The sequence below is a fragment of the Mycobacterium sp. 852002-51057_SCH5723018 genome, assembly GCF_001667035.1.
Lineage (GTDB): Bacteria > Actinomycetota > Actinomycetes > Mycobacteriales > Mycobacteriaceae > Mycobacterium.
This window is the reverse complement of sequence record NZ_LZIR01000035.1, coordinates 1-85,515: the sequence shown is the minus strand read 5'-3', so window position 1 is coordinate 85,515 and position 85,515 is coordinate 1. Positions and strand designations below refer to the sequence as shown.

The window sequence follows — 85,515 nt, the reverse complement described above, 5'->3', positions numbered from 1 at the left end:
GTTGCCCGGTGCGCAGCCGGGCCCGCGACGGGCGCGGGCCCCGCCGCGTGCGCCGGATCGATGCCCTGAGGCAGGTGTGACTGCAGGCCGGGCTCGATGCCCGCCGCCGGCACGTGCTGCACCGGCGCGTTGTCGGGCGGGGTGACGCCGCCGGGCGCGCCGGGTTCCTGCACGAACTGATTCACCGACGCCGCAACGTTTTTGGACTCGGTGGGCGCCGTCGAGTTGTGGCTGAACGCCTGCGCGGCGGCCATGAGCAGCTGTGTCGCCTGCGTGGGGTCGCTGGCCGCCTGCTGGATTATCGGGCTCAGCTGCGACAGCGCCGGCAAACCCGGGAGTTGCTGGGGGGAATTCGCCTGCGGTGCAGGCTGCGGTGCGGCCGGATCGGCTGCCGCGTTCGGGCACATCCCGAACGCGGCAGCCGACGCCATGACGAAAGCGGCCAAGCCTTTGCACAAGTTCCAACTGTTCGCCACGGTGTCCTCCGGTCTAGGTTGTCGGTTTGCTGTCTAACGGTGTGCTCAGGGAATGGCCGAAAGCAGCGGCGACATCGGGTTGGTGAGCGCCGGTGCGGCCGGCGCCGGCGCGGTCGGTGCCGCGGGAGCCTGCCCCCCGGTCAGTGCCTGCAGATCCTGCGGAAGCGTCAGCTGCGCGGGCACACTGACCGGCAGGTTGGACGGCAGCGCAGGCATGTCCACCTTGGCCTGCGGGATCTGCGGGGCGGCCGGCGCGGCGGGGGCCGCCGGTGCCGAAAGCCCCGGGATGGCGGGCAGCCCCGGAATCGTCGGAGCGGCCGGGGCGGCCGGGGCGGCGGCCGCCGCCGCCGGCGCCTGCTGTGTCAAGCCCGGGATGGAGCCGAGCCCCGGGATGCCCGGCGTTGTTGCCGCCGGGGCCGCGGGCGCGGCGGGCGGGGTAAGCCCCGGAATCGAGCCGAGCCCCGGGATGCCCGGCGTTGTTGCCGCCGGGGCCGCCGGCGCGGCGGGCGGGGTGAGCCCCGGAATCGACGGAACCGATGCCTGAGGCGACACCGGCGAAGCCGCCGAGGGCATCCCCGGGAAGCTGATGCCGGGAGCCGCCGGCGCCGCCGGCGGGCTGGCGCCAAGGGCCGTGGCGAGGTTCTGCAGGATTTGCGGTGCGTTGGCCGCCGAACTGATCAGCTGTTGCGGAATGTTCGGCACCGGCGGAGCCGGCACGGGGTCGGCGTGGGCGATTCCGCCCGTCAGTAGCGCTGCGGACGAACCGACCACGACGGCGGTTGCACGCAGATAGGTCCAAATGGTTGGCATGACTCTCCCTGGTTGTCGATGACAGGTCCCAGCCCGAAGCTACTTTGATACTGAAGTGACTCAAGTGACACGTGTGGCATTTATTTGATCGTTACCGATACGAGTGACTGCGGTGACCGGGCCGACGCCCCGCTCGCTAAAGTCGGGCAGATAGACCCCACCCTTGAAGGCACAGCCGCGCCGACGGCATCCCCAACAGGGCGGCTCGCGAGTCGGCTCCACGCGGCCGCGCCGCTGCTGCTGATCGCCAGCGTGGCCGCGCGACTGGCCTGGACGTACCTGGCGCCCAACGGGGCCAACTTCGTCGACCTGCACGTCTACCTCGGCGGCGCCGCCGCCCTCGACCATCCCGGCACCCTGTACAGCTACGTCTACGCCGACCAGACGCCGGACTTCCCGCTGCCGTTCACCTACCCGCCGTTTGCGGCCGTCGTCTTCTACCCGCTGCACCTGCTGCCGTTCGGGGTGGTCGCGTTCGTGTGGCAGGTTGCGACGATGGCCGCGCTGTACGGCGCGGTCCGGCTCAGCCAGCGCTTGACGGGCGTGCCCGCCGGCGCCGGTCACCGCGTCGCGATGCTGTGGACCGCGATCACCATCTGGATCGAGCCGTTGCGCAGCACCTTCGACTACGGGCAGATCAACGTGTTGCTCATGCTCGCGGTGCTGTGGGCGGTCTACTCCACACGCTGGTGGCTATCGGGCCTGCTGGTCGGCGTGGCGGCCGGAATCAAGCTGACGCCGGCGATCTCCGGGGTCTATTTCCTCGGCGTCCGGCGGTGGGGCGCCGCGGCGTGGTCCGTCGTCGTGTTCCTCGGCACCGTCGCGGTGTCGGCCTTCATCGTCGGCGACCAGACGCGCTACTACTTCACCGACCTGTTGGGCGACGCGCACCGGGTCGGTCCGGTCGCCACGTCGTTCAATCAGTCTTGGCGCGGCGGCATTTCGCGGATCCTGGGCCACGACGCCGGCTTCGGCCCCCTCGTGGTGGGCGCCATCGCCGTCACCGCCGTGCTGGCCGTCCTGGCGTGGCGGGCGCTGGACGAGCCGGACCGCCTCGGCAAGTTGCTGGTGGTCGAGATATTCGGGTTGCTGTTCTCGCCGATTTCGTGGACCCACCACTGGGTGTGGCTGGTGCCGTTGATGATCTGGGCGATTCACGGGCCGCCACGCGAGCGCCCCGGAGCGCGGGTCGTGGGTTGGGGCTGGCTGGCGCTCACCATCATCGGCGTGCCGTGGTTGCTCAGCTTTGCCCAACCGACCATCTGGCAGCTGGGCCGACCGTGGTACCTGGCGTGGGCCGGGCTGGTCTACATCGTGGCCGCGGTGGCCACGCTGATCTGGATCGCCGCCACCGGCAACCGCGCCGATGCCGAATCGGTGGCTTAACCGCCGACGATGCCGTCGATGTCGCGCGCCATCGCGATGTCGTTCTTGGTAATCCCGCCCTCGGAATGCGTGACCAGCGCGAAAGTCACTGTCCGCCAACGGATATCGATGTCAGGATGGTGATCCTTGCTCTCGGCATGCTCGGCCACCCGGCGCACGGCGTCGATGCCGTCGAGAAACGTCGGGAACTTGATCGACCGGCGCAGGGCACCGCCGGACCGCTCCCATCCGTTGAGGTCGGGCAGTGCGGCGTCCACTTCCTCATCCGATAACACAGCCATACCCCGACGGTACGCCAGGGGTAACCAGCGTGCGTGTGCTAGGTGTGACCAAGTCAAGCGCGCCCTGCCGGTTACCGCGACCTACCGACAAGCCCTGCCGGGCTTGCGGATTCGCGGTCAGGCTCCAGGAGGACTGGTGGGAGTTCAACCGGCCCAAGGGCGCCGTGTGGAACGCTCCATCACTGCCGAGCGGCTCGTCTACCTGGCTCAGCTCGGCACTACCACCGGCCGCTTCCGCCGCCAAAAGCCCCAGCGCTTTGTCAGTGATGACGTATCAGGTCGTCGCCGCGACGGGCTGTGCCAACGCGGGCCGGGCATCGACGAGCCGGAGAAGCCCATAGAGTCGATAAACGACGCCGGTTCGTGGCCACACGGCGCCGATCCAGATCGCTACCGCGGCCAGGGGTATGCCAATGAACCATCCCATGAGGTGGACAAGCGCACTGGCCAGGATCGCTGAGAGAACGCACACCCCGAAGACCGTGGTGAGCATCGCAGCCAACAGGACCAGCGTGCGTGGCTCGTCCACGCCGGCGGAGCGATATCCCTCCCGCATGGAGTCGAGCATGATCCACAACAAGACGATGACGATGACGGTCATGGCGGCCAAGGTCAACGCGACCGGGGAGGTGAGCCAACGACCGATTCTGCCTAGTGCCTCGACTAAGGACGGATCGGCCGGCCAGGACTGGAACGTTTCCTTATCGGCGGAGAAGAAGCGCTGATAGCCCCGGCCGTCCCAGCCGTGAACGAGAATGAAGAACATGGCGAAGTAACCAAGGCAGACTTGCAGGAACGCCGCATAGTGATGTCCGGCGAGGATGAGCCGCTCGGCCACCCAGTAGCCGAGCAGTCCTTGAGTAACGTTGGTGATGGCGAAGATCGTCACCAGCCAGGCCGGTATCGATGCGTGGTCGGTGGCGACTTGCATGGTTTCCCAGTCGGGGAACGCCCACAACAGGTAGATCCCGCTCGCGGCGAACAGCACCGCGCAATACAGCAGAGTGACGGATCGATGCGGTGAGCTGAATCGGCGCCAGCGGTTGGGCACCGGGCCGGACGCGGGTTCGGTGCGGCCGGCGCGAGCGATTTGACGGGTCGCCGCCATCGCGAAGCCGGCGCCGATCGCGTAGGACCAGAAGACGTCTACTTGGACCATTGGTTTTACCTCCAGATCGTGGTGCTCGGTGTGGTCAGCCTGAGCGAGGTCGGGATCAGCGTGGTGTCGTTGTCGGGCGGGAGTTCGGCAAGTGGGGCGATGGGGTGCGGTCGTAGAGCAGCCCCTCTGATGGCTGTGCGGGCGGTGGCCGTCTTGCGTCATCCCAGATGCCGCGATCGATGGCATTTCGGCCGGATGGTGGTGGCATTTGGGCGCTACAGTTCGGCGGTGGATCGTGTTCGGCTGCCTAACCGGGCTGGCAGACATGAGTAACCGTGCAGGTTGACCAGTCCGCGACGGCTGGGTGATTCGGTGAGGTGCAGGCCGGGATAGGCCGCGAAGAGGCTTTGCAATGCGGTGGCGCCTTCGATGCGGGCGAGGGCGGCGCCCAGGCAAGCGTGCACTCCAGAGGCGAATGCGAGATGCTCGCGGGCGTTGGGGCGGGTGATGTCGAAGCGGTTGGGGTCGCTGAATACGTTGGGGTCCCGGTTGGCGCCGCCTAGCAGCAGAGCGACTGTCTCGCCGGCCCGCAGCCGCTGCCCGGCGATCTCCACGGCGCAGAGCGCCGTGCGGGCGGTTAGCTGGACGGGGCTGTCGAACCGCAGGATTTCCTCGATCGCCCCTGACCACAAGTCCGGGTCCGCGCGCAGGCGGGCAAGCTGTTCTGGATGGTCGAGTAACTGCACGATGCCATTGCCGATGAGGTTCACCGTGGTCTCAAAGCCGGCCCCAATAAGTAGAGCGGCGTTGGAGTACAGCTCACGGTCAATCATGGAATTATCCGCGGCCATCCGACGGAACGGGGTGTCACCGAAGCTTTCTGCGCGAATCTGGCTAAAGCGGTCGCTGAGGTAACCGTCGACACCGCGCAATTCATCGATGGCGCGTCGGTAGGTTCGCCAGCCGATCCCGATATCCAGGAGCGGTGCCCCGCAGCGACCCCATTCCAGGAGCTGCGGATGAGTATCAGCGGGTAGGCCGAGGATCTCGGCGATTATCGCGACGGGCAGCTGAGCGGCGAAATCGGCGATAAGGTCCGGCCGTGGTTTGGTGGCGAGTTGATCGATAAGTTCATGGGTCACTTCACTGACCCGGGCATCGAGGGTGTCGATTGCGCGCGGGGTGAAGCTTTGAGCCACCAGCTGCCGGTACCGAGTGTGATCGGGATGATTCACCATGACCATAGCGGGCGGTTCCACTGGATTGGCCACTCCAGGGTTGGTGTGCGTGAGTACCTTGCGCAGTGGGCCTGGAGCCCACCTGTCCGCCGGTGTCGAGACGCCGAAGCGTTTGTCGCGCAGCACCTCCCGACACACACCATGGTCGGCGCTGGCCCACGCAAACGGGGTGCGCACCAACGGCCCACGGGTACGGAGCTGCTCGGTCAAGGGGTAGGGATCGATACCGTGCCCGTGACTGGCGATGAGGCTAGCCAGAGGGTCGCCGCGGCGTGCCCGGATCGTCATGAATGTCCGCGGCACACCGTGCATCACCAACCATCGCGTCCACAATCCGATATCCATGAATCCCCCTTCTAGTCATCCCGTGAGGGCTATCGTGATGCTCAGCGAGACGAACGATACGATAAGACGCACAATGTCTCACATGTGCCGATGTTACGCTACTGCGGGTCCCATGTTGAGGGCAGGAGGTTCGGTGGCATCGACGCGAACAGCGGACTTCGTGCGGCGACTAGCCCAACCCGATCCAGCTGTTTTGGCGCGTGTCCGCGAACCCGACGCGATTACCACCCGGATCCTCGACGCCACTCTTGAGCAGGCCGAACTCATCGGCATCCGGCGCACCACCATGGAAGACGTGGCCCGCCGAAGCGGTGTGGGCCGGGCCACTCTCTATCGCCGGTTCCCCACCAAAGACGTGCTCATCGACGCGATGGTCCTGGCCGAAGCCTTCCGATACCTCGACGGCATCGCCCAAGCCCGCGCGCACGCTAAGACTGTCGAAGACCGCCTGGTTTACGGCACGCTATTTACCGTGACGTTCCTGCGCGAGCACACTCTGCTGAAGAAGTTGCTACGCACCGAACCAGAAGCGATCCTGCCCAGCCTGACCATCGATGCCGGAGCCATCCTCGATTTCGCCATCGATTACACAGCCGCGCAGCTACGAACCGACCTTTACGGGGATCAAGAAACGACCGCCCGCCAAGAGCGTCACCTCCGCACCGCCGCCGAACTGCATACCCGACTCACACTGTCGTTCGTCGTCACTCCCCACACCGGGATCAAGCTCGCCACGCTCGACGAAACCCGGGACTACGTGCAGACCTACCTCGCGCCCATGATTGTCACGCCCCTATAAATCCTTGACCAGCACCCATGGCGAGTTCATTTCTCAAGCGCTGCAACGGTTCCGCAACGTCAAGCTCGGAATGCTCTACATTCCGGCCGCCATCGGGGAACAACGGTTACATCGAATCGTTCAACAACCGGCTTCGGGACGAGTGCCTTCACCGCAACCACTGGAACACCCTGTTCGAGGCATGCGTCGCCATAGGCGACTTCAAGGATGATCCCAACCATCGACACCACCACTCGGCGCTGGGCTACCGCACGCCGGCCGAGTACGCGGCGGCATGCCAGTGCGTCCATACCCCGGCGGTATACCGTCACAGGCCATGCCGACCCAGATCGTCGTCGCCGGTGCCGTCATCAGTGGCGACGCGCTCTTGGTGGCCCAACGGATCCGGCCCCCGGAGTTGGCCGGGCGCTGGGAACTTCCCGGCGGCAAGGTCGGGCCCGGCGAGACTGAGCGCGGCGCGCTGGCCCGCGAGCTGGCCGAGGAGCTGGGGTTGCAGGTCGGCGACGTAGCGGTGGGCGACCGCCTGGGCGGTGACATTGCGCTGAACGGATCGATGACGCTGCGCGCGTACCGGGTACGGCTGCTGCGCGGCAAACCGCACCCGCATGACCACCGGGCGCTGCGCTGGGTGACGGCGGCAGAACTGCACGACGTCGACTGGGTGCCCGCCGATCGCGGGTGGCTGGCGGATCTTGCTCGGGCGCTCTGAGCGGGCCCATAAGCGGCACCTACAGCGCTGTCGGTCTGGTTCCGTCGATCTGGATCCTCGACCCGCGCGGCGACCTGATGGCCCTCGCCGCGTTCTACTACCACATACACGTGGCGATCGCGCTGGCACTATTCGCGCTGTGGCCGTTCACCCGGCTAGTGCACGCGTTCAGCGCCCCGGTGGCCTACCTGTTCCGGCCCTACATCGTGTACCGCACCCGCGACGTGGCGGACAAGCACGAATTGATCGGCTCGGCACCGCGCCGCCGCGGCTGGTGAGGCGGCCCGTCGAGCGTTGGGTGTGCCCATAGGGTCACGACACGCCGAGCGGGGCCGCCATGCGTTCACGGTGACCGCGGGGGAGCCGGCTCAACAGCCCAGTTCGCTATCCGTGGTCCCCGCTGCCAGAATCACCGACGTGCCATTTCGCAACGTCGCCATCGTCGCCCACGTCGACCACGGTAAAACCACCCTGGTCGACGCGATGCTGCGGCAGTCCGGCGCGTTGCACCACCGCGGTGACGACACCCTGGAACGCATCATGGACAGCGGTGACCTCGAGAAGGAAAAGGGCATCACCATCCTGGCCAAGAACACCGCGGTGCATCGCCACAACCCGGATGGGAGCGTCACGGTCATCAATGTCATCGACACTCCCGGGCACGCCGACTTCGGCGGTGAGGTGGAGCGTGGGCTGTCCATGGTGGACGGGGTGCTGCTGCTGGTCGACGCGTCCGAGGGGCCGTTGCCGCAGACGCGGTTCGTGCTCCGCAAGGCGCTGGGCGCCCACCTTCCGGTGATCCTGGTCGTCAACAAGACCGACCGGCCCGACGCGCGCATCGCCGAGGTGGTCGAGGCCAGCCACGACCTGCTGCTGGACGTCGCATCGGATCTCGACGACGAGGCCGCAGCCGCGGCCGAGCACGCGCTGGGCCTGCCGACGCTGTACGCCTCCGGTCGGGCCGGCGTGGCCTGCACCACCCAGCCGGCCGACGGCGAGGTGCCCGCCGGCGACAACCTGGACCCGTTGTTCGACGTGCTGATGGAGCACATCCCGGCGCCGACGGGGGACCCCGAGGCGCCGCTGCAGGCGCTGGTGACCAACCTCGACGCGTCGGCCTTCCTCGGACGGCTCGCCCTGATCCGCATCTACAACGGCAAACTGCGAAAAGGCCAGCAGGTTGCCTGGATGCGCGAGGTCGACGGGCTGCCCGTCATCACCAGCGCCAAGATCACCGAGCTACTCGCGACCGAAGGGGTCGAGCGCAGCGCCACCGACGAGGCGGTCGCCGGCGACATCGTGGCGGTGGCCGGGCTGCCCGAGATCATGATCGGCGACACGCTGGCCGATCCCGACCACGCTCACGCGCTGCCCCGGATCACCGTCGACGAGCCGGCGATCTCGGTGACGATCGGCACCAACACCTCGCCGCTGGCCGGCAAGGTGTCGGGCCACAAGCTGACCGCGCGGATGGTGCGCAGCCGGCTGGATCAGGAGCTGGTCGGCAACGTCTCGATCCGCGTGGTCGACATCGGCCGTCCGGACGCCTGGGAGGTCCAGGGCCGCGGCGAACTCGCGCTCGCCGTCCTCGTCGAACAGATGCGCCGCGAGGGGTTCGAGCTCACGGTCGGCAAGCCGCAGGTGGTGACCCGCACCATCGACGGAAAGCTGCACGAGCCGTTCGAGGCAATGACGATCGACTGCCCCGAAGAGTTCGTCGGCGCGATCACCCAGCTGATGGCCGCCCGCAAGGGCCGCATGGAGGAAATGACCAACCACGCGGCCGGCTGGGTCCGGATGGACTTTATCGTGCCCAGCCGCGGCCTGATCGGCTTCCGCACCGATTTCCTCACCATCACGCGCGGCACCGGGATCGCCAACGCCGTGTTCGACGGCTACCGGCCGTGGGCGGGGGAGATCCGCTCCCGCCACACCGGGTCGCTGGTCTCGGACCGGTCCGGCACCATCACGCCGTTCGCGCTGATTCAGCTCGCCGACCGGGGCCAGTTCTTCGTCGAGCCCGGCCAGGACACCTACGAGGGCATGGTGGTCGGGATCAACCCGCGCCCAGAGGATCTCGATATCAATGTCACCCGCGAAAAGAAGCTGACCAACATGCGGTCGTCGACCGCGGACGTGATGGAGACGTTGGCCAAGCCGCTCGAGCTCGACCTGGAGCGCGCCATGGAGTTCTGCGCGCAAGACGAATGCGTCGAGGTGACCCCGGAGATCGTGCGCGTCCGCAAGGTCGAGCTGGACGCCACCGGCCGGGCCCGCAGCCGGTCGCGGGCCAAGGCCCGGGGTTAACGACTTGGCGGCCGGCGCGGGCGTGGTCGGACGGGCTGCTGAGCGGCTGCTCGATACCCTGATGGGCGTGCCGAGACGCGCCAGCCGCCTGTTCATGACGGTCGGCGCGGTGGTCTCGCTGGCCGGGCTGGTGCTGGCGGCGTGTACGGTCAGCCCCCCGCCGGCGCCGCAAAGCACCGATACACCGCACAACTCGGCCCCACCGCCGCAGCGTCCCACCCAGATCATCATGGGCATCGACTCCATCGGCGCGGGATTCAACCCGCATCTGCTGTCCGACCTGTCGCCGGTGAACGCGGCGATCAGCGCGCTGGTGTTGCCCAGCGCGTTTCGGCCGGTCCCCGATCCCAATAGCCCGACGGGCTCGCGCTGGGAGATGGATCCGACGCTGCTGGTGTCCGCGGAGGTGACCAACCAGAACCCGTTCACCGTGACCTACAAGATCCGGCCCGAGGCGCAGTGGACCGACAACGCCCCGATCGCCGCCGACGACTTCTGGTACCTGTGGCGGCAGATGGTCAGCCAACCGGGTGTGGTCGACCCGGCCGGGTACGACTTCATCACCGGCGTGCAGTCACTCGAGGGCGGCAAGCAGGCGGTGGTCACCTTCGCGCAGCCGTATCCGGCGTGGAAGGAGCTGTTCAGCAACATCCTGCCGGCCCACATCGTCAAGGACGTTCCGGGCGGATTCGCCGCCGGGCTGGCCCGGGCGCTGCCGGTCACCGGCGGCCAGTTCCGGGTGGAGAGCATCGACCCGCAGCGCGACGAAATCCTGATCGCCCGCAACGACCGCTACTGGGGGCCGCCCGCCAAGCCGGCACTCATCCTGTTCCGGCGCGCGGGCGCGCCGGCCGCGCTGGCCGATTCCGTGCGCAACGGTGACACCCAGGTGGCCCAGGTGCACGGCGGCTCGACGGCCTTCGCGCAGCTGTCGGCCATCCCCGACGTGCGGACCGCCCGCATCGTGACGCCACGGGTGATGCAGCTGACGCTGCGCGCCAACGAATCCAAGCTGTCGGACACCCAGGTCCGCAAGGCGATCCTGGGGTTGCTGGACGTCGACCTGCTGGCGGCCGTGGGCGCGGGCAGCGACAACACCGTCACGCTGGCCCAGGCCCAGATCCGTTCCCCGAGCGACCCCGGCTACGAGCCGACCGCGCCTCCCGCGATGACCACGCCGGCGGCGCTGGCGTTGCTGTCCGCGTCCGGTTACCAGGTCGAGACCACCGCGTCGGCGTCGCCGGCGCCCACACCGGCCAGCACCGGGCCGCCCGAGGTCACCCGCGGCCGCATCAGCAAGGACGGACAGCAGCTTTCGCTGGTCATCGGGGTGGCGGCCAATGACCCGACCTCGGTCGCGGTGGCCAACACGGCCGCCGACCAGCTGCGCAACGTCGGCATCGCGGCCAACGTGCTGGCGCTCGATCCGGTGTTGCTGTACCACGATGCGCTGAACAACAACCAGGTCGACGCGATCGTCGGCTGGCATCAGGCCGGCGGGAACCTGGCGACGCTGCTGGCCTCGCGCTACGGCTGCCCCGCGCTGCAGACCACGACGGTGCCCACCCCCAACGTGGCGACGACCGGCAATTCCGGACCGGCCGCCTCTACGCCGCCGGCCGGGCCCGGCACCACCGGCACGACGCCGACACCCGTGCCGCCGAGCCGCCCGCCCGATCCCGGCGCGCTGGTACAAGCGCCGTCGAACCTCACCGGAATCTGCGACCGCAGCATCCAGTCCAACATCGATGCCGCCCTCAACGGGACCAAGAACATCAGCGACGTGATCACCGCGGTCGAACCGCGGCTGTGGAACATGTCGACCGTGTTGCCGATCCTGCAGGACACCACCATCGTCGCGGCCGGGCCCAGCGTGCAGAACGTCAGCCTGTCGGGTGCGGTACCGGTCGGCATCGTCGGGGACGCCGGTCAATGGATCAAAACCGGGCCCTGACCAGCGTCCGTAACCTCAGTCATGAAATAGACCACAAAACATACCTATAACCTTGTATTCTGGTCACAAGTTACGGTAAGTATGTTTTACAGGGTGGTTTCAGGCAACTATTTCGAAACTCTGCAGGCGTTACGACACTTGGTTCGTCACATCGGTACTTCGCCGCGTCAGGGTTTGAGCCGGGGAGGTAATCGTGTCGTTTCTGACCGCAGCGCCGCAGCTAATAGCTGACGCGGCAACGGATTTGGCGAATATTGGTTCGACGATCGGGTCGGCCAACTTTGTGGCGGCGACAGCGACCACGGAGATACTGCCCGCCGCTGCCGACGAAGTGTCAACAGAGATCGCCTCGCTGTTTTCCGCCCATGCGGCGGGATACCAACAGCTCAGCGCCCAGGCGGCGGTGTTTCACGAGCAGTTCGTTCATGCTCTGAGTGCCGGCGCCTCCACCTATGCCTCCGCCGAGGCCAGCGCCTTGCAAACCCTGGCCGGTACGGTCCCCGGGCTGGGTGTGGACCTGAGCGGTGGGCTGTCGGGGCTGGAGGCGAGCCTCAGCGCGGACATCTCCGGGTTAGCCGGTTCGCTCAACGCCGCATCGTCGGGTGGTTTCGGCGGCGGCCTTTCGGGGCTGGCGCAGGCCGGCGGGTCGCTGGCGTCCAACCTCAGCGCCGGACTGCCCTCCCTTGGCACCGCCCTGCCGGCCGGCTTGACCGGCGCAGCGGGCGCCCTGCAAGGCGTCGTCGGTATCAGCCCCAGCCTCGGTGCCAACGTGAGCGTCGGCCTTTCCGGGCTGAGCGCCCAGCTCAACACCGCGCTGTCGGGCGGCATCGCCGCGGGAGTGTCGGGTCTTCCCGGCGGGCTGGCCAACGCTGTCGCGCCGTTCCAAACGCTGCTGACCGCTGGCTCGCCGGCCGCATTCATGACTCAGCTGCAGGCGATGGAGACCGGCTTCAACAGCGCGTTGATCCATGGGCAACTAGAGTTCAACACGTCCCTGGTCGCCCAGGAGACGGCGCTGGAGACAGCCGCTTTCGGCGGTCCCGGCGCGCTGAACGGCGCGCTCGACGACACCTTCAACTTCTGGAACTCGGTTCTGGGTACAGGTGAGATCGGCTTCGACACACTCTTGGGCGCGCAGTTCCCCGTCGTGGGGTTCGTCCCCGGCAGCGCTGTCTGGTATTCGTTCGTCAGCGGGCTTTATGTGCCCGGCAGTTTCGCCATCGGCAACAACGGCTGGATCAACGGGCTGGTGGGCGCCCTCGATCAGAAATTGTTGTTCGATCTGCACGCCGTCGGCCTGGTAGGCGGCGGGTTGACGGGCGGTGGGTCATTGCAGGCGGCACTGAATGCGCCGATTGGCGTGGTCGACGGTTGGGCGGCGCCCCAGGTCTACTTCATCGATGACCTGGTTGCCAAAGAGATCGCCTTCAACGCCAACCTGCTGAGCGGCGAGCTTGGCCTGGAGCAAACACTCTTCGGCAGCACCAACGCCTTAAACGGGGCGGTCAACAGCGCCTTCAATATCCCCAACGTGATGCTGGCAACGGGCGAGGAAGGCGTCAACACCCTTCTGGGAGCGTTCCCGGCTCCGCTCGTCGGTACCGCCCTCATCGGCGGGGCAACGGGCAGTTTCGGAACCGTCGGCGGTCTCGAGGGCGTGTTCGACCAGACCCTGTCCGTTGGCTTCGACCTCGCCGGCCTGATGTAAGCGGGAGGAGGCTCCTCGAGTTCGGGCGCGCCGAAGACGCCGGCAGGATCATGGCGTCGAACCGGGCCGTCCGCTGCACGTAACGTTCGCGTGTTCGTCGGGCGTTTCGCTTTGGTTCACCGATGGCGTCTTCGGGCCATTCAGGCCGAAGACCTGCGGATTGCGTTTTTAGCGCAAACGAGCGCTTTCACGCTGCCATTTGGATACGCTGCGGCCATCGCAATACGCGCCTGATCGGGGGACCGGGGATGGCGTTGGACGTGTGTGTTGAGCAGGGGAGGTAGCAGTGTCTTTTCTCATCGCAGCGCCAGAGTTCATCGCTGATGCCGCAACAGACTTGGTGAATATTGGTTCGACGATCGGTTCGGCCAACGTCGCGGCGGCCGCCGCGACCACGACGTTGCTGCCCGCAGCCGCCGACGAGGTTTCGGCGGAAATAGCCGCGCTATTTTCCTCGCACGCGGCGGGGTACCAGCAGCTCAGCGCGCAGGCGGCGGCCTTTCACCAGCAATTTGTCCAGACTTTGACCGCCGGTGCGGCCAGCTATGCATCCGCTGAGGCGAACGTCGTGCAGGGGCTGGCGGCCGCGGCGCCTGGGGTGACCGTGGACCTCAGCGCGGGGCTGGCGGGGCTGGGCGCCACCATTAGCGCCGACCTGGCCGGGCTGGGCGCGTCGCTCAACGCTGGGGTGTCGGCCTCCCTGGGTGCCAACGTGTTGGGCCTGGCCCCGCTCGGTGCGGCGATCGCAACGGATTTCAACAGCGGGGCGTCGGCGCTGGCGCAGACCGGCGGGGCCCTGGCGACGAACGTCGGCACCGGGCTCTCCGGGCTGGCGGGCGGGTTCAATGCCGCACTGCCGGGGCTGTCGGCCAGCCTGAACGGCGGGCTGGCCGGCCTGAACGCCTCGCTCAACGCCGCGTTGTCGGGCGGCCTGGGCGCGAGCCTTTCGGGGTTGGGGCCGCTCGGTGCCTCGTTGGCGGCCAACCTGAATGGCGGCCTGTCGGGTCTGGCGCAGACCGGTAACGCGTTCGCCGCGAGCCTGGGCACCGGGCTGTCGGGCCTCGCGAGCAGCTTCGGCATCGCGCTGCCGGCCCTCGCCGGCGGGTTAACCGCCGCGCTGCCGGGGCTTTCAGCCAGCCTGAGCGGTTCGCTTGCAGGGCTGAACGGTGCGATCAACGCGGCGTTGTCGGGCGGCTTGGGTGGCAGCCTTTCGGGGTTGGGGCCGCTGGGCGCGACGCTGGCCGCGGATCTGAACGGGGGGCTGGCTGCCCTGACGCAGACCGGCGGGACGCTGGCGGCGAGCCTCTCGAACCTCACGGGTGGCCTCACCGCCGGGTTCCCCGGCCTGCAGGCCAGCCTGGCCGGCGGCCTTGCCGGGCTGAACGGTGCGCTCAACACCGCCCTGTCGGGCAGCTTCGGCGGCAGCCTCGCGGGGCTGGGTGCCGGGCTGAACGGCTTGCTGCAAGCGGGTGCGACGCTGGCCGGCAACCTGCCCGCCCTGACCGGCGGCTTTGCCTTGCCCGCCAATCTGGGCGCCGCGCTCGCCGCCTTCGGTTTGAGCCCCACCCTGGGTGCCAACATCATGGCGGGAATCAACGGGCTGGGTCTGCAGCTCAACCTCGGGTTGAACGGGAGTCTCGGCGTCGGCCTGGCCGGGCTGCCCACGCTGCTGGCCAACTTGGTCGCGCCCTGGCAGGGGCTGCTGACGGCGCCGAATGTGCCCGCATTCCTCGCCCAGCTCCAGGCGATGGAGCTCGGCTTCAACACCGGACTCATCACCAACGAGCTGGGCTTCAACACGGCTCTGGTCGCCCAGGAGACGGCGCTGGAGACGGCCCTCTTCGGCGGCACCGGCGCGGTAGGCGGCGCGCTCGACAGCTTCTTCAACTTCTGGAACACCCTGTTGGGCACCGGCGAGGTGACCTTCGACAGCCTGCTGGGCGCCCAGCTTCCTACCGGCGGCGCCATCCTTGCCAGCCTCGCGGTTGGCAGCCCGACCAACCTGATCGCCGGCGGCGCGCTCGGCGGGCTGCTAGGCGCCCTGGACACCAAGTTCCTGTGGGACCTCAACGCCATCGGCGCGGCGGCGACCTCGTTGACCGGCAATGGATCCCTGCAGGCCGCGTTGACTGCGGGGATCAACGCGGCCGGGCTGCAGGCGTCGTTGACCGCGGGGCTCAACGGGTCGCTGTTCGCCGCGACTCCTGGGCTGGGGCTGGGGGCCTCGCTGGTGGCGGCGCCGATGGCGGGGTTGCAGGGATTGGCTTCGGGCCAGATCGGCTTCCTCAACAACCTGCTGACGCAGGAGGTGGGCTTCAACACCAACCTGTTGGCCAGCGAGCTCGCTTGGGAGACCGGTACTTTCGGCACCAACACCGCCCTCAACGGCGGGCTCAACCGGCTGTTCAACGTGGGCAACCTCTTCTTGCTCACCGGTGAGCAAACCGTCAACGGCTTGGTGGGCGGCGTTCAGGTCCCGGCGGTCGGCACGGTCTTGGCCGGAACTGGACAGCAGGTCTTCAACGGCGGCGCGATCGGCGGCCTGGAGGGCATCTTCGATCAGAGCCTGGCAGCCGGCGCCGACTTCGCCGGTCTGTTCGTCGGCTAGGGCTGAATCAGTCGGCGCCGTTTTCCCGCACTCGTGGTGGGATGACGGTGTCGACGATCAGCGCCAGCTCGCGCCGGTTCGGCGGCTCCCCGGTCAGCAGGAAGTGGTGGTTGATCAGCGCCGGTCCGACTCGCGCCGTCAGCGGGGTGACGGCGGCAGGGTCGATCTCGCCGTTGTCGACCGCGGCCTGAAGGATCGATTCCATGATCTGCAGCCGCGGGCACACCACGGCGTCGGCGAAGATGACGCGCATCTCCGGCTCATGCAAGAGCTGGTGGATGATGTCGAGCCCGGGGAAGGCGGTCTTTCCCGCCAGGATGTCGCGGTGCGCGGTGAACAGCGTCAGCAGATTCTCCCTCGCCGATCGGCCGGAGCGCAGCTCCGGCAGCGGCGGCAGGGTGTAGACCAGGGCGGCGTGCACCAGATCGTGCTTGCTGCACCAGCGTCGGTACAGCGCCGCCTTGCCGGTGTGGGCGCGCGCCGCGATTCCTTCCATCGTCAGTCCGCCGTATCCGACCTCGGCCAGCTCCGCCAAGGTGGCCTCGTAGAGCGCGCGTTCGAGCACCTCGCCGCGCCGGCGGCTGCGGCTGCTACTCCGACCTTGGGTGAGCTGGGGCATTGGTCGATAGTAGCCGGTTGCGTTCCTATCTGCTGAGCGACCGGCAAAAGAGTCGCCGTCGATCGCGGAGGTACTGTGCGTCCATGTCCGAGACTCCGCGGCTGCTGTTCGTCCACGCGCACCCCGACGACGAAAGTCTCAGCAACGGCGCCACCATCGCGCACTACACCGCCCGCGGGGCACAAGTGTCCGTGGTCACCTGCACGCTCGGCGAGGAGGGCGAGGTCATCGGGGAACGCTGGGCCGAGCTCGCCGTCGACCGGGCGGACCAACTCGGCGGCTACCGCGTCGGCGAGCTCACCGCGGCGTTGCGCGCGCTCGGCGTCACCGCGCCGATCTATCTCGGCGGAGCCGGCCGCTGGCGCGACTCGGGCATGGCCGGCACCCCCCAGCGGCGCCGCCAGCGGTTCATCGACGCCGACGAACGCGAGGCCGTCGGCGCGCTGGTGGCGATCATCCGCGAACAGCGCCCCCACGTCGTCGTGACCTACGACCCCAACGGCGGCTACGGGCACCCCGACCACGTCCACACCCACACCGTCACGACCGCCGCGGTGGCCGCCGCCGGCACCGCAGATCACCCCGGCGAGCCCTGGACCGTGCCGAAGTTCTACTGGACGGTGTTGTCCGAGCGCGCGCTGGCGCAGGGTTGGCACGCGCTGAATCCCGGGGATCTGCTGCCCGGGTGGGTGATCCCGCCGCGGGAAGCGTTCGACTTCGGCTACTCCGACTCCGACATCGACGCCGTCGTCGAGGCCGGTCCCGAAGCGCGCGACGCCAAGGCGGCTGCGCTCGCCGCGCACGCCACCCAGGTTGTCGTCGGCCCGACCGGCCGGGCCTGCGCGCTGTCGAACGACATGGCGCTGCCGATCGTCGCCGAAGAGCACTACGTCCTGGTGGCCGGCTCCGCGGGAGAGCGCGACGAGCGCGGCTGGGAGACAGATCTGCTTGCAGGACTTGGTTTCACCGCCGCGGCGACGCGGTAGGCTGCCAGCTAGGCAGCCACGGAAGGAACTCGCATGGACCCCGACCTGGACCCTAACCTTCAGCACTGGCAGGACCGACTCGACAGCCTGCAGTGGGTTATCGGCTCCGTCCTCTCCAACATCGACAGCATCCCGACCTGACCGAAACCAAGCCACGCGCCGGGTCCTTCGAAGACAGCGGCGCAACAGATCCCGCCATTCGTTTCGTTGTTCTGGCGCTGCTGGCAGTCGACGGGGTCCTCTCGGCATTAGCCGCCGCGCTGCTGCTGCCCTCCTACATCGGCGCCATTCCGTTTCCCATCAGTGGATTGATCAGTGGATTGCTCAACGCGGCGCTGGTCTGGGCGGCCGGGCGATGGGCCCGGTCGCCACGGGTGGCCGCGTTGCCCCTGTGGACGTGGCTTCTCACGGTGGCGGTGATCAGCATGGGCGGACCCGGCGACGACGTCATCCTGGGCGGCCAAGGGCTGATGGGCTACGGGGCCCTGGTCCTGATCGTGCTGGGCGTGGCGCCGCCGGTGTGGGTGTTGCTGCGGCGCGGCCACCACGACTGACGGGCCGGGTTACGGGAAGATCGGCGGAAGCGGCGGCAGGGGCGGCAGGAAGCCGAGCGCCCAGTTGATCTCGGTGTTGATGAACTGGTTGATCGACGCCGCTGTGGCCGTAAAGAAGTTGTTCAGCCCTTGGACGAACGTGATCGACCCACCAAGCCAGTCAAGCAGGTTGAACAAACCGCTCTGCACCATGGGCTCAATGAGGTCATAGAAGAAGAGGACCTGCGGTGCCAAAAAGCCGACATAGGGCAGGTAACCCACCGCGTACTGGGCTAGCTCGAAGCCGTACCTTACGTATGGCTCGAAGTAGGTGTAGCTGTTCTTGATCGTGTCGCCGAACGCCGCGCTTGCGAGCGCCGCAGGCATCGCCCCGGCGTTCGTCATTGCGGACGGGGCGAGTAGCGCGCGGGCGGCGGTCAGGGCGCTGATTGCGCCGGTGGGGCGGAGCAGCAGCGCGCCGGCTTGACCGGCGATTGCCTGCGCGCCGGCGACGCCGGGCAAGCTCGAACCCAGCACGGCGCTCTCGATGCGGTTCACCGCGCCGGACACGGCACCGGCGGCGCCGCCGCCGCCTCCCAGCGCCGGGTTACCCAGCACCGCGGCGGCGGGCGCGTTGACCGCGCTGGTCAGGGTCTGCGCGGCGTCGGCCTCGGCCGCCGCGTACGTGCCCGCCCCCGCGCTCAGCGCCTGTACGAACCGCTCGTGAAACGCCGACACCTGGGCGCTGAGCTGCTGGTAGTCGAGCCCGTGCTCGGAAAAGAACGCGGCGACCTGTGCCGACACCTGATCGGCGGCGGCCGCCGCCACTGCCGCCGTCGGGGCCGCGACGGCCTCGTTGGCCGCGCTGAGCGTCGAACCGACGCCGGCCAAGTCCGAAGCCGCCGCGACCAGCCCGTCGGGGGCCGCGAACAGGAACGACATCGCACACCTCCGCGGGGTTAGGTCGGATGGTATCGCGATCGCAGTTCAACCGAGGGCAACTCCACCAAACACATAACAAGGACTCCGCGCGCGGCCGCGACCCCCCGAATGCCGACCGCGGGCCGGCGGTAGCCTGGCGCTACTGTTGCCCATATGGCACCGCTGCCCAAAGTTTCGGTTGGGACGCACGGATGAAATTCGATCGTGGGGAAGTTACACCAACGTGCCACTGACTCCGGGCCAGGAGCCCACCGCTCTGCCTAGCCTCGTAGTTCCGCCCCAGCACAGTGCGTCGGCGATGCGGCGCGTGTTGCGGCGGGCCCGGGACGGGGTTGCGCTGAACGTCGACGAGGCGGCGGTCGCGATGACCGCGCGCGGCGACGACCTCGCGGACCTGTGCGCGAGCGCGGCGCGGGTGCGCGACGCGGGACTGGAGTCGGCCGGGCGGCGCGGGCCCGGGGGCCGGTTGCCGATCACCTATTCGCGCAAGGTGTTCATCCCGGTCACCCATCTGTGCCGCGACACCTGCCATTACTGCACCTTCGTCACCGTCCCCGGCAGGCTTCGTGCCGAGGGGGCGGGCATGTACCTGGAGCCCGACGAGATTCTCGACATCGCGCGGCGTGGTGCCGAACTCGGTTGCAAGGAAGCGCTGTTCACCCTCGGGGATCGGCCCGAGGATCGGTGGCCGGAGGCCCGCCAGTGGCTCGGAGAGCGCGGGTATGACTCCACACTGTCCTACGTGCGGGCGATGGCCATCCGCGTGCTGGAGGAAACCGGGCTGTTGCCGCACCTGAACCCCGGCGTGATGAGCTGGTCGGAGATGTCGCGGCTCAAGCCGGTGGCGCCGTCGATGGGCATGATGCTCGAGACGACGTCGCGGCGGCTGTTTGAAACCAAGGGGCTTGCCCACTACGGCAGCCCCGACAAAGACCCGGCGGTTCGGCTGCGCACGCTGACCGACGCGGGCCGGTTGTCGATTCCGTTCACCACCGGGCTGCTGGTCGGCATCGGCGAAACGCTGGCCGAACGCGCCGACACCTTGCACGCGATCCGTAAGTCGCACAAGGAGTTCGGTCACGTCCAGGAAGTGATCGTGCAGAACTTCCGGGCCAAGGAACACACTCCGATGGCCACGGTCCCCGACGCCGGCATCGAGGACTACGTGGCCACGGTGGCCGTCGCACGGTTGGTACTTGGGCCGGGCATGCGCATCCAGGCGCCGCCGAATTTGGTCTCGCGCGAGGAATGCCTGGCTTTGATAGCCGCCGGGGTCGACGACTGGGGAGGTGTCTCGCCGTTGACGCCCGACCATGTCAACCCCGAACGCCCCTGGCCCGCTCTGGACGAGCTGGCCGCCGTCACCGCCGAGGCCGGATACGAACTGGTGCAGCGATTGACCGCGCAACCCAAATACGTCCAGGCCGGCGCGGCGTGGATCGATCCGCGGGTGCGGGCCCACGTGCTGGCGCTGGCCGACCCGGCCACCGGCCTGGCCCGCGACGTCAGCCCGGTGGGCCTGCCATGGCAGGAGCCCGACGACGTGGAGTCGGCCGGGCGCGTCGATCTGAACGCGGCGATCGACACCGAGGGCCGCAACAGCGCGGCGCGCAGCGACCTACACAGCGCCTTCGGCGATTGGGAATCGATCCGCGCGCACGTGCACGAGCTGGCCGCGCAAGGCGCCAAAGCGCCAGAACGCCTAGACACCGACGTGCTCGCCGCACTTGCCTCGGCCGAACGCGACCCCGCCGGCTGCACCGACGACGAGTACCTGGCGCTGGCCACCGCCGACGGGCCCGCACTGGACGCCGTTGCGGCGCTGGCCGATTCGCTGCGGCGCGACGTGGTCGGTGACGACGTCACCTTCGTGGTCAACCGCAACATCAACTTCACCAACATCTGCTACACTGGGTGCCGCTTCTGCGCGTTCGCGCAGCGTAAGGGCGACGCTGATGCGTACTCGCTGTCCGTCGACGAGGTGGCCGACCGCGCGTGGGAGGCGCACGTGCAGGGCGCCACCGAGGTGTGCATGCAGGGCGGGATCGATCCCGAGCTGCCGGTCACCGGGTACGCCGAGCTGGTGCGCGGGGTCAAGGCCCGCGTGCCGTCGATGCACGTGCACGCGTTTTCGCCGATGGAGATCGCCAACGGCGTGACCAAGAGCGGGTTGAGCATCCGCGAATGGCTGACCGGCCTGCGCGAGGCCGGCCTGGACACCATCCCCGGCACCGCCGCCGAGATCCTCGACGACGAGGTGCGCTGGGTGCTCACCAAGGGCAAGCTGCCGACCTCGATGTGGATCGAGATCGTGACCACCGCGCACGAAGTGGGCCTGCGGTCGTCGTCGACGATGATGTACGGGCACGTCGACAGCCCGCGGCACTGGGTCGCCCACCTCAACGTGCTGCGCGAAATCCAGGACCGCACCGGCGGTTTCACCGAGTTCGTGCCGTTGCCGTTCGTGCACCAGAATTCCCCGCTGTATCTTGCCGGTGCGGCGCGCCCCGGGCCCACCCACCGCGACAACCGAGCGGTGCACGCCCTGGCGCGAATCATGTTGCACGGCCGCATTTCCCACATCCAGACCAGCTGGGTCAAGCTCGGTGTCGAGCGCACCCGGGTGATGCTCAACGGCGGCGCCAACGACCTGGGCGGCACGCTGATGGAGGAGACGATCTCCCGGATGGCGGGATCGGAACACGGCTCGTCGAAGAGCGTGGCCGAGCTGACCGCGATCGCCGAGGGGATAGGGCGGCCGGCCCGCCAGCGCACCACCACGTACGCCCCGCTTGCGGCGTAGCTGGCTTAGCTTGTCAGAGCCCCGGGGTATACCGGGGACTGTGAAGCGACACATCGACGACGATCGATTCCCCGAGTGGCGGCCGTTTGTGGACACGGTGCAGCAGCGCAGGCCCGATGCCGGCACCTGGTGCGAAGCCTGGACGGTCCGCGACATCGTCATCCATCAAGCCGGAAACGCCGAGGAGCTCGCCCGGGTGCTGGGCGCGCACCTTGAGGGCGAACCCGTCGGCACCCGCAGTTTCGAGGAGCGTGAGGGCCCGCTGCGCGCCCTGGGCGATGCCGACCTGTGGGACGCGCTGCATGACCGGATGGTCACCCTCAACGAGGTCGCGGCGGCCGCCGAGCAGGTCCCGGCGGACACCGACGTGGCCTGGACCGGTCGCACCATGAAGGTGCCCTGGTTCGCCGAGCACATGCGCGAAGAGCTCGTCCTGCACGGCTGGGACATCACCGGCGACAGCAACAACCCGGTGGCCGCCGCGCTGGCCGAGCCCTGGATGACCACGCACAGCGTCGTCGCTGTGGGGCGTCCGCTGCTTGCCAAGGGGGCCAAGCAGTTACGCCCGGGTGAGCGGATCGACGCGCGGCTGCGCGTGCCCGGCGCCGACGATGTCTTGCTCAGCGCCGACGCCGAGGCGACCTCCATCGGAATGGCCGGCCCCGAGGGGCCGGCCACACTCGAAACCGATGCCGCCGCGCGAGTGTTGCTGCTCTGGGGTCGCCGTCCTGGGGACCCGTCGCGGGTCTGCAGCCGTGTCGGACCCGAAACATTGGGCCAGGTGCGCCGACTGCTCAGCGGCTACTGAACCGTTTCGCGCTGGTTCAGTAGTTGTTGCAGCTCCCGGCCACCGACAGCACGTCGTTGAAGTACGGCGCGGCCTGCGGCATGGCCTGGATCTGGCGGGCCATCTGCAGCCGCTGGGGCGGCGCCGAGGCCAGGAAGTTGCGCAGGTAGTTCACCGCGATCGGCGATGCGTTCAACTGCGCGGCCGCGCCCGGGTCGGTCGCGTTCAGCGCGGCCATCACCTGGCCGTAGTTGCAGGTCGTGTTGATAACCGGATCCAGCGGATCGGCGGATGCGATCCCGGAGCCAGCCGTCAACGCGAACGCCGCCCCCCCAACTGCTGCGGCCAATTTGGTCAACGACAGCCTCACCATTTGTGGACACCTTCCCTATCAATGCACCGTCATTAAACGGCGACGACATCAGCCCAACGGTTGCCGTCTGCGGTCGAGGTTACCAGGCCCCGTGAGCGTTCTTCCATCGCAACCGTTATCGCACATGAACCTCTAAACGTAACTATCCGCAGATCAGGGGCTTGTCGGCGATGTTCGCCGTGGGTGAAACCACCGCCCGGGCCGCGCGGACGGCCCGGGGGCCCGGGTGGCGGCGAGCTTCGCGCGCGGCCCGGACGCCGCCACGGCGTGCCCAGTGGTTGACGTGTATGTGCAACGTCTAGTATCAGTAACCGAGAGCTTTTCTCTGAAGCGGCCGAAGCGCCGCGGCGAGCCGAACAGCAGCCCATAGGCAGCACATGGAGGAGACCTTGAGGAGACGTCTGTGACGTACACGATCGCCGAACCCTGCGTCGACATCAAGGACAAGGCATGCATCGAGGAATGCCCGGTCGACTGCATCTACGAGGGTGCCCGGATGCTGTACATCCACCCCGACGAATGCGTCGACTGCGGTGCCTGCGAGCCCGTCTGCCCTGTCGAAGCGATCTACTACGAAGACGATGTGCCCGAGCAGTGGGGCGAGTACACCCAGATCAACGCCGACTTCTTCGTTGAGCTGGGGTCGCCGGGCGGTGCGGCGAAGGTCGGCATGACCGAGAACGACCCGCAGGTGGTCAAGGATCTGCCGCCCCAGGGCGAAGGCGACTGAGCGGCCGGTGCTGTCCAGGCCCGGGTTGAGGGCGGGCGGCCCCAGGGGGCCTAGGGGGAAGGTGTCGCAGTCCCTCCCGGAATTCCCTTGGGACACATTGGCCGACGCGAAGTCGCTGGCCGGCGCTCACCCGGACGGGATCGTCGACTTGTCCGTCGGCACGCCGGTCGACCCGGTCGCGCCGCTGATCCGGGAGGCGCTGGCCGCCGCCAGTTCGGCCTCGGGATATCCGGCGACCGCCGGCACGGCCCGGCTGCGCGAGTCGGCGGTGGCCGCCCTTCAACGCCGCTTCGGGATCACCGGGGTGAGCGAGGCGGCCGTGCTGCCGGTGATCGGCAGCAAGGAACTCATCGCCTGGCTGCCGACCCTGCTCGGGCTGGGACCCGGCGACGTGATCGTGGCGCCCGAGCTGGCCTATCCGACGTACGACGTCGGCGCCCGGCTGGCCGGTGCGCAGGTGCTGCGGGCGGATTCGCTCACCCAGCTGGGCCCGCAAACCCCGGCCCTGATCTACCTGAACTCGCCCAGCAATCCGACCGGCCGGGTGCTGGGCGTCGACCACCTGCGCAAGGTCGTCGGGTGGGCGCGCGACCGAGGCGCGCTGGTGGCTTCCGACGAGTGCTACCTGGGTCTGGGCTGGGACGCCCAGCCGGTGTCGGTGCTGCATCCCTCGGTCTGCGACGGCGACCACACCGGGCTGCTCGCGATCCATTCGCTGTCGAAGAGCTCGTCGCTGGCCGGTTATCGGGCCGGCTTCGTCGCCGGCGACCCGGCCGTGGTCGCCGAGCTGTTGGCCGTGCGCAAGCACGCCGGGATGATGGTGCCGACGCCGGTGCAGGCCGCGATGGTGGCCGCCCTCGACGACGACGCCCACGAACAACAGCAGCGCGAGCGGTACGAACGGCGGCGGGCCGCCCTGCTGCCGGCGCTGGGCTCGGCCGGTTTCGGCGTCGACTATTCCGATGCGGGCCTGTACCTGTGGGCCACCCGCGGTGAGCCCTGCGCGGACAGCGTCAGCTGGCTGGCCACCCGCGGCGTCCTGGTGGCGCCCGGCGACTTCTACGGCCCGGGTGGCGCCCGGCACGTGCGAGTGGCGCTGACCGCCAGCGACGAGCGCATCGCCGCCGCGGTGCGAAGACTGGCACAAGCCTGACTTAGCCCGTCCGCCTGCCGCGCGGATCCCGCGAACGGCAGAATGCATCCGAAGGGACGGCGCTTCGACCTTGGGCAAGGGATGTGGTTGTGACTGGTTCGGCTAGTGGTTCGGCGGGCAAGCTGTACATCCCGACCTCGATTGGTGACATCGCCAAGCGGGTCTTTCTGGGAAAGCCGCTCATCACAGAGGAACTGAGGTCCGAGAAGCTCTCGAATCCCGTTGCGCTGGGGGCACTTTCGCCGGACGCGATCTCGTCGACCGCCTACGGTCCAGAGCAGGTCCTGATCGAACTGTTGCCGCGCGCGGGGCTGGCGGCGTTTGTGCTGTTGCTGCCGATCACCGGCGTCATCTTGCTGATCCTGGTCTTGGTGACCGCCTCGTACCGGCAGGTCGTGATGGCCTACACCCGGGCAGGCGGTTCGTACATCGTGGCGCGGGAGAATTTCGGACCTCGGGTGGCGCAGGTGGCCGCCGCGGCGCTGCTGATCGACTATGTGGTCACCGTGGCGGTGCAGTCCGCGGCCGGGACGGTGGCGGTTGTGTCGGCGCTGCCGGCCCTGGGTCCGCACAGCCTGCAAATCACGATCGGCGTAGTGCTTGTCATCTGCTATGCGAATCTTCGCGGATTGAAGGAAGCGGGATGGCAGTTCGCGGTGCCGACCTACTTGTTCGTCGTCATGGTCGGGTTCATGATCGTGGTCGGCGTGGCGCGCGCAATCGTCGGCGACTTACCGGTTTACGATCCCGCGCAGCTGCCCGGAACGGTGCCGGTTCACCAGGGAGATGGCCTGGTGATGGGTGCGACCATCCTGACACTGTTGCGCGCGTTCGCCAACGGAGGTTCGTCGCTGACCGGGGTCGAGGCCATCTCCAACACCGTCGACGTATTCCGAAAACCACAGGGCCGCAACGCGCGTCGGGTGCTCACTACCATGGCGACCATCCTGGGGTTCCTGTTGGCCGGTGTGGCCTTTCTCGCCCACGCCACGCACGCCACGCCGTATCTCTCCGAATATCCGTCGGTGCTGTCGCAGATCGCCCGGTCGGTCTTCGGCAACGGCGCTGTCGGCGGCGCCTTCTACATACTGGTGCAGGCCTCGACCGCCGCCATCTTGTTCACCGGTGCGAACACCAGTTTCAACGGGTTCCCGGCGCTGGCCAGTTTCGTCGCCGAAGACCGCTTCCTGCCGCGGCAGCTGACGAAACGCGGTCACCGCCTGGTGTTTTCGAACGGGATCATGACCCTGACGGCGCTGTCGGTGGCACTGCTGCTGACGACCGGTGGCTCGGTCAACGCGCTGGTGCCGTTCTATGCGATCGGCGTGTTCACCGGCTTCTCGATGGCCGGTTACGGGATGACCAAGCACCATTTCACCCAGCGCGAGCCGGGGTGGCGGCGCCGGTCGGCGATCAACCTGTCCGCGGGAATCCTGTCGACGATCGTGGTGGCGATCTTCGCGGTGGCGAAGTTCACCGAGGGCGCGTGGCTGGTCGTTGTTGTGTTCCCGGTGCTGGTGTTCCTGCTGATCCGGCTCAACCGCGAATATCGGGCCGAGGCGGCCATTCTCGAGATGTTCCGCACCGACCGGCCCGAGCTGGTGAGGTACGCCCGCCACCGGGTTTTCGTGTTCGTGAATTCCGTCGACCTCGCGGTGATCGAGGCCTTGCGGTACGGCAAGGGCCTGCGCGCTGACGAGCTCATCGCCGTGCACTTCGTGGTCGACCCGGCCCACGCCGCGCACTTGCGAAAGCGTTGGGACCACTACGAACTCAACACCCGGCTGCGGGTCGTGGATTGTCCGGACCGGCGGCTCAACCGGTCGGCGCAGCTACTGGTCGCCAAGGCGCTGCAGGAACATTCCGACACCAACGTGACGGTGCTGTTGCCACGTCGCACGTATTCCCCGCTGCTGGGACGCCTGCTGCACGACCGCACCGCGGACAAGATCGCTCGGGCGGTCAGCCTGATTCCGGATGCCGCGGCGACGATCGTCCCCTACGACGTGGAGTCGCGCATCAAAGAGGCGTTTCCCGACGACTTCGAGCACCGCATCGCGCGTTCGCTCGACAAGGTCGAAGCGTGGATCTCGAAGGATGAGGATCGGGACGTCGAAGCCTACGAGCACCCCGAGCGGCCGCGGTCGGTGATCACAGTGGCCGGCCTGATCCCGGGCCAGCGCGCCACCATCGAGGGACGGGTCAACCAGGTCGAAGACGTCAACAAGCGGCGGCGGACGCTGCGGTGGATCGTGGTCGGCGACGACAGCGGCGAAATCAACGTCACCTTCCGCCCGGGACACGGGGGCGCCGACATCCAGCCCGGCCAGCTACTGCGCATCACCGGAAAGCCCAAGCAGACCGGCAATCAGCCCATGTCGATGGTCGACCCGGCGTATGAGGTGATCGAGGACCCCGCCGAGTCCGGAGAGTCCGGAGAGGCCGGAGAGGCTGAGGAAACCAGCAAGACGTAGGCGCCCGACGCGAACAGTCAGACGCATCGACATGTGCTGCGGGCGGTCGGCCGCGCTACGCGCCTGGGCCCCAATGGAACACGCGTGAGGTGAGCAGGACGATGCCCAGCGAGACCGACGCGACGACGATGAGCCCTATCACCGCCACGACAAGCGGTCGCCACCCGGTGCGCGCGATCTGGCGGATGTCGGTGTTGAGACCGACGCCGGCAAAGGTGAGCAGAAACGCCCATTTCGACACGTTGGCCAGGTTCGCGGTTTGCCCCTTACTCAGCCAATGCGCGGTGGCGATCGCCGACACCGCCAGGAAGCCCAGCACGAACTTCGGGAACTTCTTCCAGACGAACGCCGCCTTGGCTTTCACGCCCGGCGCGATCTCGTCGGCCTGCCCGCGCGCGGCCCAATACAGCGCGAAGCCCAAGACGACGAACCCGATCAGCGCGTTGCGGGCCGACTTGACCAGCACGGCGATCTTTCCGGCGTGGTCGGAAAAGAGGTAGCCCGTGGCGGTCGTTTCGGCGGTGTTGTCCACCGCCAGGCCCGCCCACATGCCGAATTCGCGATCGGTCAGGCCGATCGCGTGCCCCAGCGGCGGCAACACGAACAGGGCCACCGCGCCTAGTGCCAGGATCGCCGCGATGGCATACCCGACATCGGAGTTGCGGGCCCGGATCGCGCCCTTGGCGGCGATGATGGCCGACACTCCGCAGATCGAGGTGCCGATGGCCAGCAGCGATCCCAGCTTGCCGGACAACCCGAACGCGCGCGCCGCGACGATGATGATGGTGCCGGCGACCGCCATGTCGACCAGGATCTGGACCAGGCTCACCCCGCCCAGCTTGGCGATGTCGCCGAGCACGAACCGGGCGCCCAGCACCACGATCCCGACCTTGAGCCAGAACTCGTAGGTCTGCACGCCGGGGCGAAATATCCGGTGCAGCCCGACCGTGTTGGTGATCAGCAGCCCAATCACGATGGCCCACAACACGTATTCGATGTCGGGCACCCGCCAGTGTTCGTGTTTGGCCAGCGCGTTCCACCAAAGCTGGGCGTACTTGCCCAGCAGGCCCACGCCGATCAGCAGCAGGATGCCCGGCACATAGTCGAGCGGGCGGCGGCTGGTGAAGGCGGGCTCGTCCAGCGTTTCCGCAGGCTCAATGGGCTCCGCGTGCGCGGTGCTCAACGCGCTCACCACGGAATCTTCGGCAGCACGTCGGCGACCGCCAACGCGGTGATCACGCCGGCCAGCAGGGTCGCCCACCAATCCACCGACACCGAGCCGACCCACTCCCGCCAAGACGACGACGCCGGAACCTCTTCGCTCACGACGAACATCGTTGCGCGTGCCGTGGCGCCGACCAAGTGATTGGCTCGCGCTGAATTTAGCTCTCCGGGCGGGGACTGACCTCGTCGAGCAGGGCGATGACCCGGGCGGCCAGCTCGTCGACATCGGCACCGGCGGTGTCGAGCACCAGGTCCGGGCTCTCGGGTGGCTCGTACGGCGCGTCGACACCCGTCAGCCCCGTGAGCTCGCCGCGGCGGGCGCGCGCGTAGAGGCCCTTGGGGTCCCGCTTCTCGCACTCGGCCAGCGACGTGGCCACGTGCACCTCGATGAACGGCAGCTTGGCGGCGTCATTCAGGGCGCGGGCGGTCTCGCGGTCGGAGCGCAGCGGGGAGACCAGCGACGCCAGCGCGACCACGCCCGCGTCGGCCAGCAGCCGGGTCAAATGGCCGACGCGTCTGATGTTTTCGGTGCGATCGCCGGGGGAGAAGCCCAGGTCGTCGGAGAGACCATGGCGCAGGTTGTCGCCGTCGAGCAGGTAGGCGACCCGCCCGGATTCGACCAGCGCGCGCTCGACGGCCACCGCGATGGTCGACTTGCCCGAGGCGGGCAGGCCGGTGAACCAGATCGTCGCGCCCGCCTGCCCGGTGGCGCGCCAGCGGTGCCCACGGTCCAGCGCCGACGGGTGCCAGCGGATGTCGGTGCGCGGGTGCGTGCCCGGCTTGACCTCCCGCGCCTCGATGATGGTGCCGGCCCCGACGGTGTCGTTGGTGGTCTCGTCGATCAGGATGAACGCGCCGCTGTCACGATTGTCGGCGTAGCTGTCGGCGATGACGACCGAGCTGGTGCGCAGCGTCACGGTGCCGATGTCGTTGAGCGCCAACTCAACCGGCTGATCGAGCTCGTCGAGCGTCTCCGGGTCGAGCCGCGAGTGCAGCCCCTGCACGGTGGCGCGGACCGTCTTGGTGGTCTGCTTGAGCGCCAGCCGGTCACCGGCCCGCAGCGGCGAGTCCACGAACCAGCACACGGTCGCGTCCAGCTCCCGGGCCAGCGCCGGCGCGACCGCGTCGTCGGCGCCGCTGATCAGCACGTCGCCGCGGCCCACGTCGATGTCGTCGGCCAGCTCGATCGAAACCGACAGCGGCGCAACGGCCGTCGTGCGTTCGTCGTCGAGGGTGTCCAGCGCGGTCACGGTCGAGCGGGTGCCGGCGGGCAGCGAGATCACCGGGTCGCCGACGCTCAGCGTGCCCGCCGCGAGCCGTCCGGTGTAGCGGCGGCGCACATCGGCGGTCGGCCGCGACACCCACTGCACCGGCAGCCGCAGCCGCGCCGCCTCGGCATTCGGCGCCGCCAGCTCGACGCCTTCCAGATATTCCAGCAGGGTGGGGCCGTCGTACCACGGCGTGCGGTCGGAGCGGTGCACCACGTTGTCGCCGTGCTTGGCCGCGATCGGGATCACGGTGATGTCCACCCGACCCAGGCGGTCCGCCAACTGGCGCAGTTGGCCTTCCACCTCGGCGAACGTGGCCCGATCGAAGTCGACGAGGTCGAACTTGTTCACCGTCGCGACAAAGTGCTTGATGCTCAACAGCTTTGCGATGCGGGCGTGCCTGCGCGTCTGCCGCAGCACGCCGGCGCGCGCGTCGACCAGCAGGATGGCCACGTGCGCGTTGGAGGCGCCGGTGAACATGTTGCGGGTGTAGCGCTCGTGGCCCGGAGTGTCGGCGAGGATATAGCTGCGGGTGGCGGTGGAAAAGAAGCGGTAGGCGACGTCGATGGTGATGCCTTGCTCGCGCTCGGCGCGCAACCCGTCGGACAACGCGGCAAGGTCGGCGACGCCGTCAGAGTCGGTGACGGCGGCCAGGTGGTCCAGCGGCAGGCTGTCGGTGTCGTGCAGGAGACGCCCGATCAGCGTGCTCTTGCCGTCGTCCACCGAGCCGGCGGTGGCGATGCGCAGCAGCTGACGCGTGATGCCCTTCCGGGGCTGGAATTGCTCCGTGTGCTCGGAGTTTTCGGTCGCGGTCATCAGAAGTAGCCCTCTCGCTTGCGGTCTTCCATCGCGGCGGCAGAGGTGCGGTCATCGGCGCGGGTCTCGCCGCGCTCGGAGACGGTGGCCGCGGAGATCTCCTCGATGACCCGGGCGATATCGGTGGCCCGCGAGCGCACCGCGCCGGTGATGGTCAGGTCACCGACGGTGCGGTAGCGCACCCATTCGACGGCGGAGATCTCGCCGTCCTGTGGCGAGGCGTAGTCCGACACCGCCAGCAGGATGCCGTCGCGTTCGAACACCTCGCGCTCGTGCGCGTAGTAAATCGACGGTATTTCAAGGTCTTCCAGCTCGATGTAGCGCCACACGTCGAGCTCGGTCCAGTTGCTGAGCGGGAACACCCGAACCTGTTCGCCCTTTTTGATCCGCCCGTTGTAAAGCGACCACGGCTCCGGGCGCTGCGCGCGCGGATCCCATTGGCCGAACTCGTCGCGGAAGCTCAGGATGCGTTCCTTGGCGCGGGCCCGTTCCTCGTCGCGGCGGGCGCCGCCGAAGGCCGCGTCGAAGCCGCCGGCCTCCAGCGCGTCGAGCAGCGTGCGGGTCTGCGCCCGGTTGCGCGAGGCGCCGGGGCCCGGGTCGGGCACCCGGCCGTTGTCGATGGATTCCTGTACCGAGGCGACGATGAGCCTGTGCCCGTAGCCGGTGACCCTGCGGTCGCGGAACTCGATCACCTCGGGGAAGTTGTGGCCGGTGTCCACGTGCATCACCGGGAATGGCAGCGGGAGCGGCCGAAACGCCTTCTCCGCCAGTCGAAGCAGCACGATCGAGTCCTTGCCCGCCGAAAACAGCAGGACGGGTCGCTCCAGCTCGGCGACGACCTCGCGGATGATGTGCACCGCTTCGGCTTCCAGCAGTCGCAATTCGTCGACCCGCCGCGCCTCCACCAGTGTGACCGTCATGTCGGCAGCCCCTCTCTCTCGGCATCGGCACGGTAGCGGTCCACCCAGTCGTCGGACCGTTGGTCGGCCTGGCGCTCCAGCACCGGGTGCGGCGCCAGCCGTGGGTCGAGCCCCAGCTCCTCGAGGATGGTTGCCACCACCTGAGTCAGATTGCGCCACAACACTGGATACGCAATCTCCATGGGTTTTATGTCCTCTTCGGCGAACCAGGTCCGCCAGCCCTGCTCCTGGGCGCGCAGCATGGTGACGACGTGGGCGATCGCCCCGGCGTGGTAGGTGGCGCGTGCGTCGCGGACCGGATCCGGCCGGCCCCGCCACACCCGCGTCTGCACCGCGCGCCAGAACGACACCGCCTGCGACACCACATCGGGTCGGTAGACGTAGACCAGCAGCGGTTCCTCGCCGACGACGTCGCGGATCGCCGCCAGCAATCCGTCGCCGGATCGATCCGGCAGCTGGCTGGCGCGGCTGCGCAACAGCGGCGTCTGGTTCCACATCAGCTTGCCGCCCCACACGCCGTTCGGGGTCCTGCCGACGGTGCGGATGTAGTCGCGCCAGACCTCGGCCGGCGCGAGGTCGGGCTTTCCCTCGTCCATCGGATCGAGCAGGGTCAGGATCGACTCGTCGTCCACACCGGCGAACCATTCCCGCGGCTGCGGGGCCTGGCTGGTGGTCGGCAGGTATTGGAAGAACTCCTGGGGCTCGCCGGCCACACCGGTGGCGCGCAGCGATTCCACCAGCAGCGTGCTGCCGCTGCGCTGGGAGGCCAACACCAAATATGACGACGGAGTTTCTGTCACCAAGGAAGCCTATCCGGTGGCAAATCCACTGCAACACATTGAATTAGCTTCAGGCTGAGCATAACCATTGCGCAACACCGGCAGCCGTTTCGGTGCCGCCGCCGGCCGCGGGCGCCGAACGCGATGATCACCGTCCGTACGTACACAATTGCCGAAAGGGCACTGGCGATCAAGGAGCGCGCGAAGGAATCGGCCCGCCGAATCATCTGGCGGGCCGATCGCGCTCCGTCGACGTTTTGTGCCGCTGGATTAATTGAGCGCGGACCGTTTCCGCGATCACCTGTTAGAAAACTGGTCGGCCAAGGGCAATTGGGATTCCGACGTCGGGTGCCGCGACATCGAGGGGCACACGCGCAGGCGCCCGATCTACGACCGGAACGAATGTGTGCCGTGGATCAACGGACTTCGACGCCTGGACGGGGACCGGGTGTTCGAGATCGGCTGCGGGACCGGCTCGTCCGTCATGGCCCTGATCGAGCAGACGCCGAGATACCAGGCGTCGGCGTTCGACACGACCGCCGAGGACGCCACGCTGCAGCTCATCCGGCGCGGCCGGGCCTGAGCTATCACGACATCGAGCCGGCCCTGGGGCCCATCTCCGATCTCGGGTTGTTGGTCGACCGGCAGAGCTTCCAGATGAGGGCGGCGCCCTAGGCGGGCGCCGCCCTGGTCACGCGCGGGGGCAGAAAATGCCCAGTATCTGCTGGCAGTTGTCCTTGTTGATGAGCCCTGGCGGCGCCGGTGGGGGCGGCGGCGGCGGGTTCTCGCCATCCCAAATGTTCTGGGCGACATTGCCCTGCCCGAAGTAGACGTAGTAGTAGGTGTGGCAGATGTTGTTGTCCCACACGACCGGGTTGGTGACGTGGTTACCGGTCGGCGGCAAGGGTTGCCCCGGGCACCAGTGGCATGGCCCCTGCGGGTGGTCGTTGGGGCAGCCGGGCCACGCATCTAGCGGCAGCGGACCGGGCTGGGCCGAAGCCGTACCGGCGGTCAGGCCGCCCACGGCCAGACCACCGACGACCAATGCGGTGGTTGCTAACCGCACGATTCGTCGCGTCATGGTTGTCCTTTTCCCTCAAAGTTGCGGTCCGGGCTGGCCGCGTTCATGTGGAAGTGAATAACGCCCCCGCCGCTACCGATCCCAACCGCGGTAGCCGTCGTACCTGCGCTCAAATATTGGACACGTCGTTAGTTTGCTACCGACCGCTTGCGAAAGCCTTGCGTTTCGCGCGATCACTAGTACCGGCGGCGTCCCGGTGAGACGATTCTTCGATGGACTCCGACGACCCCGAAAAGCGCATCGCCGACCTGGAACGTCAGCTGGCGCAGCCGCGTCCCGCCGCCGGCGATCCCAGCGCGTCAGCGCCGGGCGATCGGCTCACTCCGGAGCAGGTGCGCAATGTTGCTTTCTCCAAGCCGCCGATCGGGAAGCGCGGTTACAACGAAGACGAGGTCGACGCTTTCCTCGACCACGTCGAGGCGGCGCTGCGAGACCTAAGGGGGTCCACCCTCACCGCGGAGCAGGTCCGCGCCGTGGCGTTCTCCAAGCCGCCGATCGGGAAGCGCGGTTACAACCAGGACGAGGTCGACGCGTTTCTGGAGCTCGTTGAGCGGCAAGTGTCCTCTGCGCCGCCGCCGGCCGGGTTTGCCCCGCCACCCGGCGGCCCCGTGCCCACCCGGCATGCCTCCACGCGGCACGCCGCGGGCGAGACCTGGGCCGGCCGGACGTGGAACGTGGTAGTCGGGTTCTTCGCCCGGCTCATGGACTCATCGACGTAGGGCTCGACTACCCGCAGCCCCAGCGAAAAGACCAGCCGCACCTCGCGATCCGACAGCGAGGCCGACAACAACTTCTCGATCCGTCGCACCCGGTAGCGAACGGTGTTGGGATGTACTCCCCGCAGCCCCGCGGCGGCGCTCACGTCACCGAAGGCGTCCAGGTCCACCCGCAGCGTTTCGGCGAGCACCGGATCCCGTGCACGCAGGGCGCGGGCCCGCGGATCGACTCGTCCTCGGCGCCGGCGAACCATTCCCGCGGCTGCGGGGCCTGGCTGGTGGTCGGCAGATGCTGGAAGAACTCCTGGGCATCATCACACCGCGATCGCCGGGCCGGGCGATACACCGTTGCGGCAGTTGGTAATTCACCCGATGGGACAGGCGCGGGGCGCCATGCAGTAGGCGACTGCTCGGCGGGGTGATGCCCAGATGGTGCCACTGCGTTGTTGGTCGCCGCGGCACCCCGGCCAGAAGGTCTCAACAGGTGTGGTACCGGATTAGCAAGGACCCATTGCCTGAATACGGTGCACGGCGAAGGCTCGCCCCCCGCGAGGCGCTTCGCCAAGGCGCCGAGCGCGGAGCGAAGGGACTCTTGCCGAAATCGGCCCGCCATCACGGAGGATGAAGGGCCGACCGGTGAGCTATGTCAGGCGACCTTGGTGACGGTCACCGGGCCCGTGCTCTGCTGGCACACGGTTGTGGGTGCACCGGTCTGACTGACCTGGTATACCAGCGCGTTGACGTTGGGCAGGTTGACACCGCACGCATTGGCAACGACGGCGGCGGCGGCATCCACGGTCACGTTTGCCGCGACGGTGACGTTGCCAATGGTCACGTTAACCAGGCCGCCCTGGGCTGTGTCCGCGCCCGCGACACCCGCGCCGGCCGTGAACAAAACCGCTCCGCCGACAACAGCACCGGCGACGGTTTTCTTGACGATGTTTCGCATAGGTACTCCCTTTCTAGTGCGGGAGCGTCAATCCGGCCCCCCGAGGCCCGACTCGCGCCGGCGGCGCGAGTTCCCCACCTAGGGGCACTGCCCCGCGCTCCCGGCCGCTGGCTACCCCACTACAGCAAAGTTCTAAACCGGTGCCGACCGGACCATTTGCACAGTTCTTTGTCGCGTATCCAGAAATTAACTGTGACGGCCTTGATTAGTACTGACAGCAGCTCAGTCCGTGGGCTGCTCGAGCGTGCCTCATGCCGAAGGGGTGTCGCTCGTGATGGGTCGTGGCGTGGGTTCGTCCGAGATGCGTGGGTCGGCCCGCAGCCTCGCAGCGTCGTCGCAGAGCTAAGCCGGACGCTCGCTCACCCGTAACCCCAGCGAAAACAGCAGCCGCACCTCGGGATCCGACAGCGAGGCGGACAACAACTTCTCGATCCGTCGCACCCGGTAGCGAACGGTGTTGGGATGCACTCCCAGGAGCCCCGCGGCGGCGCTCACGTCACCGAAGCTGTCCAGGTACACCTGCAGCGTCTCGGCCAGCGCGGCATCGCGTGCGCGGAGGTCGCGTATCCGAGGGTCGACCAGCCGCTCGTCGGTGCCGACCAGGGTGACGATCTCGTCGAGCAGGACGGTGGTGCGAGCCTCGGCCAGCGATGTCACCCGACCGATCGAAAGAGGGTGTCGCTCAGCGCTGTCGAGCACCCGGTCCACCTCCGCGCGCGCGGAAGCCGCGTCCGCCAAACCGGCGACCGGCGCGGCGATGGCGGCCCGCAGCTCGACGCCGATCTCGGAGCGCAGGGCGCTGATCGTGCCGCGGACCCACGAGGTTACCGTCCGTGTTGTGGCGGTCTGGGGCAGCAGCACGTAGATCCGCGAGCCGTTCGAGGCGACCTGGGCATCGCGACGAAAAGCGCTGGCGCTCAACGCCAAAACGTCGACCAACCGAGCAGGACGGTTCCCGACGGTGTCCCAACCGATCAGCGCCGCGGCAGCCTCTGCGGAGAGGCCCAGTTCGGAGGCGATGGTGGCCGCGTCGGCCGGCTCGCCGTCGGCGAGCCCCAGCAGCTGCTGCACTCGTCGCGCATGCGTCGACGGCCGGGCCGCCAGCCGTGACATGATGCGGGCGGCCAGCACAGCCGCGCCCCGTAACATCTCCTCGGCGTCGTCGGCCAGTGGCTGCGAACCCTGCTGCACCCAGATCGTGCCGGCGAACACCGGCGGTCGGCGGGCACCGGCCGGTGGCTGATGTATCCCGATCGCCAGCCGTGGACGCAGACCCAGCTCCGGGCGCTCGGCCACGCGCACCACCTCGCCGCTGGACCGCAGCGCGTCGAAGATGCCCCATTGACCGATCCACTTCAGGTGCTCGGGCGGGCCGGCGCGGCCGAGGATGGAAAGGCGGCGCAGCTCGTCGGCCTCGTCGTTGGACGCCGAGTAGGCCAGCACGTGCGACTCGGCGTTTTCGATGCTGACCATGCCGTGGATGCGGTCGGCGAGCGACTGCGCCAGGCCGAAGAGGTCGGTTCCCGAGTCGTCGACCGGGTCGCCGTCGCCGTGATGTTCCACGACATGGTTGACCAACTGGTAGAGGCGCTCCCACCGGGCCCACGGCTCGACGGCCACGACCGCCGACCCGGCCGCGACCGCCGCGGCCACCAGCATGTTCGACGGCTCTTTGACGAAGATCGCCACCGGCACCCGCACGCGCGCCTGCCTATCCACCCAGCGCAGCGCCTCGTCGTCGGTGACCCCCAGCAGGAAGAAGACATCGGCCGAGGCGACCGCCGCCGCCAGACCCAGCCGCACGTCGTCGGAATCGATCAGCGCCGCCGAGCCCACCGGGAGGTCCAGACCCCTCGGCGCGTCGACCAGGCTGACCAGGGTCGCGTCCAGCGCCAGCAATAGCTGGCCCAGCCCGACACCAGGGATCCGCATATTGTCCGATCGTACTAGTCGACCGGTGCAATGTTAGCCATTCCGCCAATCAGATCCGGCTTCGGGGCGGGGATCCTGGCCCCATGGACGCGATCACCCAGGTGCCGATGCCGGCCAACGAGCCGGTCCACGACTACGCCCCCCGCTCCCCGGAACGCACCCGTCTTCTCCACGAACTGGCCGCGCTGGCCGACCACCCCATCGACCTCCCGCACGTCATCGGCGGCGAGCACCGGATGGGCGACGGCGAGCGCATCGACGTCGTTCAGCCGCACCGGCACGCCGCCACGCTGGGCACCCTGACCAACGCCGGGCGCGCCGACGCGACGGCGGCGATCGAGGCCGCGATGACCGCGAAGAACGACTGGGCCGCCATGCCTTTCGACGAGCGCGCCGCGGTGTTCCTGCGGGCCGCCGACCTGCTGGCCGGGCCATGGCGGGAGAAGATCGCGGCGGCCACGATGCTGGGCCAATCGAAATCCGCCTACCAGGCCGAGATCGACTCGCCCTGCGAGCAGGTCGACTTCTGGCGGTTCAACGTGGCGTTCGCCCGCCAGATCCTGGCGCAGCAGCCGATCAGCGGAGCCGGCGAGTGGAACCGCAGCGACTACCGCCCGCTGGACGGCTTCGTCTATGCGATCACGCCGTTCAACTTCACCTCGATCGCCGGCAACCTGCCCACCGCACCGGCGTTGATGGGCAACACCGTGGTCTGGAAGCCGTCGATCACCCAGACCCTGTCGGCGTATCTGACCATGCAACTGCTCGAGGCCGCCGGGCTGCCGCCCGGCGTCATCAACCTGGTCACCGGCGACGGCTTCGCCGTTTCGGATGTGGCACTGGCCGATCCGCGCCTGGCCGGCATCCACTTCACCGGTTCGACGGCCACCTTCGAACACCTGTGGCAACAGGTGGGCGCCAATATCGGCCGCTACCGGAGCTACCCGCGGCTGGTCGGCGAGACCGGCGGCAAGGACTTCGTGCTGGCACACCCCTCGGCGCGCCCGGATGTGTTGTGCACGGCGTTGATTCGTGGGGCCTTCGACTATCAGGGCCAGAAGTGCTCGGCGGCGTCGCGGGCATTCATCGCGCACTCGGTGTGGCAGCGCATGGGTGATGACTTCCTGGGCGCGGCGGCCGCGCTGCGTTACGGCGATGTCACCGACCTGACCAACTACGGCGGCGCGCTGATCGACCGGCGCGCGTTCGACAAGAACGTCAACGCCATCGAGCGGGCCAAAGGCACACCGGGAGTCACCATCGCGGCCGGCGGCGAATATGACGACGGCGTGGGGTATTTCGTGCGGCCGACGGTGCTGCTGTCCGACGACCCCACCGACGAGGCGTTCGCGACCGAATACTTCGGGCCGCTGCTGTCGGTGCATGTCTACCCCGACGCCCAGTACGAGCGGGTCCTCGACGTCATCGACAGCGGGTCTCGCTACGCGCTGACCGGCGCCGTCATCGCCGACGATCGCCAGGCCGTGCTGACCGCGCAGGACCGGCTGCGGTTCGCCGCCGGCAACTTCTACGTCAACGACAAGCCGACCGGCGCGGTGGTCGGGCGCCAACCGTTCGGCGGTTCGCGTGGCTCGGGCACCAACGACAAGGCGGGATCGGTGCTGAACCTGTTGCGCTGGACGTCGGCGCGCACCATCAAGGAGACGTTCGTCCCGGCGACCCGGCACACCTATCCCCACATGGAGTTGGACTGATGGCCGGCGTCTTCGCGCACACCGTTCGCCCGGCGATCATGGCGGCCGGCCGGTGGGACGGATTGCGTCGAACCGCCGAACGGATGCCGCTCACCCGCAGGGTGGTGGCCCGTTTCGTGCCCGGCGAGACCATCGGGCGCGCCCTGGACACCGTTGCCGCGCTTCGTGACTCGGGCCGTTATGTCAGCGTTGACTACCTCGGCGAGGATGTCGGCAATGCCGACGACGCCGACGCGGCCGTGCGGGTCTACTTGGATGTGATCGACAGGTTGGGCCGGTACGGGGAAGGCGGCGACGGCGTACGGCCGCTGGAGGTGTCGATGAAGCTGTCCGCGCTGGGCCAAGCGCTGGAGCGCGACGGCGAGAAGATCGCCCGGGAGAACGCCTTCACGATCTGCGGCGCGGCGCGCCGGGCCGGGGTGTGGGTGACGGTGGACGCCGAAGACCACACCACCACCGATTCCACGCTGTCGATCGTGCGCGATCTGCGCTGCGACTTCCCTTGGCTGGGAACGGTTTTGCAGGCCTACCTGCGGCGCACGCTGGGCGACTGTGAGGATTTCGCCGCCGCCGGCGCGCGGATCCGGCTGTGCAAGGGGGCCTACGACGAACCGGCTTCGGTGGCCTACCGGGGCCGCGTCGAGGTCACCGATTCCTACCTCCGGTGTCTGCGTGTGCTGATGGCGGGGTCCGGTTATCCCATGGTGGCCACGCATGACCCCGCCGTGATCGAAGCGGTGCCGACGCTGGCGCGCGAATCGGGACGTGACGCAGGCGATTTCGAATACCAGATGCTTTATGGCATCCGCGACGGAGAGCAGCGGCGGCTGGCCGACCTCGGCGATCAGGTCCGGGTCTACGTCCCGTTCGGCACCCAGTGGTACGGATACTTCATGCGGCGGCTGGCCGAGCGGCCGGCCAACCTGGCGTTCTTTCTGCGGGCACTGACGCAACGCTGAGTGTGCGCTTACGGACTCGAGCGTGAACTCACGGTGAAGAAATCGCGCGAACGCCGCCCTGGCTGCGCACTCAACGCCCACCACGCATACTCGAATGTAGATTCGCAACGTGCGCATCAAGCAGCTGTTGGCCGGATCCGCTCTCGCCGGTGCGGTGGGTTTGGGCGGACTCGGTATCGGCGTCGGCGTGGCACATGCCGACCCGCCACCAGCGCCACCACCGCCTGGTCAACCCTGGAGTCCGCCGCCGACACCGTCGGAGCCGCCCGCCCCCCAGCCGTGGTATCCGGCCCCGGAGTTCCCGATACCCGTGCCAGGCGCCGGCTAGCGGCGCTCAGGCCCGCCGCGGCCGCGGGCGATCGCCGGCGAATCCGCGCACCACGTGCGCGCGCACGAATTCGGCTGCCACTTCGGGGTCGTCCATGTCCAGCGTCGAGGACGGGGTGCTGAACAGCGAGAAGAGTATGCGCGCGAACCATTCCCCGGCGGCTTCTATGTCGAGGTCCTTGCGGACCTCGCCAGTCAGCCGGGCGGCGGACAGATAGGGCGCGAAGAACTCGACGCACTCGCGCAGCAACACGGCCGCGTCCTTGGTCAGCAGCAGGCTGATCGCGTCTTCGTCGAAGTACTTCTCCGAGGCGATGAACCGGCGTGCCTGGGTCACGAACACCGCCGCGCGGCTCAGCTTGTCTTCGAGCGAGCTGCCCTGGTCCATCGCCTTGGACATATCGCGATAGAACCGCTCGGAGGCGTGCTCGGCGCACGCTTCGACGATGGCGGCCTTGTCGCTGAAGTACTCGTAGACGGTGCTGCGTGAAACGCCGGCAGTCCTGGCGATGTCGACGATCGTCGCCTTCTGGAGTCCCTGCCTTCGGAAACAGACATACGCGGACTCCACGATCAGTTCGCGAGTGTCGGTCGCCTGGGTCCACGCGGAGGCTTCACTCATCACGGAACCAGGGCCCCCCGGGGCACCAGCCCGGCATCGGCGGAAGCGAACGCGGCGTTGACGTCGGCTAGGTGGAACGGCTTGGGCATCAGCCGGCCGAACGGAAAATCGGTGTGGTGCAAGAAGGTCAAGCCGATGGCGAGCGTGACCGGAGCGTAAAGCATGACGCCGCGCACCGACTTGTTGCCGTAGACCAGTGAGCTCGGGTCGAGCTCAAAGGTGCGCCCCATCCCGATGTTGCCCACCTCCAGCAGCGTGCCGCCATTGTTGAGAAAGCCGACCCCGTCGGGAATGACTCCCGGTACCCCGACGACCTCGAGCACCCAGTCGGCCCCGACGCCGTCGGTGTGTTCACGGACCTGCTCGGTCACCTCGTAGATTGAGATCGCGCTCGCGTCGATGCAATGTGTCGCACCGAAATCCGATGCGACATCGAGCCGTCCGGCGATCTTGTCGATCGCGATGACCGCCGCCGCGCCCGCGGAGCGCGCCACGGCTGCGGCGTTGATGCCGAGCCCGCCTGCGCCCTGGATGACGATGGTGTCGCCCAGCCGCACGTCGCGCAGCGCGAACAATACCTGGGCGAGCGCACAATTGAGCGGCGCGACGGCTTCGTCGGCGAGGTCCTCGGGCACCTTGTACAACGGCTGCCGCCTGCTGGTGTAGTAGTACTCGCCGTGCGCGGCGACGAAATGGGGGGCTTGATCGTGGGTGCGGTATTCGCCGGCCATCAGGTTCTGGCAGGCGTGGGACCGGCCCCTCGCGCATGCGCGACACCGTCCGCAGGTCCAGAAGTATGGCGTGACCACGCGGTCGCCGATCGCCAGCGGCTTGCCGGTCGCGTCGGTGGTCAGCCCTTCGCCGAGTTCGGCTATCTCGCCGACCATTTCGTGACCCATGGCGAAAGGGCAAGGAAGGGGTAACTCGCCGCGGAAGATATGCAGGTCGGATCCGCAGATCCCGGCCATCCGCAGTTTGAGGGCCGCCGTTCCCGGAACCGGTGTGGTGAGGGGGAATTCGGCCAGCTCGAGCGGACCCCCTGCGGCGGTGAGCAGCGCGAGCTTGGGCATGGTGTTCCTCCCTCAGTCGGCCGGCGAGAGGATCAGGCCGCTCGTCGGCACGCCGGTTCCCGACGTCACCAGGACGTGCTCGACGTTGTCGACCTGGTTGTACGACGTGCCGCGCACCTGCCGCACGCCCTCGGTGATGCCGTTCATGCCGTGGATGTATGCCTCGCCGAGCAGGCCGCCGTTGGTGTTGATCGGCAGCTCCCCGCCGAGCGACAGCCGCTCGATGGTGGCGAAGTCGTTGGCTTCGCCGCGCCCGCAGAAGCCGAGCTCCTCGAGCTGCGTGAAGACGAACGGCGTGAAATGGTCGTAGATGAAAGCGGTTTGGATGTCTTGCGGCTTGAGTCCCGAATCGCGCCAGAGCCGTTCGGCGACCACCCCCATTTCGGGCAGCCCCGTGATGTCCTCGCGGTAGTAGCTGGTCATCATCTCACCGTTCGCGGCGGCGCCCTGCGCGGCCGCGGCGATGACGGCCGGTGGCTGGCGCAGGTCGCGAGCGCGTTCGGCGCTGGTCACCACCAGCGCGACGCCCCCGTCGCTCTCCTGACAGCAATCCAGCAGCCGCAGCACGGGTTCGACGATCCACCGGGAGTTCTGATGATCCTCAAGGGTGATCGGTCGCTGGTAGAACCAGGCGTCGGGATTGCGCGCCGCGTGCGCGCGGTCGACGACGGCGATGCGGCCGAAGTCCTCGTTGGTCACCCCGTAGGTCGACATGTATCGCTGGGCGTGCAAAGCGACCCACGCCGCGGGAGTGAGCAATCCGAACGGCGCGTAATGCGCCATGAACAGCGGAGTCTCGGCGCTGGTGCGGCCGCTGCCCCCGAAGCGCATGCCGGACCGCTCGTTGAACGCGCGGTAGCACACCACGACGTCGGCGACGCCGGTCGCGACCGCCATCGCCGCATGAACCACGGTGCCCGCCGCCGCTCCGCCGCCGTGATGTACGCGGCTGAAAAAGCTCAGGTCCCCGATTCCCACGTTCCGGGCGATGTCAATCTCGTCGCTGGAGTCCATGGTGAAGGTGACCATCCCGTCGACGTCACCGGGCAGCAGGCCCGCGTCGTCGAGCGCGGCGCTGACTGCCTCGCAAGCCAATTGGAGCTCGCTGCGCCCCGACTCCTTGGAGAACTCGGTCTGACCGATCCCGGCGATGGCGCAGCTGCCGGGCAGCGAACTACTCATGCTTCGTCCCTTTTGAACGACCCGTCGAGCAGGCTGAGCACCGCGGTGCCCGAGACGTGATCGCCAAGGCTGTTGGAGCCCTTGAACGTCACTTCGATGAAGTTCTCAGCCGCCGGATGCCCTGCTGGGCTCCTAGTTTTGCCGGTCACGCCGCCGGTGAAGCGCAGTGGGTCGTCGGGGAAGCACGGCACGCCGAGGCGAATCGACAGGTTTTTCACCATCGCCTCGGGTCCTGCCCAATCGGTGAGGAAGCGCACGCAATACCCGTTGGTGGTCAAGATGTTCATGAACAAGTTGGGCGAACCCTGCTTGTTGGCGTAGTCGCGGTCGTGGTGCACCGGCATGAAGTCGCGCGACGCGATGGCCCCGGCGACGATCATCGTCGTGGTGACCGGGATTTCGAGCGGGGCAACCTCGTCGCCGATGTTGATGTCGGTCCACTTCAGGGTGGTGCGGCTTTTTGCGGTCGTCATCGGTTTCCTTCCTTAATAGGTGCTGCCGATACCGGCCAGCTGCGCCGAGGCGGGACCGAGGGTCAGCTCGATGTGTTTGGCCCACAGGAAGTAGCGGTGCAGCGGATAGGTGACGTCTATCCCGATGCCGCCGTGGACCTGTTGGGTGGTGGCGGCGACGCGGGCACCGGCCTCGGCGGCCCAGAACTTCGCGATGCGGGCGGCGCGGTCGGCCGGCCGGCCCTGGGCGACGAGCCAGGCCGCGTGCCAGGTGGTCCACCGGATCGCCTCGACGTCGATGAAGGCGTCGGCCATCCGCTGCTGCACCGCCTGGAAGCTGCCGATCGGGCGCCCGAACTGCTCACGCCCGCTGGTGTAGCCGGCCGCGATCCGCAACGCCCGCTCGGACACGCCGAGTTGGACCGCGCACAGCCCGACGAGCGCGCGCGCATAGAGCGAAGCGATCAGCTCCTCGCCGTCGCCGGGCAGTCGGTCCTCAGCGGAAACGATTGCGCCGTCCAGGAATACGTCGGCATGCGGTTCGCGGTGGGTGGTGGCGACCGGTCGGATCTCGACGCCGCGGGCGTCCGTCGCCAGCAGGAACACACCGACGTCGCCGTCACCGGTACGAGCCGGAACCAGGATGGTGTCCGCGATCTGGGCGGCCGGCACCAGCTCTTTGGCACCGTCCAGCCGCCAATTGGGGCCGTCGCGCCGAGCGGTGGTGGCGGGAGTCGTCGGATCCGAGCGGCCTGGCTCTTGCAGGCCCGCGCTCAGGATGCGGGTTCCCGAGACGACGTCGGGCAGGAAACGTCGCTGCTGCTCCGGAGTCCCATGCCGGGCGATCGGGTCGGCGCCCAGCACCAGCGTCGCGTAGGCCGGCACCGGGGCGACGCTCCAGCCCACCTCGGCCAGCAGCACCCCGAGCTCCACGAAGCCGCCGCCGTTACCGCCGAGCGATTCCGGCAACGCGGTGCCCAACAGGTCAACGCTCGCGAGCTCCTTCCAGAGCGCGGCGTCGTGGCGGGTCTCACCGGCCTCCAGTTCGGTCAACCGCTCGGGCGTGGCCCGGCGCTCGAAGATTTCCCGGGCGAGTTTCGCGATCGTCTCTTGCTCTTCGGTGAACGTGAAATCCATTGCCTCACCTATCCGCGAGGCCGGAACTGGTGCAGCACAAGGTCGTTATCGAAACTCTGGTAGTACACCTCGACCGGCATTCCGACCGTGACGTCCGCGGGGTCGATGCCACACAGGTTGGAAACCAGCCGCACCCCCTCTTCTAGCTGCACCAGCGCGACGATGTACGGATACTCGAAGAAGGGGAATTTGGGTTCGTGCGGCATCACGTAGCTGTACACGCTGCCGCGGCCCGACGATTCGATCGCCTCCCACTCCAAGGAACGGCATTCGGGACACATGGGGCGGGGCGGGTGGCGAAGGGCCCCGCATCCGCTGCAGCGCTGGATCAGCAGCCTCTGCTCGCGCAGGCCGTTCCAGAAGAAGTCGGTGTCCGGGCTGATCGCCGGTGCCAGGCGGGGTGCCATCAGCTTTGCGGCCTGAATCGCAACACGCGGAATCGTTGTCGCCCCAGCACCTCGCCGTTCTGGTCGGTGTAGGTCGTCAACCAGGTCAGAAAGAAGCCGGTCCCCAGCGCCGTCTTCTTCTCGTCGGAGACCGATTCGTATACCGCCGTCGCGCTGATGACATCGCCCAGCCGGGGATAGCGCTCGATCTCGAACTCCGAGTTGGTCGCCACCGTGCTGGTGTACCCGGCTTCGTCGAGGAACGCCGTCGGATTTGTCGTGATCTCGACGGGGGCCCCGCCCCGGTCCCCGATGCCCTCCAGCTTCGGCGACGGCATCGTCCAGGTTTGCAGCATGACCGGCGGCGACACGATGCCGCCGAACCGCGACGACGCGGCGAACTCCGGATCGAGGTAGCTGGGGTTCATGTCGTCGAGCGCGTGGGCCCAGTGCCGGATCATCGGTTGGTTGACCGGATCCGGTGCCACCGAGGGCTTTCCGGTCCCGCCGGTCGGCTGGCCGACGAGCGCACGCAGCTTGACGTGCACGTCGGATTCTTGATCGGTCACTTAGCCTGATCCTCCTGTCGTCTGGGCTCGAAGGTCGCGGGGTGCCCTCGGCATCCCCAACCCGGCCATGGCGATGATGTCACGCTGAATCTCGTTGGCGCCGCCGCCGAACGTGTTGATGACGGCGAGCCGGTACGCGGATTCCAGGGCCCCGCGCAGCGGCGCGTCGGAGCCGGAGCGTGACCCGTTGTGGGCGAGCACTTCCAGCAGCTGGCGGGCGACCTGCTGGGTCAGCTCGGTGCCGAAGACCTTGGCCGCCGACGCCTCGCCCATGCTGAGCTCGCCTTTGGTCATGGCCGCGTTGACCCGCATGTTGACGAGTTTGTAGGCGGCGACCTGCGCTTCGACCCTCGCCAAAGCAAGCCGCACCCAGGGCTTGTCGATGACGTGGCCGCCGTCGAGCTCCGTGGTGGTGGCCCAGTGCAGGGTCTTCTCGAACAGTGGCTCGAGCGCTCCCAGGTTGCCAAGGGCCGCGCGCTCGAAGTTCAACTGCGTGGTGATCAGTTGCCACCCTTGGTTTTCGCCGGCCACGATGGCACTCGCCGGGACGCGGACGTTGTCATAGAACGTGTAGAAAGTAGAGATGCCCGGCATGGTGTGCAGCGGCCGCCAGGAGAATCCCTGCGACGAGGTGGGCACGATGAAGATCGAAATGCCCTTGTGCTTCTTGACATTCGGGTCCGTGCGAGCCGCCAACCAGATGTAATCGGCGTACGCGGCGCCGCTGGTGAACATCTTCTGGCCATTGATCACGTACGAGTCGCCATCGCGCACCGCGGTGGTGCGCAGCGATGCCAGGTCGCTGCCCGCCTCGGGCTCGGAGTATCCGATCGCGAACTCCACGCTGCCGTCGAGAATCGCCGGCAGAAACATCTGCTTCTGCTCGTCGGTGCCGCACTGCATGAGGGTCGGTCCGACGGTGTTGAGCGTCACCAGCGGGATCGGCGCGCTGACCCGCTGCGCCTCCTCGGAGAAGATGAACTGCTCGATCGCCGAGAATCCGTGCCCGCCATACTCTTTGGGCCAGCCCACGCCGAGCAGGTTGGCGGCGCCCAGGGCGCGGGCGCATTCGCGGACCGCCGGGCCGCCCTCGATGGCTTCGCTCACCGCGGCGCTGCGCTGCGGCGTCATCACCTTTTCCAGCGCGGCGCGGATCTCGGCGCGCAGCCGCTGTTGCTCGGGCGTGTAGTCGAGGTACATCGCTCAGCCGGCCGTCCCCAGCCGGACCGGCATCCGCTTCACCCCGGGCACCATCGTGGCCCGCATCCGGTCCACCTCGCCCACCAATTCCAGCCTGGGGAAGCGCCGCAGCAGCTCGTCGAACATCACCGAGGCCTCCAGACGCGCCAATTGCGCACCGACGCAGGAATGTTCGCCGCACCCGAACGCGATGTGCGGATTCGGGTGGCGGGTCACGTTGAACTCCTCGGAGTCCGCGCCGAAGATGTCCTCGTCGCGGTTGGCGGACCCGTAGAGCATCACCACCGTGTCGCCTTCGGCGATCAGCTGACCGCGTATCTCGACGTCGGCGGTGGCGGTGCGCGCCATGTGCACCACCGGGCTGTTCCAGCGCAACATCTCTTCGACGGCGCCCGGGATCAGCGACCGGTCCTCGACCAGCAGGCGACGCTGGACGGGGTGGGCGATCAGGGCCAATGTGCCCAGCGCGATCAGGTTACGGGTGGTTTCATTGCCGGCGACCAACAACAGGAAAGCGAAGTTGAGCAGGTCCTCGTCGGTGAGCCGAACCCCGTCGATCTCCGCGCCGGCCAGAACCGACAGCAGGTCGTCGCGCGGGTCGCCGCGCCTGGCCGCGATCAGCTTCCGGAAGTACTCGAACAGTTGGCCCATGGCCACCATGGGGTCGAGTTCGATCTCCGGGTCGGCGGTCCCGGTGGCCGCGTCCGACCAGGCCCGGAATTGCTCCCAATCGTCGGGCGGGGCCCCGATGAGCTCGGCGATCATCCGGGTGGGCAGCGGTGCGGCGATCTCTTCGGCGAACTCGTGGACGGAATCGGGTTCTATGCCGTCGAGGATGCCGCGCACGATCTCGCGAATCTTCGGCTCCAGCACGGCAACTCGCCGCCGGGTGAACCCGGAGTTGATCAGCTTGCGCATCTGCCGGTGCCGCGGCGGGTCGGTGAAGATGAGGCCGCCGGGCTGTACCGGGCTCGGCATCTCCGGGTCGGGAATGGTGACGCCCTGGGTCGACGAGAACATCGCCGGGTTGCTCGACACGTACCGGATGTCTTCGTACTTCAGCAGTGCCCAGAACTTGGTGACGTCGTTCCAGCACACCGGCGAGGTGGCGCGCAGCTCGCGGTAGGCCGGGTACGGATCGCCCGCGTAGAAGTCGGGGGAGTGCAGGGGAAAAGTGGTCTGCACGGCAGGCCTCCCTCGACAGGCGATCCGACACATGGGACCAATATGTCTTGCGACGTTGTGTCTACTCTGGCATGACCACACCTGTCAATACGTCGACAACGCGGTGTAATAGCCCGGAATTCGCCGAATTGGTGATTGACGCCAGCGGGCCTGGGGTGAACACTGGCTCTCTAGATGACCGACGTTCGGGTGAGGACGCACATGGCCGAGCTACAACCCCCGCGACCCCTGGTCGACACCTATGGGCTCTACATCGACGGCAGATGGGTCGAACCGGAGGACGGCCGTTTCGACGACATCGACCCCGCCACCGAAAAGGCCATCGCCAGCGCGCCCGACGCGAGCGTCGGCCAGGTCGGCGAGGCGATCGCCGCCGCGCGCCGGGCCTTCGACAGCGGGCCGTGGGCGACCACGAGCCCCGAGGAGCGGGCCGGTTGCCTCAACCAACTCGGCGAGGCCCTGCTCAAGCACGCCGACGAGTTCTTTGCGCTGTCGCAGGTGGAGTGGGGCTGTGTTTCGAACGAGCGGATGATGCAAATCGACGGGGCCGGGTACATGTCCATGCATGCGGCCCAGCTCGCCACGAAGTTGACCGACGAGCCGGTCACCGGAATCGGCGCCGGGACGACGTTGCTGCGGCGAGAGCCGCTCGGCGTCGTATCGATCCTGACGCCGTGGAACTTCCCGCACTGCCTCAATGTGATGAAGGTGAACAACGCTCTGGCCGCGGGAAATACCGTCGTGCTCAAGCCGTCGCCGCTGACGCCGCTCGCCGGGCTCGCGCTCGCGCGCGTCATCGACGAGGAGACCGACATCCCGCCGGGTGTCGTCAACGTCGTCACCCCGTCGGGTCTGGAGGCCGCCAAGCTGCTCACCACCGACCCGCGCCTCGACATGATCAGCTTCACCGGCAGCTCGGCCGTGGGCTGTGAGGTCATGAGGGCCGCGGGCGACGCCATGAAGCGGCTGTTGTTGGAGTGCGGCGGGAAGTCGGCCAGCATCGTCCTCGACGACACGCAAGTGACCGACGAAATGCTGCGCCAGATGCTGTTCGACTGCTGCTCACTGCACGCCGGGCAGGCCTGCATCCTGCACAGCCGGCTGCTCCTTCCCGAGGCGCTGCACGACGACGTCGTCGATCGGCTCGTCGCGCTCGCCCGTGACATCAAGGTCGGTGACCCCAAGGATCCCGAGGCGCAGATGGGCCCGCTGATCAGCGCGGCGCAGCGAGACCGCGTCCAGGCGCACGTCGACGGGGCGGTCAACGACGGGGCGAAGCTGGCGACCGGAGGCGGCCCCCCGGCGGGCCTCGACGCCGGCTTCTACTTCGAACCGACGATCCTCACCGACGTCGAACCGGATTCCACGATCGCTCAGGAGGAAGTGTTCGGGCCCGTGTTGTCGGTGCTCCGCTACCGCGACGACGACGAGGCGGTCGCGATCGCCAACAACTCGCGGTACGGGTTGTCCGGGGCCGTATGGGGCGCCGACGTGGACCGGGCCGTCGGCGTTGCTCGGCGCATCCGCACCGGCCAGGTCGCGGTCAACGGCGTGGGTCCCGGCGACGCGCCGTTCGGCGGCTTCAAGTTGAGCGGGTTCGGCCGTGAGAGCGGCGGAGTGACCGGCCTGCACCAGTACATGGAGGTGAAGGCCATCGGGGTCCCCGCATGACGGGACCCCTCGCCGGGATCCACGTCGTCGAGCTGGCCAACGAGATTTCAGGCCCTTACGCCGCAAAGCTTTTCGCCGATCTCGGTGCCGAGGTCACCAAGATCGAGCCCCCCGCCGGAGACCCGCTGCGCCATTGGGGTCCGTTTCCCGGAGGGGTTCCCGACCCGCAACGCTGCGGCTTGTTCGGGTACCTCAACGCCGGAAAACGCCGGGTCACACTGGATTTGGGCCGGCCCGACGACATGGCGGCCGCCCGTGAGCTTCTCGCGCAGGCCCATGTACTCGTCGAGGATTTCGCGCCCGGAACGCTCGAGGGTTGGGGACTGGACGCCGACACCCTGGGTCGGCTCAACCCAAACCTGGTGCTGCTCCGCATTTCTCATTTCGGCCAGACCGGACCGTGGCGCGATCGCACCGCTACGCCGCTGACCTTGCAGGCGGCGTCGGGGTGGATCAGTGCCAGGGATCCGCAACGCCCGCCGGTTCAGGTCGGCGCCCGCATCTCCGAGTACGTCGCGGGCGCCTACGGCGCGCTGGGTGCGATGACCGCGCTGCGGGTGCCGCCCGTCGGCCGCGTCACAGAGGTCGACGTCTCCCAGCTGGAGGCGCTGCTGTCGACGTTGCCGTACCCGATGCTGATGGCGCGGCGGATGCAACACCTTGGCCTGCCCGCGAACCTGCGGTCGGCCCCGATGCTGGGTGTCGTCCGCGCCGCCGACGGGTGGGTCGGCATCAACTGCCTGACGGGTCAGCACTGGCTGGACGTGTGCGCGATGCTCGGCCTGCCCGAGTACGGCGAGCATCAGATCGCGATCATGATGGGTGGGCCGGAACGCGACGAGTTTTTCTCGAAGGCGGAGCCCCTGCTGGCACGGCAGACCGTTGCCGAGATCGTGGAACTGGGCCAGGCGCTGCGCATTCCAGCCGCCCCGGTCAACGACGGCGCCACCGTGCTGGACTGTCCGCAGTACGCCAAGCGCGGTTTCTTCGTCGAGGGCGGGGGATTTCAACGTCCCGGCGCGCCGTTTCGGTTGGGCGCGAGCGTAACGCCACGGCGGAATTCCGCCCCGAAAATCGCCGTGGCGTTACGTTCGCGGCCCGAACCCTTTGCGGGACTAAAGGTGCTCGACCTGACCACGTTTTGGGCCGGGGCGTATCTGACCTGCTACCTGGGCGCGTTCGGCGCCGACATCATCAAGGTGGAGTCCATCCAGCGGCCCGACGGGCACCGCTACTCGGGGGCGTTCGCCTACGAGGGCGACGACTGGTACGAGCGCAGCGCCATCTGGCAGGGCACCAACCTCAACAAGCGCGACCTGACGCTTGACCTGACCTCGCGGCGCGGCCTCGAGCTTGCGCGGCGGCTGGCCGCCGACGCCGACGTCGTCGTGGAGAACTTCTCCCCGCGGGTGGTGGAGCAGTTCGGCCTGGACTACGACTCGCTGGTGGTGCTGAAGCCCGACGTTATTGTCGTGCGGATGCCCGGCTTCGGGCTGCAGGGCCCCTGGCGCGACTACGTCGGCTGGGCGCTGAACATCGAGCAGACCTCCGGCATGTCAGCGGTCACCGGGTACGCCGATGGCCCGCCGTGCAACCCGCAGGGTCCCGCCGACCCGATCGTCGGCGTGCACGCCGGGGTCGCGCTGCTGGCCGCGCTCGAGCACCGAAGCCGCACGGGGGAGGGGCAGCTGGTCGAGGTCGCCCAGATCGAAGTCGCGGCGTGCGTGACCGCCGAACCGGTGATCGAGTACTCGATGAACGGCGTCGTGAAAGCGCGGGAAGGCAACCGCCGGCGCGGCTATCTGCAGGGCGTGTACCCGACCGCCGAGGACGGGGTGTGGGTGGCGGTGTCGTTGGTAGACAACGGGTCACCGCCGATCGACCACGACGTGTTCGACCAGCTGGTCGCCGCGTGGACCCGCCCCCAACCGCCGGCCGCGATCGTCGCGACCCTGCGCGCGCAGGGCATCGCGGCCGAACGAGTCATCACCGGCGACCGGATGTACGACACGGACCTGATCGGAGCCCAACTCGACGCGCGCGCCTATTACGAGGAGTTCGAGCATCCGATCACCGGATCCCACCGTTATCCCGGCTGGCCCTTCCGCATCACCCCCGGGCCGGCTCGTCATCACCGCACCCCGCCCCCAACGCTGGGACAGCACAACGAGGAGATCCTGCGCGGGCTCGGCCTCTCGGAGCAGGAGCTGGCCACCCTGCGCAGCGAACGGATCATCGGTGAGCGGGTGCTCAACGCGTAGCCCCGTGCGGCTTTCGTCAACTGCTCGTAACATGCAAAGCTGCTGGCATGGCCCTCGCGATTGCTCGCCCCAAGCTCGAAGGAAACGTCGCGGTCGGTCGGGACCGCCAAATCGGCTTCGCCGAATTCGGCGACCCCCAGGGTCGCGCGGTGTTCTGGCTCCACGGAACGCCCGGCGCCCGACGTCAGATCCCGACCGAGGCCCGGGTCTACGCCGAACAGCAGAACATCCGGCTGATCGGCCTGGACCGGCCCGGTATCGGCTCGTCGACGCCCCACCGGTACGAGAACATCCAGGCGTTCGCCGACGACTTGCGCACCATGGCGGACACGCTGGGCATCGACAAGATGGCGGTCATCGGCCTGTCGGGCGGCGGTCCGTACGCGCTCGCGTCCGCCGCGGTCCTGCCCGATCGGGTGGTGGCGGCCGGCGTGCTCGGTGGGGTCGCGCCGTTCCTCGGCGAGGAAGGGATCACCAGCGGTTTGATGAACCTGGGCAAGCGGGCGGCGCCGCTGCTGCGGCTGGGAGGCGACCCGCTGCGGATCGGCGCGAGCCTGCTGATCCGGATGATCCGTCCGGTCGCGACGTCCGCGCTCGAGCTTTACGCCCTGGTGTCACCCGAGGCCGACCGGCGCCTGCTCACCCGGCCCGAGTTCAAGGCCATGTTCCTCGACGACCTGCTCAACGGCAGCCGTAAGCAACTGGCGGCCCCCTTCAACGACATCATCCTGTTCACCCGCGACTGGGGCTTCCGGCTGGACGAGGTCAAGGTCCCGGTCCGCTGGTGGCACGGCGACAGCGACCACATCGTTCCGTTCGCCCACGGTGAGCACGTCGTGTCCTTGCTGCCCGATGCCGAGCTGTTCGTGCTGCCGGGCGAAAGTCATCTCGCCGGGCTGGGCCGCGGCGAGGAGATCCTGTGCACCCTGATGAAGATCTGGGACGAGCAAGAATAACTGCGCCGGGTAACCTGCATTCGTGCTGCTGGCATCCCTAAACCCCGCTGCCGTTACCACCACCGACATCGCCGACGCGGTCAGGATCGACGGCGCCACGCTGAGCCGCAGCGACCTGGTCGGTGCCGCGACGTCGGTGGCCGAGCGCGTCGCTGGCGCGCGCCTGGTCGCGGTGCTGGCCAAGCCCACCGCGTCGACCGTGCTGGCGATCACCGGCTGCCTGATCGCCGGGGTGCCATTCGTCCCGGTGCCCTCGGATGTCGGCGTGGCCGAGCGCCGGCACATGCTGACCGACTCCGGGGTGGAGGCCTGGCTGGGGCCGGAGCCGGACGAGTCAGAAGGGTTGCCGCACATACCAGTTCGGTTGCACGCCCGATCCTGGCACCGTTACCCCGAACCCTCGCCCGATGCCACCGCGATGGTCATCTACACCTCGGGCACCACCGGGCTGCCCAAGGGTGTGCTGCTGAGCCGTCGGGCGATCGCCGCCGACCTGGATGCGCTGGCCGAGGCGTGGCAGTGGACGGCCGACGACGTCCTGGTGCACGGCTTGCCGCTGTTTCACGTGCATGGTCTGGTGCTGGGCCTGCTCGGGTCGCTGCGCATCGGGAATCGCTTCGTGCACACCGGAAGACCGACACCGGCCGGCTACGCCCAGGCCCGCGAGGAGGCCGGCGGCACGCTGTTTTTCGGGGTACCGACGGTGTGGTCGCGGGTGGCGGCCGACGAGTCGGCGGCCGGGGCGCTGAGGCCGGCACGACTGCTGGTGTCGGGGAGCGCCCCGCTGCCGGTGCCGGTGTTCGACGGCCTGGCCCGGCTCACGGGACACCAGCCCATCGAACGCTACGGCGCCTCGGAATCGCTGATCACCATCTCCACCCGGGCCGACGGAGAGCGTCGTGCGGGATGGGTGGGTCTGCCGGTCGCCGGCGTGGAGACCAGGCTGCTCGACGACAACGACAAACCCGTCCCGCGCGACGGGGAAACCGTTGGGCGGCTTCATGTTCGCGGGCCCATGATGTTCGACGGCTACCTGAATCGGCCCGAGGCCACCGCCGAGGTTTTCGACGCCGACGGCTGGTACCACACCGGGGATGTCGCCGTCGTCGACGACGGCGGCATGCACCGCATCGTCGGACGCGAGTCGGTGGACCTGATCAAGTCCGGCGGATTCCGCGTCGGCGCCGGCGAAATCGAGACGTCGTTGCTCGGGCATCCCGGCGTGCAGGAGGCCGCCGTCGTCGGGCTGCCCGACGAGGACCTGGGGCAGCGCATCGTCGCGTTCGTCGTCGGCTCCTCGGAGCTGCAGCCCGACGAGCTGATCAACTATGTGGCCCAGGAGCTTTCGATCCACAAGCGCCCCCGCGAGGTGCGCGTGGTCGACGCGCTGCCGCGCAACGCCATGGGCAAGGTGCTCAAGAAGCAGCTGCTCTCCGAGGGCTGACCCGCCGCGATGAGCCACCGCGAGCGTGCGCAGTTGTACGCGATTTACGGCGTGTCGCCGTCCCAACACGCACGGTCGCGGCCGGAAGACTTACGCGACATCCAGGAACTTGCCAGGGTCGCTAGCGGGCGAGACCGCGGAGCTTCACCTACCGTCGTACAGGTGAGTAGACGCAACCGAGCACTGGGCGGCCTTCATGGGTGAGTTCGGTCGCCCGGGCGGCGGCGCCGCGGCGGTTGTAGCCCGCCCCGCGTCCACACCGATGCGGCGGGTGGCCGCCGCCTGCCTCGTCGGCTCCGCCATCGAGTATTACGACTTCCTCATCTACGGCACCGCCGCGGCGCTGGTGTTTCCGACGGTGTTCTTCCCGCACCTGAGCCCCACGGTGGCGATGATCGCGTCGATGGGCACGTTCGCGACGGCGTTCCTGTCCCGGCCGCTGGGCGCGGCCGTGTTCGGTTACTTCGGGGACCGGCTGGGCCGCAAGAAGACCCTGATCGCCACGCTGCTGATCATGGCCGTGTCCACGGTGACCGTGGGCCTGGTGCCCAGCACGGCCACCATCGGCGTGGCCGCGCCGCTGATCCTGATGGCGCTGCGGCTCCTGCAGGGGTTCGCCGTCGGCGGGGAGTGGGCGGGGTCGGCGTTGCTGAGCGCCGAATACGCGCCGGCAGGCAAGCGCGGCCGCTACGGCATGTTCACCCTGCTCGGCGGCGGGACCGCGGCGGTGCTGTCCAGCCTGACCTTCCTGGGCGTCAACTTCAGCATCGGTGAGAACAGCCCCGCGTTCATGCAGTGGGGATGGCGCCTGCCGTTCCTGATCAGCGCGGCACTGATCGGCATCGCCCTCTACGTGCGGCTCAACATCGACGAGACCCCGGTGTTCGTCGAGGAGAAGGCCCGCAACCTGGTGCCCAGGGCGCCGCTGGCCGAGTTGCTGCGGCTGCAGCGCCGCGAGATCGTCCTGGCCGCGGGGAGCATCCTGGGCGCGCTGGGCTTCGCGTACATGGGAAACACCTACCTGACCATGTACGCCCATTCGCACCTCGGGTATTCGCGCACCTTCATCTGGTCGGTCGGCGTGCTGGCGGGGCTGGTGAGCATCGCATCGGTGTCCCTGTCGGCCACGCTGTGTGACCGCGTCGGGCGCCGCCGCCTGATGCTGGTCGGGTGGTCGGGCTGCCTGCCGTGGGCGTTCGTGGTGATGCCCCTGATAGACACCGGCAACCCCGTGCTGTACGTGGTCGCCATCGCCGGCATGTGTGCGATCGCCGGGATCGGCTCCGGTCCTACGGGAGCGTTCATTCCGGAACTGTTCGCCACCCGCTACCGCTACAGCGGCTCGGCGCTGGTGATCAACCTGGCCGGCGTCGTGGGTGGCGCCGTGCCGCCCCTGATATCCGGGACGCTGCTGGCCACCTACGGCAGCTGGGCGATCGGCCTCATGCTGGGCACCCTCGCGGCGACGAGCCTGGTGTGCACCTATCTGCTGCCGGAAACCAACGGCACGACCCTCGGATCGGGGCTGGAGGACGCGCCCCGATAGCTCAGTTGGCGTGCAGGTCCTCGTTGAGCGCGATGCCCTGGCCGTCGCGGGCCACCACCTCGACCGCGCCGGTCACCGAGTTGCGCCGGAACAGCAGGTTGTTGGCGCCGGAGAGCTCGCGGGCCTTGACCGTTTCGCCGTCGGGCGTGGTGACCTTGGTGCCGGCGGTGACATAGAGCCCGGCCTCGACGACGCAGTCGTCGCCCAGTGAGATGCCCAGCCCCGCGTTGGCGCCGAGCAGGCAGCGCTTGCCGATCGAGATGACGTCCGTGCCACCGCCGGACAGCGTGCCCATGATGGATGCGCCGCCGCCGATATCCGAGCCGTCGCCCACCACCACGCCGGCCGAGATGCGGCCTTCGACCATCGATGCGCCCAGGGTGCCGGCGTTGTAGTTGACGAAGCCCTCGTGCATCACCGTGGTGCCCGGCGCCAGGTGGGCGCCCAGCCGGACCCGGTCGGCGTCGGCGATGCGGACCCCGGGCGGCAGGACGTAGTCGACCATCCGCGGGAACTTGTCGACCCCGTAGACGGTCACCGGCCCGTGGCGGCGCAGCCGCGCCCGGACCGCCTCGAAGCCCGCGACCGCGCAGGGCCCGCGGTTAGTCCACACGACGTTGGTCAATACCCCGAACAAGCCGCCGGCGTTCAGCCCGTGCGGCGCCACCATCCGATGCGACAGCAGATGCAGCCGCAGGTAGGCGTCGTAGGCGTCGGCGGCCACGTCGTCGAGCGAGCCGATGACCGTGCACACGGCGATGGTCTCGGTGCCGCGGTCGTCGTCGCGGCCGACCAGCCCGACCAGCTCCGGGGGCACGTCGGACAGCGCGAGTCGCGATGTGGCGCTGGTGGCCGATTCGGTCAGTTCCGGTGCGGGGAACCACGTGTCGAGGATCGACCCGTCGTTGGCCAGCGTCGCCAGGCCGATGCCTGCAGCTCCAGTCACGGCGGAAAGGTTACTTTCTCTGGCCGAGCAGACACAAAAGCCCCCGACACGCCGGTGAAAATGGAGCTTTTGCGTCTGCTGGGCAGAATGGAACGGTGCTGGACTTGCGCGGGGACCCGATCGAGCTGACCGCGGCGCTGGTCGACATCCCCAGCGAATCGAGGGACGAGGCGCGCCTTGCCGACGAGGTGGAGGCGGCGCTGCGCGCCCAGACTCCCGCGGCTTTGGGATACGAGATCATCCGCAACGGCAACGCGGTGCTGGCCCGCACCCGGCGGCAGCGGCCGTCGCGGGTGCTGTTCGCCGGGCACCTCGACACCGTCCCGGTGGCGGGAAACCTGCCCAGTCACCGCGAGAACGGCGACCTCTATGGCTGCGGCACCGCAGACATGAAATCCGGTGACGCGGTCTTCCTGCACCTGGCGGCCACCGTGGCCGAGCCGGCGCACGACCTGACGCTGGTGTTCTACGACTGCGAGGAAATCGACGCCGCGGCAAACGGTTTGGGGCGCATTCAGCGCGAGCTGCCGGACTGGCTGGCCGCCGATGTGGCCATCCTGGGTGAGCCCACCGCCGGCTACATCGAGGCCGGCTGCCAGGGCACGCTGCGGGTGTTGATCAGCGCCACCGGAACCCGCGCCCACTCGGCGCGATCCTGGTTGGGCGACAACGCAATTCACAAGCTGGGCGCCGTCTTGGACCGACTGGCCTCCTACAGCGCGCGCATCGTCGACATCGACGGGTGCGTCTACCGCGAGGGCCTGTCGGCGGTGCGCATCGACGGCGGGGTGGCCGGCAACGTGATTCCCGACGCGGCGTCGGTGACGGTCAACTTCCGCTTTGCACCCGACCGGTCGGTGGCCGGGGCACTGCAACACGTGCACGACGTCCTCGACGGCCTCGACGTGCAGATCGAGCAGACCGACGCCGCGGCGGGCGCGCTGCCCGGCCTCTCACAACCGGCGGCCAAGGCGCTGGTCGAGGCCGCCGGGGGGCGGGTCCGGGCGAAGTACGGCTGGACCGATGTGGCGCGGTTCGCCGCGCTGGGCATACCGGCGGTCAATTTCGGGCCGGGCGACCCGAACGTGACGCACCGCCGCGACGAACGGGTGCCGGTCGCCAACATCACCGCCGCGGTGGAGATGCTGCGCCGCTATCTGAGCCGCTAGCGGTGCCTCACGGCGTCACGACGACGTCGACCGTGGCCGCGCCGGCGTCCGCCACGACCGTCAGCACGGGGGCGTTCGGCGCCGAAACCGCCTGTCCGCCTGTGACGCTCACGTGATACCCGTTCGGATACTCGACCGGGGGCACCGAGATGAACGTCTGCGCTCCGGGGGCGAAGCGGCCGGCGCGGTCGGCCCGCTCGGTCGAGTAGCCCAGCCGGAAGACGCCCGACCGAAACGACCAGTCCCTCGGCGTGCCGGCGATCACCTGGGGGTACGGGGCGGCGAGCACCCCGAGCTTGGCCGCGTTGACGTTGGCGCCGGTCGGTGGCTGGCTGGGGTCGAAAACCAGCGCCTGGTCGTTCGGCGACGAGCTCGTCTTGTCGTTGCCGGTGTACGCCCACTCCAGCCAGCCCATCCGGTGGCGGTCAGTGTGGCGCATCACCTCTGCGAGGTTGTTCAGGTCGTTGGTGGCGCCGAACTCCGTCAACAGCGGCGGGACGTGATTGAAGTCCGCGTAGAGGCTCGCGTTGGTGATCGTGAGCCCGTCCTCGAAGCGGCAGGTGATGTTTTTGTGCAGCACCGCTTCGATGGCGCAGTAGTCGTGGAAGGAGAAGCCGGTGCTCGGGTCGACGATGTGGCCGAGGTCGGTGTGGATTCCCTCGTCGAACAAGGTGTTCGGCTCGAAGAACACCAGCGTGGTCGGGTCGGCGGCGCGGATCGCCGGCACGACCTTGCGGTAGAACTCGGTCAGCTTGTGGTCCTGCAGCGGGCAGCCCAGGACCGGGTTGAAGCAGCCCTCCCAGATGAAGCCGGGCCACGGCTCGTTGAGCACCTCGTAGCCGAACACGCCCGGGTTGCCGCGAAAGGCGGACGCGACGTGCGCCCAGGCGCGCGTGTAGTGGTCCTGCAGCCCGATGCCGTCCGGCGCCGGCGCGTCACGCCAAAAGGCGTGCCAGGCATGCTCCTCGGCGGGGTTGGCGAAATAGTTGCCGGGGAAGCCGAGTTGCGGGTTGGGCAGCCCGGCCGATTGCACCGCCCACGCCGGTGCGCCCTCGCCCTGGAACGCCTCGTTGTAGAGGTCTTGATGGAAGTCGAGCAGGCTGACGATGCCGTGTGCGGCCAGCGTCGCCACCGTCTGCGCGATCGAGGCGAGGTAGTTGTCGTCGTAGGTGAGCGGCTGCGGCTCCACGGCCGCCCAGATGACGCCCAGTCGCATCGCGTTGAAACCGCTGGCCTGCAGGAAAGCAGCGTCGTCGTCGCCGAACCCGTCGGCGGACGGCTCGTAGGGCGGCACCTTGTACACCTGGTTGAGACCGTGCAGCACCACGACGCGGCCGTCGGTGTCGGTCATCCACCGGCCGACGTGGCCCAGCGGCAGCGTCGGCCCGGTGGGCGCGGCCGGCGCGGCCGGCGGGGCCACGACCGAGGATGCGTCCGTCGTCAGCGCGGCAATCAGCAGGCCGGCAGCGAGCAGGCCGGCCACACGAGCAGGGCGGATACGCATGGTCCTGCAAACAGTGAGGCGTAATAATCACCGCGGTAACACGACGGCGTCACAGTTCGCACACAATGCGGCGCGCCGTTTGCGTTGGGGGCTACCGGGTTTCGTGCCGCCGCGCCTGTTCGGCGGCATTCGCGGCCGCCGCGTGCATCCCCGCCGCGGCCAGGTCATCGGACACCGCGCGCAGCGCCGCGCTGTCGCCGGCCGCCAGGGCCCGCGCATGGGCAAGGGCGATTCTGCCCACGGCGCAGTCGATTTCGCCCAACCGGGTCAGCGGATCCACCGCGCGGACATCCCCGAGGCGGACGGCCTCGTGCCAGGCGCGCAGCGCCACGGCCGGCTGCCCGCCGCGCTCGGCCATCCGGGCGGCGTCGCGGGCGGCGGCCACGGCGCCGTGCGGGTCGCGCATCACCGCCAGCCGCCATGCCCGCGCCACACCGAGCTCCGGGGCGAACAGCGCCGACTTGGTCCCGTGCCGAGACTCGGCTCTGCTCAACGCTTTCGCCGTCGCGGCGGTGTCGCCCTGCTGGGCCAGCGCGGTGGCCAACAGCGTCAGCGACAGCGGCCCCCACGAGTAGCCGGTACGATCCAACGTGGCGGCCGCCGGTGCGAGTAGCGCTGCGGCGCGGGCGAATTCGCCTTCGGCGAGCAGCACGTGCGCCAGCAGCACCTCGCCGATCGCGCGGCCCGGCTGCTGCAGCTCGGCGAAGTCGGTGAACTGCTCGGCGAGTTGCCGCGCCTCCTCGAGCCGGCCGGCCATCAAAAGCGAGGTGGTCTGGCCCAGCCCGATGGTGAAGCGCAGCAGCCCGGGATGCTCGGCGCCAAGGGCGCGCTGCGCCAGCGGCTCGACGTCGTCGAAACGGCCCTGCCGCGCCGCACACAGTGCGGCGGCGCTGGCCGCCCACGCCACCGCCTGATCGTCGGCAGACGGGGACGCCAGCACCTCGCCGGTGACCTTGACGGCATGCCCGACGTTGCCCGCGTTCATCGCGAAGGTGGCGCTCAGCGCGTCCAGGGTGGTGCGCGGGCCCTCGTCGGCAACCCGGTTGCGGATGGTGCGCAGGAACGCCGTGGCCCGCTCCGGCTCGCTGAGCATCCAGAACTGGTTGGCGGCCCGCAGCAGCGTCCAGTCCATGAGTGCGGGCTCGGCCAGCGCGGTGGGGTCGACGGCGGCCAGCACCGCGTCGGCCTCCCGGCCCCGGCCCCGCCAGGCCAGGGCGTGTGCGAGCGCCAGCCGCGCCGCCAGGCCGCCGGACCGCTCCAGCGCCGACCTCGCCAGTCGCTCGCCTAGCGCGAGGTCGCCCAGCCGCAGCGCCTGCTGCGCGGCGGCGACGACCTCGGCGGCCCGCTGGGGCGCGTCGCTGTCCAGCGCCAGCGAGGTCAGCCGCAGCTGGTCGCTGAGGTGGTCGGTGGGATGCTGCGAGAGCAGCTTGACCACCTCGGTCCGCCGCCGCCGCGCGTCGTCGGCGCCGAGCGCGGCCAGCGCCCGCTCGGCGAACAGCGGGTGCGCCGTGTAGACCACCGGGTCGTCAGAACGCCCGCCGCGGACCCGGGTTTCGGCGGCGCCCCAGTCCGCGGCCTCCGTCACCGCGCCGTCCCCGGCGAGGATGGTCAAATCGGCGAGCGACAGCGGCTCCTGGACGGACAGATAGTCCAGCACCGACCGCGCCGCGGCGGGTAGCTCGGCGATGAAGGCGTCAACCTGGCCCGCGGTGGTCACCCCGCCGGGTGCCTCGACGTCGATGCGCTCGAGCAGGTCGTCGGTCCACAGCGCCGCGATGGCCTCGGGTGCGGCCCCGAAGTCGGGGGCGCGGGCGGTGACGATCATCCGGGCCGTGCCGGCCAGGGCCAGCTGGTACACCAGCGTGGCCGACAGGACGTCCAGGTCGTGGGCGTCGTCGACGACGAGCAGCAGATCGTCCCCGCCCAGGGAGGCCCGGGCCGCGCGCAACAGCGCGGCCGGCTTACCGACCTCCGCGATGTGTACAAGGTGGCTGAAGGCGCCGAACGGCACGACGCGCTCGGTCGGAGTGCCGGTTACCCAGCGGGTGAGCGCGTGGCCGTGCTTTTCGGCCGCCAATCGGGCCAGCGTGGATTTGCCGCAGCCGTCGGGTCCGAGCACGACCGCCCCGCCCGGCGATGATCCGGCCCGCCCGGCGCCCAGCGCCGCATCCAGCCGCTGGGAGGCCGCCGCGTGCTCGGGGACGTTCCATCGAATCGGCACCGCCCGGATTTTATTGCGCGCGGTGTGAGGTCCGCATCGGGCGTGGTCTACCTTTCGTTGTATGGGCGCCGAACGCGAATTGGCAGTGTGCGTGTACTGCGCGTCCGGCCCGGAGCATCCCGAATTACTCGAGCTCGCTGCGGAACTCGGCGAGGCGATCGCCGAGCGCGGCTGGACCCTGGTGTGGGGCGGCGGCCGGGTGTCGGCGATGGGTGCGGTGGCGACCGCGGCGCGCGCCCGCGGTGGCCGCACCGTCGGCGTCATCCCGCAGCACCTGATGCGCGACGAACTCGCCGACGTCGAAGCCGACGAGCTGATCGTCACCGACACCATGCACGAGCGGAAACAGGTGATGGAAGCCCGCTCCGATGCGTTTGTAGTCCTCCCCGGCGGCGTCGGCACCCTCGACGAGCTGTTCGACGCCTGGACGACGGGCTACCTCGGCGTGCACGGCAAACCCATCGTGTTGCTGGATCCCTTCGGGCATTACGAAGGCCTGTGGCTCTGGCTGAACGGATTGCTCGACAGCGGCTACATCGCGCAGGCTGCGATGGACCGGTTGGTGCTGGTGGATAAGGTGGGTGCCGCAATCGAGGTGTGCGCACCCGCCTGACGACCGCGGGCCTCAGGTCAGCCGAGTGTGCCGAAGGGAATCGAGGGGATCACGTGTCCGATCACGACGGGGGAGCCCGCACGGCGGTCAGGCTGACCGATATCGCATCTCGGGTGCCGGGCGTCCTGGCCGACACGCCGGTGATCGTGCGTGGGGCGCTGACCGGGCTGCTGGCCCAGCCGGGCTCGCACAAATCGATCGGCAAGGTGTTCCAGGAGCGGGCCGCCCGCTACGGCGACCGGATCTTTCTGAGGTTCGGCGACCGGCAACTGACCTACCGCGACGCCAACGCGGCCGCCAACCGGTACGCCGCGGTGCTGGCCGCGCGCGGCGTCGGCCGCGGCGACGTCGTCGCGATCATGCTGCGCAACTCGCCCAACGCGGTGCTTGCGATGCTGGCCGCGGTCAAGTGCGGGGCGGTCGCCGGCATGCTCAACTATCACCAGCGCGGCGAGGTGCTGGCGCACAGCCTCGGCCTGCTGGACGCCAAGGTGCTGGTCGCGGAGACCGACCTGGTCAGCGCCGTCGCCGAGTGCGGCGGCTCGGGCAGCGCCGAGACGGTGACCGTCGAAGACCTGGAGCGATTCGCCGAGAGCGCGCCGGCCGCCAACCCGGCGTCGGTGTCGGCCGTGCAGGCCCGAGACACCGCCTTCTACATCTTCACCTCGGGCACAACGGGATTCCCCAAGGCCAGCGTCATGACCCATCTGCGCTGGCTCAAGGCGCTCGCCGCGTTCGGGGGAATCGGGCTGCGGCTCAAGAGCTCCGACACGCTGTATTGCTGCCTGCCGCTGTACCACAACAACGCGCTGACGGTGGCGTTGTCGTCGGTGATCAACTCCGGGGCGACGCTGGCGCTGGGCAAGTCGTTTTCGGCGTCGAAGTTCTGGGACGAGGTGATCGCCAACGACGCAACGGCGTTCATCTACATCGGCGAGATCTGCCGGTACCTGCTCAACCAGCCGCCCAAGCCGACGGACCGCGCGCACAAGGTGCGGGTGATCGCCGGCAACGGGCTGCGTCCCGAGATATGGGACGAGTTCACCAAGCGATTCGGCATCGCGCGCGTCTGCGAGTTCTACGCGTCCAGCGAGGGCAACACCGCGTTCATCAACGTCTTCAACGTGCCCCGCAGCACCGGCGTCTTCCCGATGCCGCTGGCCTACGTGGAATACGACCCCGACACCGGCGCACCGCTGCGTGACGAGAACGGGCGGGTGCGCCGGGTGCCCGCCGGCCAGCCCGGGCTGCTGCTGAGCCCGGTCAACCGGCTGCAGCCGTTCGACGGCTACACCGACCAGGACTCGACCGAAAAGAAGTTGGTGCGCAACGCTTTTCGTGAGGGCGACTGCTGGTTCAACTCGGGCGACGTGATGAGCCCGCAGGGCATGGGGCACGCGGCGTTCGTCGACCGGCTCGGCGACACCTTCCGGTGGAAGGGCGAAAACGTCGCCACCACTCAGGTCGAGGCGGCGCTGGCCTCCGACGACTCCGTCGAGGAATGCACGGTCTTCGGCGTGGAGATTCCGCGCACCGGCGGGCGGGCCGGGATGGCCGCGGTCCAGCTGCGCGACGGCGCCGAATTCGACGGCAAGTCCCTGGCCCGCGCGGTGTACGACGAGCTGCCGCCCTACGCGCTGCCGTTGTTCGTGCGGCTGGTGAAGACGCTGGAGTACACCACCACGTTCAAGAGCCGCAAGGTGGAGCTGCGCGAGCAGGGCTACGGTTCCGACGTCAAGGATCCGCTGTATGTGCTGGCCGGCCGCGATGAGGGCTATGTGCCGTACTACGACGCATACCCCGACGAGGTGGCGGCGGGTAAGCGACCGCAAGGCTGACGGGCTTGCGCTGACCGCGCCGAATGTGCGGCTTGCCGCAGGTGCGGCGTTCAGGGTGCGGCTGGCCGCACCCTGGAGGACCAGACCGGGCACCATAGACGCGTGCATGCGACACCGCCGGCGTCGGCCGGCCCTGCGACACCGCCGGCGGCGGCCGGCCACGCGACTCTGTGCGGCCGGCCGGTCGCGAGCGATCGCCCGCTGATCATGGCGATCGTCAACCGCACCCCGGACTCGTTCTACGACCGGGGCGCGACCTTCAGCGACGAGGCCGCCCGCGACGCCGCGCACCGCGCCATCGCCGAGGGCGCCGATGTCGTCGACGTCGGCGGGGTCAAGGCCGGCCCTGGCGAAACCGTCGACGAGAACACGGAGATCGCCCGGCTGGTGCCGTTCATCGAATGGCTCCGCGACGCCTACCCCGACCAGGTGATCAGCGTCGACACCTGGCGCTCGGGCGTGGCCCGGGTGGCCTGCGCCGCGGGAGCGGACCTGATCAACGACACGTGGGGCGGCATCGACCCCGCGCTGCCCGAGGTGGCCGCCGAGTTCGGGGCGGGCCTGGTGTGCTCGCACACGGGCGGCGCGCTGCCGCGCACGCGTCCGTTTCGGGTGAGCTATGGGACCAGCACGCGCGGTGTGGTGGACGACGTGATTCGCCGCGTCAGCGCCGCGGCCGAGCGGGCGGTCGCGTGCGGGGTGGCCCGCGACCGCGTGCTGATCGACCCGGCCCACGACTTCGGCAAGAACACCTTCCACGGGCTGCTCGTGTTGCGCCATGTGGACGATCTTGTTAACACCGGATGGCCCGTGCTCCTCGCTTTGAGCAACAAGGACTTCGTCGGGGAGACTTTGGGGGTGGCATTGACCGAACGGCTCGAGGGGACGCTGGCGGCCACCGCGCTGGCGGCGGCCGCCGGTGCGCGGATGTTTCGGGTCCACCAGGTCGCGGCCACCCGGCGGGTGCTCGAGATGGTGGCCTCGATCCAGGGCACGCGCCCGCCGGCGCGGACGGTGAGGGGGCTCGCATGACGGCATCGGAGCTGGTCGATCTCGCCAGGGACGGCGTGTTCGCCTCGCGGCCGGGAGACATCTGGTTGTCCGACCGCAGCCGCAACCGTCGCGCCTGGACGGTCGGCGAGCTGAAAGAGGCGAAGGCCGGGCGGACCATCTCGGTGGTGTTGCCGGCCCTCAACGAGGAAGAAACGGTCGAATCGGTGATCGAGAGCATCTCGCCGCTGGTCGACGGCCTGGTCGACGAGCTGATTGTGCTGGACTCCGGCTCCACCGACGACACCGAGATCCGCGCCATCGCCGCCGGCGCCCGCGTCGTCAGCCGCGAACAGGCGCTGCCCGAGGTGCCCGTGCGGCCCGGCAAGGGTGAGGCGCTATGGCGCTCGCTCGCGGCCACCAGCGGCGACATCGTGGTGTTCGTCGACTCCGACCTGATCAACCCGCACCCGATGTTCGTGCCGTGGCTGGTGGCGCCGCTGCTCACCTGCGACCGGATCCACCTGGTGAAGAGCTTCTACCGGCGACCGCTGGGCGTCGGCGATGCCGGTGCCAGCGCGGGGGCCAGCGGTGGTGGGCGGGTCACCGAGCTGGTGGCCCGGCCGTTGCTGGCCGCGCTGCGGCCGGAGCTGGGCTGCATCCTGCAGCCGCTCGGGGGCGAGTACGCGGCGAGCCGGGAGCTGCTGAGCTCGCTGCCCTTCGCGCCGGGCTACGGCGTGGAGATCGGCCTGCTGGTCGACACCTTCGACCGGCTCGGCCTGGACGCGATCGCCCAGGTCAACCTGGGCGTGCGGGCGCACCGCAACCGGCCGCTGGGCGAGCTGGGCGCGATGAGCCGCCAGGTCATCGCGACGCTGCTGTCGCGCTGCGGGATCCCCGACTCCGGGGTCGGGCTGACCCAGTTCTTCGCCGACGGCCCCGACGGCTCCGACGGGGAGGGCTACACCCAGCACACCTCGCCGGTGTCGTTGGTGGACCGGCCGCCGATGAACGGGCTCAGGTCTGTTTGAGGCCACGCTGATCGCCGAGTTGTCGGCGCTATAGGGCAATATCAGTCACGTGGCGTTGGTGTTGCTTTACCTGGTGGTGCTGGTGCTGGTGGCAATCGTGCTGTTCGGCGCGGCCAGCCTGCTGTTCGGTCGTGGCGAGCAGCTACCGCCCCTGCCGCGGGGCACGACGGCCACGGTGCTGCCCGCCTACGGGGTCACCGGCGCCGACGTCGACGCCGTCAAATTCACCCAGGTGCTGCGCGGATACAAGACCAGCGAGGTGGACTGGGTGCTGGACCGGCTCGCCCGTGAGCTCGAGGCGCTGCGCGGCCAGCTCGCCGCGGTGCATGCACCGTCGGCCGCCGACCACGACACCGAGGACGAGCGCGATCCCGCGGAACCCCACGAGGGCGAGGATCGTCAGGACACAGTGTGAGCGAGTCGAGCGTCCAAGGACTGATTCGGTGCAGCTGGGCTTCGGTCCGGCCCGGGCCGGACTTCGAGCTGTACCGCAACTACCACGATCAGGAATGGGGCCGCCCGGTGCGCGACGGGGTGGCGCTCTTCGAGCGGATGAACCTGGAGGCCTTCCAGAGCGGCCTGTCGTGGCTGATCATCCTGCGCAAGCGGGACAACTTCCGGCGCGCCTTCGACGGGTTCGACATGGAGAAAATCGCCCGCTACGGCGACGCCGACGTGCAGCGGCTGATGGCCGACCAGGGCATCGTCCGCAACCGGGCCAAGATCGAAGCGACGATCGCCAACGCGCGTGCTGCCGCTGAGCTGGGGTCTCCCGAGGACCTGTCGGAGCTGCTGTGGTCGTTCGCGCCCTCACCGCGGCCCCGTCCGGCGGACGGGTCCGAAATCCCGTCGGCCAGCGACGAATCGAAGGCGATGGCGCGCGAACTGAAGCGGCGCGGGTTCCGCTTCGTCGGGCCCACTACCGCCTACGCGCTGATGCAGGCGACCGGCATGGTAGACGACCATATTCGAGATTGCTGGGTGCCTTCGCCCGTCAGCTGAGTCCCGAGAGGCGGGTCTTTGTGTAACTGCCGACGCGAATAGGGAACAATGGGGGGGTGATTTGGCAGTCGATGCAGTTCAAAGTCGGGTATGGCTGGAAATCCACTGGCGGGGCATGCTCGGCGCCGGCCAGGTCCGCGAACGCGGGCCAGCTCGAATCTGGAGGGAGCACTCGATGGCGGCGATGAAGCCCCGGACCGGAGACGGTCCTCTGGAAGCAACCAAAGAGGGGCGCGGCATCGTGATGCGAGTACCACTTGAGGGAGGCGGTCGATTGGTCGTCGAGCTGACGCCAGACGAAGCCGCTGCCCTCGGTGACGAACTCAAGGGCGTTACCAGCTAAGACCTGTCACCCCCCACCTTCCGGTAGATCTCGAGCGTCTGCTCGGCGACGTGGGCCCAGGAGAAGTCCTCGATGCAGCGTTGGCGTCCCGCCTCGCCATAGCGCTTTGCTTTATCGGGATCGGCAACCAGCTCATTGACCGCCTCGGCCAACCCGGCCTGAAAACCGGCCGGGTCGTCGGCGTCGTAGTGCACCAGCGACCCAGTCATCCCGTCGGCAACCACCTCCGGTATCCCGCCCACGTCGGAGGCCACCACCGCCGTCGCGCAGGCCATCGCCTCGAGGTTCACGATCCCTAACGGCTCGTACACCGAGGGGCATACGAAAACCGTTGCGGCCGAGAGTATTTCACGCAGCTCTCCGACGGGGAGCATTTCCCGGATCCAGAACACCCCACCGCGGTCGCGGGCCAGGTCGGCGACCGCGGCCCGAACCTTCTCGCCCAGCTCCGGGGTATCGGGCGCCCCGGCGCACAGCACCAGTTGCACCTCGGGGCTGAATCGATGCGCCGCCGCCACCAGGTGGGCGACGCCCTTTTGCCGGGTGATCCGTCCCACGAACGCCACGATGGGCCGGCTCGGATCGACCCCCAGTTCGGCGAGAACCGACCCGCTCTCCGCGGGGCCGGCGGGATACCACACGTTGGCATCGACCCCGTTGCGGATGACGTGCACCAGGCTCGGGTCCAGCGTCGGGTACACCCGTAAGGTGTCCTCGCGCATCGCGGAGCTGACCGCGATGATGGCGTTGGCGGCCAGCACCGCGGTCTGCTCCACCCACGTCGACAGCCGGTAGCCGCCGCCGAGCTGTTCCGCCTTCCACGGCCGCAGCGGCTCGAGCGAATGCGCGGTCAGGACGTGGGGGATGCCGTAGAGCAACGCGGTCAGGTGCCCGGCCAGGCCGGTGTACCAGGTGTGCGAATGCACCACGGTCGCCGCCGACGCCGCATTGACCATCATCAGGTCGGCGGACAGCGTAGACAGCGCCGGATTGGCGTCGCGCATGCGCGGGTCCGGCTGGTGGGCGAAGGCGTCCGGACGGGGCACGCCGATGCAATGTACGTCGACGGGGCATAGGCGGCGCAGCTGTGCGACGAGTTCGGTGACGTGTACGCCGGCTCCGCCGTAGACCTCTGGTGGGTACTCCCGCGTCATCATCGCCACCCGCATATCGGCACCGTAGTTCGGCGACGAGGCGCCCCGCATGTCGGGGCGTGGAGGAGGCGGACGTTTGGGCGGGGTCGGCGACGAGGCGCCCCGCATGTCGGGGCGTGGAGGAGGCGGACGTTTGGGCCGGGTCGGCGACGAGGCGCCCCGCATGTCGGGGCGTTGAGTGGGTACTCCTAGGCGCATTGCGGCAGGGGCGATCCGGGCAATCGGGCTCGAGTTCGGCGCGGCTGCAACCGGCGCGAGTCGGGGCTGAGCAATAATGGGTGGTATCGGGTCTTGGGAACTAAGCCAAATACCTTGACAGACAGTCCGTCAGAACAGCGACAACGGGGCTTTCCCCTGGCAGCGGTTCTCGGCGGCCGTTAGGTTTGAGCCATGAGGGAAGCACCCCACGTGCTGGGCATTGTCCTGGCCGGCGGTGAGGGCAAGCGGCTGTATCCGCTGACCGCGGACCGGGCCAAACCCGCAGTCCCCTTTGGTGGTGCCTACCGGCTGATCGACTTCGTGTTGTCCAACCTCGTCAATGCCCGCTATCTGAGGATCTGCGTTCTCACCCAATACAAGTCGCATTCACTCGACCGTCACATTTCGCAGAACTGGCGGTTGTCCGGCCTGGCGGGCGAATACATCACGCCGGTGCCGGCGCAGCAGCGCCTCGGGCCCCGCTGGTACACCGGTTCGGCCGACGCGATCTATCAATCGCTCAACCTGATCTACGACGAAGATCCTGATTACATAGTGGTTTTCGGCGCGGACCACGTGTATCGCATGGACCCCGAGCAGATGGTCCGGTTCCACATCGACAGCGGGGCCGGCGCAACGGTGGCCGGCATCCGGGTTCCGCGGGCGGATGCCACTGCATTCGGTTGCATCGACGCCGACGACTCCGGCCGAATCCGCAATTTCGTGGAAAAGCCGCTGGATCCGCCGGGAACCCCTGACGACCCCGATTCGACGTTCGCTTCGATGGGCAACTACATCTTCACCACCAAGGTGCTCATCGATGCGATCCGCGCCGACGCCGACGACGACCACTCCGATCACGACATGGGCGGTGACATCATCCCGCGGTTGGTGGAGGACGGGATGGCCGCGGTGTACGACTTCTCCGACAACGAAGTGCCCGGCGCCACCGACCGCGACCGGGGCTACTGGCGTGACGTCGGAACGCTGGACGCGTTCTACGACGCGCACATGGACCTGGTGTCGGTGCACCCGGTGTTCAACCTGTACAACAAGCGCTGGCCCATCCGCGGCGAGTCGGAGAACTTGGCGCCGGCCAAGTTCGTCAACGGCGGCTCGGCGCAGGAATCGGTGGTGGGCGCCGGCAGCATCATCTCGGCGTCCTCGGTGCGCAACTCCGTGCTGTCGTCGAACGTGGTGGTCGACGACGGCGCGATCGTCGAGGGCAGCGTGATCATGCCGGGCGCCCGGGTCGGCCGGGGGGCCGTGGTGCGCCACGCGATCCTGGACAAGAACGTCGTCGTCGGGCCCGGCGAGATGGTCGGAGTGGATCTCGAGAAGGATCGCGAGCGCTTCGCGATCAGCGCCGGCGGCGTGGTCGCGGTGGGCAAGGGCGTCTGGATCTAGCTTTTGCGACTGTTCGGCGTACTAGGGCATCTCCGGGATCAGCAGGTGCGCGTCGTGGTCAGGGCCCCAGTGCAGGGTGACGCGACCGCGCGCCGAGTTCGCGTACGCCGCCGGGAACTGGCCGGTGATGGGGTTCCGCGGCCACAGCCAGCGCCCGGCGACCACCAGGCGTAGCTGCTCGCCGGCGCGGAACAACGTCGCCGACGGGCCCAGCGCGACATCGACGGCGACCACCTCTCCGGGCGAAACCGGCTGCGGCTCGGTGCATGCCGCGACGGGCTGCCATGGCCGCGAGAGCTGTGGGTCGAGCGCGCGCAGCGAGACCCGTTGCCAGCCGGTGGTTACCCGGTCACGGCCGTAGCCGTACGACCCTTCGAAACCTACGAATCGCCCCCTGCGCCATTTCTCCACGCCGACGAACAGGTTCGCGTCGTCGCAGCCCTGCAGTTGAACCCACAACCTTGCGGCCATCGGGCCGGTCAACTCGACGTCCTCCGGGACGGTCCAGCTGAATGCCGCAGCGTTGGAACGGGTTTCAAACGTGACGGCGCCCGCCGTCGCCGGCCGCTCGGGCGACAGTAGGCCGGCCGCGGCCAGATAGATTGGCCGCCAACGGGTCCGGGCAAGCGGCCATTCGGCCTCTTCGCGCACGGCGGTGACGGTGTCGCGATCCTCGCGCACCTCGAGCCGGACGCTGCGGGAGCCGGCCACGCCGTCCAGCACGCCGCGGAAGAAATTGAGCTGTTCTGCCAGCGCCCCTTCGGAGTAGAAGGTCGCCCATTTGCCGCCCCGGTGGGTGTAGAGGCGGGCGTGGCTGGAGCCGCCGTCCGTGAAGGCCAAGATCGATCCGCGGCTGTGCAGGTTGTTGTCGGAGAAGCTGCCGCAGACCAGCATCGGGACCGTGATCGCCGACAGGTCGGGCACCAGCGAGCGCCAGAAGTCGTCGCGCAGCGGATGCTCTTCTTGCATCGGAGCGAGGACGTAGGTCTGCCGCGAATCGCGACGGATGTTTCTTGACCACAGCCGGGTGAAGCCCGACTCGCGTATCCCGCCGGGAAAGGTCAGGTCGCGATACGCGTCGGTGAAGCCCTCCCAGGGGCAGATCGCGCGCAACGCCGGCGGGCGCAGGGCGGCGACGGCGTACTGGCTGATGGCCAGGTAGGACACCCCGAGCATGACGACACGGCCGTCGCTCCAGGGCTGGCCCGCGATCCACTCGATCAGGTCATAGGTGTCCTCGGCCTCCTGGCGCGACAACAGCTTTCCGGTGCCGTCGGAGTGCCCGCAGCCACGCGAGTCGGCGTTGACCACCGTGAAGCCGTGCGCGGTCCACCAGGACGGGTCCGGGGCCTCCCACCCGGTCAGGGTCGAGAAGCTCACCGGTCGCGGCTGGCGTATCGCGCGGTATTGCACCGAGAACGTCGACTTCTTGCCGCGAAGCGTCGGCAGCTCGTCCTTGCCGTAGGGATGGATGCTCAGGATGACCGGTCGGGCGTCTTGATCGGACGTCCGGTAGACGTTGATGCGCAACACCGTCCCGTCGCGGGTCGCGACCCCGACGTCATGCTCGACGAGGACGTCGGCCGGGGGAGCGGTCACCGTGACGGGCGGCTTGGCGATGCCGCGGAGCCGCTCTATCGCGTATCGCAGGGCACCGGGTCGTCGCCACGGCCGGTCGAGGGCTGGTGCCGGATTGCGGTCCACGCGAATACCCTAGGCGCGACGGTTGGCCGGCTACCACACATTGGGCACCAACCGATAACGCACCCGCCGGGCGTATTCGCCGTACCCCGCCAACTCCTGGGTCAGCAGCTTCTCCTCGTCGAGGATGCGGAAGACGAGCACCGCGACGCCCGGGACGACGAAGAGCAGCCCCCAGTAAGACCCCAGCGCCAACGGCATGCCCACCATCATGATGACGTTTCCGACATACATCGGATGCCGGACGAACTTGTAGAGACCGCCGGAGGCCACCTTCTGGCCGGTCTCTACCCTCACCGTGGCGGCCGCGTAACTGTTCTCGATGATTACCAGCATGGCGATGCTGAGTCCCGCTACGACCAACACGTCTCCCACCACGCTCAGCCACGCGGGCACCGTGGACCAGCCCATCCGATGATCGAACGCGCTGAATGCCATCATCGCGAAGAGATCCAGGAACGAGCCGGTGATGATGACCTTTTGCGCGGTCCTGGTTTCCGCCCGGGGTCCGGCGTGCATGCGTCGCTGCAGAGCCGCCGGGTTCGTCCGCGCCAGATAGATCGTGGGCGCAATCGAGGCCACCACAAATACGGCGATGAAAAGCCAAGCCTGCCAATAATTCAACGTCCCGGCCGGCAAGAACAGGATCAAGCCGAATGCGGCAAGACCCAACACCGAGGAGATCGTGAGTCGAACACCGGTTTTCATGACACCCCTAACTACGCAGATCGCGCCGTCGAAAAGCCATGGCGCCCAGGATGATCAGCGCCGCATCGATGGCCAGCAGCCACAGCAGCGGCACGGGCGTGAAGTCGCCCACCCGCGGAGTGTGGGCGAACGGTTCCAGATCGAGCAACCACTGCGGGAACCGGCCCAGCTCACCGATCAGATACACGGCCACGAACCCGACCAGCACCCCCCACGCCACGGGGGTGAACCGCGGTGCCAGACCGAACAGCCCGACCGTCACGGCGGCGAGCAGCCACACCGCGGGCAGCTGGGCGGCCGCGGTGCCGACGACGATGGCGAGCTTGCCGCCGACATCGCCGGCCGCGACGCCGTAGACGACGCCACCGGCCACCCCGCTGGCCAGCATCGCGACCGCGGACCCGACCAGCGCCGCCGCCAAATGGCTTGCGAGCCAGCTGGTTCGGGACACCGATCCGGCCAGTATCGTCTCGGCGCGCTGAGCGGATTCCTCCTGGTGCAGCCGCAGGGTGAGCGAGATGGAGAACGCGGCGGCCACCATGCCCATCATGGTGAACGCCACGGCGATGAAGGCCTCTTCCAGCGCGCTGGTGCCGCCCATCCGCGCGACGATGTCGCGGACGACGGTGCTGCCGCCCAGCTCGTCGCCGATGCCGTGCACCACGCTGCCCATCAGCAGGCCGTACAGACACAGCCCGACGGTCCAAAGCAGCAGCGCGCCGCGATCGAGCCGCCACGTCAGCCCGTGCACCCCGCGTAACCGCGATCCGGCGGCCGCGGGGCCGGCACGTTCGGCGATGAGCCCGGCGCCGACGTCGCGGCCAGCGAGCAGCCGATAGGCCAGCACGGTGAGCGCGGCCGTGGTCACCAGGTGCAGCAGCAAAACCCACCAGCGATCGCCGGCGTACGGCCGCACCTGAAGCGACCAGCCCAGCGGCGAGAGCCACGACAGCTTGCCATCACCGGCGTCACCGACGGCGCGCAGCGTGAACGCGGCCCCCAACACGGCGAACGCGGCACCGCGGGAGAACCGGGCACTCGGCGAGAGCTGCGCGGTCATCGCGGCCACCGCGGTGAACACCAGGCCGGAGCAGGCCAGCGCCGCCCCGAACGCCAGCGACCCGCCGGCCGGGACGTCGGTGGTCAGCAACCCCGCCGCGCCGATCGCGCCGGTGGCGATCGACGCCCCGAACGACAACAGCAGCGCCGCGCTCAGGCTGGCGTACCGGCCGACCGCGGTGGAGTCAACCAACTCGGTGCGGCCCGTCTCCTCGTCGGCGCGGGTGTGCCGGATCACGGTGAGAATGACGGCCACCGCGATGAGCAGGTGGAACATGCCTGCTTTCCAAATGCCCACGGCGCCAAGGCCGTCGTTGTAGACCTGGCCGTAGAGCGCGCGCTGGGCCGGGCTGGCCGTGATGGAGGCCGCGAACGCGGCGCGGGCGGCCTGGCTGGGGTACACCTTTTCGATGCTGCCGACGTACACCGTGGCCAGCGGAACCGAGAGCAGCAGCACCCACAGCGGCAATGAGACCCGGTCGCGGCGCAGGAAGAGCCGCAGCATCCCAAGCGTCCCGGAGAAATTCGAACCGGCCCGAGGTGCCGGGTGCGCCGGGTGGCGAGGCCGATCCAGGGTCGCGGTGCTCATCACGCCGACACCTTCTTATCGCTGTGGCCCGTGTGGTAGTGGCGCAGGAAGAGTTCCTCCAGGGTCGGCGGCTGGCTGACCAGGCTGCGCACCCCTGCGTCGCCCAGCGCCCGGATCAGCTCTCCGAGGCTTTCGCTGTCGACCTGGGCGCGCAGCGTGGCACCGTCGATGCTGACGTCCTCGACACCCTTGATCCGCGTGAGATCGCCTGGATCACCGATCATTTCGGCCCTGATCGAGGTGCGGCTGAGGTGCCGCATCGACTCGAGCGAGCCGCTCTCGATGGCCTTGCCGGCCCGGATGATCGTCACCCGTTCACACAGCGCTTCGGTCTCGGCCAGGATGTGGCTGGACAGCAAGACGGTGGTGCCACGCTCGCGGGCCTCGCGGACGCACTGCTGAAACACGTTCTCCATCAACGGGTCCAGGCCGCTGCTGGGCTCATCCAAAAGGAGCAGCCGGGCCTGCGACGAGAACGCAGAAATCAGGGAGACCTTTTGCCGGTTGCCCTTGGAGTACGTGCGCGCCTTCTTGTGCGGATCGAGGTCGAAGCGCTCGATCAGCTCGGCGCGACGCTTCTCGTCGAGCCCCCCGCGCATGCGGGCCAGCAGATCGATGGTCTCCCCGCCGGTCAGCGACGGCCACAGCGTGACATCGCCGGGCACATAGGCGATTTGGCGGTGCAGTTCCACGGCATCGGTCCACGGGTCGCCGCCGAGCAGCCGAACGCGTCTGCTGTCGGCTTTCACCAGGCCCAGCAGGACGCGGATGGTCGTTGACTTCCCCGCGCCGTTCGGCCCGAGGAACCCGTGCACTTCCCCCTCCCGCACCGTCAGGTCAAGGCCGTCCAACGCGCGCACCGCCCCGAAGTTCTTTGTCAAGCCCCGGATTTCGATGGGCGCAAAATCATCAACTGGCATCGGATTCTCCTTGCTTCTCGGCCGCCAGAAATGCGTCGTACATGGTGCGGTCCGGCATCAGGCCTTCGGTGTAGATCTCGAGGGCGGGCAGGACCATGTCCCGCGCGTAGTCGCGCAGCACCGCACGCAGATCGGTTGGGTTGTCGTGCATTTGCAGATAGAGCAGAAGTCCGCCGCCGCCGGTGATGCCGAGATATTTGGCCCTGGCGTGCGGATCACGGCTGGGTTTGATCGTCCCGGCCCGCACGCCTTCTTCGAGGTATTCTTCGGCGTTCTGGATCATCTGGCGCCACAGCATCTTCGCCAGGTCGCCGCCGGTTTGCATGCTGCGCACCAGGTAAGCGATCAGCGGTGCGAATTCCTCGATCTCGGCAAGTTGCGCGAACCAGACGGCCGGGTCGTTGGCCTGCAGCGCCTCGGTCTTGGTCTCGCGGATCTCTTCGGCGATGTAGTCGTCACACGCCTTGCGCAGGCCGTCCTTGGAGCCGAAGTGGTGGATGACCAGTGCGGCGCTCACCCCGGCCGCCTCGGCGATCGCCCGCAACCCGACGCCGAAGCCGTGCTCGCCGAACTGCTCGATCGCGGCGTCGCGGATCCGGGCGGCGGCGGTCAGGTCGGCTGAACGCATGTTCAGAACACTAAACAGTCGTTCAGCCGGGCGTCAAGGGGCCGCGCCGTCAGGAATCCGTAAAGGTTTCGCTTGCGCGCCAGCGGGATCGGCGTCTGGGATCATCTGCGGATGGACTTCGGAGTCGTCGATGACCACGCCAGCCGGTTCGCACGGGCGTTGCGGGACGCCTTGCACGACGGTGGGCCGTCCGCCGCCCAGGTAGGGCGGCTCCGAGACGAGTCAATACGGGTCGCGGCGGAGTCGGGGTTGTCCCAGCAGCAGTACAACGACGTCCTCAGGCGCGCGGGTCTGCCGTTGCTCGCGGGGAACGGGGCGTCGGCTGTGCCGGGCCGCCTCGACACTCCGATCGACACAGACGCGCTGATGCGCCAGACCCTGCCTACCCGAGACCTCGGCATGGTGGGCGAACCGGGGTTTGCTGGAGAGCCGCCGCGGCGCAAGCGTTCCGGTGCGGTTCGGGCGGGCACGATCGCCGGGGTGATCGGCGCCGTGATCGGCATCTGCGCCGCAACGTCGGCGCTGCTGATCACGGCGATCCCGTCGAGCACGCTGTGGATGAGCGAAATCGTGTGCAACGGCCCATACCACCTGGCGTACGGAGCCTCGGGCTACAGCTACACGCCGGGGCAGTCGGGGACCACCGCGGACTTCCTGTGCGTGGGCCCGACCGACTATCACGACGTCAACCCGTTCGTGATCTTCGGGCTGCAGTCGCTGCCGGCCGCGCTGGTGGTGTGCGCCGTCGCGGGCGCCGTGTGGCGCCGGCGACGGAGCGGGGGGAACTAGTCCCGCACCGCGGCCAGCAATCCGTCGCCGAGCGGCACCAGCGCGGGGGTCAGCCGCTCATCCTCGGCGATCAGCCGGGCCGCCTCCCGCACCGCGGTCACCTCGGCGTCGTGCGCCGACGGATCACCGGCCCGGCCACCCAGCGCCGCCCGGTGCACCACGATGACGCCACCCGGTCGCAGCAGCCGCACCCCCTCGACGACGTAGTCCGGCTGGTCGATCGGATCCGCGTCGATGAACACCAGGTCATAGGACTCGTCGGCGAGCCGGGTCAGCACGTCTTGGGCGCGGCCGCCGATCAGCCTGGTGCGCGACGGCCCGATGCCCGCTTCGGCGAACGCCTGCTTGGCGATCCTCAGGTACTCCGGCTCGATGTCAATGGTCGTCAACACGCCGTCGTCGCTCATGCCCGACAACAGCCAGAGGCCGCTCACTCCTGCGCCGGTGCCCACCTCGGCGACGGCCTTGCCGCCGCTGAGCTTGGCGAGGAGGCTCAACAGCGCCCCGACCGCAGGCGTCACCGCTGCGGCGCCGATTTCCACGGCGCGCTCGCGGGCGGCGGCCAACAGCGCATCTTCTGATATCGACCCCTCGGCGTGCGCGCAGAGTGAATCGGCTCGACTGGGGGCCGCCTGGCCGGGGGTTGCTGAGTCGGTGGCGTCCATGCCCCGCAGCGTATTCCAATTCGCGGCGCCGTCAGGCAGGCGCGCGGAGATTGGGGGCTCGGACGACACGCCCGGCGCCCGCGGGGCGACGAAGCTCACCCGGCACCCGATCCGCCCTGTTCAACACAGGTTACGATCTCATTTCTCAGCCAAACCTCAGATTGCTCCTATGCCCCGCATACGCCGGTGCGCGACGGTATCCGTATGGAACGCGGGGTGCGCCGGGACGGGAATAGACCGCGCCGGAATGGGAATACCGGGTTGCAGCTGCGCGTTGACGTCGTCGACGAACTGCCGAGTTTGGGCGGCAGGGTAAATCCGGAGGATCCGATCAACACATCCCTTTTGAGCCCGACCACGATGTCGCACGCCCAGGACCGCCGGGACGACGAATGGGTGGTGGAAAACACGGACGCGTTACAGGGCACCGCGGTGTTCGACGCGACCGGGGACAAGGCGACGATGCCGTCATGGGACGAGCTGGTACGCCAGCACGCCGACCGGGTGTACCGCCTGGCTTACCGCCTCTCCGGGAACCAGCACGACGCCGAGGACCTCACCCAGGAGACCTTCATCCGGGTCTTCCGATCGGTGCAGAACTACCAGCCCGGGACCTTCGAAGGCTGGCTGCACCGCATCACCACCAACCTGTTCCTCGACATGGTGCGCCGGCGCGCCCGCATCCGAATGGAGGCGCTGCCCGAGGACTACGACCGGGTGCCCGCCGACGAGCCCAACCCCGAGCAGATCTACCACGACGCACGGCTCGGGCCCGACCTGCAGGCCGCGCTGGACTCGCTGCCGCCGGAGTTTCGCGCCGCGGTGGTGCTGTGTGACATCGAGGGCCTGTCGTACGAGGAGATCGGCGCCACGCTGGGTGTGAAGCTGGGCACCGTGCGCAGCCGCATCCACCGTGGACGTCAGGCGCTGCGTGACTACCTGGCCGCGCACCCCGAAACCGGCGCCCTGCGCGCGCAATCGGCGTAACAGCACGACATAGCCGGACCGAAATCCAGCGGTTTCACGCGCTGAGGCGCGGTATCGGGCACCGCCTCGCGCTACATTCGTGGGTAGGCGGCTGTTAGGTCGCGCGAAAGGAGCTGGTGATGGCCGACCGAGGAGAGGTGTTTCGCCGCGCGTTCTCCTGGCTGCCCGCCCAGTTCGCCTCCCAGAGCGATGCACCGGTCGGCGCGCCGCGCCGCTTCGGTTCCACCGAGCACCTGTCCACCGAGGCGATCGCAGCGTTCGTCGACGGTGAGCTGCGGATGAACGCACACTTGCGCGCCGCGCACCACCTCTCGCTGTGCCCCGAATGCGCGGCCGAGGTCGAAGACCAGAGCCGGGCCCGCGCCGCTCTGCGTGACTCCCGCCCGATCCGCATCCCCAGCACGCTGCTCGGATTGCTCTCCGAGATCCCGCACTACCCGGCCGACGACGACGCCGGGAGCCCTTCGGAGCACCGCGCGGCCGACCGTTTCGCCGCGCGCGATCCCCGCGATCAGCGCAAGCGCCGGTAATTGACAGCCTTGTCGCCGCGCGCAGCCGCACATTCATGCTCATCAGCGCCGTCCCGTGGATACTAGGGTGGACACGGACAACGGCGGGGCGGCGTAACGCGCCCGGTAAACGGCCTGTCTCGAGCGCTCAAGAAGAGAATCCAAGAGGGATAACGTGACCTCCGACGGCAATGACAGCGGCAACGACAGCGGCAACGCGGACGCCAGGGGCGGACAGCGCCTAGCGCCGCGTCCCATCTCCCGGCCACCGGTCGACCCCGCATCGCGTCAGCTGTTCAGCCGCCCCGACGGGCTGCAGGGATCCTTTGTGGCCGAGCGCGTTCGCCCGCCGAAGTACCGCGACCAGTCCGAGTTCGCGCCCTACGACCAACCGGCCGACCCGGTCCTTCAGGAAGCGTTCAGCCGGCCCGTCGGGACCGTGGATACGCTGCAGCGGCACCCCATTGATTCGGGTGCGCTGGCCGCCGAGCGGGACGGCGCCCAGACCGACGAGGCCGACGATCCCTGGCGGGATCCCGCGGCCGCGGCCGCCCTGGGGACGCCGGCGGTAGCCCCGCCGGCCCCGCGGACCGCGCTGGGCTACGGCGGCAAGCTCGGGGTGCGCGACGTGCTGTTCGGGCGCAAGGTGTCCTACCTGGCGCTGGGTGTGCTGCTGCTGGTCGCGCTGCTGATCGGGGCGCTCGGCGGCGTGATCGGTAACAAGACGGCCGAGGTGGTCGAGGCGTTCACCACCTCCAAGGTGACGCTGTCGACGGGCGGCAACACCGAACAGCCGGCGGGCCGGTTCGCGAAGGTGGCGGCCGCCACCGCCGGCGCCGTGGTGACCATCGAGTCCAAGAGCGACCAGGAGGGCATGCAGGGCTCCGGCGTCGTCATCGACGGCCGCGGCTACATCGTCACCAACAACCACGTCATCTCCGAGGCGGCGAACAATCCCAGCCAGTTCAAGACGACCGTCGTCTTCAACGACGGCAAGGAGGTGCCCGCCAACCTGGTGGGCCGCGACCCCAAGACCGACCTGGCCGTGCTCAAGGTGGACAACGTCGACAACCTGACCGTGGCCCGGCTCGGTGATTCCGACAAGGTGCGCGTCGGCGACGAGGTGCTCGCCGCGGGCTCGCCGCTGGGGCTACGCAGCACGGTGACCCACGGCATCATCAGCGCGCTGCACCGCCCCGTCCCGTTGTCCGGGGAGGGATCCGACACCGACACCGTCATCGATGCCCTCCAGACCGACGCGTCGATCAATCACGGCAACTCCGGCGGCCCGCTGATCGACATGGACTCCCAGGTGATCGGCATCGACACCGCGGGCAAGTCGCTGTCTGACAGCGCGAGCGGGCTGGGCTTCGCGATCCCGATCAACGAGGCCAAGCAGGTCGCCCAGACGCTGATCAAGGACGGCAAGATCGTGCACCCGACGCTCGGTGTCAGCACCCGGTCGGTGAGCAACGCGATCGCGTCCGGCGCCCAGGTCGCCAACGTCAAGGCGGGCAGCCCCGCGCAAAAGGGCGGGATGCTGGAGAACGACGTGATCGTCAAGGTCGGCAACCGCAACGTCGCCGACGCCGACGAGTTCGTCGTCGCGGTGCGACTGCTGACCATCGGCCAGGACTCCCCGATCGAGGTGGTCCGCGACGGTCGCCACGTCACGCTGACCGTGAAACCCGACCCGGACGGCGGCTAGTGTTCGGCAACCTGAGCTGGGAGCACATCTTCGTCCTCGTGGTGGTCGGCCTGGTGATCCTGGGCCCGGAGCGGCTGCCGGGCGCCATCCGCTGGACGTCGACCGCGCTGCGGCAGGCGCGCGACTACCTCAGCGGCGTGACCAACCAGCTGCGCGAGGACATCGGGCCCGAGTTCGACGACCTGCGGGCCCCGCTCTCAGAGCTGCAGAAGCTGCGAGGTATGACGCCGCGCGCCGCGCTGACCAAGCACCTGCTGGACGGCGACGACTCGTTCTTGACCGGAAACTTCGACCGGCCGGTCAACGGGGCCCCGGCGCAACCCGTCGCGCCGCCGCAGCCGGCGAAGCCCGAGAACCACACCGGGCCGGCGCCGTTCGACGCCGACGCGACCTGACCCGTCAGCGGCGGGTGGGGTCCAGCCCCAGTGACACGCCCGCCAGCCCGCGCCGCCGCGACGACAGGCTGTCGGCCACGCCGCGCAGTCCCTTGCCCACCGGGGAGTCGGGGGCGCTGAGCACGATCGGAACGCCCGAATCGCCGGCGGCCACCAGCGCCGGGTCCAGCGGGATCTGACCCAGCAGCGGCACGTCGGCGCCGACGGCGCGCGACAGGCGCTCGGCGACCTGCTGGCCGCCGCCCTCGCCGAACACCTGCATCGTGGTGCCGTCGGGCAGCGTCAGCCCGGACATGTTCTCCACCACGCCGACGATGCGCTGGCGGGTCTGCAGCGCGATGCTGCCGGCGCGCTCGGCGACCTCGGCCGCGGCCAGCTGCGGCGTCGTGACCACAACGATCTCCGCGTTGGGGATCAGCTGGGCCACCGAGATGGCGACGTCGCCGGTTCCCGGTGGCAGGTCGAGCAGCAGGATGTCCAGGTCACCCCAGTAGACGTCGGCCAAAAACTGCTGCAACGCCCGGTGCAGCATCGGCCCGCGCCACACGACCGGGGTGTTGCCCTCGGTGAACTGGGCGATCGAGATGACCTTCACCTCGTGGGCGATGGGTGGCAAGATCATCGACTCGACCTGGGTGGGCCGGTCGGTGCTGCCCATCATCCGCGGGATGGAGTGGCCGTGGATGTCGGCGTCGAGCACGCCGACCGACATACCGCGGGCGGCCATCGCCGCGGCCAAATTGACCGTGACGGTGGACTTGCCCACCCCGCCTTTGCCTGAGGCGACGGCATAGACGCGGGTCAGCGAGTTGGGCTGGGCGAACGGGATGACGGGTTCGCGCGCGTCCCCGCGCAGCTGCTTGCGCAGCTCGGTGCGCTGCTCGTCGCTCATCACGTCCAGGCTGACCTTCACCGCCCCGGTGCCCGGTACGTCGCTGACCGCCTTGGTGACGCGCTCGCTGATCTCGGACTTCTTCGGGCAGGCGGCGGTGGTCAGGTAGATAGCCACGTGCACGCCGCCGTCCGGTTGGACATCGACGCTCTTGACCATCCCGAGTTCGGTGATGGGGCGGCGCAATTCGGGGTCGATGACCTTCCCCAGGGCGGCGCGGATGGCGGCGCTGAGGTCGGCTTTCGAACCAGGAGAGTCAGGACGGGGCATCACGCCGAGTGTAGGCGTGCGCGATTGCCGGCCGGTCAGCCGCCCGCGGCGGGGCCGGCGAGCTTGGGCGATGGCGGCGCTCCGGCGGCGGGTCCCGGGGCACCCGCACCGGCGGCCGGGGCCGGCGGCATCGCGGCCGGCGGGATGGCGGCCGGTGGGATGGCAGCCGGAGGGGGTGACCCGAACGGCGGTGACCCGAACGGCGGTGACCCGAACGGCGGCGACCCGAACGGCGGTGGCGGCCCATCCGGTTGCATGCCCGGCGCCGGGCTTTGCGGACCGATGCAGATCACCGTGCAGCCGGGCAGCCGCGTCGGGGCCTGCTGCGGCGTGGGTTGCATCCACGGGAACATCGGCTGCTGAGTCAGAGTGGGCGGCGCCCCGCTCAGGTCGATGATCGGGGTCCGCGCGAACGGATCGTCGGACGGCAGGCCGATGACGTTCATCGGCAGGTTCGGCCCGAGTCCCTCCGGATTCTCGTCGTGCGCGTTGCCGAGCGGCGGGGGCGGCCCGGTCATCGGCGGCAGGTCGACCGGGACCACGCCGGTGGCGTACGCCGCGGCCCAGCCCAGCACGTTCTGCGCGTAGGCCATCGAGTTGTTGTAGCGCAGGATCGCGGACATCACTTGCGTCGAGTCGCGCAGGTTCAGCCCACCGCTGCACAGGTAGCGGGCCGCCGCGAGCGCGGAATCGAACAGGTTCTGCGGATCGGCCGTCCCGTCGCCCTTACCGTCGACCGCGTAGCGCGCCCACGTGCCGGGCAAGAACTGCATCGGCCCCATGGCGCGCGCGTAGTTGGGGCGATTGCCGACGCTGCTCTGCAGGATCACCTCGTTGCCCGGCAGCGAGCCGTCCAGCGCGGGGCCGTAGATGGGGACGACGGCGGTGCCGCGCACCTCGACGGCGCCGCCGCCCGCGTGGCCCGACTCGATGCGCCCGATCCCGGCCAGCAAGTTCCAGCTGACCCCGCAGCCCGGCGCGGCGATGGACATCTTCTGTTCGGCGCTGCGGTAGGCGGCCAGGGCGATGGACGGAATGCCCAGCGCCCCACGGGCATTCACGATCATCGGCGGCGGCGGCGCGGACGGCGCGGCCTCGGCGACGTGGAACGCGGTCGGCGAACGCTCGATGGAGATGACGACCGGGCCGGAAACATCGGGGAGCGCCGGAGACACCGCGGCGACCGGGGCGACGGCCGCGCTAACCGCCGAGGGGCGGTGAACCGGCGGGAGGTGTCCGTGAAAAGGGGGCGCCGCGCCCCCGACGGCCCCCGCGAGCACCAACGGGGTAATCGCCGCCACGCCGAAAGCCGGCGTCCGCGTCAAGCGAAGTGTTCGCTGCCGGACCGCCGCAGCGGCCGGGCGTGCACCCCACCGTCCCCCAATGCGCACTCGGCCGTCCTAAGGTCGGGAAACTACCGGCTTAGCTTCGTGAACCAGATCACAATACATAACCCGCGTGACGGGAGTGGCGCAATGGCGAATTGATAATTACCGGGATTTCTTTGCGGACCGCTCCAAGTCGTCACCCGTCGGTACCGCCGCCCCATCCGTGCTTTCCGGTTGTAGCGCCGTCAGCATAGTGCGCAGGTCTTCCAGCTCGTGCCGCAGGTATTCACGCGTCACCACCTCGCCGACGGCCAGCCGCAAGGCGGCCAGCTCACGGGCCAGATACTCGGTGTCGGCCTTGGTCTGCGCGGCGCGACGGCGGTCCTCTTCGAGCGCTACCCGGTCCCGGTTCTCCTGGCGATTCTGGGCCAGCAGGATCAGCGGCGCCGCGTAGGCGGCCTGCGTCGAAAAGGCCAGGTTGAGCAGGATGAAGGGGTAAGGGTCCCAGCGCAGTTCGAGCGCGAAGATGTTCACCGCTATCCAGACCAGCACCACGACCGTCTGAATCAGCAGGTAGCGGCCCGTGCCGAAGAACCGTGCGATCGACTCGGTGATCTGCCCGACGGCATCGGGATCGACGCGCGGGGAGTACCTGCGCGACGTCCGCGGGGTGTTCAGCCGTCGCGGTGCGGTTGATCTGCTCACGCGGAGCCTCCCAGTCTTTCGAGCCGGCCGCCGGTGTCGAGCTGCTGGACATCCGCGCGCCAGTCGTGCGGCAGCAGGTGATCGAGCAGGTCGTCGACGGTGACCGCCCCCACCAGGTGGTTCTGGCCGTCCAGCACCGGTCCACAGACCAGGTTGTACGCAGCGAGGTAGCGGGTCACCGCGGCCAGGGGAGTCTCCGGCGTCAGGGTGAGCAGGTCACTATCGACGATCCCGCCGACCAGCTCGCTCGGCGGCTCGCGGAGCAGCCGCTGCAGCGGCACGCAGCCCAGGTAGCGCCCGGTGGGGGTGGCCGTCGGCGGGCGCGCCACGAACACCATCGACGACAGGGCGGCGGTGAGGTCGGGGTCGCGGACCCGGGCCAGCGCCTCGGCGACGGTGGTGTCGGGGGTCAGCACCACCGGATCGGAGGTCATCAACCCGCCGGCGGTGTCGGGGGAGTGTTTCAACAGCCTTCGCACCGGGGCGGATTCGTCCGGGTCCATCCGGGTCAACAGCATCTCGGCATCGGTCGGATTCAGCACGCCGAGCAGGTCGGCGGCGTCGTCGGGATCCATCTCCTCGAGCACGTCGGCCGCGCGTTCGGTGCCCATCTGCGACAACACGTCGGCCTGCTCGGACTCCGGCAGCTCCTGCAGAATGTCGGCCACCCGTTCGTCGCCGAGCGCTTTGAACACCTCGTAGCGCCGCTTGGGCGGCAGGCCGCGGATGGTGTCGGCGACGTCGACGGCGCGGCGTCCCTCGAACTGGTTGAGTAGCTGCGCCACCGCCTGGCCCGGCATTGCCAGCGCCGACGGGGTCAGCCCCTGCACGCTCTGCCAGTCGACCACGTGCACGGGGCCTCGGCGCCGCAGCCGCCGCTGGGTGCGGACGGCGACCCGGGTCACCAGCCAGTCGCGGGTCCGGGCCTGCTCGATGCCCAGGTCGGTGACCACGACGTCAACCCCGGCCAGTTCCGGCAGTTCGGGATCGTTGACCTTCACCTGGGTGTCGAGGACCTGGCCGATAGCCAGCACTTCGCCCGGGCGCTGCTCGAAGTGGCGCAGCGAGACGTTCCCCGTGTTGAGCGTCACCGCGTCGGGCTCGATCGCCGCGACCCGCAGCATCGGGATGAAAATGCTGCGGCGGGTGGCCAGATCGACAACCAGTCCCAGGACGCGCGGTTGCTGGCGCACGATGCTGATGCTGATCACGACGTCCCGGATGCGCCCGAAGTTTTCGCCGAGCGGTCCCAACACCAACATCCGCGCCAGCCGCGCGATGTACACCCTGTTGACCGATGCCATGCAAGAGAGCCTAAGCAGCCGCCGGCCGGTTGGCAGGCGGCCATGCCGCGGCGTGCCCGCTAACGCGAATGCATGCTGAACATCGCGATGATCAAGAAGACCACCAGCGTGCCGATGCCGATCACGATGCCGGCGATCGCCAGGCCGTAGCCGGCCTGGCGGGTCTGCTTGATCTGGTTCAGCGCGATCACGCCCAGCACGATGGCCACGATCGAACCGATGAAACAGCACAGGAAGCCGGTGAACGACGAGATGAGCGACGCGATGGCCAGCGCGTTCGTCCCGGATTGCATCGCTCCCTGGTAGTCCGGTACGGGGTAATAGCCATCCGGATACCCACCGGGATAAGGGGGCGGCCCGTAGCCGCCGGGTGGGGCGGGCGCCGGCCCGGGTTGGCCAACTTCGACGCGCCCAACCTGCGCCGCCCCGCGCGGCCGGGGGCGCGGCGGCCGCCC

The 85,515-nt window shown here is 68.7% G+C and carries 77 protein-coding genes and 6 pseudogenes; 41 read left to right on the top strand and 42 right to left on the bottom strand.

The features are described from left to right. Both A5764_RS08975 and A5764_RS08970 read right to left on the bottom strand, forming a co-directional pair. Positions 1-476, bottom strand: a pseudogene (locus tag A5764_RS08975) (hypothetical protein); the annotation flags it as partial. Between the two features lie 45 nt (positions 477-521). Beyond that, positions 522-1,286 (bottom strand): hypothetical protein, encoded by a 765-nt coding sequence (locus A5764_RS08970; protein ID WP_067111823.1) that lies wholly within the window; start codon positions 1,284-1,286, stop codon positions 522-524. Positions 1,287-1,370: 84 nt separating this feature from the next. Here A5764_RS08970 and A5764_RS08965 point away from each other — a divergent pair, with 84 nt between their 5' ends. After that, entirely contained in the window at positions 1,371-2,672 is a 1,302-nt protein-coding gene (locus tag A5764_RS08965) for a mannosyltransferase (RefSeq protein ID WP_369807292.1), read from the top strand. Here the strand turns inward: A5764_RS08965 and A5764_RS08960 are convergent. From A5764_RS08960 to A5764_RS08950, 3 genes are all read right to left on the bottom strand, one after another. After that, positions 2,669-2,953 carry a 4a-hydroxytetrahydrobiopterin dehydratase gene (locus A5764_RS08960; protein ID WP_067111820.1) on the bottom strand — a complete coding sequence of 95 codons (285 nt, stop codon included), beginning with the start codon at positions 2,951-2,953 and terminating at the stop codon, positions 2,669-2,671. The genes A5764_RS08965 and A5764_RS08960 overlap by 4 nt on opposite strands. Before the next feature lie 274 nt (positions 2,954-3,227). Then, on the bottom strand, positions 3,228-4,112 hold the full coding sequence (locus A5764_RS08955; protein WP_067111817.1) for a hypothetical protein: 885 nt from the start codon (positions 4,110-4,112) through the stop codon (positions 3,228-3,230). 215 nt (positions 4,113-4,327) lie between these two features. Further along, positions 4,328-5,635 (bottom strand): cytochrome P450, encoded by a 1,308-nt coding sequence (locus A5764_RS08950; protein ID WP_067111814.1) that lies wholly within the window; start codon positions 5,633-5,635, stop codon positions 4,328-4,330. Positions 5,636-5,768: 133 nt separating this feature from the next. Between A5764_RS08950 and A5764_RS08945 the strand changes: the two genes are divergently transcribed. The 8 genes and pseudogenes from A5764_RS08945 (at position 5,769) to A5764_RS29820 (ending at position 15,720) form a co-directional block, all read left to right on the top strand. Next, entirely contained in the window at positions 5,769-6,434 is a 666-nt protein-coding gene (locus A5764_RS08945) for a TetR/AcrR family transcriptional regulator (protein WP_067111810.1), read from the top strand. Between the two features lie 17 nt (positions 6,435-6,451). After that, positions 6,452-6,679 (top strand): annotated as a pseudogene (locus tag A5764_RS30020) (integrase core domain-containing protein); the annotation flags it as partial. A gap of 71 nt (positions 6,680-6,750) precedes the next feature. Continuing rightward, positions 6,751-7,143 carry a (deoxy)nucleoside triphosphate pyrophosphohydrolase gene (locus A5764_RS08940; RefSeq protein WP_067111808.1) on the top strand — a complete coding sequence of 131 codons (393 nt, stop codon included), beginning with the start codon at positions 6,751-6,753 and terminating at the stop codon, positions 7,141-7,143. Positions 7,144-7,167: 24 nt separating this feature from the next. Beyond that, a pseudogene (locus tag A5764_RS28195) lies at positions 7,168-7,421 on the top strand (respiratory nitrate reductase subunit gamma); the annotation flags it as partial. A gap of 139 nt (positions 7,422-7,560) precedes the next feature. After that, positions 7,561-9,450 (top strand): translational GTPase TypA, encoded by a 1,890-nt coding sequence (gene typA, locus A5764_RS08930; protein ID WP_067111846.1) that lies wholly within the window; start codon positions 7,561-7,563, stop codon positions 9,448-9,450. 61 nt (positions 9,451-9,511) lie between these two features. Beyond that, positions 9,512-11,404, top strand: coding sequence for an ABC transporter family substrate-binding protein (locus A5764_RS08925; protein ID WP_197501240.1), 1,893 nt, complete (start codon positions 9,512-9,514; stop codon positions 11,402-11,404). 193 nt (positions 11,405-11,597) lie between these two features. Beyond that, positions 11,598-13,112: a PE family protein gene (locus A5764_RS29825; protein ID WP_156664580.1), complete on the top strand. Its 1,515-nt coding sequence runs from the start codon at positions 11,598-11,600 to the stop codon at positions 13,110-13,112. A 286-nt stretch (positions 13,113-13,398) separates the two neighbouring features. Beyond that, positions 13,399-15,720 (top strand): PE family protein, encoded by a 2,322-nt coding sequence (locus A5764_RS29820; protein ID WP_082951589.1) that lies wholly within the window; start codon positions 13,399-13,401, stop codon positions 15,718-15,720. A 7-nt stretch (positions 15,721-15,727) separates the two neighbouring features. On the opposite strand, the gene A5764_RS08910 is transcribed toward A5764_RS29820, so the two are convergent. Next, positions 15,728-16,339: a TetR/AcrR family transcriptional regulator gene (locus tag A5764_RS08910; RefSeq protein WP_067111796.1), complete on the bottom strand. Its 612-nt coding sequence runs from the start codon at positions 16,337-16,339 to the stop codon at positions 15,728-15,730. Between the two features lie 83 nt (positions 16,340-16,422). Between A5764_RS08910 and mshB the strand changes: the two genes are divergently transcribed. Beyond that, a complete protein-coding gene (gene mshB, locus A5764_RS08905; protein ID WP_067111794.1) occupies positions 16,423-17,325 on the top strand; it encodes an N-acetyl-1-D-myo-inositol-2-amino-2-deoxy-alpha-D-glucopyranoside deacetylase in 903 nt (300 codons plus the stop codon). A 92-nt stretch (positions 17,326-17,417) separates the two neighbouring features. Next, complete coding sequence (locus tag A5764_RS08900) at positions 17,418-17,879, top strand: hypothetical protein (RefSeq protein ID WP_067111791.1); 462 nt, start codon at positions 17,418-17,420, stop codon at positions 17,877-17,879. A 9-nt stretch (positions 17,880-17,888) separates the two neighbouring features. Here A5764_RS08900 and A5764_RS08895 read toward each other — a convergent pair whose 3' ends face one another. Continuing rightward, positions 17,889-18,800, bottom strand: coding sequence for a PE family protein (locus tag A5764_RS08895; RefSeq protein WP_067111788.1), 912 nt, complete (start codon positions 18,798-18,800; stop codon positions 17,889-17,891). Between the two features lie 223 nt (positions 18,801-19,023). Between A5764_RS08895 and A5764_RS08890 the strand changes: the two genes are divergently transcribed. Together A5764_RS08890 and A5764_RS08885 are read left to right on the top strand one after the other, a co-directional pair. Further along, on the top strand, positions 19,024-21,603 hold the full coding sequence (locus A5764_RS08890; RefSeq protein ID WP_067111786.1) for a bifunctional FO biosynthesis protein CofGH: 2,580 nt from the start codon (positions 19,024-19,026) through the stop codon (positions 21,601-21,603). Between the two features lie 40 nt (positions 21,604-21,643). After that, on the top strand, positions 21,644-22,411 hold the full coding sequence (locus A5764_RS08885; RefSeq protein ID WP_067111783.1) for a maleylpyruvate isomerase N-terminal domain-containing protein: 768 nt from the start codon (positions 21,644-21,646) through the stop codon (positions 22,409-22,411). A gap of 16 nt (positions 22,412-22,427) precedes the next feature. Here A5764_RS08885 and A5764_RS08880 read toward each other — a convergent pair whose 3' ends face one another. Further along, entirely contained in the window at positions 22,428-22,760 is a 333-nt protein-coding gene (locus tag A5764_RS08880; protein WP_067111841.1) for a hemophore-related protein, read from the bottom strand. Positions 22,761-23,166: 406 nt separating this feature from the next. Here A5764_RS08880 and fdxA point away from each other — a divergent pair, with 406 nt between their 5' ends. The 3 genes from fdxA to A5764_RS08865 all read left to right on the top strand — a co-directional run bounded on the left by fdxA (position 23,167) and on the right by A5764_RS08865 (position 27,120). Further along, positions 23,167-23,493, top strand: a complete 327-nt coding sequence (fdxA, locus tag A5764_RS08875; protein WP_067111780.1) for a ferredoxin — start codon at positions 23,167-23,169, stop codon at positions 23,491-23,493. Positions 23,494-23,554: 61 nt separating this feature from the next. Continuing rightward, on the top strand, positions 23,555-24,646 hold the full coding sequence (dapC, locus tag A5764_RS08870; RefSeq protein WP_067111777.1) for a succinyldiaminopimelate transaminase: 1,092 nt from the start codon (positions 23,555-23,557) through the stop codon (positions 24,644-24,646). 89 nt (positions 24,647-24,735) lie between these two features. Further along, a complete protein-coding gene (locus A5764_RS08865) occupies positions 24,736-27,120 on the top strand; it encodes an APC family permease (RefSeq protein ID WP_156664579.1) in 2,385 nt (794 codons plus the stop codon). Positions 27,121-27,175: 55 nt separating this feature from the next. Here the strand turns inward: A5764_RS08865 and A5764_RS08860 are convergent, their stop codons facing one another. The 5 genes from A5764_RS08860 to A5764_RS08845 are packed head-to-tail and all read right to left on the bottom strand — an operon-like array spanning position 27,176 to position 32,148. Then, complete coding sequence (locus A5764_RS08860) at positions 27,176-28,303, bottom strand: YeiH family protein (RefSeq protein WP_156664582.1); 1,128 nt, start codon at positions 28,301-28,303, stop codon at positions 27,176-27,178. Between the two features lie 5 nt (positions 28,304-28,308). Then, the gene (locus tag A5764_RS28815; protein ID WP_197501241.1) at positions 28,309-28,446 is read right to left on the bottom strand and encodes a hypothetical protein; all 138 of its coding nucleotides are present in this window, start codon (positions 28,444-28,446) and stop codon (positions 28,309-28,311) included. A 56-nt stretch (positions 28,447-28,502) separates the two neighbouring features. Then, positions 28,503-30,428: an adenylyl-sulfate kinase gene (gene cysC / locus A5764_RS08855; RefSeq protein WP_067111768.1), complete on the bottom strand. Its 1,926-nt coding sequence runs from the start codon at positions 30,426-30,428 to the stop codon at positions 28,503-28,505. Beyond that, the gene (cysD, locus tag A5764_RS08850) at positions 30,428-31,348 is read right to left on the bottom strand and encodes a sulfate adenylyltransferase subunit CysD (protein ID WP_067111764.1); all 921 of its coding nucleotides are present in this window, start codon (positions 31,346-31,348) and stop codon (positions 30,428-30,430) included. Before cysD ends, cysC begins: the two co-directional genes overlap by 1 nt. Continuing rightward, the gene (locus tag A5764_RS08845) at positions 31,345-32,148 is read right to left on the bottom strand and encodes a Stf0 family sulfotransferase (RefSeq protein ID WP_067111761.1); all 804 of its coding nucleotides are present in this window, start codon (positions 32,146-32,148) and stop codon (positions 31,345-31,347) included. Before A5764_RS08845 ends, cysD begins: the two co-directional genes overlap by 4 nt. Positions 32,149-32,401: 253 nt before the next feature. Here A5764_RS08845 and A5764_RS08840 point away from each other — a divergent pair, with 253 nt between their 5' ends. Next, a complete protein-coding gene (locus A5764_RS08840) occupies positions 32,402-32,710 on the top strand; it encodes an SAM-dependent methyltransferase (protein WP_067111758.1) in 309 nt (102 codons plus the stop codon). 108 nt (positions 32,711-32,818) lie between these two features. Here the strand turns inward: A5764_RS08840 and A5764_RS27330 are convergent, their stop codons facing one another. Next, on the bottom strand, positions 32,819-33,208 hold the full coding sequence (locus tag A5764_RS27330; protein ID WP_082951588.1) for a hypothetical protein: 390 nt from the start codon (positions 33,206-33,208) through the stop codon (positions 32,819-32,821). Between the two features lie 260 nt (positions 33,209-33,468). Between A5764_RS27330 and A5764_RS29280 the strand changes: the two are divergent. Together A5764_RS29280 and A5764_RS29815 are read left to right on the top strand one after the other, a co-directional pair. Next, positions 33,469-33,645: pseudogene (locus A5764_RS29280) on the top strand (DivIVA domain-containing protein); the annotation flags it as partial. Then, positions 33,634-33,927 carry a DivIVA domain-containing protein gene (locus A5764_RS29815; RefSeq protein ID WP_304441322.1) on the top strand — a complete coding sequence of 98 codons (294 nt, stop codon included), beginning with the start codon at positions 33,634-33,636 and terminating at the stop codon, positions 33,925-33,927. The pseudogene A5764_RS29280 and the gene A5764_RS29815, both read left to right, overlap by 12 nt. Before the next feature lie 2 nt (positions 33,928-33,929). Here A5764_RS29815 and A5764_RS29270 read toward each other — a convergent pair. The 4 genes and pseudogenes from A5764_RS29270 to A5764_RS08820 form a co-directional block, all read right to left on the bottom strand. Then, positions 33,930-34,154, bottom strand: a pseudogene (locus A5764_RS29270) (helix-turn-helix domain-containing protein); the annotation flags it as partial. Further along, a pseudogene (locus tag A5764_RS28810) lies at positions 34,148-34,237 on the bottom strand (sulfotransferase); the annotation flags it as partial. The pseudogenes A5764_RS28810 and A5764_RS29270, both read right to left, overlap by 7 nt. 333 nt (positions 34,238-34,570) lie before the next feature. Next, on the bottom strand, positions 34,571-34,873 hold the full coding sequence (locus tag A5764_RS08825) for a hypothetical protein (RefSeq protein ID WP_067111749.1): 303 nt from the start codon (positions 34,871-34,873) through the stop codon (positions 34,571-34,573). A gap of 342 nt (positions 34,874-35,215) precedes the next feature. Next, positions 35,216-36,805, bottom strand: a complete 1,590-nt coding sequence (locus A5764_RS08820; RefSeq protein ID WP_156664578.1) for a CdaR family transcriptional regulator — start codon at positions 36,803-36,805, stop codon at positions 35,216-35,218. A gap of 83 nt (positions 36,806-36,888) precedes the next feature. Between A5764_RS08820 and pruA the strand changes: the two genes are divergently transcribed. The 3 genes from pruA to A5764_RS27320 all read left to right on the top strand — a co-directional run bounded on the left by pruA (position 36,889) and on the right by A5764_RS27320 (position 39,807). Further along, positions 36,889-38,520: an L-glutamate gamma-semialdehyde dehydrogenase gene (gene pruA / locus A5764_RS08815; protein WP_067111746.1), complete on the top strand. Its 1,632-nt coding sequence runs from the start codon at positions 36,889-36,891 to the stop codon at positions 38,518-38,520. Next, entirely contained in the window at positions 38,520-39,479 is a 960-nt protein-coding gene (locus tag A5764_RS08810) for a proline dehydrogenase family protein (RefSeq protein ID WP_067111741.1), read from the top strand. The genes pruA and A5764_RS08810 overlap by 1 nt, the downstream gene beginning before the upstream one ends. A 109-nt stretch (positions 39,480-39,588) precedes the next feature. Continuing rightward, positions 39,589-39,807 carry a hypothetical protein gene (locus A5764_RS27320; protein WP_082951587.1) on the top strand — a complete coding sequence of 73 codons (219 nt, stop codon included), beginning with the start codon at positions 39,589-39,591 and terminating at the stop codon, positions 39,805-39,807. A gap of 6 nt (positions 39,808-39,813) precedes the next feature. Here the strand turns inward: A5764_RS27320 and A5764_RS08805 are convergent, their stop codons facing one another. Genes A5764_RS08805 through A5764_RS08765 form a run of 9 tightly spaced genes read right to left on the bottom strand, consistent with a single transcriptional unit; the run spans position 39,814 to position 47,642 of the window. Further along, positions 39,814-40,428, bottom strand: coding sequence for a TetR/AcrR family transcriptional regulator (locus A5764_RS08805; protein ID WP_067111835.1), 615 nt, complete (start codon positions 40,426-40,428; stop codon positions 39,814-39,816). After that, a complete protein-coding gene (locus tag A5764_RS08800; protein WP_067111738.1) occupies positions 40,428-41,498 on the bottom strand; it encodes a zinc-binding dehydrogenase in 1,071 nt (356 codons plus the stop codon). The genes A5764_RS08805 and A5764_RS08800 overlap by 1 nt, the downstream gene beginning before the upstream one ends. Before the next feature lie 12 nt (positions 41,499-41,510). Then, entirely contained in the window at positions 41,511-42,680 is a 1,170-nt protein-coding gene (locus tag A5764_RS08795; protein WP_067111736.1) for a lipid-transfer protein, read from the bottom strand. Continuing rightward, a complete protein-coding gene (locus tag A5764_RS08790; protein ID WP_067111734.1) occupies positions 42,677-43,153 on the bottom strand; it encodes a MaoC family dehydratase in 477 nt (158 codons plus the stop codon). Before A5764_RS08790 ends, A5764_RS08795 begins: the two co-directional genes overlap by 4 nt. A gap of 12 nt (positions 43,154-43,165) precedes the next feature. Further along, positions 43,166-44,269 (bottom strand): acyl-CoA dehydrogenase family protein, encoded by a 1,104-nt coding sequence (locus tag A5764_RS08785; protein WP_067111732.1) that lies wholly within the window; start codon positions 44,267-44,269, stop codon positions 43,166-43,168. 8 nt (positions 44,270-44,277) lie between these two features. Continuing rightward, positions 44,278-44,676, bottom strand: a complete 399-nt coding sequence (locus tag A5764_RS08780; RefSeq protein WP_067111729.1) for a Zn-ribbon domain-containing OB-fold protein — start codon at positions 44,674-44,676, stop codon at positions 44,278-44,280. Beyond that, positions 44,676-45,224: a MaoC family dehydratase N-terminal domain-containing protein gene (locus A5764_RS08775; RefSeq protein ID WP_067111727.1), complete on the bottom strand. Its 549-nt coding sequence runs from the start codon at positions 45,222-45,224 to the stop codon at positions 44,676-44,678. Before A5764_RS08775 ends, A5764_RS08780 begins: the two co-directional genes overlap by 1 nt. Beyond that, positions 45,225-46,424, bottom strand: coding sequence for an acyl-CoA dehydrogenase family protein (locus A5764_RS08770; RefSeq protein WP_067111724.1), 1,200 nt, complete (start codon positions 46,422-46,424; stop codon positions 45,225-45,227). A 3-nt stretch (positions 46,425-46,427) separates the two neighbouring features. Next, positions 46,428-47,642, bottom strand: a complete 1,215-nt coding sequence (locus A5764_RS08765) for a cytochrome P450 (protein WP_067111721.1) — start codon at positions 47,640-47,642, stop codon at positions 46,428-46,430. A gap of 168 nt (positions 47,643-47,810) precedes the next feature. On the opposite strand from A5764_RS08765, the gene A5764_RS08760 reads away from it, so the two are divergent. From A5764_RS08760 to A5764_RS08740, 5 genes are all read left to right on the top strand, one after another. Then, the gene (locus A5764_RS08760; RefSeq protein WP_067111832.1) at positions 47,811-49,280 is read left to right on the top strand and encodes an aldehyde dehydrogenase family protein; all 1,470 of its coding nucleotides are present in this window, start codon (positions 47,811-47,813) and stop codon (positions 49,278-49,280) included. Next, positions 49,277-51,541 carry a CaiB/BaiF CoA-transferase family protein gene (locus A5764_RS08755; RefSeq protein WP_067111718.1) on the top strand — a complete coding sequence of 755 codons (2,265 nt, stop codon included), beginning with the start codon at positions 49,277-49,279 and terminating at the stop codon, positions 51,539-51,541. Before A5764_RS08760 ends, A5764_RS08755 begins: the two co-directional genes overlap by 4 nt. Positions 51,542-51,588: 47 nt before the next feature. Then, positions 51,589-52,497, top strand: coding sequence for an alpha/beta fold hydrolase (locus tag A5764_RS08750; protein WP_067111715.1), 909 nt, complete (start codon positions 51,589-51,591; stop codon positions 52,495-52,497). 22 nt (positions 52,498-52,519) lie between these two features. Next, positions 52,520-53,941 (top strand): acyl-CoA synthetase, encoded by a 1,422-nt coding sequence (locus A5764_RS08745; protein ID WP_067111712.1) that lies wholly within the window; start codon positions 52,520-52,522, stop codon positions 53,939-53,941. Positions 53,942-54,203: 262 nt separating this feature from the next. Then, a complete protein-coding gene (locus A5764_RS08740; RefSeq protein WP_067111709.1) occupies positions 54,204-55,487 on the top strand; it encodes an MFS transporter in 1,284 nt (427 codons plus the stop codon). A gap of 1 nt (position 55,488) precedes the next feature. On the opposite strand, the gene dapD is transcribed toward A5764_RS08740, so the two are convergent. Continuing rightward, positions 55,489-56,433, bottom strand: coding sequence for a 2,3,4,5-tetrahydropyridine-2,6-dicarboxylate N-succinyltransferase (gene dapD / locus A5764_RS08735; protein ID WP_067111706.1), 945 nt, complete (start codon positions 56,431-56,433; stop codon positions 55,489-55,491). Between the two features lie 95 nt (positions 56,434-56,528). On the opposite strand from dapD, the gene dapE reads away from it, so the two are divergent. After that, positions 56,529-57,602 carry a succinyl-diaminopimelate desuccinylase gene (gene dapE, locus A5764_RS08730; protein WP_067111703.1) on the top strand — a complete coding sequence of 358 codons (1,074 nt, stop codon included), beginning with the start codon at positions 56,529-56,531 and terminating at the stop codon, positions 57,600-57,602. A gap of 7 nt (positions 57,603-57,609) precedes the next feature. Here dapE and A5764_RS08725 read toward each other — a convergent pair whose 3' ends face one another. Beyond that, on the bottom strand, positions 57,610-59,085 hold the full coding sequence (locus A5764_RS08725) for a cellulase family glycosylhydrolase (RefSeq protein ID WP_067111700.1): 1,476 nt from the start codon (positions 59,083-59,085) through the stop codon (positions 57,610-57,612). Between the two features lie 112 nt (positions 59,086-59,197). Continuing rightward, positions 59,198-61,327 (bottom strand): AAA family ATPase, encoded by a 2,130-nt coding sequence (locus A5764_RS08720; protein WP_067111697.1) that lies wholly within the window; start codon positions 61,325-61,327, stop codon positions 59,198-59,200. 61 nt (positions 61,328-61,388) lie between these two features. On the opposite strand from A5764_RS08720, the gene A5764_RS08715 reads away from it, so the two are divergent. The 7 genes from A5764_RS08715 (at position 61,389) to A5764_RS27315 (ending at position 67,144) form a co-directional block, all read left to right on the top strand. Beyond that, a complete protein-coding gene (locus A5764_RS08715) occupies positions 61,389-61,940 on the top strand; it encodes a TIGR00730 family Rossman fold protein (protein ID WP_067111694.1) in 552 nt (183 codons plus the stop codon). Positions 61,941-61,993: 53 nt separating this feature from the next. Beyond that, positions 61,994-63,778, top strand: coding sequence for a long-chain-acyl-CoA synthetase FadD6 (gene fadD6, locus A5764_RS08710; protein ID WP_067111692.1), 1,785 nt, complete (start codon positions 61,994-61,996; stop codon positions 63,776-63,778). A gap of 207 nt (positions 63,779-63,985) precedes the next feature. After that, positions 63,986-64,810, top strand: coding sequence for a dihydropteroate synthase (gene folP / locus A5764_RS08705; RefSeq protein WP_067111689.1), 825 nt, complete (start codon positions 63,986-63,988; stop codon positions 64,808-64,810). Then, positions 64,807-65,799, top strand: a complete 993-nt coding sequence (locus A5764_RS08700) for a glucosyl-3-phosphoglycerate synthase (RefSeq protein ID WP_067111686.1) — start codon at positions 64,807-64,809, stop codon at positions 65,797-65,799. The genes folP and A5764_RS08700 overlap by 4 nt, the downstream gene beginning before the upstream one ends. A gap of 49 nt (positions 65,800-65,848) precedes the next feature. Beyond that, positions 65,849-66,214 carry a DivIVA domain-containing protein gene (locus tag A5764_RS08695; RefSeq protein ID WP_067111683.1) on the top strand — a complete coding sequence of 122 codons (366 nt, stop codon included), beginning with the start codon at positions 65,849-65,851 and terminating at the stop codon, positions 66,212-66,214. Further along, positions 66,211-66,801 (top strand): DNA-3-methyladenine glycosylase I, encoded by a 591-nt coding sequence (locus A5764_RS08690; RefSeq protein ID WP_067111680.1) that lies wholly within the window; start codon positions 66,211-66,213, stop codon positions 66,799-66,801. The genes A5764_RS08695 and A5764_RS08690 overlap by 4 nt, the downstream gene beginning before the upstream one ends. Before the next feature lie 175 nt (positions 66,802-66,976). Next, positions 66,977-67,144 carry a DUF3117 domain-containing protein gene (locus A5764_RS27315; protein ID WP_003406247.1) on the top strand — a complete coding sequence of 56 codons (168 nt, stop codon included), beginning with the start codon at positions 66,977-66,979 and terminating at the stop codon, positions 67,142-67,144. Here A5764_RS27315 and glgA read toward each other — a convergent pair. Further along, positions 67,141-68,313, bottom strand: coding sequence for a glycogen synthase (glgA, locus tag A5764_RS08685; protein ID WP_067111829.1), 1,173 nt, complete (start codon positions 68,311-68,313; stop codon positions 67,141-67,143). The two genes, A5764_RS27315 and glgA, sit on opposite strands and share 4 nt — an antisense overlap. A 375-nt stretch (positions 68,314-68,688) precedes the next feature. Between glgA and glgC the strand changes: the two genes are divergently transcribed. Next, complete coding sequence (gene glgC, locus A5764_RS08680) at positions 68,689-69,903, top strand: glucose-1-phosphate adenylyltransferase (RefSeq protein WP_067111677.1); 1,215 nt, start codon at positions 68,689-68,691, stop codon at positions 69,901-69,903. Between the two features lie 21 nt (positions 69,904-69,924). On the opposite strand, the gene A5764_RS08675 is transcribed toward glgC, so the two are convergent. Genes A5764_RS08675 through A5764_RS08655 form a run of 5 tightly spaced genes read right to left on the bottom strand, consistent with a single transcriptional unit; the run spans position 69,925 to position 75,508 of the window. Further along, complete coding sequence (locus A5764_RS08675; RefSeq protein ID WP_067111674.1) at positions 69,925-71,607, bottom strand: CocE/NonD family hydrolase; 1,683 nt, start codon at positions 71,605-71,607, stop codon at positions 69,925-69,927. Positions 71,608-71,637: 30 nt separating this feature from the next. Further along, complete coding sequence (locus tag A5764_RS08670; protein ID WP_067111671.1) at positions 71,638-72,312, bottom strand: isoprenylcysteine carboxylmethyltransferase family protein; 675 nt, start codon at positions 72,310-72,312, stop codon at positions 71,638-71,640. 7 nt (positions 72,313-72,319) lie between these two features. Beyond that, complete coding sequence (locus A5764_RS08665; RefSeq protein WP_156664576.1) at positions 72,320-73,960, bottom strand: ABC transporter permease; 1,641 nt, start codon at positions 73,958-73,960, stop codon at positions 72,320-72,322. Further along, on the bottom strand, positions 73,960-74,880 hold the full coding sequence (locus A5764_RS08660) for an ABC transporter ATP-binding protein (RefSeq protein WP_067111665.1): 921 nt from the start codon (positions 74,878-74,880) through the stop codon (positions 73,960-73,962). The genes A5764_RS08665 and A5764_RS08660 overlap by 1 nt, the downstream gene beginning before the upstream one ends. Continuing rightward, positions 74,870-75,508 carry a TetR/AcrR family transcriptional regulator gene (locus A5764_RS08655; protein ID WP_067111662.1) on the bottom strand — a complete coding sequence of 213 codons (639 nt, stop codon included), beginning with the start codon at positions 75,506-75,508 and terminating at the stop codon, positions 74,870-74,872. Before A5764_RS08655 ends, A5764_RS08660 begins: the two co-directional genes overlap by 11 nt. A 111-nt stretch (positions 75,509-75,619) precedes the next feature. Between A5764_RS08655 and A5764_RS08650 the strand changes: the two genes are divergently transcribed. Then, positions 75,620-76,297, top strand: a complete 678-nt coding sequence (locus A5764_RS08650) for a hypothetical protein (protein ID WP_067111659.1) — start codon at positions 75,620-75,622, stop codon at positions 76,295-76,297. Here the strand turns inward: A5764_RS08650 and A5764_RS08645 are convergent. Then, positions 76,294-76,962 carry an O-methyltransferase gene (locus tag A5764_RS08645; protein WP_067111826.1) on the bottom strand — a complete coding sequence of 223 codons (669 nt, stop codon included), beginning with the start codon at positions 76,960-76,962 and terminating at the stop codon, positions 76,294-76,296. The genes A5764_RS08650 and A5764_RS08645 overlap by 4 nt on opposite strands. A gap of 204 nt (positions 76,963-77,166) precedes the next feature. Between A5764_RS08645 and sigE the strand changes: the two genes are divergently transcribed. From sigE to tatB, 4 genes are all read left to right on the top strand, one after another. Further along, positions 77,167-77,949 carry an RNA polymerase sigma factor SigE gene (gene sigE / locus A5764_RS08640; protein ID WP_067111656.1) on the top strand — a complete coding sequence of 261 codons (783 nt, stop codon included), beginning with the start codon at positions 77,167-77,169 and terminating at the stop codon, positions 77,947-77,949. Between the two features lie 119 nt (positions 77,950-78,068). Beyond that, positions 78,069-78,479, top strand: a complete 411-nt coding sequence (gene rseA / locus A5764_RS08635) for an anti-sigma E factor RseA (RefSeq protein WP_067111654.1) — start codon at positions 78,069-78,071, stop codon at positions 78,477-78,479. A gap of 154 nt (positions 78,480-78,633) precedes the next feature. Further along, positions 78,634-80,166: a S1C family serine protease gene (locus A5764_RS08630; RefSeq protein WP_067111651.1), complete on the top strand. Its 1,533-nt coding sequence runs from the start codon at positions 78,634-78,636 to the stop codon at positions 80,164-80,166. Further along, on the top strand, positions 80,166-80,561 hold the full coding sequence (gene tatB / locus A5764_RS08625) for a Sec-independent protein translocase protein TatB (protein ID WP_067111648.1): 396 nt from the start codon (positions 80,166-80,168) through the stop codon (positions 80,559-80,561). Before A5764_RS08630 ends, tatB begins: the two co-directional genes overlap by 1 nt. A 4-nt stretch (positions 80,562-80,565) precedes the next feature. Here tatB and A5764_RS08620 read toward each other — a convergent pair whose 3' ends face one another. The 5 genes from A5764_RS08620 to A5764_RS28190 form a co-directional block, all read right to left on the bottom strand. Beyond that, positions 80,566-81,723 (bottom strand): Mrp/NBP35 family ATP-binding protein, encoded by a 1,158-nt coding sequence (locus tag A5764_RS08620; protein ID WP_067111643.1) that lies wholly within the window; start codon positions 81,721-81,723, stop codon positions 80,566-80,568. Between the two features lie 35 nt (positions 81,724-81,758). Continuing rightward, entirely contained in the window at positions 81,759-83,114 is a 1,356-nt protein-coding gene (locus A5764_RS08615) for a lytic transglycosylase domain-containing protein (protein ID WP_067111640.1), read from the bottom strand. Positions 83,115-83,213: 99 nt separating this feature from the next. Then, positions 83,214-83,756, bottom strand: coding sequence for a DUF1003 domain-containing protein (locus A5764_RS08610; RefSeq protein ID WP_067111637.1), 543 nt, complete (start codon positions 83,754-83,756; stop codon positions 83,214-83,216). After that, a complete protein-coding gene (locus A5764_RS08605; protein WP_067111634.1) occupies positions 83,753-85,060 on the bottom strand; it encodes a magnesium transporter MgtE N-terminal domain-containing protein in 1,308 nt (435 codons plus the stop codon). Before A5764_RS08605 ends, A5764_RS08610 begins: the two co-directional genes overlap by 4 nt. Before the next feature lie 59 nt (positions 85,061-85,119). Continuing rightward, the coding region (locus tag A5764_RS28190; protein ID WP_156664575.1) for a DUF4190 domain-containing protein at positions 85,120-85,515 on the bottom strand (396 nt) is incomplete at its 5' end.

Bases quoted from the DNA above. Each gene is read 5' to 3' on its own strand.
- A5764_RS08970 (WP_067111823.1), bottom strand. From the start codon at position 1,286: ATGCCAACCATTTGGACCTATCTGCGTGCAACCGCCGTCGTGGTCGGT.
- A5764_RS08960 (WP_067111820.1), bottom strand. From the start codon at position 2,953: ATGGCTGTGTTATCGGATGAGGAAGTGGACGCCGCACTGCCCGACCTC.
- A5764_RS08955 (WP_067111817.1), bottom strand. From the start codon at position 4,112: ATGGTCCAAGTAGACGTCTTCTGGTCCTACGCGATCGGCGCCGGCTTC.
- A5764_RS08950 (WP_067111814.1), bottom strand. From the start codon at position 5,635: ATGGATATCGGATTGTGGACGCGATGGTTGGTGATGCACGGTGTGCCG.
- A5764_RS08940 (WP_067111808.1), top strand. From the start codon at position 6,751: ATGCCGACCCAGATCGTCGTCGCCGGTGCCGTCATCAGTGGCGACGCG.
- A5764_RS08925 (WP_197501240.1), top strand. From the start codon at position 9,512: ATGGGCGTGCCGAGACGCGCCAGCCGCCTGTTCATGACGGTCGGCGCG.
- A5764_RS08910 (WP_067111796.1), bottom strand. From the start codon at position 16,339: ATGCCCCAGCTCACCCAAGGTCGGAGTAGCAGCCGCAGCCGCCGGCGC.
- mshB (WP_067111794.1), top strand. From the start codon at position 16,423: ATGTCCGAGACTCCGCGGCTGCTGTTCGTCCACGCGCACCCCGACGAC.
- A5764_RS08895 (WP_067111788.1), bottom strand. From the start codon at position 18,800: ATGTCGTTCCTGTTCGCGGCCCCCGACGGGCTGGTCGCGGCGGCTTCG.
- cysC (WP_067111768.1), bottom strand. From the start codon at position 30,428: ATGACCGCGACCGAAAACTCCGAGCACACGGAGCAATTCCAGCCCCGG.
- cysD (WP_067111764.1), bottom strand. From the start codon at position 31,348: ATGACGGTCACACTGGTGGAGGCGCGGCGGGTCGACGAATTGCGACTG.
- A5764_RS27330 (WP_082951588.1), bottom strand. From the start codon at position 33,208: ATGACGCGACGAATCGTGCGGTTAGCAACCACCGCATTGGTCGTCGGT.
- A5764_RS08825 (WP_067111749.1), bottom strand. From the start codon at position 34,873: ATGCGAAACATCGTCAAGAAAACCGTCGCCGGTGCTGTTGTCGGCGGA.
- A5764_RS08820 (WP_156664578.1), bottom strand. From the start codon at position 36,805: ATGCGGATCCCTGGTGTCGGGCTGGGCCAGCTATTGCTGGCGCTGGAC.
- pruA (WP_067111746.1), top strand. From the start codon at position 36,889: ATGGACGCGATCACCCAGGTGCCGATGCCGGCCAACGAGCCGGTCCAC.
- A5764_RS08810 (WP_067111741.1), top strand. From the start codon at position 38,520: ATGGCCGGCGTCTTCGCGCACACCGTTCGCCCGGCGATCATGGCGGCC.
- A5764_RS08805 (WP_067111835.1), bottom strand. From the start codon at position 40,428: ATGAGTGAAGCCTCCGCGTGGACCCAGGCGACCGACACTCGCGAACTG.
- A5764_RS08800 (WP_067111738.1), bottom strand. From the start codon at position 41,498: ATGCCCAAGCTCGCGCTGCTCACCGCCGCAGGGGGTCCGCTCGAGCTG.
- A5764_RS08795 (WP_067111736.1), bottom strand. From the start codon at position 42,680: ATGAGTAGTTCGCTGCCCGGCAGCTGCGCCATCGCCGGGATCGGTCAG.
- A5764_RS08790 (WP_067111734.1), bottom strand. From the start codon at position 43,153: ATGACGACCGCAAAAAGCCGCACCACCCTGAAGTGGACCGACATCAAC.
- A5764_RS08785 (WP_067111732.1), bottom strand. From the start codon at position 44,269: ATGGATTTCACGTTCACCGAAGAGCAAGAGACGATCGCGAAACTCGCC.
- A5764_RS08780 (WP_067111729.1), bottom strand. From the start codon at position 44,676: ATGGCACCCCGCCTGGCACCGGCGATCAGCCCGGACACCGACTTCTTC.
- A5764_RS08770 (WP_067111724.1), bottom strand. From the start codon at position 46,424: ATGTACCTCGACTACACGCCCGAGCAACAGCGGCTGCGCGCCGAGATC.
- A5764_RS08765 (WP_067111721.1), bottom strand. From the start codon at position 47,642: ATGTGTCGGATCGCCTGTCGAGGGAGGCCTGCCGTGCAGACCACTTTT.
- A5764_RS08760 (WP_067111832.1), top strand. From the start codon at position 47,811: ATGGCCGAGCTACAACCCCCGCGACCCCTGGTCGACACCTATGGGCTC.
- A5764_RS08755 (WP_067111718.1), top strand. From the start codon at position 49,277: ATGACGGGACCCCTCGCCGGGATCCACGTCGTCGAGCTGGCCAACGAG.
- A5764_RS08750 (WP_067111715.1), top strand. From the start codon at position 51,589: ATGGCCCTCGCGATTGCTCGCCCCAAGCTCGAAGGAAACGTCGCGGTC.
- A5764_RS08740 (WP_067111709.1), top strand. From the start codon at position 54,204: ATGCGGCGGGTGGCCGCCGCCTGCCTCGTCGGCTCCGCCATCGAGTAT.
- A5764_RS08715 (WP_067111694.1), top strand. From the start codon at position 61,389: ATGGGCGCCGAACGCGAATTGGCAGTGTGCGTGTACTGCGCGTCCGGC.
- folP (WP_067111689.1), top strand. From the start codon at position 63,986: ATGGCGATCGTCAACCGCACCCCGGACTCGTTCTACGACCGGGGCGCG.
- A5764_RS08700 (WP_067111686.1), top strand. From the start codon at position 64,807: ATGACGGCATCGGAGCTGGTCGATCTCGCCAGGGACGGCGTGTTCGCC.
- A5764_RS27315 (WP_003406247.1), top strand. From the start codon at position 66,977: ATGGCGGCGATGAAGCCCCGGACCGGAGACGGTCCTCTGGAAGCAACC.
- glgA (WP_067111829.1), bottom strand. From the start codon at position 68,313: ATGCGGGTGGCGATGATGACGCGGGAGTACCCACCAGAGGTCTACGGC.
- glgC (WP_067111677.1), top strand. From the start codon at position 68,689: ATGAGGGAAGCACCCCACGTGCTGGGCATTGTCCTGGCCGGCGGTGAG.
- A5764_RS08670 (WP_067111671.1), bottom strand. From the start codon at position 72,312: ATGAAAACCGGTGTTCGACTCACGATCTCCTCGGTGTTGGGTCTTGCC.
- A5764_RS08665 (WP_156664576.1), bottom strand. From the start codon at position 73,960: ATGAGCACCGCGACCCTGGATCGGCCTCGCCACCCGGCGCACCCGGCA.
- A5764_RS08660 (WP_067111665.1), bottom strand. From the start codon at position 74,880: ATGCCAGTTGATGATTTTGCGCCCATCGAAATCCGGGGCTTGACAAAG.
- A5764_RS08655 (WP_067111662.1), bottom strand. From the start codon at position 75,508: ATGCGTTCAGCCGACCTGACCGCCGCCGCCCGGATCCGCGACGCCGCG.
- A5764_RS08650 (WP_067111659.1), top strand. From the start codon at position 75,620: ATGGACTTCGGAGTCGTCGATGACCACGCCAGCCGGTTCGCACGGGCG.
- A5764_RS08645 (WP_067111826.1), bottom strand. From the start codon at position 76,962: ATGGACGCCACCGACTCAGCAACCCCCGGCCAGGCGGCCCCCAGTCGA.
- sigE (WP_067111656.1), top strand. From the start codon at position 77,167: ATGGAACGCGGGGTGCGCCGGGACGGGAATAGACCGCGCCGGAATGGG.
- rseA (WP_067111654.1), top strand. From the start codon at position 78,069: ATGGCCGACCGAGGAGAGGTGTTTCGCCGCGCGTTCTCCTGGCTGCCC.
- A5764_RS08620 (WP_067111643.1), bottom strand. From the start codon at position 81,723: ATGCCCCGTCCTGACTCTCCTGGTTCGAAAGCCGACCTCAGCGCCGCC.
- A5764_RS08605 (WP_067111634.1), bottom strand. From the start codon at position 85,060: ATGGCATCGGTCAACAGGGTGTACATCGCGCGGCTGGCGCGGATGTTG.